Here is a 115,343-nt window from a genome sequence, read left to right as displayed (position 1 = left end):
TCGGCAGTATCGCAGGAACGATGCCGATTGGCGCTCGCCCATTGTTGATCCGTAATGACAACACCATGTCGGACGGTACCGTTACCGTAGAAGAGACAAGACTGGACGGTATGCAAGATCATATCGAAGTGAAGCAAACGCATACGAGCCTGATTTACAACACCTTCGTGCCGCAGCAGATTGATCACTTTATTCGCACAGATTATTTCCGTCGATAGCACACTTTTCCATCATACAGATGGAATCGACTTTCCAAGCTATTCAGTTCGCAGTACTATCCTAGCTCCACTTCCTCACAACTTGGATGAAGTGGCACATTTTTAATTGTTCTCAGGGCGGGGCGAAATTCCCCACCGGCGGTATACTTTTTCAAGTGAGCCCGCGAGCGCTCGATTCGTCGAGGTCAGCAGATCTGGTGAGATGCCAGAGCCGACGGTTATAGTCCGGATGAAAGAGAATAAGAATACACCAGTATCGCGAGTAAGATCGCGTTGAATGCTGGTGCACTTCTTTTTGATCGTATTTTACGACGATCTCTCATACCGCCCTGATTCTGGTGAAATTTAGGAGTTAACCATGAATCAGTCATCACTACTTGCCGAATTCGGCGACCCAATTACTCGCGTTGAAAACGCACTTATCGCTTTAAAAGAAGGCCGTGGCGTACTGCTTCTTGATGATGAAGATCGCGAAAACGAAGGCGATATCATTTATTCAGTCGAGCACCTCACCAACGAGCAAATGGCGTTGATGATCCGCGAATGTAGCGGCATCGTTTGTTTGTGCTTAACAGATGCTCAAGCGGACAAACTGGAACTTCCTCCAATGGTAGTAAACAACAACAGCGCAAACCAAACCGCATTTACGGTTTCTATTGAAGCGAAAGTTGGTGTAACAACGGGTGTTTCAGCAGCAGACCGGGTGACGACCATTAAAACGGCGGCAAACCCGCATGCGAAACCTGAAGATCTTGCTCGCCCGGGCCACGTATTCCCTCTGCGCGCACGTCCAGGTGGTGTAATGACTCGCCGTGGTCACACAGAAGGTACGATTGACCTGATGCAAATGGCAGGGCTTCAACCCGCTGGCGTACTATGTGAAGTGACCAACCCAGATGGCACGATGGCAAAAGCACCAGAGATCGTTGCGTTTGGTCGCCTGCACAACATGCCAGTGCTGACGATTGAAGACATGGTAATGTACCTAAACCAGTTCGAGTTGAAACTGGCATAATTAAATCCCAGCTCAGAAAGAAGCCGCGCATTTGTGCGGCTTTTTTGATCGATCCTCTTTGCGCTTGAGTAGTTATACTTATTGAAAACAAAGGGAACAACACCATGAAAGGATTACTGAAACTCGTCGCTCTCGTTGGCTTTATCTCCATGACTTCGCTTACTCTTGCATCTGAGTGCCCTGATATTCTTCAAGGTAAGCAAAGGTTGTTAAACTCAACAGAAGAAGTCGATCTATGCGAAAGCTTTAAGGGAAAGACACTACTAGTCGTCAATACAGCAAGCCAGTGCGGCTTCACTCCTCAGTTCGAACAGTTAGAAACCCTCTATCAAACTTACAAAGAGCAAAACTTCACCGTTATCGGTTTCCCGAGTAATGACTTCCGACAGGATAGAGGAAGCGAAACAAACACAGCGAAAGTCTGTTATCTCGATTACGGGGTCACCTTTCCAATGATGGCTCGCTCCTCAGTATTAGGCGTAGATGCAAACCCCGTATTCAGCGAGATTACTAACCAAGCTGGCATCAAACCAAAATGGAACTTCTATAAGTTTCTAATTAGCTCTGAAGGCAAAGTTATTGCCACTTTTCCAAGCTCCACATCACCGACAAGTACTACGCTTACCAATATGATAGAGCAACAATTGTAAGGTGACGACCATGACAACACGCTCAACCATGCTACAACTCGGTTACTTAGGCCTGGTTCCATTTGTGTTTAGTTTAGGGCTGATTTTCACTGACATTTCACTCTTCAATTTAAGTGGCCAGCAATTTTTCATCGCTTACAGTGCCGTAATATTAAGTTTTTTATCCGGCATACTCTGGGGGAATGGCATTGAGCATTACTACCACCGCCTTAGCAGAAATATATTAATTCTCAGCAACCTTTTTGTCTTACTCGCTTGGGGCGCATTATTGCAGGGTCACAAACATTACGCGGTCGCTACCCTACTCTTAGCAATTGGGTATCTTGCTGTTTGGTATGCAGAAAAACTCGTGAGGAAAGTCGAACAAGACGCCGAGCCCAAGGGATATCAAGGAATGAGGAGCAAACTGACCTTCGGCGTAATCGTAATGCACGGATTGGCTTTAGTTTCATAACCTGGTCTGTCCAGTACTAAGATCACAAAAAAACGTCTTTTTATAAAACAATGTTCATTTCGTGAATGCACACATATTTTGAACACTGTTTTGTTTCATTTATGAATCAATCCACATATAAGTAATTCAAAGCATTCACAAAGGATATGAATATGTTTTTTCGCAAACTTTTGTTTAGCACTGCGATGATCAATGCAACGACAGGTTGCGTGTCTTACCAGGCACAACAAGCCGCCGCTCAAACAGTAAATAATACAGGAGCCGTGCTTACCAATGTGATTAAAACTACGATTGCTCAGCCATGTAATGTTGCAATCACTGCTGCTAGCTTGTTTTATCCGCATGCCATATTTATGACTAGTGTTCCGACTCAAGCATGTACAAGCGTTCTTAGATAATACGAAAGTGATAAGCATAAAAAATGGCGACTCTATCGTCGCCATTTTTAAGCATCAATACTATTTATAGTTACAGCGTCAATAAGTAATTAACTAATTGATTGTACTCGTCGTAAGTACGAATTTCGTTGGCCAAAACAATGTATTTATTGTTCACAACCACACCCGGAACCCCTCTTAACGTGCTGGCAGAGAATTGCTTATCAAAGCCCTTCTGCATTGAGTTTACGGCAAAGCTATTGTAAGCGGCATCAAACTTCTTACCTTCTACGCCATTATCAACGAAGAGCTGTTTCAGCTCAGCTTCATCTTTTGGCGCTTGTCGCTTTTGATGAATTTGGGCAAACATGGCAGGAATCATTGTATCTTCAACCCCGAGCGACACCATCGTCGCGTAGGACTTGGCCATCGGAATCGCCATATCTCCGCCCATGAACCCCACATGTACCTTTTCAAACTTTGCCTCTTTTGGCAGAGCAGGTTTTAAACGCTCAATAAGCGACTCAAACTTGTAACAATGTGGGCAATAAAAAGAAAAGAATTCCGTCACAACAGGTTTCGATGCTTTCTTAACATCCAGAACTTTGTAGTGCTTCCCTTCTTCAAATTGCGCTGCGTGAGCGGTAAAAGTCAGTAAAAGTGCACTACATAAGGCAAGTAGTTTTTTCATTGTTTATTTCCTTGTGGCATTCAAATGCCAAATCATTTCATTTGGTAAAAAGGGGGGACCCCAAGTAATTTGAGATGGGAAATTAAACAATCGGAGGGCGATAAAGCTTGGTGATCACTGTCACTACTTTTTCGACTAGAGGCCTATCAATCAATGCAAGGCTATAAGGAAGAAGCAGTAAGTCGTTTTGAGATAAGTTGGCGGGAATTTTGACCATGCAGGAAGAGCTACAACTCGTGTGAGATTGTTGTGCCTTATTGATGGCTGACTCATCGTGATGTAATTCTACGCAGTCGTCATTGACGCCAAGTTGTTTGTGCAGAGCAGCCTGTTGAACAATAATATCGCGTACTTCAATTGTTTTCACCGGGGCTGAAGCCTTTGCCATAGGAGCGACACTGCTCAAAAGCATAGCGGCTAAACAAACTATCGCGGTCAACAATGTACGGTTAAACTTCAACATAGCTACATCAACAAAAATGGTGATTTAAGATAATACATGATAACGATTTGACTTCAAGATACGGACTCTGAGTTCCGCCTCACCTAAAAACTTGGTACGTTAACGGTTCCATATCCTTGAGGCTTCTCAATACCGCTCCCCTCTACACGAACTCATAGCGATTAAGCTATTCATCATTTAGATAGTTCTTCACCTGATACCAGCGACAATTCGATAAAACTTGAAATCGTTATGAAACACGAGTAATAGTTAGAACAGTTTTTGTACGAACAAGGAAAGATCAATGCTTAAAAAGAGATTCTTTAAGACAAAAGATGAAGTTGAAGTCACGTTCGAGCTAGATAAAGACCAGTGGGACTCCATCCATATTGCTGGAGATTTTAACAACTGGCAGCCAGAACCGATGAAGTTAGTGAAGAAAAGCCGTCAATTTAAATTTAAAACGCGCTTACCTAAAGAGCAGAATGTTCAGTTCCGCTACTTGCTCAATGATGCAAAGTGGGAAAACGATCCTCAAGCCGACGCTTATGTTCCCAATGCTTTTGGCAGCGACAACAGCGTCGTGTGCACCACCGAATAAAACGTAAGTTCACTCTAATATTCCATATTAAGGCGCAGCAGTTGCGCCTTTTTTAGCCTCTTCATAATGTGATTAATGATTAAGTTTGAATCATTACTTGGGGTATTTATCGAATCAACTCATCCGATAACCTTATTCTGAGAAAGCTTTATTTGAAATAATTCGTAAATTTGTTTAAGTTCCAGTGATATTAAATATTGTATACATCACTCAAATGAACGCACAACAAGTCAAACCATCTTTAATCATCGTGGAAGACGATCCCAAATTACAAGCTATGCTGGGAGAGTATTTTGTTGAACAAGGTTTCCAGGTCAAATGTATCGACAACGGGACAGACGCACCGGAAGCGATTATTGACACACAGCCAGACGTGGTTTTGTTAGATTTGATGCTACCTGGACAAGACGGCCTGAGCGTATGTCGTCAAATCCGTGAATGCTACAAAGGCAAAGTGTTGATGCTGACAGCGAGTGATGACGACTTTGATCACGTCGCCGCATTAGAAATTGGCGCCGATGACTTTGTTACCAAGCCAATCAAACCTCGCGTGCTGCTGGCGCGCATTCGCATGCTATTGAGAAGAAAAGAGGCAGCCTCTACCGAGTCCGAAAACGGTCTAAAAATTGGAGTGCTGTGTTTAAACCGATTACGTAAATCATGCGTCATGAACCAGGAAGAAATTGCGCTGACTGACGGTGAGTTCGATTTATTATGGGTTCTCGCAACACACGCAGAAAAAACACTCTCACGTGAGTGGTTAACGAAAACACTACGTGGTATTGAGTACGACGGTACAGATCGCACCATTGACAACCGTATTGTGACATTGAGAAAAAAATTAGGCGATGCCTCTTGCTCTCCACAAAAAATCATCACGGTTCGCGGCAAAGGCTACCTATTTATGCCTGATGCATGGAATGAATAATGAGACGGATTTATCTGGAAAGCTTTGTCGGTCTTATCATTCTATTTATGGTGAGTTTGTGGGGTTACGAATTCTTGGTCTATGAGATCAACACAGATTACGATTACCTGCTACAAGAGCAAGAAGGTCAAGCTTTCCACGATCTTATCTATCCTATCTACGAAGAGCACGGACTAGAATACACTCAACAACAGCTTGAGCAATTTGCCACGTCCAGCCATCGCTTGTTGATTCCTCACATGCTAGAAGAACTTCCAGAGGACATCAGAAAAGCATTTGAAAGTGACACCTCTGTTAACGTGGCTTACGACGAAGAAAGGGATATATGGTTCCGCCTAGATGCAGACACCCCTATTTTCAAAATGATCGATGATCCAGATAGCTCAGTTATTCAGGCGATTAACTTTGATGACAACATTGTATGGTTATTCTTTTTAGCCGGATTTGCTCTGTATTGCATACTGCTGATCTGGTTTTTGAGTCGTCGAATTCGTGAGTTAGAAAGAGTCACGGTCGAGTTTGCTTCAGGCAACTTCAAAGCACGAGCAAGCACCTCAAGCGCCAAATCCGTTGGGACACTGAACAAAAGCTTTAATACGATGGCTGACAAAGTTTCTCGCCTGATCACTAGCAATAAAATGCTGACCAATGCAGTTGCGCATGAATTACGCACTCCTATTTTTCGTTTACAGTGGCAAGCTGACTTGTTATCGGACTCTACATTAACCGAACAACAGAAAAAGCATGTACGTAGTATCGTCGAAGACATTGACGAGATGGAAGACATGGTTGAAGAGCTGCTTTATTACGCCAAAATGGAACGCCCAGATACGGCGTTGCAAACAGAAAACGTAGCACTCGCCAAGTTAGTTAATGAGTTAAAACAGAGATGGCAAAAAGAGACCAAATTATCTATCTCACTCAATGAAACAAACTCTGAAAACGCGCGCGCATTCGCCGATCCAAAACTGCTAAAACGTGCTTTGGATAATCTGCTACGCAATGCAATGCGATACGCAAATACTCAAATTATGGTTGAGATAAAAAGTGATCAGCAAAGCTGTTTAATCCATGTACATGATGATGGTATAGGTATAGAAGAGCAGCATTGGCCTCACCTTTTTGAAGCATTTTATAGCGCAGATGAATCCCGAAACAAGAACACGAGTGGATTTGGGCTCGGTTTGGCGATCGTCAGGCAGATAATGGAACTTCAACATGGTGAGGTTTCGATTTCTCATAGCCCACTTGGTGGTGCTTGCTTCACACTTCGTCTTCCAAAATCAGACAGTTAAGTTAACGTCTTTCCTCCTTTACAGAAGACGACACTTCAATACACTCCAGCGACAGAGCTCAGCAATAAAACAGTGTACATTTAATCCATAAATTCACAGAACAAATGGATAATACTCATGTACAAACCTTTTATTCTGGTTATGACGCTTGCCTCTACTCTTAGCGCTTGTACTTATAATCAAAAGCCTGTTGTCAACATGACTAATGTTGATCCTGCTAAATATGAACAAGATTTTCTTTATTGCCAAGGGTATGCGGACAACGTAGACAAAACGGAAGCTGCAAAATCTGAAGCTGCTAATGGCGCAGTTACAGGTGCACTAATTGGGGCAGCAGCTGGAGCGCTAGAAAGCGGGATAGGTGGGGCTGCTGTAGGTGCCGCTGCAGGCGGTGCTGTAGGGGCTGGGGCCGGAGCGTTGAGTGGAAGCAATGACTCCACCAAGACACAATCTCTCGTACTGCGAAAATGCCTTCAGAATAAAGGCTATACCGTCTACGACCTTGATTAATTCAACTCTTTTTTCTTATTCAAACCCTATATCGTTGTGTGATGAATGCCATTCACAAATGTTTCACGCAAGAACGATTAGTCTCTTTTCATCGTTTGGATAGATGCACAATCTAAATTATTAAGCAGTAGTAAGGTCATATTTTGAAGCCAGGTAAAACAGGTCTACGCCGTGTCATGGATGCGACCGGCTATTCATTTCAGGGATTGAAAGCCGCATGGAAATACGAAGCCGCCTTCAGACAAGAATTGATTCTAGCCTTAGTGCTTTCCGTCTGTGCTTTTTTCCTTCCAGTCACCACATTTGAAAGAGTACTGATGATCAGTAGCCTGTTATTGGTCCTGATCGTCGAACTTATTAATTCCGCCGTAGAAGCGGTTGTCGACCGTGTTAGCGATGACTGGCACGAGCTCAGTGGTAGAGCCAAAGATATCGGCTCGGCTGCAGTATTTGTTGCGCTCACTCTTGCCCTTTTTGTTTGGGCTTCGTTCTTGCTCTAATTTTGATTCAAGACATTTACTTATGAAGACACATAATTTGCAACAGAAAGGTATCTCGTACGTTACCTTTACTTTCTTGTTGGCACTCTATTTCGCGCTGGTTGTAAACATTCCTATTTACAAAGAGCTGAATGGTATTTTTTCAAGCCTAGATAATGTCAAAATTGGTTTTATTATTACGATACCCATTTTCTTTCTTGCCGCGCTCAATTTCCTTTTTAACTTATTTAGTTGGCCTTGGGTTGGAAAGCCATTCTTTATTATTTTGCTCATAATTTCGAGTATGGTTAGCTACGCAAGTTACAACTATGGCACACTTTTCGATTCTGGAATGATTGCTAATATTGCTGAAACCGATTCGAGCGAGGCAAGCTCTTACCTAAGTACTTATTCTGTAATCTGGACGCTACTTATGGGGGGCGTCCCTGCGATGATTGTCTATAAGGTCAAGTTGCAATCTCAGCGCCACCAATTGCTGTATTTTTCTCTCACGAAGTTGGTGTCGATGTTGTCATCTCTTGCAGTAATTGCTGTTATTGCCAGTGTTTACTACCAAGACTATGCATCTGTCGGTCGCAATAACAGCTATCTGAAAAAAATCATTATTCCCACTCAATTCGTTTACAGCGCGACTGGGTATGTAAAGGAGAAATACTTCACCACGCCAGAGCCGTATCGCGAGATTGGAATCGATGCAAAGCAGTCAGATAGCGCAGTAAAGCAAGCACAGAACAAGCCGACACTACTGGTGTTTGTTGTCGGAGAAACCGCTCGAACACAGAACTACCAACTCAATGGCTATAAGCGAGAGACAAACCCTTACACCAGTAAGCTGGATGTGATTTCATTTCAAGAGGTTGCGTCTTGTGGCACTGCAACTGCAGTATCTGTGCCTTGCATGTTTTCTCAGCTCACGCGAAGCGAGTTTGAACGGACCAAGGCAGATAACCAAGATAATGCTCTCGACATCATGCAGCGCGCTGGAGTTGACCTCATCTGGAAAGAAAATGATGGCGGAGACAAAGAAGTCGCCCACAAGATCAAGAAAATTGAAGTGAACCGAAAGCAAACAAGTCCTCTGTGTAACGGTCAAACCTGTTACGATATGGCGCTGTTAGATCACTTTGATCAAGAAGTTGCGGATATGCACGGCAATCGCGTTGTCGTCATGCACCTTATAGGAAGCCATGGTCCTACCTACTTCCAGCGTTATCCTAGAGACAAAGCGTTTTTCAAACCAGACTGCCCACGTGCAGATATAGAAAACTGTAGCGTCGAACAAATCGTGAATACGTACGACAATACGATACGCTACACTGATCTTGTGTTGGCAGAAACCATCAACAAACTCAAAGCATTAGAATCTCAATATAATACCGCTCTCATCTACGTATCGGATCATGGTGAATCATTAGGCGAAAACGGATTGTTCTTACATGGCATGCCTTACGGCCTTGCACCAGACTTCCAAAAACGTGTTCCTTTGTTCATGTGGCTATCTTCCGGCTTTAAGCAAGTGAAACAAATCAACACCGACTGTTTGTCGAATGAAGCGCAAAAGGCAGGCCAGTACTCACATGATAACGTGTTCCACTCTTTATTAGGCATTATGGATGTACAAACTCAAGCCTACGACGGCAAGTTAGATATATTCAAAGACTGCCGCACGACTTCCTAAGTGGACCAACAAAGCCTGACTCAAAATGTGAGTCAGGCTCTTTTCTAACAAGGCATTTAAACTCATCAGCTTGCCAAGCGTTATACTACAACCTGCCATCCATACATCGAATAAGGACTAGGATGAAAATTGGTATTATTGGTTTAGGAGATATTGCTCAGAAAGCATACCTTCCCGTTATCACTCAGCTTCCAAATATCGAACTTGTATTTTGTACCCGCAACGCAAATGCACTTGAGAGTCTGGCTAAGCAATATCGAATCTCAGAGACCTGTCAAGACTACCAGCAGCTTCTGCACTTTGGCGTAGATGCAGTCATGATTCATGCGACAACAAGCGTACATCCTCAAATCGCAGCATTCTTTTTGCAACATGGAATCCCAACCTTTGTCGACAAACCATTAGCGGACAATGCTGATGACGTGGAAAAACTGTACGATATTGCCGAAAAAGAAAAACAACCACTTTATGTGGGCTTCAACCGACGTCATATTCCGCTTTACAACCAACACATGCCAGAGGTACAGCAAGGCAACATTTCTGACCTAAAATCGCTACGCTGGGAAAAGAACCGTCACCAACTACCAGGCGATATTCGTACCTTTATATTTGATGATTTTATTCACCCATTAGATAGTATTAACGTGACAGCCAAGACCGATTTAAAAGAGGCTTACATAACGCATCAACTTGAGGGTGACCAATTGGCGCGTTTAGATATTCAGTGGCAACACGGAGATACTTTACTCCACGCTTCGATGAATCGTCACTTCGGTGTGACTGTGGAGCGCGTTCAAGCTTGTTATGCAAACAAAGCAGTGGAATTCGACTCTTTCGTTGAAGGGAAACGATGGCAAGCGAACCAAGAGCAAAAAATCAATTTGAAAGATTGGACGCCAATGCTGACGAGCAAAGGTTTCCATGCGATGTTGCTCGACTGGTTTCACGTCGTTGAATCTGGAAAAATCGCTAGTGAAGTAGTGAAACGCAACATTGCTAGCCATCAGTTAGCAGAGCAAATTTGTCAATATATCGAGAAAGTTACCTCTAGGTAGCTTAATTCTTGGCTATATGCTTAATCGAGTATTACGCTCTATACTAAAACAAACGTAGCTTCAGGGAGTCATTCATTCTCTGTTAATACTTATGCGGCTATTCTATCAAGCAAGTGAATGAGGGAACGGATCACGTTTATTAACGGAGTGGTTCTAGTTTTACATTACTATACCCTCAGGAACCTGCATCGTCATATTCAAGAGTAAAGGAAATAGAATGAGAACACTCGGTAACATCATTTGGTTTGTATTTGGTGGCGTATTTATGGGGTTGCTATGGTGGTTTTTCGGTATCTTAGCCTTTATTAGTATCATCGGAATACCTTGGGGGCGTGCGTGTATCGTTATGGGTAATTTTTCCTTTTTCCCATTCGGAAAAGAAGCCATTTCACGCGATGAATTGACCAATGAAATGGACATTGGTACGAGCCCTCTAGGCGTTATCGGCAACGTCCTTTGGTTTGTCTTTGCAGGTCTTTGGTTAGCAATCGGTCACGTACTTTCCGCCGCAGCGTGTTTTGTAACCATCATTGGTATTCCGTTTGCACTCCAACACCTGAAGCTTGCGGTTATTTCACTCGCACCAATTGGTAAAACGGTTGTGTCGTCAGAAGAAGCTGCAATGGCTCGGTACAATATCAACCGCTAACAAACAGCCAATATACTTTCTATCCTCTGGGCAATCGTGCTCAGAGGGCAACTCCCGTCAAAAGTAAGCCTATTATCGCTATCGCATATTCAATAATGGTTGATTGTATATCCATACCGTCACCTTTAAGTTGAAGTTCACCCTAGCTCTGTACCACTTTACTTTTTATTAATCAATGGATTAGCTTAACTCTCCAAGCTCACCCACGCTCAAAAATAAGTATTATTTCTGCTCCTCCAAATTGAGTTCATTTACGAAAAGTCGAACTATAAGCATAGTTGATATTAATGATTTTTGACGATAAATAACTCACATCAATCCAGCGATAGTTCCAGCGTTTACTTTTTCTCAGTAAACGCAAGCCGTTACGAAAGCGGGTTTCTTCCCGATCAAAGCCACCACTTCGCATCACTATCGCTTTTCTTTAAAAGGCAACAAATATTCGTTGTTATCTTGAGTAAATTATTTTGTTTGTCGCATTTAAGTTCAATCAATATTATTCGCGACATCAGAGAAATAGACCATTGAGCTCCTTAGCATTTATCACAGACATAGAACGTAAAGCCCCTTTTTTGCTCGTTTTTCTTTTTACAAATGTTCTAACTCAACGTCTATTCAGACAGGAATACACCGTGGATAAATATCAAGCTGCTTATGCCAAACGTCTAGAGAAGTTAAAGGGTAATCAATCTCCAAAAACGATAGCCCGTCTTTCGGCTTGGGAGGCATTTCTTAACAAAGAGTGCGAACTCCAAGACTTAGAATACCAACTATCAGACGCAGCACACCTACACTATGAACAATCTCATGTGAAAAATGATATTTCTTTTAAGGCGTTCAAGCGGGCGTTCTATAACGAATCCATCAAAATCTACAACTTAACCGATGGCGCCTCTATACAGAAAGTATTCACTCCGCTGCTCGCATTAACGACAGTTTGGGTGCTATTTATCTGCTTTTTTGACAAGTGATCATCACTTTTATTAGAACAATAAACTTAGCGCGCTGGCATTATGATTCCAAACGATAATCAGACGCACAACGCCCCACTTAAATATAAAAAAGGAGTTTGATCTTGTATGTCTAAGATGACACTTCTTTTAATTACAACAACGATCAGTATCGGAATTACAGGCGCCGCTTTCTGTATGGGAGTGACATATTTATTCAGTGCGCTTTCACTAAATGAGCTGCTCAATAACCTGTAACCCCCTAGGCTTAATATGAAAAGGGCATCCATCGATGCCCTTTTCTTTTACTTAAGGAGATGCCCTATCACTTAGGGCCACTTGGGTATAAAACTGTTATGCGTTAAGCTGCATTCTATTCATCCAATAGGTAAAGAATGGAACACAGTGATGGTACAAGTAGGAGAGCGTGCGTTGATTGTCGAAGGTGGTGCAATGAGAGGTGTATTTTCTTGCGGCATACTCGATCATTTTCTCGCTAACGAGTTCTCTCCATTTGATAGCTTTTGGGGCGTATCGGCGGGCGCAAGTAACTTGGCGGCGTATTTAGCTAAAATGCCCGGGCGCAACTTAAAAATCTATCTCGATTACAGTTTAAGGAAAGAATTCATCTCACCATCTCAGATTCTACGTGGCGGCGATATGATGAACTTAGATTGGATGTGGAACGTCACTCTCGAAGAGCTTGGCATCGACAAGTCCGTACTAAAAGCGGATTCGAGACCTTTCTTTTTAGGCGTAACACGTCAAGATAATGGCCAAGCCGAGTACCATACTCCTAATGTCGACGAGCTCGCAGAAACAATGAAAGCCAGCAGCGCGCTTCCCGTACTTTACCGAAATGGTGTCTTACTGAACGGCACCCGATACGTTGATGGCGGGGTTTCTGATGCACTTCCTGTCGCAGAAGCAATAAAGCGAGGAGCCAAAAAGATTATGGTTTTACGCAGCCAACCCTCCAGCTATCAAAAGCCGAAAGGAAAGTTCAGCGCGCTAACCAAACGGATGTTGAAAGAAACGCCAGGATTAATTGAGCCGATGTTGACGCGTGAAGTTCGCTACAATCAAACTTTAGCACTGATCGACAATCCACCATCGGGAGTCGAAATCATCCAAGTTTGTCCTCCTGAATCATTTAAATTAAAACGATTGAGTCGCTCGCCAGCACCATTGCGTCAAGCTTATGAGTTAGGTATTGAAGCAGGAAAAGAAGCCATCATGCGATGGAATCAGAAGTAGAAAAAAGCCACGTGGATTAGACGTGGCTAACGCAAATTCGATGGCAGTGGATTATCGTATTTGCTTCTGGTCGAGCCCAATGGTCGGGCTCAAAACTGTTGATAACTGCGCTACTCACAGAAAAGGGAATTAGGATATTGATGCTAGTAGGTTTCAAACAATCCTGAATTGTAATCTTGGATTGCTTGTTCTATTTCTTCCATGCTATTCATTACAAAAGGGCCATAGTGAACCACTGGTTCATTGATTGGTTCGCCAATAAAAATCAGAGCACCACTCTCCTTTTCGGCTTTTAATTCAACCCATTCACCTTTCGATAGAATCGCCATTTCGCCTTGATTGATCTCACGATCTTTTACCTGAATACGACCTTTATAAACGTAGAGCATCATGTTGTGGTCTTGCTCCGTGGTCAAATTCAAAGCGTGACCAACCATCGCTCTCCAATCGGCCACCGTGGCAGCAACACCTGTTTCTGTTAGAGGCCCCTGAATACGTTCGTTGTCTATAGTCAGATGAGCAGCAATCAAGCGAACAACACCCGAGCTTTGAGTTTCGAATTCCGTTATCGTTTCAGGTTGAAAGTCATGATATTGAGCCGGTGCCATCTTATTTTTCGCAGGCTGGTTTATCCAAATTTGGAAACCATGCAATTCACCTTCCTGCATGATAGGCATCTCACTATGAATGACGCCTCTTCCTGCCGCCATCCATTGAGCGCCACCAGAACGAAGCTCACCAACATTATCCATGTGGTCACGATGCTGGAAATGACCTTTCAACATATAAGTAAGCGTCTCGATGCCGCGATGCGGATGAGGAGGAAAGCCACCAACATAATCAGCACGGTCGTCAGACTTAAGTTCATCCATCATCAAAAATGGAGAAAAACTCGCATGATTAAACCCTGCTACTCGACGAATTTTCACTCCGTCACCATCAGCAGTGGGTTGTGATTGAATAAGCTGACGAATTTCTCTGAATGTGCTCATACTATTTCTCCTCGTTTACCTTTGTGGCCGCTTGCAAACCGCATGTTCAGCCATGGCTATCGATATGGTTCTATTTTAGATTGAAGAAAAATAATCATGAGCCTTGCTATTTGAGCTACTTATTCAAATTTTTCGAACAGCCCACTTATCCAAGCTGTCGACATATATTTAAAAATAAGTGTAGCTATTTCCTAAACAAGGTGTATAGTAGGCCTTGGCTCTTAGAAGAGAGCTGTTAATGCAACATTTAGTTTAAGTTTCCTCTCAGTAAAATCTTGAATCCCCCAATTCAGACACCTGCGTACAACTTCCTCTTGATTGAACATTCAATAGCTTAGAAAAGATCCACAAAACAAATTCAAATTTTAATGTTTAATTCAAAGGTATTTTTTATGTCTAAAGTAAACGGCTCAGTAAAATGGTTTAACGAAACTAAAGGTTTTGGCTTCCTATCTCAAGACAACGGTGGTCAAGATGTATTCGTACACTTCAACGCTATCGTTTCTGACGGTTTCAAAACACTGACTGAAGGTCAGAAAGTAAGCTTCAACGTAGAGCAAGGTAAAAAAGGTCCTCAAGCGACTGAAGTAACTCCTCTATAAGACTGCTTTTCTTGGTGTAGCATGCCCATGCTGCACCAAATCTCTCTCCTTCAAAAATATTCTCACTTTAATCACTCAGCCTAATATCAGGCATTGCTTTATGCTACCTAAAATAAATAGGATAGTACTGCTTAATTTATTATTTATAGGAAAAATCATGTCCTCAAAAAGAACAGGCCGTCAAAGGCATTGGTATCAATTACTTAACAAAGACAAAATCACTAAGAAACAGGAGAATAAATGTTAGAAATTGAATTTAATCTAGAACAACCTCACACCTCTTGGAACGCTAAAATACATCAATTAAATGGTGATATTTTACGAAGGCACGTATTACCTAAGCTTCATTCTCATAGCTACATGATCGATTTTGAATATTGTGAGAAAACGCAATCTGGAACTATTCTCTGTGATTCAGGTTCAAAGTTAGGAAGTTTTACTGTTAACTAATTCAGTTTTCATGCATTAATGAATGATGCAACTAATTTGGAAGGTATCCAATGGCTAGAAAAAGTAAGAAGCAAGCAGAAAAAGACAAGAAAGAGTCTGAGCAAAACGCGGCGGCGGTAAAACAAAAAACGCGACGCCGTATAGAAGACATTATGGAACAAAGAGAATTTGACAAGTTATTTGATCTATAAGCTATCCTTGACTCTCTCAATGCTTTCTCTGCTCCATCGTTGTGCAAGGTACCGCCACCTACCTTTGCTCAAACGAAGCCTCACTCTTTTTCCTCACTTCTAACAACACGATAAGCCTCGTTCACGCTCAAAAGCCAATTTGCTCCTCTATACCCAAGTGACTTATACGGTTGCCAGTTACTTTTCTTAGTTTTCTTAGAAAAACCCTTCGACTACTGACAACTAGGTTATTTGCGTATAGCCAAATTGAGAATTTTGCGTATAATCGCCTCGTTTGCTTCGTATAACCCCAATGATATGGTTTGGGGGTCTCTACCAGTTCCCGCAAAGTGCTGATTACGGAGAGTTGAGATCATCGTGGGTCTTACTCTTTGTGATAGCGTTCGATTTATTCTTATCTATACCTATTCTTAGAGTAACTGCATCCACAATACACATAAGGTGGAATATGAACGCATTTATTCAAGGTCTTCCAAAAGTAGAGCTGCACTTACATATCGAAGGTTCACTTGAACCAGAACTTCTCTTCAAGTTAGCACAACGAAACGGTATCGACATTCCTTACTCTTCTCCGAGTGAACTGCGCAGCGCGTATCAGTTCGAAGACTTGCAGTCATTCCTTGACCTTTATTACCAAGGGGCGGATGTTTTGCGTACAGAGCAAGACTTTTACGATCTCACTTGGGAATACTTACTGCACTGTAAAGCGGATAACGTTATTCATACCGAAATCTTTTTTGACCCACAAACGCATACAGAGCGCGGTATTGACTTTGACACCGTTATCCACGGGATCGCTCGCGCACTACAAGATGGGCACGAGAAGCTCAGCATTACTTCACAAATCATTGCGTGTTTCCTCCGTCACCTTTCAGAAGAAAGCGCCATGGAGACTCTGCAAGCCGTTCTGAAACACCGTGATAAGATCATTGGTGTCGGTCTAGATTCTTCAGAACAAGGCCATCCACCAGCTAAGTTCAAACGAGTATTTAAACAAGCAGTAGAAGCAGGCTTACTGACTGTTGCTCACGCAGGTGAAGAAGGTCCGGCACAAAACATTACCGATGCAATTGAAATGCTTCACGTCAGCCGCGTGGATCATGGTGTTCGCTGTGTTGAGGATGAAGCATTAGTCGAGTCGTTAATTGAAAGCAAAATGCCACTGACGGTATGTCCATTATCGAACCTTAAATTGTGTGTATTTGACGATATGAAAGAGCACAATATTGTCGAGCTACTGCGCAAAGGTGTCGCTGTGACAATTAATTCGGACGATCCGGTATACTTTGGTGGTTACATGACAGATAACTTTTTGGCCGTCAACAACTCACACCCAATGAGTAAGAATGAACTAGCTCAATTCACAATGAATGCGATTGATGCTAGCTTCATCGATAATGAGTTGAAAGCGAAGTATCGCCATCTCGTTAGTCAATACGTAAGTCAGCATGAAGCGTTGTAATAAAGCCATCAGTGCTACATCTTGGGTCAAACACTTAGGTGTTAAAACCTTACAAAAGCTCTGTGGTTAACCGCATTTATAAGCGCTAGACTGAGAAAGCTAAACTAGCACACAAAAAGGAATAAAATCATGATTCAACAAGGCCAAGCTCTACCAGTTGCGACTCTAAGCGAATTGACTGCCAATGGTATGGTTAACCACGACGTTACTGAGCTGTTTGCAAACAAGAAAGTCGTACTCTTCGCTGTACCTGGCGCATTCACCCCAACGTGCTCGGAAGCTCACCTACCAGGCTATGTGGTATTAGCCGACGAGTTGAAGGCAAAAGGTGTTGATTTAATTGCGTGTGTTTCTGTAAACGATGCATTTGTGATGCAAGCTTGGGGCGAAGCTCAAAACGCTTCAGAAATCCTGATGTTGGGTGATGGCGACGCAAGCTTTACTAAAGCATTGGGTCTTGAAATGGATACCGGCGGCTTTGGTGGTATTCGCTCACAACGCTACGCCATGATCATTGAAAACGGCATTGTGACCAAACTTAACGTTGAAGAACCAAAAGAGTTTGAAGCAAGCAAAGCAGAAACGATTTTAGCGGCGCTTTAAGCTTACCCTTAGATACAAAAACGGAAGCCATCGCTTCCGTTTTTTGTTGGCTAACGCATTCTCACAACACTCGTTTGTTGCTTACGCTGCATTTCCGCAAAAGTCAGCACAAATGGGGATGATTGCTTTACGCGGCTCGGCAGTGAAGAAAGCGCATTGTAGGCATCCTGTTTCGTTTTAAAATCGCCAACAGTTACCGTATACCAACGCGTGCCTCGGCTGTTTTTCCAGTTAACCCAAACCGGATGCTTAGGATCGATATAACGAATGTAATCTTTCACATCTTTTTCTTGCTTTAGCGCGAGTACCTGCATCGTGTAATGGTTTGGGTTTAAATAACCATACGCATCCTGAGAGGTCATTACTCCAACACATTGGCCACTATCGACCTGCTGCTGGTAAGGCATAGCGCAGCCCATGAGCGATAAAATCAATGTCAAAGATAAAATCTTGTGCACGTGTCACTCCATTTTTGTTCTAGTTTCTTTTCTCTCGCACTCAAAAACACAAAAACGCTTCTAATTAGGCGAAAATAGACCCATACGAGAAGGTTCGATGTTTTAGCGCAACGAGTATTCCAAAAAAGTAAGGCGACCACGTTGGCCGCCTTAGTAAATTGATTTAATAGAACAATAACAAGATAGAGTGATAATGGCAGAAGTTAGCTGTTTTTTAGAGCCAACTCGCGACCAATTGCTTAAACCAGTCTAAAATTCGCTTGAATAAGCTGCCTTCTTCCACTGATTCCAACGCAACAAGTTCGGCTTCATTCACAACTTTACCTTCGACTTTGTAAAGCACTTTACCAACCACTTGTTGTTGAGAAATTGGCGCTACCAAATCACCATTATATTCAACTTCAGCTTGTAGCTTGTTCACATCCCCTTTTGGTAAAGTGAGATAAACGTCATTGGCCACGCCTACTTTAAGCTCATCTTGTTCGCCCATCCAAACTCGAGCGTTCGCAACTTCCGTTCCTGCCTCGGTTGGCATTACCGTATCGTAAAAGCGGAAGCCATAACTTAACAATTGCTTGCTTTCGGATTCACGGATATTCTCACTTTTCGCTCCCATTACAACAGCAATCAAACGCATATCACCTTGAGTCGCTGAAGTCGCTAGACTATAACCAGCACCGCTTGTATAACCAGTTTTCATACCATCGACATTCATACTGCGATCACGAAGCAAGCCATTGCGGTTATATTGCGTAATGCCGTTGTAGGTAAACGAGGTTTCGCTATACAGTGGGTAGATATCAGGTAAGTCACGAATAATCGCTTGGCCCAACTTGGCAATGTCATAAGGTGTTGAATATAAACCGTCACTGTCTAGACCATGAGGGTTGGTGAAAGCCGTGTTATTTAATTCAAGCTTAGCAGCCCAACTATTCATCAAGCTTACAAACCCTGACTCACTACCTGCGACATGTTCAGCAATGGCCACACTAGCATCATTACCTGATTGAACAACCAGGCCACGGTATAAGTCAGATAAAGAAACGGAAGTATTGACTTCAATAAACATCTTTGAGGAATCTGGGAAGTTTTTTGCCCAAGCATTTCGGCTAATGACGACCTCATCATCCAAAGTAATATTACCTGCGTTAATTTCTTGACCAGCCACATAAGCCGTCATTAACTTCGTTAAGCTCGCAGGATTTAGCCGTTTATGTGCATCACGTTCAACCAGCACTTTCCCAGTGTGAAAGTCCATCAAAACATAGCCACGAGAACTGAGTTCCGGTGCATTTGGCACAACCGTTGGTGCTGCATAAGCCAACGAAGATACAGAAGCGAACCCTGTAATTAACACTGTGTTTAATATAGTACTTTTTCTCATCATGACATCTTATCTTAGTAGCATTTAAGGCTTACAAACGGTACCCGAATGAATTCAAAGCGCAGGGTTACCTAGGTAAAGAGCGAGTATATTGAAACGGCGCTCAGTTACAGCCACCTTGTTACGATTAGTTACTTTTACTCAATGTTTGTCGAGAATAATGAGAGGTAGGTAGAGCTTTCGTCTAGAAAGATGAGACAAGAGGCGAGAAATCATGCCGTTATGCTATGTAATTAGTGTTAAGAGAAAAAACCGTACAAGCCAGATCTAAAACTAAGCTTGTACGGGAAAAGATAGCTAAAAATTTTATCACTATCTAACTAGGGGCAACTAAGAAAATCTACAATTCAATTAATAATCCGAACTAATAATTTACTAACCAATGCTTCATCTCGGTCATAACAACATAATAATTTATTGTCAGAATTTCAGATAAAAATAAAAATTTAATTTATATATAACCTAAATATTATCTATTACTAGACAGGAGAAAAGTATAATTTCCCTTTCTTAAAACTAAGGGAGGCTTTTTTCGATGCCTTTGAGCTTGTATCGTCATCAGTAAACTGAGTGTAACAATGAGGGATAAGGCATCCGGCTTTAGCACGAAAAGATAAGCCACTGTTATTTAAGTTCACTCTCTGCTTTTTTATCACTAAAGACTTTAAATTTCGGTTACCTTCAGTTTGTATAGCAATTCTTTCACGTACCCCAACCCAGTACGAATCAAACGACGACATTATACATATCCTCTTTCATGGTATAAGCAGTTGTAATTAAACATTGCTCAAAGCTAGATGTAGAATTCAGTAAATTATTTAAATTTTATTTATCTATAAATTTTAATTTAAATAGATTAACCTGCACATTCCACACAAAATAAAAGGTTATGTCAAAGATTAATTATCATTAAGTTTATTTATACTAGATATAAAATTAAGTTATAAATTTAAGGTTATCTAAAGTATAAATTTTTAGAATATCATCAGCTAATAGTTAATAGAAATTCAGAGGGCTTGTTGAATATGAAAACGACAAATAGAAGCAAAGAACCATCTATAGATTGAATAATCTTCAACGGGGTTACAATTCAAATAAAAGTAGCGCATCTAGTAAGATGCGCTATGGATTTGATCAGTTTTGGAGTATGAGTTCGGATGAAAACAAACTTACTTGAAGTGACTGAGCCAAGTTTGCTTATGGTTTAAGCTTCAATACCTTATCAATATCTTCTGCGCTGTGACGTTCAGGTAACTGCTCCCACTCTTCTCCCCATGAGCGATTCACAATACGACCACGCTGGACAGCTTCTCGCTCATCAATCGCTTTCGCCCAACGCACAACGTTTTTATAGCTTTCTACGTCTAAGAATTCAGCCGCATCGTAAGCACGACCCAGTACAAGGTTGCCGTACCATGGCCATGTTGCGATATCAGCGATACTGTAATCATCGCCACCTAGGAATTCATTGTTTGCGAGGCGCTTGTCTAATACATCTAACTGACGTTTTGCTTCCATTGTAAAACGGTTGATTGGGTACTCGAACTTCTCTGGTGCGTACGCGTAGAAGTGACCAAAACCACCGCCTAGGTATGGCGCAGAACCTTGCAGCCAGAACAACCAGTTCATCACTTCAGCACGCTTTGCGCCCTCTTTTGGTAGAAAGTGACCAAACTTCTCTGCTAGGTAGAATAGGATGTTACCTGATTCAAACACGTTCACTGGCTCAGAACCTGAACGGTCAACTAGGGCCGGAATTTTCGAGTTCGGGTTCACAGCAACAAAACCAGAACCAAACTGGTCGCCGTCACCAATCTTGATCAGGTATGCATCATATTCTGCTTCTTTTACGCCTGCCGCCAGAAGCTCTTCAAACATGATCGTTACTTTCTGGCCGTTTGGAGTCCCCATGGAATAAAGTTGGAATGGGTGTTCCCCAACAGGCAATTCTTGCTCATGACGAGCGCCTGAGTCCGGGCGGTTAATGCTCGCCCACTGGCCACCGTTTTCGTTATCGTTTGTCCAAACTTTTGGTGGAATATATTCGTTAGCCATTGTTATCCCTTATTGTGTTTGAATGCATTATCAAACTGGCAAACTCAGTGCGCCAGCAAGCATGATGAAGTAACCCACCGCATTCGATAAATGGGCATACCCAAGATATTAGGCCGGAATCTTCAAATAAAAGTCCTGACCTTTCACTTAATTAGAACCTTTGGTTATGGGATTTTCTTTCACGCTATAAGGAAAAACGTTGTGTTAATGTGAATTAGATTCGAGATGCTAACAATAATGAGTAAGCCCAACTCGGCGGCGCATCTCTGTTTGGTGATTTAGAACAACCGCTTAACTTTACAGTCACTAAGAGCGAAGTAGTGTTAGATACTTTGGTTCAGAAGACTTACGTACGTGAAAGATAGTTAGGTTAGATAGTTAAAAAGAAAAACGCCCTTCACTGAGTCAATGAAGGGCGTTTTAATATCTTTGTAATCGAAACCGTTACTTAGCTGATTCAAACAAACCAGTGATGCCTTTCAAAGGGAAAAGCCTTGCTTGCTCCAACCCTTTCAACGTTACCTTATTGAGGTCATCAATAAAGAAACGACTGGTCATCGTGTGTTTGCCACCATTAATAAAAATCTCGATGACAGAGTTGTCGATATATATATCAATCGTCTGCTTAGCGTCCAATCTTGGTGCTTTTCGAATGCTACCAAATTCTTCTGCGTACAAGTGCGACATGTGACGACGATCCAGCATAAACTCGTGCTCTGTCGCACTAAAGACGATGTTGTCACCTTTGAGGTTACTCAGCTCAAGTTCAAAGCCATCGCCCTCAAGGTCTAATTGGATCAAACAACTGGTGCTTTCCAGTGTATGGGATTGTGCAAAGACCACCTCTTCTTTTCTTAAACTCTTCAGCTCAGGGAGTGGAGTTTGAACAAGAAAACCATCTTTCAACGTTAGTTCTCTAGGAAGAGACAACATTCCTGCCCACTGGTGTGTGACCGATGGTGTGTCGATTTCTGGCAACCCTATCCATGCAATAAGAATGCGACGCCCATTCTCATCTAAATAGGTTTGTGGGGCGTAGAAATCAAACCCATAATCTGGCTGCAAAATATCTTGGTGGTTTTCTAAAGTCATCGACTCTAGGTTCAACTGATCACCCACGATATACGCGACAGAATAGATGTTTTTGAAATCATAAGGATTACTACTGCTCACGCCCTGTGGAGAAAACAGCATCACCGATTGACCATTAATCTCAAAGAAATCAGGACACTCCCACATGTACCCAAGGTCAGAAAACTTGGTCTTGATAGAACCTTTATGCTGCCACGTTTTCAAATCTTTGCTTTGATAGAGCGCCATTGAACCATGCTCAGTTTTGGTTTGAGCACCCACCACCATCAAATAGTCGTCGCCTTTCTTCCAAACTTTTGGATCACGAAAGTGCTCCGTGTAATGTTCGTTCTCAATGACCACACCGTGCTTTTCAATGTTGCCGTCTGAATCCATGGTGGCAAAACATTGTGTTGGGATTCGATTCCAGTTTTGGTCACGCTTGTTGCCAGTAAAAAACAGCAAAGCCTTGTTGTTTTCCACCAAAGCGCCGCCCGAATAGACACCATGTGAATCGTAGTCTTGGTCAGGATGAAGACCAACACCATGATCAGTAAAATGGATGAAGTCTTTAGTAGAAAGGTGATACCAATACTTCATTCCATGGACTGGTCCCACAGGCGTCCACTGGTAAAAGATGTGGTGCTCACCATTGAAATAGCACAACCCATTTGGGTCATTTAACAGCCCAAATCTAGGGGCGATATGAAAACTAGGAAAGCCTTTATCTTGCTGACGTAAAAGTGTCATTTCTTCGATATCACACTGAGGGATTTGCTCAAGTCGGCGATATCTTTGCTCTACAGTCCAACGGTTGTCTAAGCTCATAATTTTTCTCAACTGAAATTGGATCTGAAGATCATTGCCCAATAAATCGCAGCAATTCTGTCTGGGTCGGAAGCGCGGTCATTGCGCCTTTTTGCGTCGTCGCTAATGCACCACAGCCATTTGCCCATTGAATCGCAGAGCTAACAACAGGATGATTTTTCCAATCGTCATGCTGAGACAGACATGCCAGTAGCCCTCCGACAAAAGCATCACCAGCCCCTGTAGTATCAACCGGACTAACGACTTGACCAGTGATCAGCTCACTCTGGCTTTCAAAGACGCGCCAAACGCCTTTCGCACCTTGTGTCACCAAGACCAACGCAATATTCAAAGCGGCTATTTGTTGTAAACCCTGTGCCATCGAAGTTGAGTCAGTTAAGAACAAAAGCTCTTCTTCAGAGAACTTAACCACGTCAGCCATCGCTACAGCCTTCATCACGACAGCTTGGATTTCTGATTGTTCTTGCCACACTTCATCACGCAAGTTAGGGTCAAAGCTAATGAAACCACCAGCGGCTTTTGCTCTTTTGATCGCCTCAAATGTGCTGCTTCGACTTGGCTCATTTGCCAGTGAAATCGAGCAAACATGCAGCCAGTCACCTTGCTTAAAGTTTGGGATGTCTTCAACAGACATAAACTGATCAGCGCTCGGTTTTACCATAAACGTAAAGCTGCGTTCACCTTGATCGTCTAAATCCACCACCACTGTTGATGTTCTTTGCTCAGGGTCTTTAATGAGAAACTCCGTGCACACGCCCTCTTGATCGAGTATTGATTGCATGAAGCGACCAAATGGGTCATCACCCACACGTCCAAAAAACGCACTCTTACCAGATAGACGAGCAATTGCTACGGCGACATTCGCTGGTGCACCTCCGGGACATTTGAGTAAAGAAGTCTCAGATTCCGGTATTAGATCGACAACAGCATCACCAGTTACCCACACTTGATTCATCTTGCTTACCTTAAAATTAAAGCCCTGATAGTCCAACGTGTTGAACACATTCACTACCAAGTAAAAATTGAAAAAGGCTAGCCAAACCATGAGTGCTTGGCTAGCACCCCAAACATTTAGGAAAAGAAGTGGATTTTGGGGGACTCCACCCTTAAGGAGTTCAGATTAAGCCGCTGCTTTTTTACCGACTTTAGCGCGGTCACGCATACCAAGAACAATGGTGAGAACAAATGCGGTCAAGAACGCGATCACCATACCCGCGATATAGTAACCAATCTTATCCGGCGTGATGGAAATGATGCCTGGAAGACCTGCTGCACCCAATGCCTGAGCTTTCACATTAAACATTGTAATGAACGCGCTCGATAACGCCGCAGCGCAAACTGCCGCAATAAATGGGTAACGTAGTTTTAAGTTAACACCAAACATGGCTGGTTCTGTAATACCCAGCAAACCCGTAACACCAGATGGAATCGCAATACCTTTCATCTTCTTATCTTTGCTCATCACGCCCACCGCCAACGCTGCCGCTCCTTGAGAAACGTTAGACATCGCCGCAATAGGAAAGATAAAGGTGCCGCCCGTCGTCGCAATATCCGCAAGAAGTTGCGTTTCAATCGCAATGAAGCTGTGATGCATACCAGTAATAACAAACGGAGCATAAATAAGACCAAATACCGCACCACCAACAAAGCCAGCTGTGTTGTATAGCCAGTTCAGACCATCACCCAATAGGAAACCGATATCACGCGTGAACGGACCGACGACAGTAAACGTCAGCAAACCCGCTATGAAAATCGCCAGTAATGGCGTTAAAAGGTTGTCTAAAACAGAAGGTATGACTTTACGTAAGCCTAGCTCAACCTTCGCAAGAATGAATGCCGATACCAAAACCGGTAACACTGAACCTTGGTAACCCACTTTTTGGATTTCAAAACCAAGAATATTCCAAACCGGAATGTTGCCAGACACAGATGCGCCGCCGAATCCCCAACCATTCAGCAAGTCAGGGTGAACCATCAACATACCTAGCGCTGCCCCTAAATATGGGTTGCCGCCAAACTTCTTGCTGGCTGAAAATGCCAACAGGATAGGCAGGTAAACAAACGGCGCGTTTGCAAACGTGTTGATCATGTTCGCCAAGTCAGTCAGTCCTGGGTTGGCCTCAATCAAGGATTTACCATCAATAAACAAGCCTTGGGCAGTCAGTAGGTTGTAAATACCCATCAACAAACCGCCAGCGACGATTGCTGGAATGATTGGGACGAAAATATCAGACAGCCCCTTCACTGCGCGCTGAACGATGTTTTGTTTCTCTGCGCCAGCAGACGCAACGTCGTTGGTGGACATTTCACTCATACCCGTCAACTTCGCCATTTCTGCATAAACTTGGTTTACGATGCCTGATCCAAAAATGATTTGGTACTGACCCGCAACTTTGAACTGCCCTTTTACCCCTTCAAGGTTATCAATCGCTTGTTCATCTATTTTTTGCTCATCTGCAACGGCAAGGCGTAAGCGTGTTGCACAATGTGCAAGTGCGGTGATGTTGCTTTTACCACCTAATAGAGTTAACAACTCTTTTGCTACTGCCGGATAATTCATTTCATACCCCATTGGATTATTATCTGAGCTTGCGAAATTTTCGGGAACGTTTGCAAAACAGATTTTTGCTCAATAAAACCAAATAATCAAAGATAAAGCAGAGAGAATGTGAGAATGATCGTCAAATTCTCTCCCTAAGAGCAGTATAGGAAGTTAGAATCGCTACTTATCAAAGAGCTTTTCATCTTCTCTTTGCAAACAATCCCAAAAACGAAAAACAGAATGGATAGGAACAATGGCGAGTCTACATGATGTCGCCCGTCTGGCTGGCGTATCAAAATCAACAGTGTCACGGGTTATAAACGATGAGTATGGCGTAAAAGAAGCGACAAAACAGAAGGTCCGCCAAGCAGTAGCGGAGTGTGGCTATGTGCCGAACCAAGTCGCTAAAGATCTAAAATATCAAAAGACCAATCTGGTTGGTGTCATTGTTCCTCGGGTTTCCTCTCATGCCACATCCCAAGGCGTCGATGGATTAACCGAGGTCCTTGAAAAAGCCGGGAAACATGTCTTACTTGCTAGCACTCACCAAGTCCACGAAAAAGAACTAGAATATATTCAGATCTTTAACCAAAAACGGGTTGAAGGGATCATTCTTTACGCCACCCACCTCGATTCCAAGCTGGTAAAAGCAATTCAAAACTCAGCGGTCCCAGTTGTGCTCGTCGGTCAAGATGGTTCCATGTTTAATATTCCAAGCATCATTCATGATGACGCACGAGTAGGGTTTGAAGCGGGAAATAGACTGGTTGCAAAAGGTTGCCAAACCATGGGCTTTATTGGCGTACAAGGTGACGATATCGCAGTAGATAAGCAACGCTCTGAAGGATTTGTTCAGGCGCTGCAACACCATGGTTTTGAGCTCACCTTCCATGCTCGTGGTGACTTTACCATCGACTCTGGCTATTCATTGGCAAAACAACACTTAACAGAGAACCGTAAGCTAGATGGCTTGTTCTGTGCGACAGACCGTATTGCTATCGGTGCGATGAGAGCGATTCAAGAGCTTGGGTTAACACCGGGTAAAGACGTTTTAGTGCTAGGAGTTGGTGATGATGAGCTCGCATCAGTGTGCACCCCAACCTTATCAACATTTAACTATGCATTTGATAAAGCAGGTGAAAATGGTGCGAAACTGTTGCTAGATAGAATTGCCAAAAGAAGTTTTGAAATGAGTAAAATGGTGCTAACCTTCAAAACAATTGAGCGTCAGTCCTGTTAATGAAAAAGCGCCAACTGAAATCAGTTGGCGCTTTTCTTATTACTCTTTCTCGGTTAGAGCCCTTTAGAACCAAGTTTCCATTTGCAGTGCAAACAGAACTTCACCACCATCACCCATCGTTGCAGCGCCCGCATCCTGGCTAATCGAGTAGCCATTCAAGTCTTCGCTCCAATCAACGTAGCTAACAGCAAAACGTAGCTCCGGACGGTCAAAGAACCCTGCTGCGGTAGACATCTTAAGCGTTGGTGCAATTGTCGCTTTGTAAAAACTGCCACTTGCTTTATCAATCGCATTGTCTAGGTCCATGTATTGGTATGAGCCTTCATAAACCATCTCAAAGTTTTGTGTAAACTCTTGCGCTAAGCGGATGTTGAACGATGCCCACGTAAATTCATCATTTTTAGCAAAGCGATCTTGGCTGTGTTCTGCTAACAACGCAGGTGCTACACGCCAATTGTCGCCGATGCGTGTTACACCATAGCTGAACAAGCGTACGGCTTTTGCGTCTTCTAACAAATCACCGTTTGAACCTATGCCTTTAAGTTCCGCCCCCAGTCCATCACCCATCAAAATACCAGTTTTAGAGAAGCCTTCACTCATGCCAAAGAAGGTATCGCCATGGTAGGCAAACATCGCATGTAAACCTTTGTCCGCTGCGCCTTCTGCGCGATCATTGTTATCAGCAGACGTCATGCCGCTCAGCATCAATTGCCAATTACCAAAACGGTTGTTCATTGTCGCGATATAGTTTTCAACATCAGTTGACGAGCTATCAATCTCACCAAAATCACGACCATAGATCGAGAAGTTTGCTTTCCATGAATCGTTCATTTGGACGTCATACACACCTGCACCAGTACCAGAGAGGAAAACGATATCCGAGTCAAAGAAGTGAATGTCAAAGTTATCACGGTCAAATCGTTTACCTGCCCAAAACGTTGCGTCAGCAAACGCACTTGATTCAGAGAACATGCTCAACTTGTTTAGCTCAGCATATACCTGACGAACGTTTAATTGACTCTCACTCGCTGTCCATTCGTTATTGGTTTCCGTACTATCTGCCAGCATGATTCGGAACAAAGCGCTGGAACCATCATCTGCAAAACGTTTGTGAATAAGGTTTGCTTCCACATAATGATCATCCTCAACCCCTAATCGTCCAATTGGCGCTCCAATAGCACCAGCTGCCGTCATGTAAGGACCAGTACCAACTGCACCATTCAGATCGTCATTAATGAGCAACCCGGAACGAGCGTAGCCATGAAACTCAAAGCTTGAGGCTTTTTCATTTGCTTCTACGGATACTGTTTCTGTCTGTTCAAGCCTCTGTTCTAATTCATTAATTCGCTTTTCAAGAGCGGCAACATCTGTTGTTGCGAATGCAGGTGCAGTAACCAGCCCAAGCGCTACTGCCATCGTCAAAGTGTGTAGTTTCATTTCCATAGTCTCACGTAAATTTATACTCAGGTTTTTTGCAAACGTTCCCAAGAAAAATTGCAAACATATGGTGACTTTAAATGTCCATCTAAAGCCTGAATTTCAGAGCGCTCAGATACAGAGCGTCTCTATCACTTGTATCAATGGGGCGATAATATATAAAATTTTCGGGAACGTTACCGCAAGGAAGCAATTTTGTTACTTCTATCACGTTCAATTGTGTTACTTACAGAAAAATCATTAACCAGCGCACATTTGAATGGTAATGAGAAACAGGCATTGAAATTCAGCCTTATTAACAGGTGGCATTGTGGCAGAGACGTTGGCTCAACGTCTTTTATAGATTGTCTTGTGGTTAGAGCGCACAAAAAACTTCATAGAATCAGTGAGAGCATTGGCTCCATGCATTTTAATATCTACAAAACTCATTTTTTGAACATAAATGAGTTTTGTAAAATCCAATAATCTTGCTCATGGTCACATCGGTTTCGAAAAGCCACTCATTACCAAAAAGTAATCAAGCTAATGTAGTCTAATGCATCTCAACGTTATTCTCTCTGGCGACTAGTAAGTATTTAATTTGATGTTGAAAATCTGCCTCAATTATCTCTTCTCGACCTTTGGACATAACGGTGTCGTAAACCATGTTTACATATTCATACGGCAGATATTTATCAAAAACATGAACTATATCGTCGTTAATTAAAATTTCACCGTAACAAGCTAAGTCTTCATCAAACGTATTTTGGTAACAAGATATTTTAGAACTATCCCATCCAGAGTAAAATTTGACACTCTTGACATCGTCATACATCGCAATGAATAACTTTTCGATTCCAAGCTTTCCTTCAGCCTCAAACCTCGACTCAAAGTTAACATAGCCGATAGCAATACCTTCATTAGAAGCTGAGTAATCTTTATTAACTCCGTAGTGGACTTGGTTTTCTCTAAGTTTAGAATTGCCAATAGCTTTCCAAGTTAGGCGGTTCCCATCAATATTTTCACCAAATGTAAGCTCTTCTTTGACCTCAATAATTTGGTTCGCCAATTGGTAAGTTAAAGGCAGGTCAAGATCTGGAACGTTAGTGGCAAGACTTAGACCTTTCCTGCTATGTTTTTCGTAAATTACCTGATGTTTTCTTGGCTCGGAGTGAGAGCTTACAACTATCCATCCGCTTTCTTCAGTAGATGGGTTAGTTGATTCGGAGTTACAGCCCAAAATAAGAAGAGTTGACGCGCTAAACAGTACAGTTTTTAAGTACATAGTGAGTATTCAAAGTTAATTATTTAGTGGCATTATCATTTAAAACAATATCATGGGCAATAAAATCATACTTTAATACCTCAATAGTTATTCTATTTCGAAGTTAATATTTTTGATTAGCTACATTGCTAGGTTAATAACAGAGAACGATGCCAGAATGAATTACGTGTTCTAACTCTATACTTAATCATACAAATCCGGCAGTGCGAAACGAATAAAGTGAACGTGTCAAAAGTCCGAATAGCGTTACCCAACAAAAACGCCCTTCACATAAGTAAAGGGCGTTTGTTATTTGAGATTTTGATTAGCGAGCTATAACACCAACCCACCATCAATCTTGAGCACTTGTCCGGTTATAAACGCACTTTTATCAGACGCTAGAAACGCAACGCCATTGGCAATGTCTTGCGCCGAGCCCATGCGTCCCAGAGGCGTTTTACTTTCCATCATTTGAATGACTTTTTCAGGCAAGCTCTTTGTCATGTCGGTAGCGATAAAACCTGGAGCAACACAGTTGACTCGGATTTGAGCGCCTTTTCTTGCGAACTCTTTCGCCCAGCCTTTGCTCATCGCTATCACGCCACCTTTACTCGCGCCATAATTACTTTGACCAATATTGCCATCCGTTCCCACGATAGACGAAATACTGACAATACTGCCTGCGCCTTGCTCTAGCATGACAGGTGCAACGCGCTGGGTGAGTAAAAACACCGCCTTTAGGTTCACGTCGATAACGCTGTCCCAGTCTTGCTCTAACATGTCTGGCAGCAGTGCATCTCTCGTTATCCCGGCGTTGTTGACCAGAACATCAATGCGTTGATGTTTCGCGACGATGCGGTCGACCACTTCACTTACCGCTGCGGCCTCACAGAGATTCACTTGATAGCTTGAAAGGTTTGGCGACTGACTCCACTCCACAGGCGAGATATCTAGCCCCACGACGTGAAATCCATCTTCGAGTAATTGTTCGCAAATGGCCTGCCCTATACCGCGAGCAGCCCCTGTAACGACGGCGACTTTTTCGTCTTTCATCTTGGTCTTCCTTAAATGTTGAGAGTACAAATTCGCTTGTATCCCTAGCGTTTTTTGTTTTTATGCCTAGTCGCGCTACAGCTGCGCTTCTCATACGCAGGGTCTTTTATATCTTATAAAAACTATAGAAACAGTCTGGGAGTCGGATGTGAACTAATCAAGGCAACTGATGACTATGGCAAGATCAACTTAAGAAAGTGTGTTGGAAGGAGCAAAGTTACACGATTGGAGGACTTGGATAGAAAAGTATTGATCTGATGACTCAAATACTACTTCATCAGACCAATATTACTTGTCTCTTAATCTCTTACAAAAGCTGGTTTTGTTATTTTCACCAGAAAAGGTTGAAGCAAAAGATTAAACAACATTCCAGTAATAAACAGGGTGATCACAATACTCGCACCACTTGGTAAGTCGTAGCGAGCCGATGCGGCAATACCCGATAAAATCCCAACAATACCGATGCTGATACTGGCGACAAAGAATCGAGTTCCCTTCAATGCTGCCGCACATAAAGCTGGAATCACCAACAAAGCAAATTCTAAATAAATGCCGGTTAACTTGACCGTAATGGGCATCAGGATAGCAAAGATCAGATAAAAACCACTACCGCGCATAAACGCAGGTTTTAACCAAACCAATAGCAACATCGCAGCGGTAATGAGTGCCAAAGGCCAAACGTCTGCCCAAGTCGCCCATAACAGTTGCCCATTAAGAATGCCTTGAATAAAGTCTCCGCCGTGTGGGTCTTTGCTCACCAGCAGGATCGCCAGCGATGCAGACACCACAAACAAGCTGCCAATCATGGGCTCTAAATGTTGCTGGTATCGTTTCTCCATTAAGGCAATCAAACCGCAAAGCTTCAAAGACATAACCCAAGGGCCAATCATTTCACCAAAGAATGAGCCTGAGAACAGCGCGTATTGGCTCAACCAGTAGTGGCTTAGTGCTGCCCCCAATGCCGCGACTTGCGCCACCGCCAAATCTATAAAGATGATCTGACGATTAAGAACTTGTTGCCCCAGAACGATGTTGCCAACTAACGCAATTAAGCCACACAAAACCGCAGGTAAAAGCCATGCATAATCTGCCATGACTTAGATCTTCACTGGAACGGGTGGCACTAACACATCCAGTAAATCATCAATGACCTGATCGTACATCTCATCCAAGCTTTCACCCTCAGAAACGGTCAATGGCAGTTGAATCACAGGTTTGTCAGTATGCTCCTGCAACCAGTTCGCTGGACGCTGATCCTGATGAGAGGAGTAAACAATCGCATCAAAACTGTCGGCATCTAACTTGGTAAGTGATTGCAGGTGAGATGTGGTCGGTGAAATGCCCGGTTTAGGTTCGAGATCGGCAATCTGCTTCATTCCGAGCCAATCGTACAAATAACGATACGTCGCGTGATAACCGACAACTTGCTTACCCTTTAAAGCCGCGCCTTTCTCATTCCATTCATTGAGTTTTTTTTGCCACTGCGCGCGAAACTTCATACCATTAACTTGGTAACTTTGTGCGTTGTCGGGATCAATCGCTTTTAAGCGCTCCGTTACTTTGCGAGATAATGGAATCATGTCATTTGCCGCAAATTGAACATGTGGGTTTCCGTGCGCATGGATATCCCCCATGCTGCGGTCAACATGATCATGAGAGTCCAACATACGCACGAAATCGGTCGCATAAATCATGCTTTGAGCACCATTTTGAACGGCACTATTGCCACTTCGATTTTGAAGCATCGGCAACCAACCTACCTCCAACTCAGCGCCAGAGCACATCGCCATGTCAGCTTGGCGCATCTTGGCAATCAAAGACGGACGAGCTTGAACATAATGCGGATCTTGCTTAGCCGTGGTTGCTGAGTAAATGGTGGCGTTTGGGGCATGACTTTCAAGAAAAGCTTTCCATTCAGGCTCACAAACGAAAATGTTGAGAGCCAAAGCAGGCGAAGAGATGATGGCAGATCCCGCCGCCATCATCACTAAACTGCATTTACTTATCGCAAGTTTAGAACGCATGTGCACCGTGCGCTCCAAATGTCATTACGTATTGCAGAGTAAACACGTTGTCTGTTTCGCAGTCTTGGTTATCAATGCGAGTGAATTGCGCACGGATCGTACCGAAATGAGAAGAATCCCATGCGATCATCGCATCCATCTCTTTATCATTCAGTGCTGTGAAATGCATGTGATCGCCGTGTGCGTGGCCATCATAGCTTTCTGCTTCGCCGTAACGTAGGCCTGTAGACCAGCTTGGGTTGAATCGGTAAACGCCCGAAACATAGTATGCGCTTAGGTTGTCTGGTGACTCTGCATTGTTCTTGTATTTGCTGTCTACTACACCGTCTAACAACATGTATTCCGCAGATAGCGTGAAGTTGCTGTACTTGTAGTTACCATCTGGTGCCCACTTCCACACAAAATCTGCGCCGTATAGGTTCGCACCCGTTACAGCCGCAGCGTGGCTGTGGTCATGTTCTTCTTCGTGACCATGGTCGTGATCTTCGAATTCTTTAACTTTGCCATTTTCGTTACGCAGGTAACTTAAACCAAACTGCCAACTTGAAGATTCAGAGAAATCATTACCAAGCTTCATCGTTGTCGTGTAAACACCAACTTTAGAGCCATCTTCAACAGAAGACATCTTGTTGCCGCTTAATGCTTCTACACCAAACTTCACGTAAAGATCGGTTGGAAGAACGATGTTTGCGCGTACACCGTCATCATAGTAATGCGAACCAAGGAAAGTACGGTAAGCAATTGGGCGTTCAACGAAACTGTCAGTATGCATGTGTTGATTGTTGAGGTAACCGAAGTCAGATAGGAATCGGCCTGCGCGCACGTTTACACCGTATGGCAATGCCAAAGTTTCGATGAATGCTTCTTCAAGCTCTAATTCTGTCTCATCGCCATGACTTTCAAGAACAGCGGTCAACGCACCGTGAAACTTATCGTCAATATTTGATGATAAGTTCAGTTCCGTATGGCCTAGGCCAAAGCCTTCTTCGCGCTCAGAATTATGACGTTGACCATCTTGGTAGTAGCCATCAACAACAACACCAATCTGTGGGTTCGATAATGTATCGGCAAAAACAGGGGACGCAAAAATGCTACCGATCGCGAGAGAAACCAATTTCTTATTCACTACTTCTTTCCTTTTGTTATGTTATAACATTTAATTTTGCGATGTTATAATATAACAATTATCATTACACAAGCAGAAATTTAACTCGGTTCCGACTGCTAGCTCGTATTCAATCCCTGATTTTGACTATCAACAAGTGAATCAATTGATGTTTTTTATACGTATACTATTGAGAGTCAATCATTAGATAAGTAACGGAATTTCAGTATGCTGAATATGGATTTCTCGAAAAGAATCGTGATAGAAACAGGTGAACAGGAGTGGATCGCCAGCCCTTCCAAAGGCGTGTGGCGTAAACCTTTGGAAAGAGAAGCCAAAGAATCAGGGCACACCACCAGCGTAGTGAAGTATGAGCCAAACTCGCACTTTTCGACTCATCCTCATCCTCACGGAGAAGAAATATTAGTGCTCGAAGGAGTGTTCTCTGACGAACATGGTGACTACCCTGCTGGAACCTACTTGCGTAACCCTCCTGGAAGTCAACATGCGCCCTATAGCAAAGAAGGCTGTGTGATTTTAGTTAAACTAAATCAATTCAATTCTGATGATCTTGAAACAGTTCGCATCAACACGAACGAAGCGAATTGGTTACCTGGCATCGGTGGGCTGACAGTCATGCCATTGCATGATTTTGAGCATGAACATGTCGCATTGGTTAAATGGCCGAAAGGCGAGAAGTTTCAAGCACACCGTCACTTTGGTGGTGAAGAAATTTTTGTGTTATCGGGGGAATTTAAAGACGAGCTAGGAATCTATCCTCCCTACTCTTGGATACGCAGTCCACATATGAGTGAGCACTTTCCTTTTGTAGAGCAAGAAACGGTCATTTGGGTAAAAACAGGCCACCTGCCACTCCAAGCTCCTGCTCAGCAATCCTAATGTTGGAATACTTGGCATCGTCCCTTGAAACTAAAATCGGCTCGTAGATTACGAGCCGATGATCATTGCGTCGCTAAGAGCCCATAATTCTCGAGTGGAGCCAATCTTTGAGCTCAGCTCGATTATGTTTTAACACGTTCATTTCGTGATCATCAATCGGGCTTCCTTGCAGTTCTAGTACGCGGATTTCCTTATCTAAAGCATTGTAGTTTTTAACGGTTTCAGCAAATGATGCATCGTTTTCGGCAAGCTGAGTAATGGTATCCAAATGTTCTGGGAATTCATGAGTTAATGAGTGATTTTCACCTAACATAGAGACCTCTTGGCTAGAGTTATTGATGTATATCTCCGCTCATTTTTTGAGCGACACATTCTTAACCATAGCACTTCATTGAGCACAATATCGTCGATTTGAGCACACTTTTACTGAACGTCTTAATGATGGTTCGTCACTGTTTTCGACCCGGTAACTCCGCTCGTTGTTATTCTGTATTTTGTCAATAATAAGCTACATTTAATACACTTCTCATAAAAAGGTACATCTAATGAACAGCATGAAAATTGGCCTAATCAGTGCATCAATAGCCGTTGCACTTATTGGCTGTAATTCAGACAGTGACTCTGTCAGTACAATGACTCCTGTTACTTTGTCCGTATCAGATGCCCCTATTGATGACGTATCAGAAGTGGTGATCACATATAACAAAGTTGCATTTCTTCCTCTGGATGGTGGCACACCACAAGTATTCGATGTGTATAAAACAGACGAAGAAGGCAATTTGGTCGACGAAGATGGTAACCCCCTTCCCGAAGGTGAAGATCCACTCCCACTAAGTGTTAACTTACTCAATTTCCAAGGCAGTGACGCGCAGGAATTGGTGGATGATGAACTGATACCAACTGGTAATTATAAACTCTGCGTGTTTGCTAATGATGGCGATCATCCAAACTACCCATCGTATGTGATGGACGAAGCGACAGGAAATCAAATCCCACTGACCGTCAAAGGTGATGGTGCTTGCCCACAAGGTGTCGGAAAGGATCCTGATTCTGGGGTACTGTTCTTTAACAACACCTTTGCAGTCAACCCTGACAATAATGAGTTCGTAGTTGAATTTGATCTGCGCCGTGGCTTAAAAGACGGAACAGGCCAAAATGAAGGCTACAGCATTCAACGCACCTCCGTCACTTTAATTAACACGGTTACAACGGGGGAGATTCAGGGTGATGTCGCAACATTGACCTATCAAAGCTGCGAAACGGATACCTCAAGTGCAAACGGATATGCGCACGCGGTCTACTTATATCAAGGAAATATCGCTGAAGAAAACATGGGGCCATTTGCCGGCGCAGAAGGCCAAGCAATGCCAATCGCAGCAGCGAACGTGGTTCAAGATGTTGATGATGCAAATTACGAGTACGAATTCGGTTTTGTAGAACCTGGTACTTACTCGGTCGGTTATACCTGTACGGCAAATGACGATTCTGAAGAAGGTATTGTCGCTGGCGAAACTTTCAGCATTTATCAATCAACTAGCGGACTTAACGTATCCGTTGGTACTAATACAGACGCAAACTTTTAAGATCCCCTAGAAATGGCAGAGTCAGCACAAGCTCTGCCTTTTCTTCATGGCGTTCTTGGTCAGCTCTTTGCTCACCACAAATCGACTCACACGATAATACGTTCGTTTTCATCCTTAGAAGAAGCTAATGGGTAGATAGAAATCCAGCTCAAACGCCTCACCATGGCTGAGAAAGTGATTTTTATGATAATGGACATAAGCGGGCGTAGAACGCTGTTTAAAGCCAGAGTTAGGCAACCACTTCTCTAATACCATACTCAGTTGAGGAAGAAGCTCACCATATACGCCCGTTAAGCGAAAGACGGCATGTAAACCGCCTGGGATGGTCATTTGATTCACGACGCCACGCACTTTGAGCGGCGTATCAATCTCCATACAAGCCACATAGCGACACTTGTCGAGTTCTACCCAAGCAGGGTTGGAGTGATGCAAGCCGTATTGAACCGAAAAGTCCCGATTCTCAGAACTTGCCCACGCTTCCAAAATCAGCCACGCATTGCGAATGGAACGGTTATAGCCCTCATGTCGAACATACGCCGCAAAGCGTTGTGGAACCTCCATAATTTTAGGTTCTGGCAACTCGCGTTTAGCAACACGATGATAACCCGCAGCCACTTCCGGATCCTTCAAATACGGTTTTTCTGCGACTTGTAAATCATGCTTTCGCCACGCACCAGGTGACATAGCGAACGTCGCTTTAAACGCTCGGCTAAAAGAAGATACCGAGCTAAAACCGCACTTGTTAGCAATGTCTAACACCGACGAGCTGGTATCAAACATCAGTTGATTGGCGGCGTATTCCATTCTTGTGCGGCGGATATATTGATGGACAGACTCCCCTACCACATCTTTAAAAATACGATGGAAGTGTTGCTCAGAATAGGCTGCTACATCTGCTAGCTCTTTAGCTGATAAATCTCTGCTAATGTCCTGATGAATGTAAAACAGCACGTCATTGATTCTGGAAACTTGTTGATGGCTCACGGAGTAAACTTTTGCTTAAATAGCATAAATGGACACGTTTAACAGCATAAATGGACACACTAAGCTTGGCAATTTACCTATACTATTTCTGACATAAAAAAAGATAATTACGAGAAGCACAGCACATGGAAATCGCACAGTCATTACAACAAACTAAGTCATCCTATATTCGAGAGATCCTCGCAGCAGCGAGCGATAAGAACGTCATTTCTCTTGCGGGTGGCTTACCGGACGAAAAAACCTTCCCGATCGACTTAATGAAACCGACGCTCGAAAACCTCGCGAACATGCCAGAGGTATTTCAATATGGCGCAACAGCAGGCTACGCACCGCTACTTAACTTTTTGACCGATTATTATCAGTTACCAGAATCTCATTTGGCGATGATCACAACGGGTTCTCAGCAAGGGCTAGATTTGATTGCGCGTGCGTACGTGAATCCGGGCGATAAAGTGGTGATGGAAGCGCCAAGCTACCTTGGAGCCATGCAGGTATTTGGTTTAGTGCAAGCCAATATCGTGACCGTTTCGCAAACAGAATGTGGCCCAAACCTTGAAGAACTCGAGCAATGCTTTGCCACGCAGCAACCAAAAATGTTCTACGCCGTACCCGATTTTCACAACCCAACGGGCGTATGCTGGGCGCTAGAGACTCGCCAAAAAGTTGCCGAGCTTTGTATCCAATACGACGTTGCATTCATTGAAGACGCACCATACCGCGAGCTGCGTTTTTCTGGTGAAGCGCTGCCACTGGTTTCGGATTTCTGCCCGCAGCACTCCATCGTATTGCGTTCATTCTCCAAAATCGCCTCACCAGGCTTGCGTATTGGTGTGGTAACGGGCAAACGCAGTTACCTTGAGCCACTCATCAAAATCAAACAAGGTGCCGATCTGCACTCTAGTATTCCTATGCAAGCTTTGCTGCATGGTCTACTGCAACATGACAACTTCGAAACGCACATTTCAACCATCTGTGCGCTTTACAAATCGCGTTACGATGTCATGTTTACTGAGCTGCAAAAACAGCTGCCAGAAAGTTGCGTACTCAAACCTGTCGATGGTGGCATGTTTGTATGGGTCGAAATTCCAGAATGCGACACCTTCGAACTTGCGAAGACTCTTCTCGCAAACTGGGTTGCTGTGGTGCCTAGCCCGGTATTTTATCCGGAAGGTTCAAAGGTAAAAGCCGCTCTGCGTCTTAACTTTACCAATGCCACACCAGAAGAACTGACGACTGCTGTCACTCGACTTGCGGATGTACTCAACGCTTTGTAATTAAGCGCATGCGTTAGAATTTGCCTTTGAGATTCGAAAAAGTCTCAAAGGCAGCATCAAAAAAGTTCCCCAAAAAATTTTATATTTTTCTCTCAAATCAACTCTCTACAGTAAGTGCCTGTTTTCTCTTGATCCTCTCACTCATATAAAAATGAGAACCTAATCACGTATTTGATGGTTAGAAAAGTTACGTCTATCTTTCAAACAAAAGACATCAACTTCGCAGCATTAATGTTCTCAATTTCAGACACTTTACTCAGTCGTGGCTTAGCGATTGAGTAAACGACTAGAAAGCATCTGCGGGCATACCCACTACGAAGGATTGACCAGAACCATTCTGAATGTCGCGAGCCAGTCTTTTGATTGGCAATTACGTCAGTGAATCGCACCAAATGACAGAGGGGTTATCAGGATGAACACTCGAACCACGACAGGACTCGTCGCCACTGGCTGGTCCGTTATCTTTTCACTTTTTACCGCATTCGCCGCGTATGCGAATACGTCTCCAAACTGTAGTGATGTTTTAGCGGGCAACACAACTGCCGTATCGCAAAAAATGATGGTTTTACTGGGCGAAGACATCACTAAATCCAACCGCATCACCACGGTGATTCCGGCCGAAAACAATCCATTTGTAACCGAAGAATTGGTCTCGGTTTCCAATGACGTATCGCCCAATGGACGTTTGCCACAAAAGACATTGGAAGAGATCCGAAAAGTACGCTCAGATTTAGAAAAAGCCGCACAGGAAGTAAGCCGATTACAAGGTACTTTTGAAGTCGCATTTGTTAGCTTGATTGATGGTTACTGCCAGTTCTCGAACCACGAACTTACTCAGCATGCCAAAATCGACTTTGACCATTTGGAAGGTCTCACGTTGTATTCAATCCCCGCTTTGTTAGCAATGGTGGATCAATCTTACGCCATGGCAGAAAATAGAATTGCTAGCGAGCAGGAACAGTTAAGCAACATCGAGAAAGAACAACAGAGACAGAAACAGCAAGCCAGTGCTGCCGCAGCAGCACGTTACCAAGACGGTAACGTGTTGGTGAAAGTCGAGAATTTTGATGGCTCTAATGTGACGTTTTCCGTCACTAACGTCGGTTCACAAGGTTCATTACAGCCAAACTTCAACACGTTTAATGCCTATCGCACCGAAAGCGGAGAGCTAGTGTATAAATCGGAGTCTTTGTTGAACTTAGCAGATACTGCGGGTAACACGCTTGAAACCATGGGGATCGCAGAGCTATCATCACGAGGGGGAGACAACTTGTCAATCTCTCCGGGTGAAACCCGAAAATTCGTCACTAGTATCGCTTCAGAAGTCGCACCACACGCACAGTTAAGCTTGGAGTTCCCAGCCAAAGTATTAAATACCGAACAAGACTTCACGCTGTCGTTTTCTGACACGACGGCTGTGGCTACAGCGAATGTAAATTAGCTGAAAAGTGCTCATCACAACGCGCACAGACGTAAACTTGTTGTTTGGCAGCAAGAGCAAAGACAGGCACATTTCGCCTGTCTTTGCTTTCGGAAAAGTAAAATTATGGCTGTTTGCACTTATAAGCATTGGCAAACATGGTAACCGATGTGGAGAAGTCCAACGGCTCATATAAATACAATGTATCTGCGCCCAAATCTGCCGCTTTGATGCGCATTTGGTTTAACGTACCCCAAACCATGTCTTTATCTGCGTGCAGCCAATAATCATAAAAGTGCCCTTCCGAGCCAATTACCGTTCCCATTAGCTCACAGTTTTCAATCGCATTCACGTTGTCCCAAAGCACTTGGACTTGCTCAGATTCTTGGGTCGGGAACGTCACACATCCCGTCAATGATGCCGCTAACGCAAGACACATCACTCGCTTTTTCATAGTCATATCGCCTAAAAATTATTTAGATGGCGGATTTTATGAATTGCTTATGTGATGACCAACAAAATATTTCTATCGCCCCTTTAAATAGAAATAATGGAAGCGAAGAAAACTCTAAAGGCAGCGTATACCGCTAGTAATCACATGGCATCTAAGATAAAACAGTAGCGATAATATACGGATGAGGAATAGAGTTTGGTTTCTAAAAACAAGCTAATTCGCTATACGGCTACGGAAGTCGCTGATGCATTTGAAAAAGAAGATGAGCTCATTAAACAAGTTCAGTCCAACCAACTCTCGCAAGTGCTATTACTTTGGCAAGTAAAAAGCCCGACGCTCGTGCTTCCCGCAGGTAAAAAGTGGCCTATTTCTAACGAGTTAGAACATGCGTTAAATGCGTCTGGCTGGAAACTCTTTTCCCGTAAAACTGGTGGTGCCCCCGTCCCTCAAGTACCAGGTATTATTAATCTATCCCACATCTATCACTGGCCAGACGGTGAGCCTTACGACATCAAGAAAGCGTATCTCGATTTATGTGCGATATTAACGGTTTTCTTTAAACAGCTCGGCGTGAAAGTGGATGTTCATGCTACGCCTTATTCCTACTGCGATGGCGAGTACAACCTCAACATTGGCGGGCAAAAAGTCGTGGGAACCGCGCAGCGTGTTTTACTTAAAAAAGGCGGCGGACAAGTGGTATTGTCACAAGCATGCATTCTGATTGATACCGACGTCGAGAAGATTGTCGAACCAGTACGAATGTGTAATCAGCTTTGTGGTCACAGCGATGATATTCGTGGCGATGTTCACACACCGCTCTTCAATCATATATCCGACCGCCCCTCGATAGATTCACTCTTTCAGCAACTGACTAGCGCGTTTTTAATGCATGCTAAAGGCGACTAAAGCCGCGTTAACAACCAAAAAAGAAAAGGAGCTTTCGCTCCTTTCCTACTCAATCAACCGACGTTAAAAGCGAACTTCCACTTCGACCCCTTCAATCCATCGACTTTTTTCCAACGGCTCATCAAAGCTCAGTGTGACTTTTAAATAGGCAGGCTGCCCTTCAAATGGGCTTTGAAGTTCTGAAGGCAATTTGTTCACAACCTCAACCGGCTTCGATACCGTCGCTCTAAACTTTCGACCATCAGGAAATACGACTTTTGCTTTGGTTTCCATATTACTGTATTCGAGGTATTTAGGATTTAGAAAAGCCGTAATTTCAGGTGTCACGTTGCGAGCAATCGTGAGCAATGGCGTATTTTCCGATACATTTTGCCCCTCATGCACATGAATATCGAGTACACGACCGTTCATAGGAGAACGGAAGGTGAGATCTTCTTGTTGAGCACGCTTTACTACCAGCTCACGCATTAAAGAACGATACTCTTGTGTCACTGGACCAGCCAACTCTAACTCTTCCAAGTTACGCATCGCATCCACATAAGCAATTTTCTGACTGCTTAACTGATTGCTCAGTGAGTTATTCACACTCACAATAGCCGCGTAATCCACCTCAGACACTTGCCCTTTCTTTCTGTAAAGGTCGTATTTTTTCTGAATATCACGGACCTTCTTCAAGCCTTCGGCTGAGCTCTCAATAGCACTTTTGTATAGCTCATCAGTACTTTGCACCTGATTTTTAGACAGTTTCACCAGCTCATCTTTAATGAAATCAATCTCTTTATTCAACGCATTATCTTTTAACAACAGCAGCGCTTGATCCTGAGTCACTTCCGTACCGACATTCACAGGCACTGGCCCAACAATGGCAGAGCGAGTTGCCGTCACCGTAAGTGGATGTGACGTGATAATGGCAGGCGCCGTCACTAACACTTGCGTTTTAAACAAGTAATAAGCCATAAACAAAAGCGGACTGATTACAATCGCTAAAATCAAGTACCAACGGAGACGATAACCGCCACGCTTTGCCTGTCCGTAGACGACTTTCATCCCGTTCTCAGACTGCGGTTTGTTTTTCTTATCTAAGTGAAAGTTAACTTTCATACTAAAACTTTTTACCTCGCTTCAATACCCACCAAGGTGCCATACTCGACTCTTCATGACTTCTCCTCACAACCTCATTAACCATTGAGAAAGCGGTAATCAAACGCATGAAAAACTGGTAGACAGGGTAAAGAAATAACCATTTCGCTGACTTCAAATCCTCTTTTTTTCTCTCTGATACAAGCCCAATGTAGACAACAAAAATCAGAGCAGATAAGAAGAGGTAGACAAAATAGAGCATTAGCATCAACGCCAATACAAATTTAAGTGGATAGACAATCACCATGTACACGCTAAATATCACCACAAGCAGCGGCAATAAAACGTTTTGAATCACGCCATAAGCCAAAGTGAATAAAAAGTTCCCCCAACCAAGTAGCCGTGGAGACAACCCTTCATTGTGTTTACGCAAAAACAAAAACAATAAATCGCCATCCCAACGTAACCGCTGCAATACCAAGCCTTTCAACGTATCTGGTACATCAGTATGGCCGATGGAGTGCGTCGAAAAGGCCAATTTATTATCAGGGTAACGACGTTTGTATTGCTTCAAGCGCATGGTTAAGTCGAGATCTTCTGCGGTATGCGTATCCCAGCCCCCCACTTGCTTAAGCAGGTTCTTCCGAAACGCTCCGAATGCGCCAGAAATGTTATTGAGCACTCCCCATGTCGCCATCCCCGTTTTACCGGCTTGCATCGACAGCATGTACTCCAAGGATTGCATTTTGGTCAACAAGTTGGCGTTATGGTTGCGAACTCTTAACGCACCACCGCTCGCAATCACATTTTTATCCGCAAACTGTTTCATCATGGTGAAGACCATGTCGTTATCGAATGATGTATCTCCATCCACGTTAATGACGATTTCACCACTAGCCATTGATAAGCCGGCATTCAGTGTAGATACCCGACCTCCTCGTTGCCATTTTGGCAACACGCGCACTTTACGATTACGAACGCCTGCATGCCTTTTCTCACCATTTAACGCGGCTTGATAGGTATCTTGGTTTTGTACCGCCCCATCAACCACAGCAAGTACTTCGATATGACCTGGGTAAACTTGCTCAACTAACGTATCGATAGTGATCCCAATCGCGTCACCTTCACCATAACAAGTAATAACGAAACTCACTGAAGGGAACCGCTTTAATTCTGGGTCTTCTTGCGCATATGACCAACGAAATATCCCTGTTAGCACCAGCAAATATAGAGGTAGCTCGATAATGATCATGACGGGAAACAGCAATAGCCATAACTCTTCATTGTGAAGTAGCATGCCTCGAAGATAGTCGAGCAGAACGAGACTATCTTGCAGCATAAATCTCACCCATCAGCGATTCCATCCAAACAGAAACACCGTCTTCAATGATCGGGTCGGGCAGGTCCCAAGCAAAGACATCCAACTCAAACTCTTCGTCTTCAACAAGCTCACCCAGATCCGATAATTTTTGCTGTAAAATGGACAGACTCGCGTTGGTCGTATTTGGCATTAGGACAAACAACACATCCTGTTTGTACTGACAACAGATATCGGTATCTCTAAACAAGCCGCTAAGACGACGCGTCAGTTGATCCATCAATGAGAATAATTTTGCATCGCCATATTGCTTACCGTATTCATCGATCGTCGGTAAATGCAGTCCAAGTAGAAGGTGCTGTTCTTTGTGTCTCAGCGCGACTTTATTTAACCATGCAAGCAAATTTTGGAAAAAGCTGACTTCCACTTTGCCTTTGATCGAGAGCTCAGGAGCTTGAATGGACTTGCCGTGTTGGAAAATGTATTCACCCACTTCACCAAGTCGATATTGGTAAATTTTCCGGACAACAAGCTCTTCGACTTTGATCTTTGAGTCACAACTTAAACATTGACTGATCGTCGCCGCTTCAACAAATAAACTGGAGCAACTATTACAAACGTGGTTTTCAAGCGGGCGATCATAATCAACGCCGATATGGCGCAGCTGGGTCAAACATTTAGGGCACTCAAGCTTTCCACGGCGCTGAAAGCTGTGTTGTTCACCAACATGGCCACAAGTGAAACAGTGCAAAGAGCTTTGAGAGTCGATATCGATGCTGCTGCAATCCGGGCACACCTCTACATAATTCAAGTGTCCGCTGTTGCAATGAGAACAAACACGAATTCTATCGATCAGTACTTCCGCTTCTAATACTCCGCGACCTTGCTCTGAGAGCACGTATCGATAAGTCGAATAAATATCAGGAAACAACATATCGATGATTGGGTACGAATAAACCGACATAGACTCTAAACTTTTTAAAGCAGTCACTCTTCGCTGACGATTGACCCCAAGCCAACCAATCAAAGGATCTAACACTTCCGGTTCATCAATGGCATCGAGCTTGCTCTGAATGGATCGCCAAATTTTTATTGATTCTCTAACTTCAAATACACCGTCGGTAACGCATCGAGAATAAGGGGTTTCCACGGTGACATAAACCGCCCAAGACCAACGCCCTTTCTCCTGATAAAACGCTTTCAGCGCGGTATCTATTTGGTGTGGATCTTGATAAGCAATACACACCATGCCACCGAGTCCCGTTGCCACCTCATCAATATGATTAACCAAAACCATATCTTCAGCTAACTCACTGACAGGCTGTTCACCAACCCAGTAGAAATTGTTATTTATTGACGACATTTTATTAGTTCTCACAACCACAAAATTAATTCATAACATCAGAAATATAGAACTTGCAGTAACAAAGCACTCTAGGTAGACAAGCCTTGCCACCGTTAAATACAACAATAGAACAAATATTTAGAGAGCTTTAACTCAGGCAGTAAAAGCAGAAAGATCTCTGAATAAAGTGTGAAGGAGGCCGTGAGTAGAGAAATCGGATAGCAAAGCGCATAGTACAACCTTTTGTTAGCAAGCTGGGATAATAGTGCGATTTGATGCAGAATGAGATCCTTGCATTCACATCAAGCTCATTGTTTTATATCAGTCGATTCCTTTCTGCTCAGCATTTAACCATACCGACATGTGTCAAATCTGAGACTTGGTAATACTTTACTAACTAATTTCCATTAAAATTGAGTGGCAAAACACTGAATAACATTCAATCATTCTGATTATTTATCAAACAAGTATTTTTAAGCCATTTGAGTAATTAATAATCACCATTTGTCTCACTGTTTTTTCCGAAAGAACACGTAACACATTCAAACTACAGAATGAATCTACGTCACTTTTCTATGCTCTTTTTTGTTCAAAAAAGAAATGAGATCCAGTTCAAATATTTATCCATAACAGAATTAGTTGAAGCCAGCGCGTAAAAGCCTCAGAATGTCGCACTTTTCGTACCGATTTGTTTTCGGCGCGTTGTTATCTAACTCTACAATTGAGAATCATACATATGGGTTTTACCTCTTTAGGTCTATCTGCTCCAATCCTTAAAGCTATTCAAGAAAAAGGCTACGACACCCCTTCGCCAATTCAGGCAAAAGCAATTCCTGCTATTTTGGAAGGGAAAGACGTAATGGCAGCAGCGCAGACTGGTACAGGTAAAACTGCAGGCTTTACGCTACCGATTCTTGAGCGTTTATCGAACGGCCCTCGTGTTCGTGCTAACCAAGTTCGTGCACTTATCCTTACACCAACGCGTGAGCTTGCAGCTCAGGTGCAAGAAAACGTGTTTATGTACAGCCGTCACCTTCCACTAAGCAGTGCGGTTGTTTTTGGTGGTGTAAAAATCAACCCGCAAATGCTGCGTCTTCGCAAAGGTGCGGATGTGCTGGTAGCAACACCAGGCCGCCTGATGGATTTGTACAACCAAAATGCGGTCAAATTCGACCAACTAGAAGTTCTGGTACTGGACGAAGCAGACCGCATGCTGGATATGGGCTTTATCCGTGACATTCGTAAGATCCTAGCACTACTACCAAAACAACGTCAGAACCTACTGTTCTCAGCGACTTTCTCGGATGAAATCCGCGACCTTGCGAAAGGCTTGGTGAACAACCCGGTTGAGATTTCCGTTAACCCGGCAAACTCGACAGCGAGAACGGTTGAGCAAAGCATCTACCCAGCAGACGTGAAGAAGAAAGCACCGATGTTGGTTAAATTGATCAAAGACGGCGATTGGAAGCAAGTGCTGGTGTTTACGAAAACGAAACACGGCGCAAACCGTCTGGCGAAGTTCCTGATCGAACAAAACCTACCGGCTGCTGCCATCCACGGCAACAAGAGCCAAGGCGCGCGTACCAAAGCACTGGCGGATTTTAAATCGGGTGAAATTCGTGTGTTGGTCGCGACGGACATTGCTGCGCGCGGTATCGATATTCCTCAATTACCACAAGTGGTGAACTTTGAGCTACCTAAAGTGGCAGAAGACTACGTTCACCGTATTGGTCGTACTGGCCGCGCGGGCGAAGTAGGTAAAGCGATTTCACTTGTATGTGCGCTAGAAGCATCTGAGTTGTTTGCGATTGAACGTTTGATTCAAGAAGTGCTACCACGTAAAGAGTTGGAAGGTTTTGCGCCAACCAATGTAGTGCCAGAATCTAAACTGGATACTCGCCCAATCAAACCGAAAAAACCTAAGAAGCCGAAAAAACCAAAAGCACCAAATGGTGCAAGTGAAAACGCCCCAGTAACCGAAAAGAAAGCAGGCAATGGTGCAAACAAACCTAAACGTCGCTTCAACGGTGGTAACAACGGCAACAAAAACAGCACCAATCAAGGTGGTGCGGGCAAGCCTAAAGGCAACCGTGAAGGCCAAGGTCGTACAAACAGTAAACCAGATGACCGTAAACCTAACGGCAACAAGCCAAATAGCAATAAACCGAATGGAAATAAACCAAACGGTAATAAGAGTGGCAACGCTGGTAAACCGTCTACTAACCGCAAGCCAAACAATGCTAAGTCTGCAGGAAACAAACCATCAGGTCAGCGCCGTAAGCCTCGTCCGCAAACTGCAAACTAACCTGTAAACGGCCTCCGATAGCAAATACAACAAAGCCGCTGATAATCTCAGCGGCTTTGTTTTTCTTAGAACACAGTTTTTAGAACGCAGCTTTGTTAAAACAGCCTACATTAAAGGTGTGATTCGAATATCTGCGATTTGCGCTTCGTTCTTTTCACCCTCAATACCACCAGCGTAGATGTAGGTTTCATTCGATGTGAGGTAACTCATATTGAAGTGATCCTTCAGCGCGATCTGATAGGTTTTCCCCTGCTCCAACGCCACTTCAATTGGCGTTGAGTAACGCATACCTTGGTTTTCACCAATATGGCCCATCTGCAAGTAACCTTGACCAACCACTTTACCTTCATCATCCAATACCTCTAACAATTTCACGGTGTTCGTGATGCCAGTATTAAGTTGCCCTAGGTTATTGTTGTACCAAGCATCGAACTGGTAAGTGCCCGTTACAGGGGCTGTAAACGACTCTGCACCTTTTACGATGCCGCTGTCTTTGCTCACCGTAACTACCGATACATTGTCTTTGAGTGGCTGATATTCACCATCAAGTTTGATGCGGATCTCTTCACCGACACAAACCGGTTGGCTTGGGTTAGAACGGAAGCCTTTATCGTTAATGCTTTCAGCCAAATAACACGCAAAACCTGTTGGCGTATCGGAATAAGATTGGGCAACCACGTTCTTTTGAATCAGCTCTCCATTGCGATACAAGTTCACGTTGTACTTGCTCGTCACGTCAATCGAAACCGATTTATCAACGCTTTTTACCACCAGTTTTGGCTCTTGCGGAGAATAAACGCGACTGTCTTCACTCACATACGGTTTCACCCCAGAAACTAAAGTAATGCTGCTATCTACATTCACAAGCGCGCCCAGTGTCACGTGGAAATGCCCCTTTTCGTCCATCGTGACATTTTCAACTGGGTAGTAGCCTGTTTCATCTTTACTTGCTTCAGGCAAATCAATGGTTACCGAATAGTTCTTTCCTTTGAAAGCAAAGTTTTCCAACGTGATTTGTTCAGACTGAGCCAACAAGTTATTGCGCACCCAGCTTGTGATAAATGGCTTCACTTCCAAATTACCTGTTTCGGTATGGATGCCGAATAGCGTCTCTACCACCATGTTCAAGTAGCCACCCACAGACCAAAGCTGACGCTGAGAGTTAATCACTGGGCCATCCAAGCTCGGATCTTCGCCATGATCACTATGGATGATGAATGACTTACCAGAAAGCCACTCTAAGTTCTCCATGTTGGATAAGTTGGTTGCCGTACCACGAACCAACGATTGAATGGCATTGTTCGCTGCTGCCACGTTTTGTGTTTGATGCGCGGCGCGCAAGCTGTACGCGGTAACAAATGGCCAAATTGCACGGTTATGGTACACAGGCACGTCTGGTTGTTGAGGGAAATAAACCGGCACGCCAAACTCACTGTGTGGGTAATTGGCCATGATTTGTTTCGCCTGCGCATCACTTGCCACACCACTGATGATCGCAAGTGCTTCGCCCAACATGTCATATTTGTCGACCGCGATGTCTTTGCCATTATCAAACAAATAACTTACGTACATACCGCGTTCGGCATTCCAAAACTGCTCGTTGATAGCGGTTTTTAGCTGTGCAGCCCACTCGGTGTATTTGACCGCGTTGGTTGAATCGTACTTCTCTGCCAACTTAGCCGCGAGCTGAATCGCGCGGTAGTGAACCACATTTGTCGATAACGCTTTGCTGCTACCAATCGCATTGACATCGTTTGGCGTCCACGTTGAGTAAGTTTGCTCACGCCAATCAAGGAATGATTGCTCACCAGTGTATAAACCAGATTTCGCATCAAAAGCCGCCAGGCGATCGGCTTCAAGTGTATTACTGATCGCTTTGTAAGCGCGCTCAGCAAATTGGTTGTACTCTTCCCCATCCAATGCCGAAAGTAAGCGTTCTGCACCAAGCGCCCAAGTCGTGCGGTCAGTACTGATTGGCCAGCTACCGCCAGTGCCCGTGTCTTGCACAATCTGCTCGCCATCGTATTGCTGATCGGTCGTATCGCGGAAGGCGGACAATTTGAAATTCAAACCATTTTGCACGCGAGTTGGATTCATCAATGCAAGCGAAAGGTCTGCTGCGTACGCCAAATCACGCGTCCATACGTAATGCCACTTCGCGCCCGTCTCAAAAACTTCCGCTTTGATTGGGTTGTTGTAGTTGTAATTGCCGTCTTTGATTTCAGAAACGGCAAGCTGGTCTAGCTCTTTCATCGTCAACGCAAACAACGCGTCAAACGCGACATCGCCCGACACCACTCGCGGCCCTGTTTGTTCATTGATCACTAAGCCTTGGTCGAGCGCATCACGCAATTCTGTCGTCGTTGAAATACCAAATTCACGCAGCTCAGCTTTAGGATCTTTCACCGAGAAAATCACGGTATCACTCGAGTCATCGTAATTGGCGAACAGTTTCACTTCTTTACTCTGATGCCCTTGATGCACCATTGCAGGGTCGAGAATCGCATCAGAGTAGTATTTTTCCGCTTCTTCTTGCGTTGCTTTCGTCACAGTCATTGTCGCGCGACTTTCATCGGCAAAGCTCACAGAAAACTTGTAATACCCTTTGTCTTCAAACGTGATCTCAGAGTTGCAATCATCGTTCATACACGCTTCATTCGTGTCTGGTTTTGGTAGGTACTCCTGAGCTTTATCGAACGCCGCGGGCTCCTCAAAATAGGTGTATTGGATCTGCCAACCCGGATCAGCAATCTTGAACTGATTGCTACCTCGAGCGACGCGCAGTACGGTTTCGTACTCGTTATTACCCAAATAGTTTAGCTTGGCATGCTCTGCCGTGCCCCAATCCCCATTTAAACCACGTAAATATAAGTCGGCTGAAATAATTGGTTTGTCGACCGGCACAGGCGCATCAGAGGAATCTGACCCACACCCAGCAAGACCAATACAAGACGCGACAGCAAGCGCAATAAAACTCGGTTTCATGTTCATCCCTTAGATTGTTGTTTTAGCGACAGTCTAAAGAACACCCTTTTGAGGGGAAAATAGGAAGTCAGGAGCGAGCTATAGATAACATCTATACGTCAAACCCCAACAGTGATGTAGATCTATGAAATGCGCATAATTTCAATCAAATGAGATTACAGATTTGTGATTTATAAATGAAATTGTGCAAAATACCCCTCATTCTTAGAGGGGAAAGAAAATGGACAAATCTCTGCAGCAATTTTTACTGGTTGCACGCTGCCAAAGCATCAGCGCTGCGGCAAGAATGGCAGGGTTAAGCCAGCCAACAGTAACAAGCAATTTAAAGAAGCTGGAAGAGAATCTCGGCGTGACGCTGTTTGAACGTCATCCTAATGGCATGGTGTTGACCGAATACGGACGCATCCTCTATCGCCATAGCAACGCGATGCAGCATGAATACAACCAAATGATGCAAAGCATTGATGAACGGAAACAGTACCAAGTCGGAAAAATTAAAATGGGTACTGGCGATGCGTGGTGGCCGCTGTTCGTCAAACAAGCACTCAATGAACATCTGACCAAGCAGCCATCGGCATCTACGCACGTCGAATTTGGCAACCACTTAGGCTTGATGGATTCATTAATCAACGAACAGATTGAATTCTTCATCGGCCACGAGATTGTCGGCTTGTCGTCTAAATGCGATGTTACGTTTATTCCACTATTTCAAACGGTTGATGCCTATTTTGTTTCCCCAAGCCACCCACTTCTAGGGAAAACCGTCACCGAAGAGATGCTGCACGAATACCCCGCTCTTTCGGTCACTTATGACGCTAAGAAATTCGCTCACGTCATCGATAACCCAATCCCGAAACAAAATGAACGCGAAAGGCAGCAACTGGATGACAGACCGACTTACGAAGTGGATTCTCTGCTCGCCAGCATTGATGTACTGAAAGAAAGCGTCGCGGTGATGTCTTATACTCGCCATCTGCAACCGTATTTGGAATCCTTTGGCTTACAATGCTTAACCATGGAAAACGAACCAAACCCTGGCACCGTCGGGATTTATCGCCACCGCCGAGAAACCTCTGAATCGCATCTAGATCTGATTGCTGGCATCACTCAGCGCGCTAAATTGCTCAACTAGAAAGTCCAAAAACAGGCGAGCTCTTTTCGGTTGATATTGACGGCTTTGATAAATGACATGCAGATCCGCTTCAGCGCCTTGCGAAAAGGCGCTGAAGTTTTTCATATACCCATCCAAAACCGTTACTAAACGTTGTTGTTTGAGGTCTTGCTGAATATCTAAAATCGATTTCAACGCAATCCCCGCACCGTCCAACGCCCATTGTCGAATTACTTCACCATCATCAGAAAATCGCTTTGGCGTGACCGTGATCGTTTGGTGAGACTCTTCACCTTTAAAGTGCCACGTTTTTAATTCTTCATTGCTGCGCACCATCGCTAAGCAGCGATGATCCGCGAGATCTTGTGGGCAGTTTGGGATACCTTGCTTCGACAAATAATCAGGTGACGCGCACAGTACGCGTTGACTCGACGCCAGCTTGCGCGAAATGAGATTACTGTCCGCTAACTCGCCGTAGCGAATCACTAAATCGAGCCCCGATTCAGCCAAGTTCGATAAATTGTCATTAAGGTAAAGATAAGGCGTGACATCCGGATATTGCTCAGAAAAAGCCGACACCATCGGCGAAATAATTTGTTTGCCAATATCTCGTGGAGCTGAAATTTTCAACGTTCCGCGCACTTGCGAAATACCCGTTTGCAGTAAGTTTTCCGTCTCTTTCACGCTATCAATGATGTTCAGACAAGCTTGATGGTACATTGCCCCTGCGTCCGTGAGTGATACGTGGCGTGTGCTTCGGTTGAGCAGCTTTACGCCATAGCGTTCTTCTATCGCTTGCAGCCTTGCCGTTACCGTCGCCGGAGATAAACCTAACTCCCTTCCCGCCGCTGCCAGACCTTGATGTTTAACGATGCTGACAAACAACGTCATATCCGAAAACTTATCCATCTTCGCGCCCTTATTATTTGGAAAAACTGAATAATCAATTCAGATATTACCCAATTATCAAATTAAGTCGAATCCATATACTAACCCTATCGACATTGTTTAGACCCAGAACGTTATGTGACAGGGCAAAGTTAAACGCCGTAACGCTGTATTCGGCGTCACTGTGTTCAACGCACAACAACACGCCCTGCCCAGCCAAGAGATAGGAAACAAAAAATGAAACTGTACATTTATGAACATTGCCCCTTTAGCGCCCGCGTCCGTTTTGTTGCAGGCATGCTGAATATTCAGCTCGACGTCATCAACATTGCTTATGACGACGAGAGCACCACCACAAACATCATCGGCGCAAAACAAGTTCCTCTTTTGATCAAAGACGATGGCGAAGCGATGGCGGAAAGCTTAGACATCATCAACTACTTCCTTGAATTGGCATCTTCCAATGAAAGCAGCCAACCCTCAGCACCGGTTTTAGACTGGCAAAAACAGGCGTTTTTACCGCTACAAAAAGTCGGGTATCCGCGTTGGTCAAACATGACGTTACCGGAATTTGCAACAGAAACCGCTAAACAAGCATGGCGTGCAAAAAAAGAAACCGAAGCATTAAATTTTGAAGCTTTGATTAACGATACACCTGCGATTGCGAAAGAAGTCGCCGCTTTGATAGAACAAACCAAACCCTTGCTCAACCTAAATTCAGAAAAGCAAACGTCACTGGTTGATCAAGCCATTATGTTCTCTATTCTACGCGGTTTTTTCAGTGCTCCCGAAGTGCAATGGGATCCAGCCGTACTTCATTGGATGGCAACCGCTCGTAAAGCGACCAACGTGCCAGTACTTATCTAAGGAGTGCAACATGAAACAAAGAACAAATAAGCTGTTTGAGCCAGCTCAAATGAAAGCGTTGTCACTACAAAATCGTATTGTCATGGCACCAATGACTCGCGCACGCACCACTCAGCCGGGTAACATCCCGAATGAGATGATGGCAACGTATTATCAACAGCGCGCTTCTGCTGGGCTGATCATTTCCGAAGCCACACAAATTTCGGACGATTCTCAAGGCTATTCGTTCACCCCTGGCGTTTACACCAATGCGCAAGTGGCGGGCTGGCAGGGTGTGACCCAAGCGGTCAAATCACAAGGCGCAGCGATGTTTTGTCAGCTATGGCATGTGGGCAGAGTGTCTCACCCAACATTCCAAAATGGTGAACAGCCTATCGCGCCATCTGCGCTCGCTCCGGTAGAGACGCAAGTTTGGATTGCAGATGAACAAGGCAACGGCAATATGGTCGATTGTGTTGAGCCTCGCGCCATGACACAAGCGGATATCAACCGAGTTGTCGGTGATTTCGCGAACGCAGCCAAACGCGCCATTGAATCGGGTTTTGATGGTGTAGAAATCCACGGCGGGAATGGGTATCTGATCGATCAGTTCTTAAGAACCAACTCAAACCATCGAACAGACAACTACGGCGGTTCACGAGAAAATCGTATCCGTTTTCTTATCGAAGTAGTGGATGCAGTTATCGCCGCTGTTGGTGCGCATCGAGTTGGAGTGAGATTGGCACCATTCATTACGTTTAAAGATATGGACTGCCCAGATATCGTACCAACGATCTTGGAAGCATCAAAACAGCTACAGGAGCACGACATTGCCTACTTGCACTTGTCCGAGGCCGATTGGGCCGATGCTCCAACGATTCCTGAGACGTTTCGAGTCGAACTTAGAAAGCGCTTTCGCAACGCTATTATTGTTGCAGGTCGCTACGATCCTCAACGAGCAAACGAAGTATTAGAGAAAGGCTACGCGGATCTTGTCGCATTCGGACGACCATTCGTAGCAAACCCAGACTTAGTCTCTCGCTTGCAACATCACCATCCGTTGGCAGAACTCGATGGCTCAACGTTGTTTGGCGGAAACGAACGAGGCTACACCGATTACCCTGCTCTGCAACAGGAATACGCAGAACAGGCCTAACAAAAAAAGCCCCAACCTAGCTGCTACGGTTGGGGCTGTCACCAAACTAGAATTGGTTTTAGCTAGCTTAATCTGGCTAAGAGTTAAATCACTTCTAACGCGCCGCTGCGCCAAGGTTCGATAACGACTTTGATGTGATCATTTGGCGTCATTAACTGTCTAAACGCATCTTCCACACCATCGATTCCCACTTTGGCGGTAAGCATTTTCTGCCAAGGCAACTTGTGTTCGGCAATCGCTTGAAGGCATTGCTCAAACTCTTGCGGTTGGTAGTAGTAAGAGAATCTCAAATCGAGCTCTTTTACCGTCGCGTACGCGTAGTTAATGGTTGCTGGAGCCGTATGAATGCCTGATACAACGATTCGAGATCGGGCAGGAGCACGGCGCATGAAATCATCAATCAAAGTATGTTTGCCAACACACTCATAGATGACCAAACGTGAATTCATTCCATACTGTGCCCCGACGGCGATCTCGTCCTCCTTGGTCGGGTTGATCAATCGATTTGCGCCAAACTCGCTGGCAAGTTGCAGCTTCTCTTCCTGAAGATCGACCGCAAGAATGTTGCTCACACCGCGTTGTTTGAGCGCTGCAATCACCGCCAGCCCTATAGGGCCGCAACCGACAACCAGCGCTGTATCTTCCGTTTCGATTTCACTGCGATTGACCGCATGCAAACCGACCGCCAGCGGCTCGGTTAACGCTGCCGCTTCAGACGGTATTTCGTCGGGCACTGGCAGTAGGAGCGCTTCATCAAGTAGGAAATACTCAGAGTAAGCGCCGTAAGTACCCGGAGTGACACCAACGCCTGCGCCATTTTGGCTGAGCAACATCGGCACAGAGGTGACTCGGCTACCGACAGGCAACGTTTGCTGCGTATCGGCACCGTATTCGACAATTTCCGCACAGAATTCATGTCCCAACATCACTTGAGCGTGCTCACCTACTTCATCAGGCATCAACCCGAGCTGGTAGAATACATCAAACACCTCATCCGCGTGTCGAGTAATGTGTAGGTCGGAGCCACAAATCCCACAGGCGAGACTACGAACCAAGATTTGTCCCGCTGCGGATTTGGGGATTTAGACTTGCTTCAGGCGGACACTACCATCCTGCATTACGATACTGTTCATCTGTTGCATGGGGTTACTCCGCTAGCTCATCACTCAGGGCAGCAATCGCACCCGGTTTGATATAGCGCGCAGTGAAGCCTTGCGCTTTGGCAGCGGCAACCACCACTTGCTCAATCCAACCTGCATCCATGATGTTGATAAAGTTACCCTCTTCGTCAAAGTTAATGTTCGCACCTTGGATCACCATAAAGCCATCTGCGCCACCCGACTCTTCTGGACAGTGAAAGGTATGAATCGAACCGCCCGGCTCATATAAGTAGCTACCAGCGGTTTGGACTTGGTCTGGATACTCGATGTAGTGCCACGCGCCACTCAGTGTATAGAAATGCACCACACCAGTATGGAAGTGCTTAGGCAGAGTGATACCCGGTTTGAACTTGGCGCGAATCACCCACGTACCATTTTCTGGGTCAAGAAACAGCGGGTAAACATCAACACCCGGTAGCGCGTCTTTAATGATCGACTCTTCATTAGTATTAAGAGTTAATAGGAAATCTTGATGCTGAATAACTTCTGGTAATGACATAACTTACATCCTCACTATTGCTGTAATTTGGCGTGCTCGCCTATTCCATCTATCCCATGAGCGGGTACTTAAAATTCTCGAAACCGTCAGATGCGCTAATGGTGCAGCCGTTGATACAGTTGGCTTTCTCGCTGACAAGAAACGCTACCACGTTGGCAATCTCTTCTGGTTGCGTGAAGTTTTGGCGCATCTGTTCTTTGCGGATGTGGTTCCACAAGCCGATCTCTTCGTATTGCCTTAACATCGGAGTATCGACACGTCCCGGAGCGACGGCACACACACGAATATCCAGAGGCGCTAACTCTAGAGCGGCGCATTTGGTCATCATATCGACTGCGGCTTTACTGACGTTGTAGGTAAACGTCATCTCGGAGGCCATTTGGGCGTAAACGGAAGAGGTATTGAGGATCACGCCCGGTGTCCCTTGCGCTTGGAATTGTCGTCCAGCGGCGAGAATGCCATAGTAAACGCCGTTTTGGTTGACTTTAGAGATAGGCTCAAAGTCGGCGATAGGATCATGTTCAAGCAGAGGTTTCGGTGCGCCGATACCTGCATTGTTGACCATGATGTCAAGTGAGCCAAATTGTTCGACCGCGTACCTCACCATGGCTTCGACTTGTTGGTAATCGGTGACGTCCGCAACAAAGGTTTCCAACTGCTTAGAGCCAAAACTTGCGTACATTTGCAGTGATTGCTCTGAGATATCGACAGCAAGCACTTTGGCTCCTTGCTCTCTTAGCTTTGCAATAATAGCTTGCCCAATTCCACCCGCAGCGCCAGTCACGATGGCAGTTTTATTGATAAGTTCCATACAGCTTCTCATCCATGCGTTGTTGTTATCGAAATGTAACTTAGATCAACTCACTGGCATTCACTTGACCTTTTACGAAGTAAATTTGATATATTGCGATTTACAACCTGTTAACATTTAAAAATCGAGACATGTATATCGTACGAAGTGGCGCTGCCGATAAATTTGATAGCTTGGTTTCAGAATTAGGTCAGAATCCGCAAGAGATAATGGCCGCTGCTGGCCTGTCTGCCGCGCAGTTTCGCGATCCCGATACGTATCTCGCTTATCCAAGATTGGCTGAATTGCTGGAGGAAGCGGCTGCTCGTTGTAAGCAACCGTTGTTTGGTGCGTTACTCGCCGAGCGCCAAAACCTGCAAAGTTTAGGCGATTTGCCGATGCTGGTTTCTCGTGCTGAAACGGTCGGTGATGCATTGGCGCGGGTGAATGATTATCTCTATTTGCATTCGTCAGGCGTTACTCTCAACATGACGCCACAAGATGATTGGGTACGATTGTCGCTCAATATTGATGTGAATAGTGACCGCGGTATTGCGCAGTTGATGCAGCTCAGTGTGTCACACTTAGCCATGTTTATCGCCAGTTTGCTCGATATTGAAGCAAGCCACTTCGCGCTACATTTGACTCAACACGCAACCTTGGAAGTAGAGCAAAGCAAGTTTGCCCAACAGAACAAACTGCGTTTCGGTGATAAGTTTGACGGTATCCTACTTAAAGCGAGTCTGCTTAACGCTAAGAACCACCAAGACGAAGACGCACTGGATCGCCACTTTCAACAGCACCTCAAGTATTTACAAACCCGCTATCCTAACAATCTGAGTGATCAAGCAGCGAATATGATTGGTCGTTTGTTGTCGACGGGAGAATGCAGCGTGGAGCGCGTTGCAAGAGCATTAGACCTGCATCCGAGAATGCTGCAAAGCAAGCTAAAGCAGCAGAGCACGAGTTATCGACAGCTGTTGCAGCAAGTGCGTCAGGATTTCGCCGAGCAGCGTTTAAGTGAGAATATTCAGAGTATTACCGATATCGCGTTGCAACTGGGTTATGCAGAAACTGCGGTATTCAGCCGCCACTTTCGCAGTTGGACAGGAAAGTCGCCCAGCCAATGGAGACTGGAGAACAGAATAAGTTGAACCAGTTTGAGAGCATAGATTAAAAAGCCGCCGATATTCAGCGGCTTTGAGCGTTTAGTCGATACTATCGAAACGCTAAATCACGTAAGAAAAGTGAAATCGAAGGGAAGAAAATCAGCATCACAGAGACCAAAAGCAAGATGAACACAAACGGTGGTGTGCCGCGAATCACTTCCACATAAGGACGTTTAAACACGGCAATCGCGGTAAAAATATCACAACCGAATGGCGGTGTTGCAGAACCTATCGCAGCTTGCAATGTCACGATGGTGCCGACCAGTACTGGGTCAATGCCAGAGGACTTAATCACAGGTGCAAAGATAGGGATCAAAATCAGCATCACTACGATTGGATCAACGAACATACAACCAATAAAGAACGCAATTGAAATAACGACCAGTAACTCGGTCTGCGAAAGATCATTAATCCCGATCATACCCAACAATTCTTGCGGGATCTGGGCAAATGAAATTACCCAAGAAAAAGCAGCCCCTGCTGCGACTAAGATAAATACCACCGCGGTAACCATGCCCGTAGAAAGCGCGATTTCGCCAAGCTCCTTCCATTTCACTTTACGGAAGATAACCATTTCTAATAACACAGCGTACAACACCGAAACCGACGCCGCTTCGGTAGGGCTAAATACTCCAGCATAAATACCGCCAACAGTAATGATCGGAAAACCAAATGGTAAAACCGCTTTACGTATTGTGGTCCAACGCTCTTTCCAGCTGGCTCGCGGGGCATTTTCTACAGAGCTTTTGCCTGCATAAAAATAACAGTAGGCAGAAAACATCAATAAAATCACGATCGCCGGTCCAATACCAGCAATAAACAGCTCAGCAACCGATGTTCCAGACACCACACCATAGATGATCATACCGATACTCGGTGGAATAAGGAGCGCTAAGTCAGAGGCGTTAATAATCAAAGCCAGAGCAAAACTGTCTTTGTAACCATACTCCAACATTTTCGGTCGCATAATAGAGCCAACAGAAACAACGGTGGCTTGTGTAGACCCAGATACCGCACCAAACATCGCACAGCTAAGCGATGAGGTGATCGCCAGACCGCCACGAACGTGCCCAACAAACGCCATTGCGACATCTAGCAAGCGCGTTGCTGCCACGCCTCGGGTAATAATTTCTGCCGCGAGAATAAACATCGGTACTGCGATCAACGCAGCGGGTTTGATGCCAGCAAGCATTTGCTGGATCATAAAATCTGGCCCCAGACCAAGAAAAACAATAAATCCCAACATGGTCGCCGCTAATAGCGGTACCAACATCGGAAATCCAAAAGCCAACAACGTGATCATCGTTGCTACAAGAGCGGTCGTCATAGCGCTTTCTCCTGCTTAGTGGCAGAGCCGATGCCATCTGGTCGAGATGAGCGTGAAAGCTTTGTCAGCATTATGAAACGTTTGATATGGCGACTACCCACACGCGCGAACTGAACCGTGCTAAAGAAAAGGCCAATCGGTGCGATTAAGTACACCCAACTCAAAGGTACTTGCATTGCAGGAGAAAGACGCCCCATTTGGCTCACCTTGCCAATGTATTGCCACGAATACCAAGTTAGCACCGCCACCAATGCGGCGGTGAGTAAATAAATAATGCCGTTGGCTAAAGTTTGTATACGCTTTGGAAGCATATCGGTAAATGCCGTCATACGGATATGGCGAGATTGGCGGGCAGCATAACTGCAACCAATAAACGTGACGGCAATAATGAGGAAATAATTGAGTTCTTCTGAAAAGTAGATGCTTTGGCTAAAGAGGTAGCGCCCTAACACGTTAGCAATTGAGTTCAACGCAATAAGAAGCACCGAGCCAATGAGCAGTGCCGCCTCCGCTTTCTGTATATATTTATCTAGCCACTGAAAAATCCCTTTCATCCGCGCTGCTCCTGATCAACAAAAATGTTAATGAAACGTTATCTTTTTCATGACAATCAAGTCAATCAGGTGAATAAGAAAGATTTTCTGAACTTGGCGCTTTCGCAGAAAAAATTGGTCAGAGCATACTGCTCAGACCAAAAAGTGAGAGGTTGGAGGGTTTGTATCGAGAATTTCTGCAATCACAGACAACCCATGCTTGATGTAGCCTCGATTAGTCTCTGCTCCCAAACTGATTCGCACGTAAGGCATTGGCTGGTTAGTATCGAGAACAAAAGGTTTATACCCCGTGATCTGCACCCCAGAACGCTTAGCCGAAGCGACCAGCTCATCACTGCTCCACTGCTCGGGTAACCTCAACCAAATGTGCTGACCATTCGGGTGTGAGCTATAAACATGCCCTTCTAAGGTGGCTTTTGCTATTCGCTGGCGCTTGGCAAATTCATTGACTTGAAATCGAACAAGTCGATTTAATGTACCGTTCTCGATCCACAAATGAGCGACTTCAAACGGTAGCGGGGTCGCAGACCAACTCGTCGCAGCTAAACGGCCAATCGCATGCTGCAAAAAATGACGTGGGACCGTTAAATAGCCCGTACGCATACCTGGCGCTACGACTTTGGTTAAACTGGTGACATAAAAAGCCTGCTCGGGTAACAGTGCGGCGAGAGGTGGGACACGATTGGGCTCTAGTGCCCCATACACGTCATCTTCAATCACGTAGATCTCATACTGCTTCGCAATATTTGCTATCGCCTCTCGGCGCGAAATGTCCATATGCGCACTATTCGGATTGGCCATGCTCGGTGTGCAACACAGCGCCTTGATTGGTTTGTGTTTACATGCCCATTCAAATGCATCCGGCGTGATACCAAACTCATCCATCTCAAGCGGCTGTAACTTAAATCCAAGCATTCTCGAGCGAGAGATCAAGCCATGATCGACTAAGTGGCCACAAGCGACTAAATCACCGTGTTCAACAACGGTGCTTAAAGCCAAGGTCAAGCCATGGCATGCACCATTTGTGAGTAATATTTGCTCGGTACCAACGTCTAACCCTTGGCTACTGAGAAATCGCGCTCCGGACTCAATATGATGAGGCTGACCTGTTACTGGCTTTGCTTTACTGATCAAACTGCGATTGTTTGTTTGCCCAGCAATTTCCATTAACGCCTGATTAAAAAGCGTAATGTGGCGATCGGTTACTACCGGATGAGCGATCGACATATCAATTTCATCCGGTGTTTCTTTCATCTCTTGCGTCAGCATGAACTCCGTGTCCGTGCTTTCATCCACAAAGCCTGATTTTACAAACGTACCGTTTCCCACCCAAGACTCGAGCGCACCTTTTTTCTCTGCATAACCATATGCATGACTGACGGTTTGTACGCTCACGCCAATTTGCTCCGCAAACTCACGATGTGTGGGTAGTCGAGTACCGGGTTTTAGGTAACCACTGCGGACACATTCGACAAGATAATTGCCAATGGAGATGTACTTAGCGGTGCCTGGGCGAATGATCGGGTTCAAAGAAATTGTCATGACACAATATTTTAATTGATTCATTTTTAATGCTCATTGTAACTTCAATTTAACAAATGGCGAGTTTTTAGCCATTAAATGCGGTGTAATGCACAAAAATGAGCCACAATTGTAATGATTGACATGAGAAATATAGATTCAACAAACATGTTAAATGGCATCGTTTAATCCAAACCCAGCCGCAGTGGTGAGTTGCAATAGTTTTTAAACGCAGGTCTGGCTGACCTGGTGGAAGGTAGAAATACCTCAACGTCTCCGAAGGCCCATAAGGCGTCGGATTTTTAACAAGGAGAAAATATGAGAGGCGTTGCTTTGCATTTTACACTGGATGAATTCCAGGACCGATTAACAAAAGTTCGGCAGTCGATGGAAGAACGAGAGTTGGATGTCCTTATCATTCACGATCCTTCTAACATGGCATGGCTGACAGGTTATGACGGTTGGTCTTTTTATGTCCCACAATGTGTCGTTGTAGGATCATCTGGCGAGCCTGTTTGGTTTGGGCGCTGCCAAGATGCCAATGGGGCATACAGAACTGCGTATATGTCGGCAGAAAATATCACCTACTACCCAGACCATTATGTAATGAACCCACCATTACACCCAATGGATTTTCTGGTAGAAGCGGTACTCGCCCCGCGTCTTTGGGATCGCGGCCGTATCGGGGTGGAAAAAGATAACTATTACTTTAGTGCCACCGCTTACGAGTCACTCACCACGCACTTGCCGAATGCTCAACTTCTCGATGCAACCGGGCTAGTCAATTGGTGTCGCGCCGTTAAATCTGATCAAGAACTGGCTTATATGTACCGCGCAGCTCGCATTGTTGAAAATATGCATCGCGTCGCGTTCGATATGATCGAGCCAGGATTGCCTAAACATCACCTTGTCGCCGAGATTAACCGCCAAGCAGTACTTGGGCATGAAGATCACTTTGGCGATTACACCGCGATCGTGCCGCTTTTGCCATCTGGTTCTGATGCTTCTGCACCTCACCTAACGTGGGACGATAGACCTTTCAAAAAAGGCGAAGGTACTTTTTTCGAAATCGCTGGGGCACATCGCCGTTACCATTGCCCACTATCTCGCACTATTTTTCTTGGAGAACCGGACGACAAATTCAAACGTGCAGATGAAGCATTAACTTTAGGTCTCGAAGCAGGCTTAGAAGTCGCAAGACCAGGCAATACTTGCGCCGACATCGCCAACGCATTGAACCAAGTCCTCGATAAAGCAGGATTCTCACGTGAAGGCGCCCGATGTGGTTACCCAATTGGTCTGAGCTACCCTCCTGACTGGGGCGAACGAACCATGAGCTTGCGAGACACCGATAAAACCGTATTAAAAGAAGGCATGACATTCCACTTTATGCCGGGGCTATGGTTTGAAGATTGGGGGTTAGAAACCACCGAAAGCATTGTGATCACCCGTGATGGTGCAAAAACACTGTGTGATTTCCCACGCCACTTATTTGTTAAACACTAACTTTTCAAACCGTAAGTTCTGTTGAACTGGGCTTAAGAACAAAAAGGACTCGATATGCAAAAGAGCTCGATCACAGCCACCGTAGACTTTGACCGAGAAGGCGTGCAGCACGGCTTTTTAGCGCTGCCCTATTCCCATGATGACTCCGCTTGGGGAAGCATCATGATACCTATCACCGTGATCAAAAATGGTCACGGGCCAACGGCGCTGCTTACTGGCGGTAATCACGGTGATGAATACGAAGGCATTACCAGCCTACTTAAATTGGCTAACTCGCTGCAAGCAGAGCAAATCCAAGGTTGCGTCATTATTGTGCCAATGATGAACTTACCTGCGGTACAAAATGCCTCGCGCACATCGTCTATCGATAAAGGGAATTTAAATCGCAGCTTTCCCGGAAACCCTGTAGGCTCAGTGACCGAAAAAATCGCGGATTACTTTACTCGTTACTTAGTACCCATGTGCGATTTTGCGTTAGACATTCATTCAGGTGGAAAAACGTTAGACATCGTGCCTTTCGCCGCAGCCCATCGTCTCGACAACCTCGATCAAGAAGAAGCATGCATCTTAGGTGCGAAACTGTTTGGCGCACCTTACACCATGATCTTGCTCGAAATGGACGCCACTAGCCTGTACGACACCGCAGTGGAATCTCAAGGCAAAATTTTCGTCACCACAGAGCTCAGAGGTGGCGGAACCAGCACTCCAGAAACCATCGCTTATGCCGACCGAGGTATTCGTAACTTCTTGCGTTTTTCGGGCAACTTATCAGGTGATTACGAAAAACCAACCCTGCCAACCAGGTTGCTTGATATGCCCGATGCAAGTTGCTACGTGCAAAGCCAGCACAACGGTATCACCGAATACTTATTTGAGCTTGGCGATACCATCAAACAAGACGATGTACTTGCAAGAATCTATTCAACCGAGCGTACAGGGAGCGACCCAATCGAATACAAAGCGCAGCGCAGTGGGATTTTTGCTGCACGTCGTTTCCCAGCCATGGTCAACATTGGTGACACGGTCGCCGTAATTGCCGAAGACTGTGGCGAATTAAACTAACTCTTACTAGGGCGTATTGACCTTTCGCGGTTAAATTTTGTTCGAGGTAAAATCGTTTTAGGCGCGGCGAAGACTATGCAGCCTAGTCATTCTAAGCAAATGGTCTTCAACAAAGCATAAAACGATTTTTGCGGGGGCGCCTAGCTCGAACCCTTCGGGCAGCCTTTGTGGTTCATTTCTACTGCGTTATCGGCTTTTTATGTAGGCCACCCACAAAGCGCTGCAAAAATCAGCTCGAAAGGTCAACACGCCCTAAACACGACACAACATCGGGTCTGGTGTATCACCTGCCGTTGGTGAATTGACTCACAAACTGATTAAGGAAGAAATGGATGAATCCGATGAAACACAGCTACCTAACGAGTGCCATACTGATCGCTGCCAGCTTTGCCACCAGCAATGTTTATGCAGAGACGTGGAAATTCGCTCTAGAAGAAGTCAAAGGCTCGGTGCAAGATGCTTATGCGCAAGAGTTTAAAAAGCGCATCGAAAATGCAACCGATGGCGACGTCACAGTGGAAGTCTATCCATACGGCACATTAGGTCAGTCAGAAGATCTTACCGAGCTTACTGCGAACGGTATTATCCAATTTACCAACGCATCGCCAGGTATTTTTGGTTCATTCGTGCCCGAAATGCAGGTTTTCTCCATCCCTTACCTTTTGTCGCAAGACAATGATGTGAATAAAAAAGTGCTGAGTTCAAGCCCTACTATCTATGACACACTCGGCGGAAAGCTAGAACAGAAAAACCTCAAACTTCTCACTATGTATCCAGAAGGTGAAATGGTGTGGACGACCAACCGTGAGATTCGTTCTCCAAAAGATTTTGATAACTTCAAAATACGCGTGATGGCATCGCCAATGCTGGTTGAGGCTTATAAATCGTTTGGAGCCGACCCTACGCCTTTGCCCTACTCAGAAGTCTATGGTGCTCTGCAACTTAAAATGATCGATGGTCAAGTAAACCCCGTTTTTGCTATCGAAGAAATGAAGTTCTACGAAGTGAATGACTACATGATCTGGGCAGGACAACAACAATTTACTACTACTGTCATTACCAACAACAGCTGGTTCGAAACCCTCCCACAAGACCGCCAAGATCAGGTCAATAAAGTCATCGCTGGTATGACTGACTTTATATTTGAAAAACAGGATGAGTTTAACCAAAAACGTCTTGATCAAATTAAGCAAGCAAAACCAGATATGCAGATGATCAAACTCGACAGTGACGAACGTGCAGCATTTAAACAAGCCTCTATGCCAATGCGGGACAAATACATCGAGCTTACAGGCGACAGCGGTAAAGCAGTGCTGAGCTCACTGGAACAAGAGTTCAATCAATAACAGAAAAAGGAGTGGCCTTCGGGCCACCTTATAGCGGTTGACCAGTCATCAACTATTCTGAACTGATTGGTATTTTACAGGGAGACCAATTATGCGCCTCGATCGCTACGACGTAAAAATTCTACAAATACTTCATGACAATGGCCGTATTACCAAATCTCACCTTGCCGAGGCCATTAACCTATCCGTGAGCCCTTGCTGGGAGCGTGTCAAAAAACTGGAAGAAGCAGGCATCATTGAAGGCTACGGGGCAAAAGTAAATACCGATGTTTTGTTCAAACGAACGTCGGTCATGGTTGAAGTTACGCTCAAAGAGCACAGCGCCCAAGCGTTCAAACGTTTCGAGCAACTGGTTCAACACTCACCAGAAGTCACTGATTGTTATGCCACAGGCGGCGGTGTCGATTACATCCTCAAAATTCAGTCGGAAGATATTGATCAATATCAGCGGCTTATCGACAACTGGTTAGAGTCAGAAGTGGGCATTGAGCGCTACTTTACTTACATCGTGACGAAAACAATCAAACGTGATGCAGGCACATTAGAAGTGAACCAAAACGCCTTGTTCTAAAAGGGAAAACACGCTTAAAAGACAACCAGAAAAATCACCATATCTAACGGTGTGGAAAAGAAAGTTTTGATGGTTTAAACCTCGGCATCAGAAATTATTTCGGTCACTTCTCCATTACAGTTTAACTATGGACAACGACGCTGGGAGAAGGACTCATGACAGCACTGCACAGCTTACATGCTGAGGAATTAAAAGCCTCACACGACATGATGGCGATAATGAAAGACGTACGTTTGGTGAGAGGTTTAGCGTACGTAAATGGCAAATGGGTAAGTGGTGACCAATTTCATCCGGTGGATAATCCAGCGGATGGGACGGTCATCGGCTACATTACCAAGCTATCTCAGCAACAACTCTATCAAGCGATTGATGAAGCCGACCAAGCCTTTCGTCAATGGCGAAAAATGCAAGCAGAAGAACGCGCTGAAATTCTCATGCGTTGGCACGATCTGATTTTAGAATCAAAACAAGATCTTGCTCGTTTGATGGTTATGGAGCAAGGCAAAACATTAGGTGATGCTTTGGGTGAAATCGACTACGGCGCATCCTTTGTTCGTTGGTTTGCAGAGGAAGCACGCCGCAGCTATGGCGAAACCATCCCAAGTCATATTCCGAATGCGCAGCTATCGACGGTACGCGAACCGATTGGTGTCGCAGCTCTGATTACACCATGGAATTTTCCTAATGCAATGGTCACCCGTAAAGCCGCCGCAGCATTAGCGATAGGCTGTCCGGTGCTCATCAAACCTGCCAGTGAAACGCCTTTCTCCGCATTGGCCTTGGCAGAATTAGCAGACCGAGCCGGCTTTCCACCTGGTGTATTTAACGTGATCACTGGCGATGCGGTGATGGTGTCACAAACCTTGTGTCACTCCGATAAAGTCAAAGCACTCTCGTTCACAGGTTCAACTCGAGTGGGTAAGTTGCTGCTGCGCGACGCGGCACAAACCGTGAAGAAGTGCAGTATGGAGCTCGGCGGTAATGCCCCTTTCATCGTGCTGCCAGATATGGATGTCGAGCAAGCAGCCAAAGCTGCCGTGGATGCCAAGTTTCAAACAGCAGGACAAGACTGCTTGGCCGCAAACCGTATTTTCGTCCCCGAAGATAAGTACGAAGCATTTTTGGAAGCGTTTGCCAAAGAAATGAGCCACATCGTTTTAGGCAATGGTTTAGATGAAAAAGCCACCATGGGGCCGCTGATCAATCGCACTGCGGTGGATAAAGCGCATGATTTGGTGCGTGACGCACTCGACAAAGGCGCGCGATTGGTAGCGGGATACCACCAGCCCGTACCAGGCGAAAACTTCTTCGCGCCGACATTGCTGGCCGATGTCACCCCTGATATGGCGGTGTATCGCGAAGAGAATTTTTGTCCTGTGGCAGGCGTATTGCCTTACCAAGACTTAGATACCGTGATTGAAATGAGCAACGACACTGAGTACGGCTTAGCTGCCTATGTTTATGGCCACGATATTCACCAAATTTGGCGCTGTATGCGTGGTTTGGAGTTTGGCATGGTGAGCGTGAACTCCGTCAAGATGACTGGGCACCCTATCCCATTCGGCGGTGTGAAACAGTCTGGACTTGGACGAGAAGGCAGTCGCCACGGCTTTGAAGAATACAGTGAAATCAAATACTGCTGCTTAGGCGCTTTACCAACCGTCAGTGGCAGTTAAGGCACGAAATATGGATATCCAATTATTCGAGGAGAAGGATCATGAGCAACAAAACCCAACAACTTTTAGAGATCGACCGTCAGAGAGTATTTCATGCCTCAACCCACCTGAAGCAGTATGCGGCTGGGGAGCTTTCGGGAAGAATTATCTCGAGCGGAAGCGGAATACGCATCACCGATTCAGAAGGCATCGAGCTGATAGACGGCTTTGCCGGGTTGTATTGTGTGAACATTGGCTATGGCAGGACTGAAATGGCCGATGCTATTTATGAACAAGCCAAAGAGCTGGCGTACTACCACACTTACGTCGGTCATACGAACGAAGCACTAGTGACACTGTCAGATCGCATCATCAAAATGGCGCCTGAAGGCATGAGTAAAGTCTACTACGGCATGTCAGGCAGCGATGCGAACGAAACTCAACTTAAGTTGGTGTGGTATTACAACAATGCTCGTGGTCTACCAGAGAAGAAAAAAATTATCTCCCGTGATCGCGGCTACCATGGTTCAAGTATCGCTTCGGGTTCAATGACAGGGTTGCCTCTGTTCCACGCACATTTTGATTTACCGCTTGAGCGCATCAAGCACACCATGGCGCCGTATTACTATCGCCGTGAAGACGAGAGCATGTCTGAGCTTGAATTCTCTCAATATTGTGCGGATCAACTCGAAGCGATGATCTTGGAAGAAGGCCCAGAAACGGTAGCAGCGATGATTGCGGAACCAGTGCTCGGTACTGGCGGTATTGTGCCACCACCAGAAGGATACTGGCAGGCGATTCGCAAAGTACTCGACAAATACGATGTACTCTTGATTGCGGATGAAGTGGTCTGTGGCTTTGGTCGCCTCGGCTCCGATTTTGGCTCACTGCACTACGACATGAAACCGGATCTCATCACGGTAGCGAAAGGGTTAACCTCAGCGTATCAACCGCTGTCTGGCGTGATCGTCGGTGAACGAGTTTGGAGTGTGCTAGAAAACGGCACCGACCAATGGGGCGCTATCGGACACGGTTATACCTACTCCGGTCACCCAATGGGAGCGGCAGCCGCGAACTGCAACCTCGATATCATTGAACGTGAGGGCTTGGTGCAAAACGCAGCCGAGGTCGGCGCTTACTTGCAGCAACGCATGGCGGAGACGTTTAACGATCATCCATTGGTCGGTGATACTCGTGGCGTTGGCTTGTTGCATGCGTTGGAGTTTTCTTCAGACAAACTCCGCCGAGCACACTTTGATCCAAACTTGAAAGTAGGTCCGCAAATCGCGGCAGCCTGTTTAGAGCAAGGCTTAATCGCTCGCGCCATGCCACATGGTGACATCCTCGGCTTTGCTCCACCGCTTATCGCGAATCGTAATGACATCGACACTATTGTCGACAAAGCGCACCAAGCGGTCAATAAAGTGATGGATAACCTCGTCACGTCTAAACAGTGGCAGCCAAAATAGCCGCGAATTAACCAACTCACAAACCTACCAATGATTACCGCCCCCTCTGACCAAATTAGAGGGGGCGGTCCTAAGAGACGTACTAGATGGAAACACAAGCAATCTTTGCCGCAAAGAAAGCGATTAACGGATTAGTCAGTCGCACACCATTACTTCACTCACCACGGTTATCGCAACAATATCAATGTGAAATTTGGTTAAAACTGGAAACACTACAACCTATTGGTGCTTTTAAATTGCGTGGAGCGACTCATGCCATGAACAAACTGAGTGAGGAACAAAAACAACATGGCGTCGTCACTTGCTCTACTGGTAATCACGGCCGTGCCGTGGCTTATGCTGGGCAACGACTAGGAGTCCGCACCGTGATTTGTATGTCCAATTTAGTGCCACAAAACAAAGTCGACGCAATTAAAGCATTAGGCGCAGAAGTTCGAATAGTTGGTCAAGCACAAGACGACGCGGAGCGAGAAGCATTGAGGCTAACAGAAGAAGAGTCGATGACCTATCTCTCACCATTCGAACACCCAGACATCATCGCCGGACAAGGGACCATTGGGCTAGAAATCATTGAAGATCTTCCTGATGTCGACGTCATTTTCGCCGGGTTATCTGGCGGCGGATTGATTGGTGGTATTGGCTTAGCCGCAAAATCAAACAGCAGCAAAGTGAACGTGTATGGCGTTTCCATGGACAAAGGCGCTGCGATGGTAGAAAGCATTAAAGCAGGAAAACCAGTACAAGTTGAAGAGTACGAATCGTTTGCTGACAGCTTAGGTGGCGGCATAGGTTTAGACAATCGCTATACATTCAAACTCGTGCAAGAAGTCATGGATAAAGCGTTTTTAGTCAGTGAACACAACATCGCCAAAGGCATGGCAGATATTTTCGATGCAGAAAAATTTGCCGTAGAAGGCGCGGCCGCAGTGGGGCTTGCCGCCATTCACCAGCATCAACTGGACTTACGCGGTAAGAAAGTCGTTTTGGTGCTCAGTGGAAAAAACGTCTCTTCAGACACTTTTGAGACGGCATTAAAAATTGGCCGCCAAGTCAAAGAATAACCGAGGTCGTGCGAATGAAAATCTATAATAAATCTCAGATAGAGCAAGTGACTCAGTTAGATCTTAATGCGTTAGCGGCCGTGGAAAATGGCTTCAAAGCACTTGGGCAAGGCAACGTCACCATGCCTCCGATTCTTAGTATGGCAATCGAAGAACATAACGGCGAAGTGGATGTAAAAACGGCGCATATCAAAGGTAATGAGCGCTTCGCGATAAAAATCAGCCCAGGATTTTTTGATAACCCAAAACTAGGACTACCCAGCCTAAATGGTTTGATGGTGCTCTTTAGCGCGAAAACAGGGCTGGTTGATAGCGTATTGTTTGACGAAGGGTATCTAACCGACATTCGTACTGCTCTCGCCGGCGCTATCTCCGCGAAATACCTGTCGAACTCAGAAGCATCCAAAATTACGGTTATTGGCAGTGGGCTTCAAGCAGAACTACAAGTCGCTGCAATAAAATTAGTTAGGCCAATCTCCCAAGTGAACATCTGGGCAAGAGACAACACAAAATCGCAGGCTTACAAACAACGTATGGAGCAACGATACGATCTATCCGTATCCGTACACTCCTCTATCCAGCAAGCATGCCAAGAAGCCGACATTATTGTCACGACAACACCATCAAAAGAACCTTTGCTGAATTGGGAAGATATCCCATCCGGAGCACACGTGATCGCTATGGGTTCAGACAGCCCTCATAAACGTGAGCTTGCCACCTCAGTCATCCTAAACGCTGAGCATCTGGTGGTTGATCGAATCAGTCAGTCAGAATCACTTGGCGAATTACGTGGTGTAGACAAACCGCTCACCCGTAGCCTAGTCGAACTTGGCGACATCATTTGCGGCAAGCACCCCTACTCAAGGCGTGTTGACGATGTTTCGGTATGTGATTTAACGGGAACTGGCGTTCAAGACACCGCAATCGCTGACTATACCGCTCAACAACTCACCAGCATTCAATCCACGATGTAACTTATTCCCTGTGACTTTGGCGGTGGGCAACCACCGCACTTTTTGAGGGCCGTAACATGCCAGAGCTCTGTACGTTTCAATCTTTAACCACTCAGTTTGAGTTTTCGGCGGATGTATCCGCTTATCAACGTTCAATCGGACTCATTCAACTCGCGACCGACTATGTGCTAGAAAACGAATGGCGCGAGCATTTACCCGCAGATGTTCGCTTATACACTTCACGCTTTCTTACCACAGGTACTGTCGATCCTCTGCACTTAACAGACATGCAAAACAGTATCCGCGAGTGTGTACGCACCATCGTGCCAATGTGGCCAATCAACGTCATGGCGTTTGGCTGTACGTCAGCTAGTGTGCTCATTGGCTCCGATCAAATCACTGATTTAATTCGTCAAGAGAGACCCGAAGCCATAACAACTAACCCTTGGCAAGCCGCACTGAGAGCGCTTGAACACCATCAAGCTCAAAGAATCGTTATGCTGACGCCGTATACCAATGACGTCAATCACCCACTTTATGAGTCCATGACCGAACATGGCATTGACGTTCTGGCCTTTGGGTATTTCAATCTCGACTACGATCCCCATATCCCAACCATTGGAGGACAATACGTAGAAAATGCCTTAGCGCAGCTGCTTGAGTCGATTGATTGCACTGTGGACGCGGTATTTATTTCATGCACGAACATGCGAGTCATGCATCTACTGCCTTATTTCTCAAGCCGCTTTGGTATTCCTGTACTAAGCTCCAACCAAGTGATGCTTTGGGACGCATTGCGTTTGCTTGAGTCCGATAATTTCTCCGACGTATCATCATCGCCCTTTCCTTGCTGATAAGGACTCGCTAAAATGCACAAAATTGCGCACTAACTGGATGAAACATGGCAAAACTTACCCTTCAAGAACAAATGCTGAAAGCTGGCTTAGTTAATGAAAAGAAACTAAAGAAAGCGAAGAAAGGCTCTAAAAAATCACGCGTTCAAGCACGCGAAGTAAAAGCGGCGGTTGAAGAGAATAAACGCCAACAGTTAGAGCGTGATAAACAATTGAGCGAACAGCAAAATGCCGAGCGTTTGAATAAAGAGATCAAAGCGCAAATCAATCAATTGATTGAGATGAACAAGATCGACTTAAAAGATGGCGATATTAAATACAACTTCACCCATGGCACCTTGGTTAAGTCACTGTATGTTGATGCTCTCATCCGTGAACAGTTGATTAAAGGCATTCTAGCCATTGCGATTGTCGGTGAAAGCTACGTTGTCATTCCACGCGGAGTAGCGAATAAAATTGCTCAACGTGATGAATCCGTCATCATCGAACAGAAAGAACCAGAATCGGACATTCCAGCAGAAGACGACCCATACGCAGATTTCGTCGTGCCAGATGACTTGATGTGGTAACAACAAACAATAGATGCATCAACGAAAAGAGCCGCTGATATAACATCAGCGGCTCTTTTTTTAATAGAAAAAATACGCTACAGAAATGATGTGCGTTATTGCTTACTTAGTAGCAAATTCACACCAGATGCGGCTAAAAACAGCGAACATCCGCGATTAAAACGTTTCGCCATCTTTGGATTTGAAAACCAATGTCTAAGGTACAAACCAAAAATCGCGTAAATTGAAATGGCGACCATTTCTAAAATCAAAAACGTGGAGCCAAGGGCAAAAAACTGCTCTTGAACGTTGGCGTTCACATCAACAAACTGCGGTAAAAATGCAGTAAAAATAAGAATCGCCTTCGGGTTACCGGCGGCAAGCGTAAACTCTTGTTTCGCAAGCCCTGCATAGTTGCGTGAGTTAGTTAACTCAGAGATCGGGCTCGATTCCGAACGCCAAAGGTTGAATGCAATCCACAATAGATACAACGCCCCCACCAGCTTTAACGCTAAAAACAGCATTTCTGATGTGTACAAAATCACGGCGAGCCCAGAGGCAGACAACGCGATCATGCCAGAAAATGCCGTAATACGCCCTAAACTAGCGACAAACGCGGCACGAAAACCGTAACAACGCGCATTATTCATTGCCAATAAGTTGTTTGGGCCTGGAGTCATATTCAGAGCAAAGCAAGCGGGAATAAAAAGGAGGAGCTTCCAAATATCCATGATAAAAAATGGCCTTAATTTTTAGTAATAGCCCGCACCGTAACATTGGCTGCTAGAATGAGTAAATAAAAATTCTACGCTAGAGCATTTCCGCTTCAAACCGAGCTGCTCTGGCTTGTGCAATCGTACAGTGCGTTTCTGTCATTAACTCAGCCAAGGTGATATTTGGGTTTTGCACCACCAACCGAATCAGTTTTTCTTCCAACGGTTCCAGTTTGTCCTGATGAACGGATAACCCTTTCTCCAACTTATTCATCACAAACCTTAGCTCTTCACACTGCCCTGCTTTTAGCTGATCAAGTAACGCTTTTAAGTTCAAAGCTTCTCCAGAAACTTGCCAATGACGAGAGCGCCTAACTCGCTTAACGTCACACCCGCAATCCGCCGCAATGACTTTAATGCGTTTAGCATTCTCACCGCCAATGCGATGAATCAGAGAGGGCAGCGAAACAATAATGTCGTCATCTTTCATCCGTTACTCTCCCACTACTGACACATTCTCTCCAACCCAAGTGAGTAGCTGTTTGGCGGCTTTGGAGAGTACCTGATTTTGGCGCACAATGTAGCCGAAATCGGTGTTTGGAAAACTAGGCAAAGGCGTAACTTCTCGGGAAAGCTTTAATCTCGGATCGAGCGAGAAATCCGGCACAATAGCAGTCCCAAACCCCGCTTCAGCCCAGTCGATTTGTGCTTCCACACTGCCCACTTCCATCACACGATGCTTAGGCAGATTTAACTCAGGTAAAGATGCATCTATCAGCTCACGGGTTCGCGTGTCGTGCCCTAGTAGAATCAGCGTCTGGCTCTCTTTTCGATTGTCCTGCCACTCAAAAATGTTATCGCCAAACGCACACCAGTGAATTTGAGTGAGAGGCGTAAAATGCAGCGGTTGACTCTCTTTTTGTGCGATAACAAAGCCGATATCGGCACGCGCACTTTTCACCAAATCCACCGCTTGAGAAGACGTGGTATTGAACAATGCCAAGTCGATACCCGGGTATTCACTTTTGAATTGCTGGAACGGTTTGATAAGCAGTAAACGTGAAACGATATCGCTCGCCGCAATAGAAAGCGTCCCCTGCGTAAGATCGTTGATGGCATTGAGATCCGATTGGCAAATTTGCAGCTCATTAAGCATCCGCTGCGCCGTATCTAACAAACGCTTCCCCGCCTGCGTCAGCTGTACAGGATTTCGCTCAATCAATTTCGTGCGCGTGGCCTGCTCCAACTGCTTGATATGCAAACTTACGTTCGGCTGCGTCATGTGCAGTTCCGTCGCTGTTTTGCCGAAATGTTTTACCTCTGCAAGAGTTACGAAGGTTCGCAGCCAGTTCAAATCTAACATTGCCAATTCCGATATGGGATTCTTATCAAGTTAATGAGTATAATTAATTTCTCTTATTATGGCGAACACCTTAAGATTTTTGCATCTGTTTTTGGAGATTAAATTATGTCGTCTATCGTTGTTGTGGGTGCAAACTGGGGTGATGAAGGCAAAGGCCGCATCGTTGACTTTTTGGCAGAGCAAGCTTCTGCGAGCATTCGTTTTCAAGGTGGTAACAACGCGGGTCACACCGTGGTTAACGACCTAGGTACGTTCAAGCTGCACCAGCTACCAAGTGGCGTTTTCAATCCAGACTGTTTGGCAGTATTAGGTCCGGGTATGGTTATCAGCCCTGCGTTGCTGTCTCAGGAGATTGCGGAAGTTGAAGAAGCGGGCGTAAAAGTGAATATGTGCATCTCTGATCGCGCAACACTGTGTCTACCTCTACACGCACTAGAAGATACGCTGGAAGAACAACGTTTAGGCGACAAAGCATACGGTTCAACTCGTCAAGGTATTGCACCTGCGTACGGTGACCGCGTAATGAAGAAAGGCATTCTTGTTGGTTGGTTGAAGCAACCAGAAGTATTGGTTGAACGCCTTCAATTCATGATGGATTGGAAACTGCCGCAACTGCGTGCGCTTTACCCGACGTTCGAGTTTGAACAAACCGCTGAAGAAATGGCGAACTGGTTGCTAGAAGTGTCTGCACCTTGGCGCGATTCAATTTGCAACGTAACGCTTCCTTTAAAAGAGCTACAAGCAAAAGACAAAACACTGTTGTTCGAAGCGCAGCTTGGTGCGGGTCGTGACCTTGTTTACGGTGAGTACCCTTGGACAACATCTTCTAACGTTGTATCAATGTACGCGGGTATCGGCAGTGGTCTTCCAGCACTTCGTCCTGAACGCGTTATTGCGGTTGCAAAAGCATTCAGCTCATCAGTAGGTACTGGTACGTTGATCACTGCAATGGAAGAGCAAGATGCTTTCCGAGAACTTGCAGGCGAGTTCGGTGCAACTACAGGTCGTCCGCGCGATATGGGTTACTTCGACGCAGTCGCTACGAAGAATGGCGTTGAACTGCAAGCCGCAACTGAAATTGCACTAACGAAAGTAGACTGTTTGACTGGTCTTAACGATCTGAAAATCTGTGTTGGCTACGAAGGCGACCACAGCGAAAACCCAATCTGGCCTCAAACTGCATCTCTTGCGCCAATCTACGAGAAGATGGAAAGCTGGAGCGAGGACATCACAGGTTGTCGTAAGTTTGAAGAGCTTCCAGTAGCAGCACAGAAATACGTTCTACGCATTGAGGAACTGATGGGCGTACCAGTAAAAATGGTGTCTGTGGGTCCTGGTCGTGAACAAATGATTATGCGATAAGATGTGAATTAACACATCATTGGCAAGCGGCTTTTATCTGTTCCGGGGTAAAGCCGCTTTTTTTTACACTGTAAACTTTGAAGAAGTTGCACTTCTCCATTCGTGTTTAGTAACCTAATCGCGCCTCCCTTCCCTCTTTATTTATCAATCAATAGATTAGAGCATATAACGCATTGTGCACGTTATTAGTACATCTCACTTGTTAAAGAAGCACGTTATTTAAGTTAATTGTTTGAATTAATGTTCTTTAACTGATTGCTTGATCACGATCTTCATCTGCAATTTGTTGAACTAGCACTCAAAAAATCTAACCCGCTGTTTTTAGGATAGATGAGTTCCCCAACATCCAACCTAACAGCAGGTGATTCCTATGACGAAAAATCTTTTCCGCCTCAGTACGATAACTCTCGGTTTATGCATCAGTTCGTTCTCTTTTGCGCAATCCGATCTTCCGAACATTAAAATTCTTGCCACTGGCGGCACCATAGCAGGCGCAGGTCAATCTGCGACAGAGTCAAACTACACCGCAGGTAAAGTCGGTGTCGAATCATTGATTTCTGCGGTACCTAGCATGACCAACATTGCCGATATTTCCGGAGAGCAAGTGGTCAGTATTGGTTCACAAGATATGAATGATGAGGTATGGCTTAAATTAGCCAAACGCGTCAACAAACTGCTCGCTCAAGATGATGTTGACGGTATCGTCATTACTCATGGTACCGATACATTAGAAGAAACCGCTTACTTCCTTGATCTGACCGTCAAGAGCAAAAAGCCAGTTGTGATCGTCGGTGCAATGCGTCCTTCCACCGCAATGAGTGCTGATGGCCCAGTTAATTTATACAACGCCGTCGTGACAGCCACCGATGAAGATTCTGAAGGGCGCGGCGTGTTAGTCGCGATGAATGACACTATTTTCGATGCGCGAGACGTAACTAAAACAAACACCACTTCCGTCAGTACTTTCCAGTCACCTAACTTTGGTCCTATCGGTTACATTCATAATAGCGATGCCAAATATCAACGAAGCCCAGAGCGTAAACATACGACAGAAACCCCATTCGATGTATCAAAACTCAACACACTACCTAAAGTAGGCATTGTTTATAACTATGCAAATGCGTCGAGCTTACCAGTCAAAGCCTTTGTTGATGCCAAGTTTGACGGCATCGTAAGTGCTGGTGTCGGTAATGGTAACTTATACCACACGGTCTTTGATGAGTTAGAAAAAGCGAGCAAAGATGGCGTTGTTGTTGTAAGGAGCTCTCGCACACCAACCGGCTCAACCACTTTGGATGCTGAAATTGATGACGACAAATATGGCTTTGTTGCCTCAGGCACACTAAACCCACAAAAAGCACGTATCTTACTGATGCTGTCACTGACTCAGACCAAAAACTATCAAGACATCCAAAAGATGTTCCAATACTATTAAATCATTCTGTGTAAGGCATCTTTAGATGCACAAGAGGAGGAGTTACTCGCCTCCTCTTGCACACGACGATGTTGGTGCCCACTATTAACCAAACAAACGGCGCTTCATCCCTGCTTTTTCAAGAATACGCGTGGTGATCTCTTCCACAGAGAGAGAGGACGTATTGATGTATGGGATCGCCTCTCTTCTAAACAACGCCTCTACGGTGTCTAGCTCCAGCTTACACTGCTCAGTACTGGCGTAATCACTTCCAGACAAACGATTCTCACGGATTTCAGTCAAACGTTCAGGGTCGATAGTAAGCCCGAATAATTTATGACGATGGATCTCAAACTCAGGCAACAAACGCATCATCTTCACATCTTCCGCAATGAACGGATAGTTCACGACACGTAAACCAAACTGCATCGCCATATATAGGCTGGTGGGGGTTTTCCCGCTGCGCGATACTCCCAGCAGGATGATATCGGCTTGCTCCAACCCTTTTAGCGTGATGCCATCATCATGCGCCAAAGTATATTCAATGGCCGCGATACGGTCGAAATAGGTATCGGAATCTTTCCCCACACTGCGAGAACGTTGCAACTTGGGTTTTGGCGCCATCTGAATGTCATCTTGCACTTTCTGTACAATGCTTTCCAACACATCGTAGCTGTATGCAGGCGCTTCCAGCAGCATCTCACGTACGTCTGGCACCACGATAGAGAAAAACACCAGAGGTTTGACGCCATTGCGTTGGTAGGAAGTTTCAATTTCTTTTACAACGTCAGCAACTTTGTCCTGGCTTTCTACGAACGGAAAGGTTTTTTCGTTAGGAATGAACGGAAATTGACCGAGAACAACATGCCCTAATGTCTCACATGTTATCGCCGTACCGTCAGAAACATAGAACACATCACGACTTTGGTTATTTATTTGCATTTCTGTTTAATTTTTCAAAATCTTTTGAGTAGGATGGTAAACATAATATTAATAAATCAGTTTGGCTTTCAGTTAGGTTCACCACAGCTTTAAAAATTCTTTTGAATTTTTTTCAGCCAGAACGTAATCGTTTGCCTTTGATATCAATCTAAATGAAGTAATGTATGGTCAAAGTGTAATAACAGCCAACATGCGATTGTTTAGAGCGATTTAAGTCCCCCTACTAAGCTGCAATGTTTCTGGAGAAAGACATGCAAAAGAACACCCTCTGGTTCAATGGCCTATCCATGGATGATGTCGACAAAGTCGGCGGTAAGAATGCTTCACTTGGCGAAATGGTTTCTAACCTAGCGAACGCAGGCGTTTCTGTACCAAATGGTTTTGCGACAACCTCACACGCGTTTAACCAATTCCTTGACCACGAAGGTTTGGATGAGCGTATTCACCAATTACTTGATGAACTAGACGTTGAGGATGTGGAAGCTCTGCGTAAGACAGGTGCAACCATCCGTCAATGGGTATTAGAGGCCCCTTTCCCTGCGGACCTTGAACAAGAAATCCGTGAAAACTACCAAGAACTGATTGAAGGCAACCCTGAGCTTTCAGTCGCAGTTCGTTCGTCTGCTACGGCAGAAGACCTGCCTGATGCTTCTTTTGCTGGTCAGCAAGAAACGTTTTTGAACGTGAAAGGCATCGATGCAGTACTAGAAGCAACTAAGCACGTTTACGCTTCTCTATTTAACGACCGTGCGATCTCTTACCGTGTACACCAAGGTTTCGACCATCGTGGTATCTCACTATCTGCGGGTATCCAACGTATGGTGCGTTCAGACAAAGCTTCTTCGGGTGTAATGTTTACGCTTGATACTGAGTCTGGTTTCGACCAAGTTGTCTTCATCACCTCTTCATGGGGCCTAGGTGAAATGGTCGTTCAAGGCGCAGTAAACCCTGATGAATTCTACGTTCATAAGCCAATGCTTGAAGCAGGTGAACACCCGATCGTTAAGAAAACATTTGGTTCTAAGTTGATCAAAATGATCTACTCTGACAACCAAGAGATCGGCAAACAAGTTGATATCGTTGATACTTCTGATGAAGAGCGCAACACGTTCTCACTGAACGACGAAGAGATCAAAGAGCTCGCCAAACAAGCGATGATCATCGAGAAGCACTACCAGCGTCCAATGGACATTGAGTGGGCAAAAGATGGCATCGACGGCAAGCTGTACATTGTTCAAGCGCGTCCTGAAACCGTATGTTCACAAACGGAACAAAACGTGATTGAGCGCTACGAGCTACAGAACAAAGCAGATGTTTTGATTGAAGGTCGAGCAATCGGTCAACGTATCGGTAAAGGTGCAGTACGTTTGGTTGACTCTCTGGACCAAATGTCATTGGTTCAGGAAGGTGATGTGTTGGTTACAGACATGACTGACCCAGACTGGGAACCAGTGATGAAGAAAGCTTCTGCTATTGTTACCAACCGTGGCGGACGTACTTGTCACGCAGCTATCATTGCTCGTGAACTTGGTATTCCTGCAATCGTTGGCTGTGGCGATGCGACAAGCAAACTGACTGATGGCGCAACAGTGACCGTATCTTGTGCAGAAGGCGAAACGGGTTACGTTTACCAAGGTGAGCTTGAGTTTGATGTAAAACGCTCTTCTGTTGATGAACTGCCACTGCTGCCGACCAAAGTGATGATGAATGTGGGCAACCCAGATCGCGCATTCGACTTTGCTCAGATTCCAAACGAAGGTGTTGGTCTTGCTCGTCTAGAGTTCATCATCAACAAGATGATCGGTATTCACCCGAAAGCATTACTTAACTTTGATGCGCAAAGCGATGAGCTAAAAGCAGAAATTAAACAGCGCATTCGTGGTTACAAAGATCCTATCGATTTCTACGTGAGCAAGCTGACTGAAGGCATCGCGACTATCGCTTCTGCTTTCTGGCCAAAACGCGTCATCGTTCGTATGTCTGACTTTAAGTCTAACGAATACAGCAACTTGGTTGGTGGTAAAGCCTACGAACCGCATGAAGAAAACCCAATGCTCGGCTTCCGTGGTGCGTCTCGTTACATTTCTCCAGTGTTTGAAGATTGCTTCGAGTTAGAAACTCAAGCTATCAAGCGCGTTCGTAACGAAATGGGTCTGAAGAACGTTGAAATCATGATCCCATTCGTGCGTACACCAAGCGAAGCTGCATCAGTGATTGATTTGCTAGCGAAGTTTGATCTGCGTCGTGGCGACCAAGGTCTGAAAGTCATCATGATGTGTGAACTGCCATCCAACGCGGTACTTGCCGATGAGTTCTTGAAGTACTTTGACGGCTTCTCGATTGGTTCAAACGACATGACTCAGCTAACGCTTGGTCTGGACCGTGACTCTGGCGACGTTGCTCACCTATTTGATGAGCGTAACGCAGCAGTGAAAATCATGCTGAAAATGGCAATAGACGCAGCAACCAAAGCTGGCAAGTACGTGGGTATTTGTGGTCAGGGCCCATCAGATCATGAAGATTTGGCGGAATGGTTGATGGAGCAAGGCATCAGCTCTGTTTCACTAAACCCAGACACCGTTATCGATACTTGGTTACAGCTCGGTAAAGTTAGCAGCAAGTAACGCGCTAAAAACTCAAGCCCTCACACTCCCCTTGTGAGGGCTTTGTTATTCATACGTCATTTCGCAATCAGTTCGTGATTCCTCTCTCAAGATCGCCATTTAGTCAATTTCATTATCAAAGTCTGATGACCTAGAATGAATGATGTATCGACAACTCCAGAGAGAATTTGATGAAAAAGTCTATCGCACTCATTACCACATTGATGCTCCTAGCATCTCCCGCTTACGCAGATTGGGATGATATTTCCAACAAAATGTCTGAGCTAGGCGAAGCGGTTTCTGATACTGCGCAAGATGCTTGGGACGATACCAAAGCCTTTTCAAAACAAGCGTGGCAAGATTTCACGAACTGGTCCGAGGAAGCAATCAATACCGCAGGCGAGTGGACAGAAGCCAGTATTGAGAAAAGCAAAGAATGGATAGATGCAGCCGACAAGAAAATTGATGAACTGATGGAAGGCGACACGCCAGAAGAAGCTCGCCAAGCTGTAGACTTAATGGCGGATAGTGCTTTGCTCAAGTTGTTTAATGAAAAGCCGGAGGCCAAAGCCATTTACGACAACGCTTACGGCTACGCGGTCTTTGATTCTCGTAAATTGTCTTTGTTGTTTCACACCAACTCAGGGTCAGGTGTCGCAGTCAATAAGGAAACAGAAAAACGCACTTATATGAATATGTTTGGTTTGGGCGTCGCACTTGGGGCTGGCGGCAAGTTTTACCAACAAGTGATTCTGTTTGAGAGCAAAGAAGACTTTGATACGTTCGTCAACGAAGGATGGGAAGCGACCAGTGAAGCCTCTGCTGTAGCTGGCGAAGACTCAGAGCAACTTTCAAAACAATTTAACAGTGGCGTCGCCGTTTATCAGTTGAATGCAAAAGGCTTGCTCATCGATGCCAACGTGTCTGGTTCTAAATATTGGGTTAACGAAGAGCTCACCAACTCGCAGTAACGCATAGCAACTAATCGCTTAAACAGAACGGTTGTTATGCACCCTTATCAATAAGTTAACGCAGCTATGACTCCTCAAAACTGAGTACTTGTGCAACTTTCTCATGGGAAGTCACCAGAAGATGGTGACTTCCCTTTCTCGTTGGATGGCTTTTCGTTATGCTTGCCCAAAACCATCTGCGATTCGGTATCCCATGCCTGACAATAACTTTAATAATCTGCTGGCAGAAGCAATTTCTGCTCTTAATACGCCTAACTTTACTCCTAAGCTTATGCGTGTCATTCGCACTCTTTTTCATTTTGATTGCGCGGTTATTTTAGGTTATCGAGAAGGTAAACATCCTATTTATCTCTACGACTCGATTGAGAACGAGCGAGAGTTACTTTTTCAACGCTACCTTACTGACTCATTTCAAAATGACCCTTTTTTTCTCAAACTAAACGAGACAAAGCAACAAGGCGTATTTACGCTCAAAGACGTAGCACGCAAAGGCGTTGATTTTACTTCCTACTGCGAACAGTTCTACCATCAGACAGGGTGGAAAGACGAACTGAGCATGCTAGTCGAAGTCGAACCTGGCCGTTGGGTCATGTTGTACTTCGGGTATATGAATGATGGAAAATACTTTTCTCAACAGCAAATCAATAAATTAAAGCCCTACTTCCCGATAATTCAATCGCTTTGTCAGCAGCACTGGAAACAAACGGAGTTTACCTTTTCTGAGCCTGTTTTTGCCCAGAGTGCTTATTCTGGCAGTATGCGATTAGCCATTGAGCAAGCTTTAGCAACATTTGGCGTAGAATCACTCACTCGTCGCGAGCAAGAGGTGGCTTCACTTCTCGCTCAAGGGTTTGACACCAAAGAAATTGCCGCGCGGTTACACTTAGTGCAAGGCACGGTCAAAAATCATCGAAAACGCATTTACTCGCAGTTAAATGTGTCTTCATTGAGTGAGTTATTCCAGCTTTTCCTCAATCACCTTATTCTCCATTCAAGATAAAAAACTGTCCCTTAAGGGATATATCGACAAAAGGTGTCGCGTTTTAGTCTGAATACAACAACCAATAAGACAGACAAAAAGAATGACGACACCATTACTGCAAGATTTACAAGATCGTGGCTTGATTGCGCAGGCCAGCGATTTGGAAGAAATTCAGACACTTCTCTCACGGCCACAAACCGTTTACTGCGGCTTCGATCCTACAGCTGGCAGCTTGCACATCGGCCACCTTGTGCCTTTGATCATGCTTAAGCGCTTTCAAGATGCCGGACACCAAGCTGTTGCCTTGATTGGCGGTGCAACGGGCATGATTGGCGACCCGAGCTTTAAAGCGACCGAGCGCAGCCTGAATTCTTCAGAAATCGTCTCAGGTTGGGTTAACGATCTTTCTAATCAAATTCAGCAGTTGATGAATCACCAACTGACCAAGCCAATGATCATGGTGAACAATGCTGACTGGATGAAAGCGATCAATGTGATCGACTTCTTCCGCGATGTGGGTAAGCACTTCTCGATCAATACTATGATCAACCGAGAATCGGTAAAACAACGCCTGCAACGACCTGACCAAGGTATCTCCTTCACCGAATTTAGCTACGCTCTGCTGCAATCGTACGATTTTGCCGAGCTAAACCGTCAATACGATTGTCGTTTGCAAATCGGTGGCAATGACCAATGGGGAAACATCGTCAGTGGGATCGATTTAACTCGTCGCCAAAATGGTGAGCAAGTATTTGGCTTAACTCTGCCGCTGATCACCAAATCCGATGGCACCAAATTTGGCAAAACCGAAGGTGGCGCAGTATGGCTAGACCCTAGCAAAACCTCACCTTACGCCTTCTACCAGTTCTGGCTTGGCGCAGAAGACGCCGACGTTTACCACTTCTTGCGTTACTACACGTTCTTGAGCTGCGAAGAAATTGCCAGCATTGAAGCGCAAGACCAAGCAAGCCAAGGCAAGCCACAAGCACAACGTATTCTCGCTGAAGAAATGACGCGATTTGTTCATGGCGAAGACGGCCTATCTAGTGCCGAGCGCATCACTCAAGCACTGTTCAGCGGTAATGTGCAACAACTGAGTTTGGGTGAATTAAAACAGTTGGAGTTAGATGGTTTACCAAGCATTGAGAGCACACAACAAGATTTGGTTGAGCTATTGATTGAGTCGGGCTTAGCAAGCTCGAAACGTGTTGCGCGCGAACACATCAGCAACAACGCCATCAGTGTAAACGGTGAAAAAGTATCGGCTGATAACCCGAGTTTAAGCTTCCCACTGTTTGACCAATACTGGTTACTGCAACGCGGTAAAAAGCACTTCTGCCTCGTAAAGCGTGCCGCTTAACAAAGCATCGGAGTGACACCTCACAAGGCAAAGTGATATAGCGAGTTAACTGACAAGACTTTATAAGGTTAGCTCGCTCTAGTATCGGCTGTGCATACCAAAATGATGAGACATTCCATCTTCCATTCGGCCGCCTTTCCAGCCACCAGCACCGAATAAATTAAGCACATCTTGAGCGGTATAATCGGCACCAGCAAAGAAGTCATGCGCCACATCAGAGCGGATGGCTTGCAACTCTGGTTGGTTTTCCAAATCAAGTTCTTGCGGATTCGCGTACAACGCCAACGCAATTTTTTGTTGGCACGTGCTTAACTCACTGGTGCTCGTCTTTACCTGACCGACGGAAAAGTACTCACGACTGCCGTATCCCACCACCAATCTGGTACTCATAAGCTTAATCACTTTCTTAATGCGGCGACGTTGTATAAATCTCAACATGTTGAAGTCCTTATTTATATTTCGATAGTTAATAATAAGTTTTGTATACCACACATCAATACTCTAGAGTGTCAGGGTTTAGCACGGCGCTCAAAGAGTATGGAGTTCAAGAGTGAAAATTGACGATCTAAAACTGTTCACCAAAGTCGTCCAACTTGGCAGCTTTACAGCGGCAGCCAATGCTTTGGACTTGCCACGAGCAAATGTTAGCCGACGCATTGGAGAACTGGAACGTTACCTCGGAACGCAACTTTTTCACCGCACCACTCGCAGCCTTTCGCTGACAAACAAAGGCGATGCCTACTACCAAGATCTACAAAAAGTACTCACCTTGCTTGATTCGGCAAACCAGCAAGCCAGTAACGAAAGCATCGAGGTCAGAGGAAAAATCAAACTTGGCCTTCTGCCAGAAACCTATGAACCTCTTCAACCCATTTTGTTTGAATTTCAGGATCAATACCCGCAGGTTGAGCTCGACATTCGCAATATCAACAATGGCTTTATTGATATGTTTCAGCAGGGGTTGGACATCGCGCTGCACGGCGGCATGCTGTTTGATTCAGACATTGTCGCGAGAAAGATCTTAACGCTAGACCGATGTGTCGTTGCCTCACCGAACTATCTTCAAACTCACGGCACGCCCACTACATTAGAAGAGTTGAGCGATCATCAGTGCATTTGTTTTCGTTGGCCAAATGGCAATGTCGACAACCTTTGGCACTTTCAGGAACAAAACGTAGCGCTCAAACCGAAACTCATTTCCAACAACATCGGCTTTATCAAAAGCTCCACAGTGCTTGACCGCGGCATTAGTTATATCCCAAAACTGTTGGTAAAAAATGAGCTCGAATCCGGTGCATTGGTGCAAGTATTGTCTCAATATGCCGTCACAGAAGAAACGGGGTGGTTACTCTACCCTAAGCCGAAAACGCTGAACCAAGCTAGCCGGTTACTTATTGAACATTTGTGCAATAAAATTCCAAAACTTTTGTAATTTACATTTATTGTCATAAATTTTGTGACATTGAATCATGCGTACGCATGATTATCTGAACATCTGTGAATTATAAGATGGCGCCGAAATTATGGAGCCATCTTATGAATCATCAAATTAAAACCGCCGCGCTGAGCACTATCGCGCTCTCTCTACTCGGCTGTAATCAAGCTCAACCTCAGGTTGAGGAGCCAAGCGCATCCAGACCCGTTCAAGTAATTGAAGTCAACGAAAGGAATGAAGAACTCAACAAATCATTCAGCGGGATCGTAAAAGCAAAAGAAACCGCGTCACTCTCTTTTCGTGTACCTGGCACCGTGGAAAGCGTGTTCGTAAATAAAGGCAGCTTGGTAGAAAAAGGCCAAGTCATTGCCACGCTGGACAAGCACGACTACCAAGTCTCATTAGAAGAATTACAAGCACGCATGTTAGAAGCACAATCAGCACACAAACTCGCGAAAGCCGAGTTAAAGCGCGTAAAACAAGCAACTTCTGATGATGCCATTGCCAGCGTAAACTTAGATCGAGCCATCAGCAGCTACGAACGTAGCGTCTCTGCCGTCAAAGTGGTTGAGAAAAACATCCAACGTGCAAAAGATGCCCTACGTTACACCACTCTACGTGCACCATTCACTGGCATTGTTGCCGACGTTTCAATTGATCCACATGAGCAAACCTTGCCGGGCGGCAGTGTTGTGTCAATTCAGCAAGAAGGCAGCTGGGAAGTCGACATCGACGTGCCGGAAAATATGATTGCGCAATTCGCATTAGGTCAGCCAGCATCGTTGACTTGGTATGATTCGGAGCAATCCTACCGAGCAACCGTAGCAGAAATCGCGCCGAAAAAGCACCTGCTCAAACAAACCTATACCGTCACGCTAGACATCGATTCCATTTCCAGTGCGCTATTCAACGGTAAAGCAGTCACGGTTAATACCGCGCTCAACACCAGTCACTCAAGCAATTGCTTTCCTTACTCTGCAATTTTGGGTGAAAAACAAACTCTGCACGTGAATGTGGTTCGTGATGCGGTTATTCATTCAGAGCCGGTCTATCTTGACTCTATCGACGCATACCAAGCGTGTGTGACCGGAAGTTTTGAGCAAGGCGATTATGTGGTGATCATCGGTAGCCATTATCTGAGCGAGGGCGATGCCGCCCCAAACCTGACTATCAAGACGTTGTAGGTGCGAATCCATGATCAATTTAGCTGAATTCGCGATTCGCCAACGTAAGTTCGTTCTGTTCTTTATCGTATTGAGCGTGATCGCTGGCATCTATTCTTACTTCGACTTAGGCAAGTTAGAAGACCCGAGCTTTACGGTAAAAACTGCGGTAGTCGTGACCCTTTATCCGGGTGCATCTGCCGAAGAAGTCGAACACCAAGTCACCGATACCGTGGAAACTAAACTGCAGGAAATGGCGGAGTTGGATCGCTTGCGCTCATTGTCTCGCCCCGGTTTGTCTATGGTCTTTGTTGACCTCAAAGAGAGCCTTAATTCCAAAGCACTTCCGCAGGAATGGGACTTATTGAGACGCAAAGTGGACGATGTAAAACTGCAGCTGCCTTCCAGCGCGCAGATCAGCGTAGTGCAAGATGAGTTCTCTGAAGTCTACGGCATGCTTTTCTCTATCCACAGCACAGATGCTGCACCAGAAGAGTTGCGTCGCTACGCCGAAGAGCTGCAACGCCAAATCAAAGCCGTCGACGGCATCAAAAAGATCGAGCTACACGGCGTTCAACCTCGCGTTGTACATATCGATATGCCAGACGAGCGCTTGGCTCAATATGGTTTGTCGATCGCACAAGTTTGGAACCAACTGAGCACACAAAACAGCACGTTCGAAGCGGGAAAATTCGATGCAGGCACAGAGCGTATTCGTATTGCGCAAACCAGTGAGTTTCAGTCTCTAGAAGACATTCGCAATTTAATCATCAATGGTGGCACCGGCGAGTTTGGCTCGGGGTTGATTCGTCTTGGTGACATCGCCGACATCACCATGGGTTATCAAACACCAGCATTGGCAGAAAACCGCTACAACGGAGAGCCCGCTGTGACTTTGGCGGTGAGCCCAGTTCAAGGCATTAACGTGGTGTCACTTGGCGATACGATTCAAGACATCATCGCTAACTACCAAGCAACACTGCCGCTGGGTGTCGACATCTCGACCGTTGCTTATCAACCTGAAGAAGTACAAAAGTCTATCGACGACTTTGTTGGCAACCTGCTTGAAAGTGTCGCGATTGTTTTTGTGGTGTTGTTGGTTTTCATGGGCTTTAAGAGTGCAACCATCGTTGGCGCAAGCTTGCTCCTGACGATTTTGCTTACGCTTGTATACATGAACATCGCCAGCATCGATTTGCACCGTGTCTCGCTAGGTACGTTTATTCTCGCACTGGGCATGTTGGTGGATAACGCCATTGTGATCACCGATATGATGATCGCCAAGCTCAACAAAGGTATCGAGCGAACTCGCGCCGCGATTGATTCCGTCAAAGAAACCGCTGTGCCACTTTTAGGCGCAACTGTCATCGCGATTATGGGCGCAAGCCCAGTGTTGTTCTCCAAAACCGACTCTGCCGAGTTTGCGAGCTCTGTGTTCTACATTGTGGCGTCGTCACTGTTGCTTTCATGGATCGTCGCGATGACGTTTACGGTATTAATGGCGTGGATGTTCATCAAGCCAAAAGCTAACAGCGAAGAGACCAAACCGAGCCGTTATAAACAGTTGGTATTCTGGACGGTGGACAACCCGCGTAAAGCATTAGCCGCTTTGGTTCCGTTGATTTTAGTCACCGCCGTGGCAATCCCGTATGTGGCCGTGAACTTTATTCCTCAGTCGGATCGCTCAATTGTGTTTCTCGATTACTGGCTACCCAATGGTGCCAAGATTGAACAAACCTCGGCAGACATGCGCAAAGTTGAAGAATGGTTGGTCGCACAACCAGAAGTGGAAAGTATCTCTAGCTATGTCGGCACCAGTGCACCTCGCTTCTCGGTAACGGTAGAGCCTGAGCCGCTCGACCCTGCCTACGGGCAGATTCTGATCAACACCAAAGACTACGAGAGCATCAGTTACTTGGTGACGCGTGGTGATGATTGGCTGAAAGAGGCGTTTCCGGATGCCGAACCTCGCTTCCGAGCACTGAAGTTGGCAACCAAAGATAAGTTCGCGGTTGAGGTGCGTTTTTCTGGTCCGGATGAAACCGTATTACATCAACTAGCGGCGGAAGCGAAAACGATTTTTGCTTCAAACCCTGATGCAAAATACATTCGCGATGATTGGCGACAAGAAAGCAAAGTGCTCAAGCCGATTCTAAACCAAGACAAAATGCGTCAAGCAGGCATTAACCGCGCCGATGTCGCTTTCGCGCTAAAACGTGCATCAGACTGCATGCCGCTCGGACAAATGAACCTGAATGATGAGCTGATTCCAATTCAGTTACGTGGCACATCGCAAAACATGGCGTCACTAGAAACGCTACCTGTGCGCTCGCTACTTGGCTTTAACAGCGTTCCGCTTGGTCAAGTGGTGGATGGATTCGAACTGGTCACCGAAGAAAGCATGATTTGGCGACGCGACCGCGTGAAAACCATCACGGTTCAAGCGGGTGTGAGTCGAGACTCCACACCAGCGAATGTAAGAAATGCCATTAAAGATCAGGTTGAAGCTATCCAACTTCCGGCGGGTTACAGCATGGAATGGGGAGGCGAATATTACGATGAAGACAAAGCGGTCACCGACATCATGAAGCAGCAACCAAAAGCAATGCTGATCATGGTGATCATCCTAGTCGCGATGTTCAACGGCTTTAAGCAGCCAATCATCATCCTCGCAACGCTACCACTGGCAGCATCAGGGGCTGTGTTTGCTCTGCTTGGATTCGATAAACCATTTGGCTTTATGGCACTGATCGGAGCCATCACGCTGACCGGGATGATCATCAAAAATGGCATCGTACTAATGGATCAAATTGAGCTCGAACGCACAAATGGCAAGAGCTTGTCTGACGCGATCAAAGAAGCCACGGTCAACCGTACTATGGCCATTTCTATGGGTGCGTTAACGACCGCGCTCGGCATGATCCCGCTGCTGTCAGATCTGCTGTTTGACCAAATGGCGGCAACCATCATCGGAGGCTTGGCAGCCGCAACCATATTGTCACTGTTTGTCATGCCTGCGCTGTATCGCCTTGCTTACAAAGAAAACGCACCATCCACACAAACCAACGCTGAGCTAGAGGAGGCGTCATCGTGAAAAAATTCATTCTAACGCCTGTCGTTCTAGCCCTAAGTTTAGCAGGTTGTGCAGTGGGCCCCGACTACCAAGCACCGACCACCAGCATGGCAGAAACCTACTTGAACGCCGAAAATGCAGGGTTGAGTACCGATTCACAACCCGTTGAGTTTTGGTGGACTAAGTTTCACGATCCGGTGTTGAATCAAATGGTTCAAGACATGCAGAGCCAAAACATTCCGCTGAAAGTGGCGGCCGAGCGGGTGAAAATGGCCAACAACTATAAAACCATGGTGGAGTCATTCAAGGTACCGACAATTAATCTCGGTGCGGGTTACATGAACTATCAGTTCAGTAAAAATGACTCTTCACTCGCTCCGATCTTGAATCCACTCAGTGATTCCGTGTCGGGTCTGCCACCTCAAATTGGTAACGTCACCCTAATGGATAATCAGCACGATGGCGTATTTGCAGGCGCGAGTATCGCTTGGGAAGTTGATCTGTTTGGGCGCATTGACCGCCAAGCGAACGCGGCGCATATTCGTCTCGAACAAGCTCAGATCTATCAAAGCGGCTTGAACACGGTGATCACAGCGGATTTGATTCACAACTACTTGCAATACCAAGGCGCGAGTGAGCGCCTTGAATTGGCAAAGTCGAACTTAGAAGATCAACGACGCACACTCGACCTCGTCGGAAAAGTCGTGCGCAGCGGCTACGGTTCTGATCTCGATTTAGCCCAAGCAAAGGCCACACTTGCGGCAATGGAATCGCTCGTTCCGCAGTTAGAGATTGCCCAACAAGCGCACAAACATCGTTTAGCAGTATTGCTTGGTGAGCCGCTAACGCAAGTCGAAATCCGTCTGTCTAAGCAACATAGTGTACCTGTCATGCAAGACATGGTGCCGGTCGGTTTACCTTCCGATCTGTTGAAACGTCGTACCGATATTCGCTTAGCCGAGCGCGAAATGGCCGCGCTCAATGAAGAGTTAGCAGCAAGCGTTGCTGATCAATATCCGAAGTTCTTTTTGACGGGCGCTCCGGGGTTGTCGGCGTCAAGCTTTGACGATCTCTTCAGTAGCGATTCTTTCGGTTGGATGGGCGCGGCAGGCGTAAGCTGGAACTTGTTCGATGGGGGGCGTGGCGAGGCAATTGAAGCCATCAACCAAGCGCGTTTTGATTCGGCGACATTGTCTTATCAACATACGGTAGAGGCGGCTTTGGCAGAAACCGAATCCACGCTGTTTACTTATGGTCGCAGCCAAGAAAATCAGCGCCGAATCGATGAGGCATTGAAAGCCACCAATAACGCCGTCAACAAAGCCAAGTCACTGTACCGAGCAGGCTTGATTGATCACTTATCAGTTTTGGATGCGCAACGTCAGCAACGCATGATGCAAGATCAGCGAGTCGCGGCAAAGTTACAAACCGCACACGCTACGATTGCGCTCTACAAATCGCTTGGTGGTGATTGGACGCTACAACCAGAAGCACAACCCGACACGAATGCCAAAGGTTAGGTTTCTTACAAGCCTCACACCTTTGCGTCATAACGGATGCCGTTAAATCGGTTAAAAAGAGGCCACTTAGATGGCCTCTTAGTTTGTGAGGCAAATATTTCTACCACCTATACCCTCTCTAGGTTGTATAATGCATGCTCTGAAATATTTTGTTACGTTACCTCGGTAACACCTGAGATTACAACATGAACAACAGCAGATGGGTCGGCTTTATAGGCGGCACGATTGTCTTACTTAGTACCTTTATCCTCTTCGGATCTTCCGTCCACGCTGCTTGGTACCGAATCCCTGCGGAGGCCATTCATGGTATCGCCTTCACTCTGGCTTTTGGTTTAGGGTTAAACAGCCTACTGGCGTACGCTACGGCAATGCTTACTCTCGCAGCGCTATTCTACATAGGTTTTGTTGTTGGCTACCGTATTCATCAGAAACTTAAATAAACTTCTGTCTCAACCTGAGCTTAATAACGGATACTTGATAACTAAAAAGGGAGCAAAGGCCCTAATGCCGTTCACTTAAGGCGATCGGCATTGTTTTTCTAAGATATCGACTTGGCTTATTCTTCACTACTCTAGGACAGAATCTTTCTCACCTAGGCTCCAATATTAAACTCCCACTCATTGCGTAAAAGTTTTGAAGTTGTCTCGGTATGGCTCCTAGTGACGAGTATGGAAGTCCCACTATCAGGCGTATGATGTGAGCTAATGCTCCATTGAAGCTAAGTTGATCTGGCAAGTAATCTCCATTCAACGTATTACACATCTGCACCATTTGATACCAGACCAAGTTATAGGTCAGTAGTATTCCCCAGAGTTCTTGCTTCACTAATTCAGGGAGTCCGACTTCGAAGCGTGAGTCGGTTACCAAGCATGTACTGTTTTTGCTCACGGTAGCAGAGTTCAATTTCCCAACGATACCCATATAAGCCTACGATACCTGACTTTGGTTAGAGCATAGGATCAAGCATTGAGGTGAGAACATCGTATTACTTGCCATCTTTTACTCTTGTGATTAAGCGTACAACTACTTCTTGTTCTAGCTCTGGCCACTTCTTACGCGCTTGCGGATTACTCTTCAGTTTTATCAGTTTATCTTTTCTGCCTAGAGACTGAACAATTTCATAAGTTAGTCCTTTTTCATCGGGATAAGCCAATGTCGATTGATGCCTTTCGAGCTCCATGCTTGAAGCAAACCAAGGGAGTAAAAACCTTTGTCGAAGAGCGTTAGGCTTTTATTGGGGGGGCGTCTCTATAAGTTGCTAGGCTAACTTCATTTCGTTCACGGTATAGCAGTCGAATGCACTGCCTGTGATCAAATGACTGCTCAATTCCATCTGACATACCATATGTAACTGTGGATACTGCGTCTCTTGGCCATCCTTGTTCGTGGGCTTAGCAAACGCTTCAGCATTGTCTTTCGAGTCTTCTGCTCGCCATAAAACCCCATCGACGCAGAGTAACCTCACCATTCCAATTCGGCAAGTTAGCCTGAGCGAACCAATGACGCTGCGTACACTCAAAGAGCGCTTTAGCGGCTGATTCTCCGAGAATTTTTTCTTCGCTGTGGTAATGCACTTGGAACAACAAATGGCTTACATGTGCGGTAAGCAATATCGAGCATGTTTACAATATCTGCCATGGATTTATCGTTATAGATAGCCATGCCAACCAGTAACCACAACATCGACTCTAAAATTAGCTTTCGTTTTCTTAGAGTAACGGTGTCAGTCAGCTCATAAGCACTATTGATGAGTTCAATTGGCAGGAGATCTGCGAGAATCTCAACTTGATTTGGTTTGATGATGTTGAGGGCTTGGGAAACGTGCATAAAAATCCGATAAACGTAGTCTATCGGATTTTTACATACAGGAAGAGCGTGCAATTGATCTGCCGATTAATCCGTTACCTGATCGGCATTAGAGCATTTGCTCCTCTTTCGTGTAGCGTCATATTAGATGACTTGCAGTTGAGCATCACCTTGCTCAGACAAAAAGCCGCCGGTTTGATGCTTCCACAACTGAGCGTAAACACCACCCAATTGCAGCAGCTCGTAATGCGAGCCTTGCTCAATGATTTTGCCGTCATCCATCACAATCAAACGATCCATCGCGGCAATCGTTGATAAACGGTGAGCAATCGCAATCACAGTTTTTCCTTCCATCAGAACTTCAAGGTTTTCTTGAATTGCCGATTCTACTTCTGAATCAAGTGCAGACGTTGCTTCATCCATGATCAAAATTGGCGCGTTTTTCAGCAGCACGCGAGCAATCGCCACACGTTGACGCTGACCACCAGACAGCTTCACACCGCGTTCACCCACTTCAACGTCATAGCCAACGTTACCTTGCTCGTCTCGTAGAGATTGAATGAAATCATGGGCATGTGCTTTCTCAGCAGCTGCGATAACGGCATCCATTGAAGCATCTGGATCACCGTAAAGAATGTTCTCTTTAATTGAACGATGCAGCAAAGAGGTGTCTTGCGTGATCATACCGATGTGTTGGCGAAGCGACTCTTGTTCGACTTGCGAAATGTCCTGTCCATCAATACAAATCTTACCGCTATTTACGTCGTAAAAGCGCAGCAACAAGTTGACCAACGTGGATTTACCTGCCCCAGAGCGACCGAGAATACCGACTTTTTCGCCCGGTTTGATAGTCAAATTCAAGTTCTCAAATACTGCCTTCTCATCACTGTAGTTAAAACCTACGTGATCAAAGCAGATCTCACCTTGCGAGATTTGCAGAGGCTTGGCATTTGGCACGTCTTTCACTTCAACGTCGTTTGAAATCGTATTAATACCGTCCACTACCGTACCGATGTTTTCAAACAATGCGCTAACTTCCCACATGATCCACTTCGACATTCCTTGTACGCGCAACGCAATACTAATGGCAATCGCAATAGCACCAATTGTTACAGCGTGATCTAGCCATAAATAAACCGAAATGGCACTGATAGACATCAGCAGTAAATAGTTGATGGCATCAACACTAAACAGCAAACAAGTCACCATGCGCATTTGGCGGTAAACCGTCACCAAAAATTGCTTCATGCTGCTTTCTGCGTATTCCAACTCTCGCTGTGAATGAGCGAATAGTTTTACGGTAGAAATGTTGGTGTAAGAATCGACAATGCGTCCGGTCATAACCGAGCGAGCATCCGCTTGCTCTGTCGCTACTTGTTTCATTTTAGGGATAAAGTAGAACTGGATAACCGCGTACATTCCTATCCAAATCACAATAGGCAACATCAGCAAGCCATCGGCCTCGCCCATCATCCAAAGCATCGAAAGAAAATAAACGCTGATATAAACCAGTACATCCACCAACTTCATGACCGTTTCTCGTACCGCTAACGCACTTTGCATCACTTTGGTCGCAACTCGGCCTGCAAAGTCACGTTGGAAAAATCCAACCGCTTGTTTTAGCAAGTAACGGTGAATCAACCAACGGATAGACATCGGGTAGTTACCCAATAACGTTTGGTGCATCACCATTGAGTGGACAAAACCGAGAACTGGCATCACAACCGCCACTAAGAACAGCATCATTAGCATGCGATCACCCTGATCTTGCCAGAATGTTGCGCGATCTTGATTAGAGAGAATATCGACGAGCTCGCCCATATAACGCAACAGCGTCACCTCAGTAATGGCAATAAGCGCACTGAACACAGCCATAACAAGTAAAGGGGCTTCAAAGCCACGAGTGTAAAAGCGACAGAAGCCAAAAAGTGTCTTCGGTGGCTTTTCGGTTTCCATCTGGGGAAAGGGTTGGGTCAGTTTTTCAAACCAATTGAACATAACAACGACTTTAAGTACCGCGAATGAATTTGCGAACGTTTTACTATCTTTTGATACAAAAGTCAGTAAAATACCGAAACAAAAGTTCAAATGATAATAATTACAATTAAGCTTAGCGTTAATCATAATTGTCGGGAATATATTTATGACAAAGAATAACTTACTGACCATCGCGATCCGTAACGCGTTGGTCTGTGCTTTGGCACCAACAGCAGCAGTGGTTGCATTCACAGCACAAGCTCAAGAAGACGTTGTACAAGATGACATTATTGCAATGGAGACCATTACGGTCACCGCGCAAGCACTTAAAGTAGAAACCCCTGCGGCAGAAACACCACGCAGCGTTTCTATTATCTCTGAAGACGAGCTTCGCGTTCGTGCATCGCAAAAGTTGGACGAAGCATTACGCTACACATCTGGCGTAACCGCTCAGCCTTATGGCGCCGACAACGACACTGATTGGTTCAAAGTTCGTGGATTTGATGCAGCGACTTACCTAAACGGCAACCGCCTATTCCGCGATGGTTACTACACATGGTTGGTCGAACCTTACGGCCTAGAAAGTGTGGAAGTGGTTAAAGGCCCATCAGCTATTCTGTTTGGTGAATCGGCACCAGGCGGTATCGTGAATGCGGTACAGAAAAAACCAACGTTTACGCCTCAAGGCGAAGTAAAAGTCGAAGTAGGCAACAACCAACACCAGTCTGTAGGTTTTGACATTGCTGATGAAGCAAACGACGCTGGCACAATCCGCTACCGTTTGGTTGGCCTGATGACAAGCCAAGATGGCGAACTGGACGGCACTAACAACGAGCGTTTTTATCTAGCGCCAAGTGTCGAGTTCGACATTTCTGACCGTACAATGCTGACCGTTTTGGCTACTTACCTTCGTGATGACGGTGTGCCAACCAACCCATTCTTCCCAGCAGCAGGAACTTTGATTGGTTCTAACTTTGGCAAAATCGATCCTTCGACTAACCTTGGTCAGCCAAACTACGATAAATACGAACGCACGCAGTTTTCTCTAGGTTACTTACTAGAGCACGACATCAATGACACGTGGTCACTCTCGCAAAACCTCAACTACGGTTCGAATGAGTTGTACTTGCGCAGCTCTTACGCGTTCTCAAACAACGATCCAGCGAAAGAAGAGTTAACGCAAGGCATCGTATTCCGTGACGGAAAAAACCAGAGCATCACGTTCGATAACAATGCTGTCGGCAACTGGATGACAGACAACGCAGAGCACACAGTGCTTATCGGTATGGATCTGCAATTCCACAAAACCGATGGCGACGAGCAAGACAACTACGCATTTGGCACCATCAATCCGTGGAACCCAGTTTACGGCAACTTCACCCCTCTTGATCCTGCCAACAACGTGAAACGTGAGATTGAGAAATCTCAAGCAAGTCTCTATTCGCAATACCAATTGAAACTGCATGAACAGTGGATTGGTAACGTGGGTGCTCGTTACGACTGGGTGAAAACAGAAAACTCTGGCAAAGGCGCAGGCGTTGATCAAAACGAATCTCGTGATGATGGTCAGTTGTCTCTCAGCGCGGGTGTAATGTTCCTTGCAAACAATGGTTTGTCACCTTACGCAAACTACTCTCAGTCGTTTGAAGTGATCAGCACCATTGATGCTGCAACCAATGAGCTTTATAAACCGCTGGAAGGCGAGCAAGTAGAAGTGGGTGTGAAGTATGAGCCAAGCTTTATGGATGGCTTTATCAACCTTGCATGGTTCGACATTAAGCAAAAGAACGCGTTGGTGACCAACCCATCAACATGGATCGCGACACAAACGGGTGAAGTGACTTCTCAAGGTATTGAGCTTAAAAGCACAACACAGCTAACCGACGATCTAAAACTGATGGCAAGCTACACCTACACCAAAGCGAAAACAGATGAGAGCTTTGGCCAAGGTAAAAAACAAGCCGCACTTATTCCTGAGCACCAAGCTTCTGCATGGGTAGACTACAGCGCCTACAGCCTGATTCCAGGCCTCAATATCGGTACTGGTGTGCGCTACGTAGGTGAGTCAAAAGATAACCCTAAGAGCTCAAACCTAACTGTTCCTTCAGTCACTCTTTGGGATGCGTCAGTCACTTACGACATCACTTCACAGTGGCAAGCACAGCTAAACGTGAACAACATTCTGGATAAAGAGTTTGTTTCAGGTTGCGATTACTGGTGTTACTACGGCCAGTCTCGCTCTGTCATGCTAAACGCAAACTACCGCTGGTAATTGAACTTTCTACTCCCCTCTCTTGAGGGGAGTTTTCTCCTAAGAGTCATCCATGTTTCAACTGTCTAATATTGAGATCGTTCGAGGTGGACGTCAGATCCTCGTCATCGACCAACTTAACATCCCAACGAATGAACTAACTGTCGTTTTGGGCCATAACGGTTCAGGCAAATCGACACTGGTGCACCTGCTTTCTGGTCAAATGTCACCAGATAAAGGCACGGTAGCATTAAACGACACTTCCCTTTCATCACTCAAAACCAAAGAGCTGGCAAAGCAGATCGCCTATTTGCCACAAAAGCTGCCCTCCTCGGCTGGTTTAACAGTAGAAGAGCTAGTGCGCTTAGGTCGCTTTCCGTGGCGTGGCGCACTTGGTCGCTGGAAACCTGAAGACAAACAGATCATCGCAGAAGCCATGGGTCTCACTGGCGTAGCTCCGTTTGCTCAAGCATTAGCGGACGATTTATCGGGCGGTGAGCGCCAACGCGCTTGGGTGTCTATGCTGTTGGCTCAACAATCACCGATTTTGATCCTAGACGAACCGACCTCCGCGCTCGATGTTCACCATCAATTTCAACTGATGGCGCTACTGTCAGAGCTGAATAGAACCGAGAACGTAGGCATTATCGTGATCCTGCACGATTTGAACTTAGCACTGCGCTATGCAACCCACATTGTTGCGCTCAAGAAAGGTCAAATTGCGTTCGAAGGCAACGCCGACATGTTGCTAGATGAGGATCGCCTTTCTGAGTTGTATGAGTCACCGATTAAGCTCATTGATCATCCAACTCCAGCCAACACATTGGCGAGCCAAAAGGTGGCTGTTGTATGCGCATAATAGCTCGTTTACTTACTGTGGCTACACAATCTGCTTTTCTGTTAGCATTTTTTATGACTAATGCAAATGCAGTCATCACCGTTACCGATGAATATGGTGAGCATAGTTTTGAGCAAGCGCCGCAGCGCGTTATTGCCTTAAACTGGGACATCTTAGAACAAGTTTTGGCGCTAAACGTAGAACCAATCGCAGCCCCAAATTTACCAGGCTACCGCCAATGGGTGGTTAATCCAACTGCACCAGAGTCAATTGAAGATATTGGAACCAGAGCAGAACCCAACTTAGAAAAAATAGCCAGTTTGAAACCAGATGTCATCCTTGCTGCGTCTCCACAGCAAGACTTGATTCCGTTACTCAAACAAATTGCTCCTGTAATCTATTTACCTAATTTTTCTGAAAGTGAGGCCGCAGCTGAAACGGCAATTCGTCATTTTCGTACGCTCGGCAAGCTATTCAATAAAGAGGCGCTTGCTGAACAGAAACTGGCAGAATTAGATGCTTCATTTGCGCAGATGCGCCAGCGAATTAGCCACTATTACTCTGAGCCGCTCAGTGTTCTGGTGATGCGTTTTTCAACCCCGAATACAGTGTTTCTTGCAACCGAAAATTCCACCACAGACTACGTGGTCAGAAAGCTGGGATTACAGACTCCAATTAAAGAGGACCCACGTGCGTGGGGGGTAAAGCAAGATCGGATTAATCGACTTCAAAACCTTCAAAACAGCTACGTTCTCTACGTACAACCTTTCCCAGAAGAACGCAAACTGAAAGATTCACCACTTTGGCAAGCGATGCCGTTTGTAAAGAAGCAGCGGGTAAATTCAGTCAGAGCAGTGTGGGCGTATGGCGGTGCCATGTCTTTGCAATACACCGCTGAAGCGATTACCGACAGTCTAATAGAGTTGGCACCAAAGCAATGAGAACGAAACATTATATTGGTTACCTGGCGCTGATTACGTTACTTAGCGTCTTTAGTCTACAAATTGACACTAACTTATCACTCTTCGAACAGTGGCAATTATTAACAAAACCAGAGGTAGCGAGCGAATTTCGTGACGTATTTTTTACGCAAGCTCAGCTTCCTAGGTTAAGTATTACTCTACTTGTTGGTGCCATGCTTGGTCTCACTGGCAGCTTAATGCAGCAATTAACGCAGAATAACCTCACCTCTCCTTTGACTCTTGGCACCTCTTCTGGGGCTTGGCTTGCATTAGTCGTGGTAAACATTTGGTTTGTTGATTGGGTAGCCGACTACTCTGCATTAGCCGCAATGGTAGGCGCCTTAGTGGCGTTTGGCCTGATCGTATCTATTGCCGGTGTGCGTAATATGACAGGTTTGCCGTTGGTCGTTTCGGGGATGGTGATCAATATCTTGCTCGGTTCTATCGCCACAGCCATTATTATTTTAAACGCCCAGTTTGCACAGAATATTTTTATGTGGGGAGCGGGCGACCTTTCACAATACAGCTGGGATTGGTTTGAATGGTTGCTGCCACGCTCTGCTATTGCAATCGTCATTTTGATCGTCGCACCACGTATTCTGACCTTAATGAAACTAGGACAAGAAGGCGCAGCAGCCCGAGGCTTAGCGGTATTACCTGCTTTTAGCACGTTAATGGTGATGGGTATTTGGCTGGTATCAGCCTCAATCACTGCGGTTGGTATCATCAGTTTTATCGGCTTGTTAACACCAAACATCGCCCGTGCAATGGGAGCGAGAACGCCACGTGACGAATTGATCAGCAGCATGCTAATGGGCGCAATGCTATTAATCATCACAGACTCTGCCGCCATCTCGCTAAGCTTATGGTTAGAGGAAACCATTCCTAGCGGCGTAGCGGCTGCAGCTATTGGCGCTCCCGCTTTAATTTGGTTTACTCGTAAAAAGCTGACGGCAACCGATCAACTTAACCTTTCAATGAGCCAAGGAAAAACGGCGCTTTCTAAGCGCGCAGTTTGTAGCATAGTGATAATGAGCATCGTCGGGGTTCTGGTTTACTCATTCGTTACCCATGGTATAAACGGGATCCAATGGTCCGTGCCAGGGGAGTTCCAATGGCAATTACGCTGGCCGCGAATGCTAACCGCACTTTCTGTCGGTATTGCGCTATCCGTTGCCGGAATCATTTTGCAACGCATTGTTTACAACCCTCTGGCAAGTCCCGATATTCTCGGTGTGTCTTCCGGAGCCACGTTTGCCATTATTACGACAGGAGTCATCGCTGGGTCACTTCTCTCCGCATTTAACTGGGGGATCGCTTTTTTCGGAAGTATGTCCGTATTGATGTTATTGCTGATTATCGGTAAACGAAGCCATTTTAATCCATCTAACTTCGTGTTGTCCGGCATCGCACTAACGGCACTATTAGAAGCCCTTGTTCAATTTTCGCTAGCTCAAGGTTCTGGTGACAGTTACAAAATTTTATTGTGGCTAACTGGTTCAATTTATCGAGTCACAGCCGACACCGCACTGATGCTATGTTTGGCAATAATGGTTCTGCTTACCGCTGTATTCGCGATTTCTCGCTGGCTAACATTAATTTCCATCGGACGACAATTCTCAAATGCACGAGGACTTAACCCCACCGTAGCCAATACGCTAATGCTCACCATCGTTGCTTTATTATGCGCCTTTTCTACCGCTACAGTTGGTCCGATATCTTTTGTTGGCTTGGTCGCTCCCCATATGGCGATGATGTTAGGAGCAAGAAAAGTGAAAGAGCAACTAAGTGTCGGAGCCTTAATTGGTGCAACCCTAATGTTGTGGGCAGATTGGCTGGGACAAATCGCTATTTATCCAAGTCAGGTCGCAGCTGGCACATTGGTCGCTATTGTAGGCAGTACTTACTTTCTGTTTTTAATGCTGAAAAGTAAATTCAGCTAAGTATTCAGGGAATATAGTTAGAGCTGGAAATACCGTTAGAAAAACAAACCCCGCTATGTTTGATAGCGGGGTTTGTTTTAACTGGCGTACGACACTTCTCTATTTTTCACTCACCACAGGAAAGCGCTGCTCATAAAGTTCCATAAAGTCTTTACGAATCAAATGCTCCAAGTGGTTAGCTTTATCGGTCGGGCAGAAAATCATAACATGCAAAATCTGCTCACCATTGATATTACTAGAAATATGCATATGTGGCTCTGCACCGGGAAGATCGACCCCCGCGTGTTTTTCAATCATCGCATTGTAGCGATGCGCAACATCACTGAAGTAGCTACAATGCTCTTCAATCTTGTCGGTCAAGATTGGTAACAGAGGATACAAATTAACGAAGTCTTTCACCACGATAGAAAAATTGTGGTAGACGTAGCGCTTCATAAAATTGAGGTTCTTTACTGGGTAAGTAAAAAACATACTATTGGGTAAGGTCGCGGTTTTTCCGGTGTAGTGATATTGCCCATGGTGCAGGTCGATCTCTTGAATCACCGTCGCCATCATATTGTGCTCGATAACTTCGCCGCACAGTTTACCGACCTCAATCCAGTCACCGACACGAAAAGAACGTGAGCTTGCTCTTTGAATCGAGCCTGTAAAACACAAAATTATCTCTTTGGATGCCACAACAATGGCAACCGCTATCGCCGTGACACTTAGAGCAAACTCGTTTATTTCTGATTGCCATAAAATAAATAAAATCAGTAATGTAACGGCAAAGGTGCCGTTCTTAGTTCTGGACATCCAGCTGCGCTGATCTTCAGAAAGAAAGGCATGGTCACCACGAATCATCGATAAAATGGTACGACGAATTAACCACATAATCACAAAGATCAGTGCGGTAAAAATCAGTTTATGAGTGAGAAGAAAATCGACGACTAACTGCACTTTCTCCATTCCACGGCTCCCTTAGAATTAAAATACGGCCTAGTAACGGGTAACCATAACAAATTATTTTGTCAGTTGTCCGTGTTCACTCAAGTACTTTTGAGATTACTCCTCTCTAAAGGCGCGATTCATGCTTTCAGTGATTGGCTTTATTAAATAACTTAAAGGCGTTCGCGGTTCAGATAAAATAAGCACTTCCGCGTTCATTCCTGAAGTTAAGCGGTGTTTGGCTACATCTTCTTGCGAAATTGCAATTCTAGCGAGGTAAAAATCCTCTTGGTTTTCTTGTGAAAGCTTATCCGCAGAAATCGTTAACACCGTACCGTCTAATGGTGCCAACGTTCTAGCATTCAGAGCGGTCAGACGAACATGCGCCTGCTGACCCGGGTTAACTAAATCGATATCCTGAGGATTCACGCGAGCCTCGACTAACAACTTATCGTCTTGAGGAACCAACTCTAATAGCGTTTCACCCGAACCAATCACACCTTTTTCGGTAAATACCTGCATGTTGACCACACGGCCTGCAATAGGTGCATTGATGGTTGTTCTCGCTACAATATCTTGGGCTGAGCGATACTCTTCACGGATGGCGACGATTTCCTTTTTGGTGTTTCGTAGCTCCTCGACAATCTCATTCAGTCTTTCAAGCTTCAACTCTTCAATTTGCGCTTGGTTTTCATCCAACCTTTTGCTTACTGTGAGTGATTGTCTGTCTAACTGACTTAAGGTACTCCGCACTTCCGCTGCAAGACGTTTGAGTTGAAGTAAGGTGGATTTACCCGAAAAGCCTTTTTGAACTAAAGCTTGGTTACTGTCTATTTCTTCGGCGATAAAATTGAGTCTTTCTCTCTCAATGACTTTGGTTTGCTGGAGGTTTTCTAGCTCCAAATTTGCCCCAGAAATACTCTGCTCAATGATGCTCAGCTTACTATCAAAGAATCGCTTTCTCGCTTCAAAGATCTTGTTTTGAACCAGTTGAGCTTCTTGGACGATATCGACGCGAGGAATACTTTCAAGATCATCAGACCATACGATCGTTGGCAATTCATCTAGCTCAGCACTTAGACGGTTTTCCTTCGCTAGAGTATGAATAAACTGACCACTTAATGAATCCAACTTCGCCATAGCTTGTCGCTTAGAGAGTTGAATTAATAATTGACCTTTTTCAACCAAGTCTCCCTCCTGCACGTACAGCTTTTCAATAATGCCGCCTTCTAGATGTTGAATTTCTTGTCGCTTAGTGAGAACAGACAAATCGCCATAAGCAATTGCAGCACTCTCTAATTTCGCTGTCGCAGCCCAGTAGCCTAGGCCACCAAGAAAAATACTTAGCGTCACCACACCAAGTAAAATTGGCTTTCGAAAGCTTAGTTTCGCTTGCGGACTAAAACGATAAACGGTTTCAGACGGATGTTGATTAACGGCTGGCAGTTGATTGCTCATTTCTTACCCTTGGAATATCTGTTCTTTCTTCGCCCATCAAGCGTTTTAATACTTCATCTTTAGCACCGTATAATTTGACTCGACCTTCAGCCAAATACAGCAATCTATCCATTTGTCGTAATGTACTCGGATTATGGGCAATGACGATAATCGTTGAGCCTTGCGCCTTTAAATGGGCAATCAAACGTTGATATGCAGCCTCTCCTTCACCATCAAGGTTGGCATTAGCTTCATCGAAAATCACAATAGGTGGATCGCCATAAACGGCTCTAGCAAGTGCGATTCTCTGCCTTTCTCCTCCAGATAAACCACGGCCATTTTCGCCAATAACGAAATCATAACCTTTATTTTTCTTGAGTATTAATTCATGACATCCTGCTAGTTGCGCCGCCTTGATGACTTTAGCGGGGTCTTCCTCTTTGAAGCGCGCGATGTTCTCCCGAATTGTGCCAGGAAACAACTCTACTTCTTGAGCGAGATAACCAAAATGGGCGCCGCGATCTTCCGATGCCCAAGTAGACACTTCCATACCATCAAGCGTAACCTTACCTGCTAATGGCTTGATCGTACCTAATAACAACCGAGCAAACGTCGATTTACCAGTACCAGAAGGGCCAATAACTCCGACAGCGACTCCGGGAGGAATAGATAAGTTGATCGATGAGAGTACAGTCTCTGTTGTGCCAGGATGGCGATAAGCAAGTCCAGTTAGTTCATAGTGTCCTTTTGGCTTTGGCAGTGGCATATTCGATTCATCTTGGCGCACGATTGTGTCGATTTCTTTTAGCCGTTTATACGCGCCTTTAGCAGACATAGCACTTCGCCATGTTCCAATCGCCTGCTCCATCGGCGAGAGTGCCCGACTCATTAAAATGGAACTCGCGATCATCGCTCCCGCAGTAATCTCATGTTGGATCACTAACCATGCTCCGCCTCCCAACAAAAAGATCTGTAGTGAACCACGTACAAACTTAGAAAAGTTAGCCATGTAAATGGACTTACCTGCCACTCGCTCTTCGAGCATATTGACTTCATTCACGCGCGACTGCCATTTCTCTAAAAACGCGTTCATCATCCCCATCGCAAGAATTGAATTGGCATTTTGCGTGGCTAGCTCGGCGTTGTTGATATGAGAGATCGCCCTAACTTCACTCTCTTGCATGGTTTTACGCGTCATTAGCTCATTGAGTAGCCCGAGACTAAACAATACGATAGACCCGAGTAACGCGATGTGACCCAATACTGGGTGCAATAAATATACGAACAAAATAAACAGCGGTGTCCAAGGCGCATCCAATAGTGGATAGGGTGCTTGGCTGCTCAAAAAGCTTTTGATGTTCTGAATGTCTCGCAGCGTTTGCGAGGTGTAACTCTTCCCTGTGTGCGATTGGTATTGAATGCTGCGCTTAAGCATAAAAGTGGACAGTTTGGTGTCCATCCAATAACCAAATGATTTACTCATTTGCGCGCGAGCGATATCAATAATCGACATGGTTAATAACGCGACAATCACGATAATAGTGAGCAAAAGTAGAGTATCGGTTGAATAGGAGGATATCACTCGGTTGTACACTTGAAGCATGTACAAGGGTATCGAGAGGACTAGTAAGTTGATAAAAAGGCTAAAAGCGATTAGCAAGCCCGCAAGCGTGCATAGTTTTTGTCTCACTTCTTTGAAAACCGTTTTTTGCACGACTATTTCCGTTTAAATTGAAAATGTAGGCGCTAGCAAAAGCTAGCACCTAACTTAAGACAGCCTCAAATACACTCTAGAATGACCGAGTTAGTTCACCTCAGCGTGACAGAGCCACACAAACTAAATCCCATTCTGAGTGATTTAAGTCATTTAGATTGCAAATAAATCCGCACCGTAAGTATTGATGTCAGTTTCGGTAACGCCAATGAGTTTCACGGTTAGATCAGCACCATCGGTAAACACGGCATTACCTACAGCATCATAGCTAAAGCTTAAATCACCGAAGTCTGTGACCGAGTCACTAATAATGTGCAAAGAATCTTCACCAATGGTGAAATCCACAACTTTTGCTTCGCCATGGCCACCAAACTTATCCGTGAACACAAACTTATCGCCATTGCTGCCGCCAACTAGAACATTATCACCAGAACCAGCTACAAGAATATCTTCACCGACGCCGCCATTTAGTTTGTTGTCACCCAACAAACCCAAAAGCAAATCATTACCTGTACCACCGCCGAGGTAATCGTTTCCTGTACCAGCCCTTAGGATGTCATCACCAGCACCACCAGTTAGGCGATCATCACCGTCGCCGCCGATCACATAATCGTTACCGCCACCGCCAACAAACGAATCATTACCACCAAAACCAATAAACAAGTCATCGCCGCCATCGAAATCAGCAAATTGGTTATTTACACCTGCATCGCCTAGATACGTGTCATTGTCACTTGTGCTCATTTTTATTCCCTCTTGTCTTAATAATTGAATAGACCTTTTATTCTATGTCTGAGTAGATTTGTAACAGACATGAGAAGTCTAATAGTCAACCGAATAGGAATAAGTTTGAATATGGGATGATATTTCAGACTGACATTTTAATAATAAATATAAAACTTAGTACTTTATAGAGCATTTTCTTTTTATTACAGTAAGTTAATACTAGTACTACAGATTTCGCCTAGCCCAACTTGTTGCTTGCGTACGGTTCTTTACTTCTAACTTTCTAAAAATATTGTATAGATGTGATTTAATAGTATGCTCACTGATAAATAAAGAATCAGCAATTTCCATATTTGAGCCTCCTTCTTTCAACATTTTTAAAACTTGAATTTCACGCCGAGTAAGCTCTACCTCGATAGCGGGCTCAATAATGCTATTCGCTTCTTTTCCTCGATAATAATTAACCAGCTGATCCAGTAATCTTCGAGACAGCCAATTATCTCCTTTTATTATTGCTTTTAACCCCTGACACACCTTGTCCATGGAGTCTCCCGGACCGAAGATACCCTTTACATGCGGCCATGAGGCGAGTTCTTCTGTGTCTAAGTCATAACCTAAATTAAGCATTATGGTTCCTAGTACTTTATTACTATCTTTTAAATAAACTAAAGTTTCGGATGGAATCTCAACTGAAAAATCAACAAGCAAAAAGTAGCGTTCCGGAATGAGTTCGTGATAACTAGGGTTTTTAGTATCTATGATCGTTATTTTAGTTTCTATATTTTTAGAAAGCATTTCCTTAAAGTTTTCACTCTGTAAACTTTGTTGAGTGAGCATTAGGACTTCAGGCTTTTCCATATACTGTTCCATAATGTTTCTCATACTTTCAGTGACTTAACATTCTTAAATTAGTCGTTAATCGTCCGCACTTAGTGTGATATGTAAGTGCTAGTCCACAGAGTAAAGTTATTTGCTACTTTTTTAAATTCCAAAGTTATTAAAAAGAGAATCAAAAAAAGTGTTTCTCATAAAAGAAACACTTTTAACACATTTAGGTCACAGTAATGATTAAGAATTCACTAAATTAAATAACGCAATATTTCAAGGACATTACACTGTTAACGAGTTATCCGAAATATTTTCTTTCGCCCAAATAAGTGCTTGGACTCTATTTTTTACTTCAATCTTCTTGAAAATATTGTGTAAATGAGTCTTTACCGTATTCTCGCTCACAAATAGTTTTTCGGCAATTTGTTGATTGGAAGCCCCCATAGAGAGAAAGGTAATTATTTGTTGCTCTCGTTTGGTCAAAATAGCGGGAACATTCTTATTTATCGGTTTGCAGTGGCGACGAAGGTGAGTAATGTATTGCTGAGAAAACTTACGGCTGAACCACATATCCCCCTGAAGTACCTTACCAATCCCAACTTGCAGCGTTTTTATATCATCAGAGGTATAGAAAATACCTGCTAGAGTACGCCAAGCAAAAAGATCTTCAGTCGAAATGGATTGATCACAATTAATTAAGATTTCGAGCGTATCTTTCTGTTGCGACTCTTTAAATTCCGAATAACGCCGAAAGATTTCATCAGTGATCACGCTGCAATCAACAATAATGGCTGACGCTAAAGGCGAATCTAACGCTCCTTGAATAAGAGAGTCTGGTGTGATTAGAGCAACACTAATACCGAGTTTGGTCTCCAATACATCTTTCAGCAGAGATGACTGCAGACTGCTCTCCGTGATTAAAATGACATTTCTTGTTTTTTGTTGCTCCATCCTGATCGCATTCCCTTGGTCGCTTTTATTGAAATACGCAATAGATTTAGATAGAGCAGTAGTATTGTCAAGTATGAAAATAACTAGTACTAATTAATAACTCATTGAAGTGTCAATAATTTTTAAGTGGCAAGTATGTAAGAGGTATTAGCATTTTTCAGGCATTAAAAAAGGGAGCATACACTCCCTTTTTTGTATTTGAGTTGGTGATTTTGTCGCGCCCGTTAGAGCCGAAACCTCACCCTAGCTTAGTGAACTGGAACAGAGTTTTTTTGGTTAAATTTACCAAAGTGTTGCTCTAACACTTCTGGCGTCAACTTACCTTCTGCTTCCAGCTTTTTTAGCTCAGCGACGATCGCTTTTTGCTCTTCTAGCGACGGCAGTTTTACTTCTGGCTCCTGAGCGGCTTCCTGAGAAATCTGCTCTAGTTCTTTTTCGAAGTCATTCATAGTACTTACCTAAATTTAGTTAGTGAACTTTTAAACTTCGGCTATTCTATCCAACTCTATAGCTTGAAGCTACCAACCATCTTGTCCAGACGTGAAGAGAGCGCTTGAAGATCACGACTTGCATCCGCCAGCTCTTCTGCCGTTGCCGTTGTCATTTCATTGATCGCGTTGATTTCTTCAATGTTTTGGTTAATGGTATGCACCACAGTGGATTGCTCTTCCGTCGCCGTCGCAACTTGCGTATTACGATCAGAGATGTCTGTAATTCGCTCAGAAATATTGACTAGCACTTCCACTGCTTCATCGGTTGAAGCGACCCCTTCAATAGTGACCGCTTTACCCGCTTCCATAGCACTTACCGCATCTTGTGCGTCACTTTGAAGTTGGTTGATCATCCGTTGGATCTCTTCTGTTGAGTCAGCTGTGCGTGACGCTAGGTTTCTGACCTCGTCAGCAACCACCGCAAAACCACGACCTTGCTCTCCAGCACGTGCAGCCTCAATCGCGGCGTTCAACGCAAGCAAGTTGGTTTGTTCTGATATGTCACGAATTACGCCCAGAATCGAGCCAATATCTTTAGTTGTCGATGCCAGCTGCGTAACGACAATATTGGTCGTTTCTACGTCATCAGCTAGGCGGCTAATCACCTCTTTGGCTTTCATAACCACTTCACGACCCGTTTGAGTATTGTCAGAAGCCTGATTTGCCGTATCGGCAGCAGTAGCCGCGTTCGATGCAATTTCGCTGATGGTCGCACCCATCTGGTTAATCGCCGCAACAACTTGAATGGTTTGATCACGTTGCTCTTGGCTGTTGTCATGTGTGGATGTTGCTTTCGTCGAAACACTTTCTGCCGCTTGACTTAATGAGCCACTGGTCAAAGCAACTTCTTTCATTGTGGCGTGGATCTTCTCAATAAATCCGTTGAAGCCTTTTGAAAGCTGAGCAATTTCATCATTACCCTGAATTTCAATGCGCTGCGCCAAGTCGCCTTCACCTTGCCCAAGGTCGGTAAAACGATCGGCAATCAGTCGAATTGGTTTAGTAATACTATTTGCCAACCATACGCCCATCAGAATGAATACAACGGCGACAATGATGGTCGTAAACAGCATTTTTTGCGCAGTAGCATTTAGGTCCGCAAAGACTTCATCGACAGGAACTACACCAATGACAAACCAATTCATTGAAGGAACATACAAACTGGAAACAAACGTGTCCTGCCCTTCAAAGTCCACATTAATCAAATTGAAGCTGTTTTTATTCAGCAGTGCACTCGCATCACTACCAAATAGCTTGGTGATAGAAGTTTGGTTTTTACCTTGTTGACGATGTATTTGAATCTCACCCTGTTCGTTAGTGAGGAACACATAACCCGTATCTTCAATTTTAAACCCATTGAGCAGCGCAACCATGTCGTCCATCGACTTTGAAAGACCTGACATTGATGTGCCATTTAAGTCTTGGTAGTTGGCAAACATTTTTACTTCGCCGTTTGCCTCTTGGAAAACGCTCACTGACGTTTCTTGACCAGAAGACGTAAAGCCAAAGAACCAAGCATCTTGAGTTCGATTCAGCTGACGCAAGAACCCGTTTTGATTCCAGTAATATGCCGTTTGACGATTGGCTACCGAAGCATCATTAAGTCCGTACTGGGATTTAACGTTATTGAGCTGCTGAACTAACTGAACTTCTACCGATGGGTCGCGGTCTGTATTAGATAGGGCTTCGACAATAAACTCGTTTGTTGCGAGCTGTTTTGCGGCTTGTTGCATCTCTACAACTTCGCGGTCAATTTCTGTATTGATTTGCTGCAGCATCGCAGGTAGTTCGATATCAATAAGACGGTGGCTCAACACATCTCTTGCATGACGCTGAGCCATAACACCAACGATAATTGTTGATGCTAAAACAGCAAACGTAATACCAAGTACAACCTTCTGTTTGATGCTCAAGGAATGAAGTTTCAACATATTCGGACCTTTTAAAAGAATCACTTGTTATTGGCCCCATAAGGGGAATCTGGTGCATATCTCATGACACGCACATCACAGAAACTTTATCGGCTCACATATACAAAACTAGAGGCATTTCTCACTATATTATGAAAAATAAATGTAACGCTCTGTCAGATAAGAACTTTCAGTGATAGCAAGTACTTGCAATTCTCTGCAGCGTCCCAATATTGAAAAGATAAATTGCGAAAGCGCATTGGAACTTTTTCCATCTGGAAAATGACCAATACTCAACACAAAAATCAAATGGATATCGAGAGTCCAAAGCATGCATAAATCTAACTTCGAAACTCTTCAGCAATACCTAGAGTCGCAGATCATTGGTCAGCAAGATCTAGTCAAACAACTGCTTGTTGCCCTTTTGGCCGATGGACATATTTTGGTTGAGGGCCCTCCTGGGCTAGCAAAAACCCGCGCAGTAAAATCACTCTCAGATTGTGTTGAAGGCGACTTCCACCGAATTCAGTTTACCCCTGACTTGCTGCCAGCCGATTTAACCGGCACCGATATCTTCCGCCCCGAAACCGGAGAGTTCACTTTCCAATCTGGTCCTATCTTCAATTCTCTTATCCTTGCGGATGAGATAAACCGTGCACCGGCCAAAGTACAAGCGGCGATGCTTGAAGCAATGGCAGAGAAACAAGTCACAGCAGGTCGCCATACTTACCCGTTGCCAGAGTTGTTTTTGGTCATGGCGACTCAAAACCCGATTGAACAAGAAGGGACTTATCCACTACCTGAAGCACAGCTAGATCGCTTTTTATTACATTTAGAAGTGGAATACCCAGATGCGGAGCATGAGCTATCTATCTTGCGTATTAACCGCGGTGAAGCAAAAGGCGAAACTACCGTCGAGCGGCCAATGTTAAGCCAACAAGATATCTTCACTGCGCGTAAAGAAGTGTTGGATATTCATATGGCAGAAACGATAGAGCAGTACATCGTCCGTTTAGTTATGGCAACACGTCGAGCCAGCGAATATGACACTGAGCTGGATAAGTGGTTGTCAATGGGCGTTAGTCCACGTGCCACCATCGCTCTGGATCGTTGTGCCCGCGCGCACGCTTGGCTTGCAGGTCGTGATTTTGTGTCCCCAGAAGATGTTCAAACCATGGCTTATCCGGTTTTGCGCCACCGTTTATTACTGAGTTACCACGCTCAAGCGGAAGGCATTACGGCAAACCAAGTCATCGATAAGCTACTAAATCTCGTTGGCAGTGCATAAGACGGGTGAGTGATATGTCCACAACGCATCCACTACCACCTCATGCAAATGGGGTGACATTAACCCTTGAAGAGCTGCTGCAATACCGCACTCAATCTGTACGTTGGTTGCCACCAGCACAAAGTATCTGGTCGCAAATGAGCGGTAACCATACCAGCCGCCAAAAAGGACGAGGTATGGATTTTATGGAAGTACGCCAATACCAACCTGGCGATGATATCCGCAGTATTGATTGGCGGGTAACTGCTCGTACCGGGAAAGCGCACACGAAGCTATTTGCAGAAGACAAAGAACAAGCTGTGATTCTTTACCTTGACCTGAGTCCTAGCCTGCATTTTGGGTCTAAGTATATGCTTAAGTCGGTTCAATTGGCCCACTTTGCCAGCGTGTTGATTTGGCTCACTTTGGCTAAAAAGGATCGCATCGGTGCGGTGATTGACGATGGACATCAATGTTTTGAGTTTCGCCCTTCCTCTCTACAAAAACAGGGGCTGCGGATTCTTAATGCTATCGTCGATACACATAACGCGCAGGTGGCTCGTACTGCCAACAACGAGGCTCGTACACTGCCGTATACTCAGGTGTTAGAAACACTTCATACACTGACACCTAAGGGCAGCGAACTGATTATGCTCAGCGACTTTGCCCACATAAGCGCAGCAGAGTTGACGCAGTTACGTCGACTAAAACAGCACAATAGTGTGAGGGCTATTCAGTTTTATGATCCTTTAGAAAGAGGTGAAACAAACTTTAGAGGTCAAGTAAAAGCCTCGGATGGACAACGTAGTCAATGGTTCAACTTTGGCTCCAAGGGCCAAAGAAAGGAACTCGAAACACACTTTACTCAACACCAAGAAACCATTAAACAGCAATGCCATTCGATGGCGATTCCATTTAACACGCTATCAAGTGGTTGGCCCTTGATTTCACAATTAAGCTAACAAACTGTACAAGCAGCATTTATTAAGCAGTAATAATAATGACAACAAACAACCAAAGCCTAGACCTTGAACCTCTGATTTTACCAAACGCTCCGGATTGGTTTCCGCTCGCTTGGGGATGGTGGGCAGTGCTTGCGGCCACCGTACTTTTCGTTTTCAGCATTTATCTTTATACGAAATGGCGTAAAAAACGCCTACGCGCGCAAAAGGCAGCCTTAAAACTTTTAACTCAATCTGTCACACCTCATACCCCTTCCTCTGCTCTAGAAATATTGCGTCAGGCGGCATTGAGTTACTTTCCGCGTGAAGAAATCGCGCCATTAACTGGAATCGCTTGGTATGAATTTCTCGATAGCCATACCAAAGAAACTCGATTCGTAGACAAACAACATCAGTGGCAAGAAGCGCTGTATCAGAAATCCTCTCAAGAAAATCATCAAAGCTTGGTCGATGATTGTGTCTTTTGGATAACTCACGCTTTGCCACCAAAGAAAAAGGCAAATAACCGTGACTGAGCAAACACTCATAACCGAACTTGCCCAATGGCTAAACATTAAATTTGTCTGGTGGTGGGCACTATTTTTGCTGCCTGTCCCCTGGTTGGTATACAAGCTCCTGCCACAAGAATCTCAACAAGCCGAGATCAAATTGGCGTACTTACCAACTAATGAGAATGGCAGCAAACCTAGGCAAGCCCTGCAAAAATCACTATCAATGGCGATCTGGGTTCTTCTTATCATTGCTTGTGCGCGTCCAGTTTGGTTTGGTGATCCAGTTGAGTTCCAACCCAAATATAGGGACTTGATGTTAGTCGTCGACCTATCTGGCTCGATGCAGCAAGAAGACATGGAGCTCAATGGCGAATACATCGACCGCCTCACCGCTGTCAAAAAAGTTCTGTCGGATTTCGTGGCAAAAAGAAAAGGTGACCGTCTCGGGGTTGTTTTGTTTGGCGATCACGCGTATTTGCAAACGCCACTCACTGCAGACCGTAAAACCGTCATGCAGCAGATTAATCAAACCGTCATCGGCTTGGTTGGTCAACGAACCGCCATTGGTGATGGCATTGGTCTAGGCACGAAAACTTTTGTAGACAGTGATGCTCCGCAACGAGTCATGATTTTGCTCAGTGACGGCAGCAATACTGCCGGTGTGCTCGAACCGCTCGAAGCAGCGGAAATCGCAAAAAAATACAATGCGACCATTTACACCGTAGGCGTAGGTGCTGGTGAAATGATGGTGAAAGAGTTTTTCATTACTCGCAAGGTTAACACCGCAGCCGACTTGGATGAGCAAACACTAACTAAAGTGGCAGAGATGACTGGTGGACAATATTTTCGGGCGCGAGATACTGATCAGCTCGAAAAGATCTACGACACGATCAACCAGCTCGAGCCCGTGTCAAGCGACACGCAAACTTGGCGTCCGCAGTCAGAATGGTTCCCATACCCATTAAGCGCTGCCTTCGTACTGTCGGTATTGTTATTCCTACTGAGGAGAAAACATGGCTGAGTTTATTTTCCTTAACCCTTATTGGCTTTTGGGGCTTATCGCAATCCCTATTGCGCTCTTGCTCAATCACAAATTTAGAGCAAAAAAATCGACACTGATTGCCCCTCACCTAGCTAAAGTGCTCGGACAAAACACGCAGTCCAAACACTATTTTATTCTCTGGGGCGTAGCTTGGGCGATTGCCTGTATTGCGCTAGCGGGACCAAGCTGGCAATCCAACGCTCGCCCAAGCTTTGAGTTAAACCAAAACCGCATTTTAGTGCTTGATATGTCTCGCTCGATGTTCGCTACGGACATCAAGCCTAATCGACTCGCGCAAACACGTTATAAGGCGCTGGACTTACTTCCTAAATGGAAAGAAGGGGCTACGGGTCTTATTGCTTACGCTGGCGATGCCTATAACTTAAGTCCACTGACGACTGATTCCAGTACGCTTGCCGTCATTATCGAGAATTTGTCACCAGAGCTAATGCCTTTTCAAGGGGCAAACCTGCCTTCCGCAATTGAATTAGCGCTCAACCAGTTCTCTCAAGCAGGTGTGCAACAAGGCGACATCATCGTGTTAGCTGATGACCTTGATGAGTCAGAACTGTCTCGCGCGTTGAATTTAGTCGAAGGTAAAAACATTCGGATCTCTGTTCTTGCAGTAGGAACCGCTAATGGTGCTCCCATCGCCCTACCCGATGGTTCTCTTTTAAAGACTGCACAAGGCACAACTGTCGTAGCGAAAACAAATCTGAAGAATTTACAAATACTAGCAAAGAAAACAGGTGGAATTTTTGTTCCTATTCAGCACACCAATCGCGATGTTGAGAACATTTCGGCCTTTACGAGCAACGTTGGCAGTCAACTTTCGGCCAAGAAGAGTGAAGAAGTGAGCACTGACTCTCGCTTAAATGGTGGCTTTTGGTTGCTGCCGCTATTACTTCTGCCTGCAGCTTTACTGTTCCGACGCGGCCTGATTTGGATGCTTGTGGCAACAGTAATACCGATGACTTGGACACAACACGCCGAAGCAAATCCGTTCTTAAATGCCGATCAACGAGGAGCGGAACTCTACAAGCAAGGTGAGTATGAACAGGCGCAAAACCTATTTACAAACCCAAGCTGGAAAGGGGCAGCCAGTTACCAAAAAGGTGACTACGAAGCCGCTATCGAAGCATTTTCTCATGACTCCTCTCCTAACGGCCGCTATAACCTTGCCAACTCTCTGGCGCAAAATGGTCAATTAGAAGAAGCGGCAGAGCTTTATAAAAAACTGCTTGAAGAAAAGCCTAACTTTGAAGCTGCAAAGAAAAACTTGTCGGTTGTGGAACAGAAGCTGAAACAG

The 115,343-nt window shown here is 45.1% G+C and carries 104 protein-coding genes, 2 pseudogenes and 2 riboswitches (1 of these 108 running past the window's edge); of the genes and pseudogenes, 62 read left to right on the top strand and 44 right to left on the bottom strand.

Going from position 1 to position 115,343, the window contains the following annotated elements:
* The 5 genes from ACWYVB_RS08910 to ACWYVB_RS08890 form a co-directional block, all read left to right on the top strand.
* Positions 1 to 218 carry the final stretch of a lipase family protein gene (locus tag ACWYVB_RS08910; RefSeq protein ID WP_005396355.1) on the top strand. Its footprint begins 400 nt before the window's first position, so the window shows 218 of its 618 coding nt (coding positions 401-618); its start codon lies off the left edge, out of view; its stop codon occupies positions 216 to 218.
* A gap of 104 nt (positions 219 to 322) precedes the next feature.
* Positions 323 to 463, top strand: a riboswitch (FMN riboswitch).
* 113 nt (positions 464 to 576) lie between these two features.
* Positions 577 to 1,233 carry a 3,4-dihydroxy-2-butanone-4-phosphate synthase gene (gene ribB / locus ACWYVB_RS08905; RefSeq protein WP_005373655.1) on the top strand — a complete coding sequence of 219 codons (657 nt, stop codon included), beginning with the start codon at positions 577 to 579 and terminating at the stop codon, positions 1,231 to 1,233.
* 149 nt (positions 1,234 to 1,382) lie between these two features.
* Positions 1,383 to 1,883 carry a glutathione peroxidase gene (locus tag ACWYVB_RS08900; protein ID WP_371343671.1) on the top strand — a complete coding sequence of 167 codons (501 nt, stop codon included), beginning with the start codon at positions 1,383 to 1,385 and terminating at the stop codon, positions 1,881 to 1,883.
* Positions 1,884 to 1,893: 10 nt separating this feature from the next.
* Complete coding sequence (locus ACWYVB_RS08895) at positions 1,894 to 2,337, top strand: DUF3429 domain-containing protein (protein WP_005396352.1); 444 nt, start codon at positions 1,894 to 1,896, stop codon at positions 2,335 to 2,337.
* Positions 2,338 to 2,489: 152 nt separating this feature from the next.
* On the top strand, positions 2,490 to 2,735 hold the full coding sequence (locus ACWYVB_RS08890; protein WP_005373664.1) for a hypothetical protein: 246 nt from the start codon (positions 2,490 to 2,492) through the stop codon (positions 2,733 to 2,735).
* 70 nt (positions 2,736 to 2,805) lie between these two features.
* Here the strand turns inward: ACWYVB_RS08890 and ACWYVB_RS08885 are convergent, their stop codons facing one another.
* Entirely contained in the window at positions 2,806 to 3,405 is a 600-nt protein-coding gene (locus ACWYVB_RS08885; RefSeq protein ID WP_005373667.1) for a thiol:disulfide interchange protein DsbA/DsbL, read from the bottom strand.
* An 82-nt stretch (positions 3,406 to 3,487) separates the two neighbouring features.
* Entirely contained in the window at positions 3,488 to 3,868 is a 381-nt protein-coding gene (locus ACWYVB_RS08880; protein ID WP_074190469.1) for a hypothetical protein, read from the bottom strand.
* A 283-nt stretch (positions 3,869 to 4,151) separates the two neighbouring features.
* Between ACWYVB_RS08880 and ACWYVB_RS08875 the strand changes: the two genes are divergently transcribed.
* The 10 genes from ACWYVB_RS08875 (at position 4,152) to ACWYVB_RS08830 (ending at position 13,270) form a co-directional block, all read left to right on the top strand.
* On the top strand, positions 4,152 to 4,448 hold the full coding sequence (locus ACWYVB_RS08875) for an isoamylase early set domain-containing protein (RefSeq protein ID WP_005396349.1): 297 nt from the start codon (positions 4,152 to 4,154) through the stop codon (positions 4,446 to 4,448).
* 214 nt (positions 4,449 to 4,662) lie between these two features.
* Positions 4,663 to 5,376, top strand: a complete 714-nt coding sequence (locus tag ACWYVB_RS08870) for a response regulator (protein ID WP_074190468.1) — start codon at positions 4,663 to 4,665, stop codon at positions 5,374 to 5,376.
* On the top strand, positions 5,376 to 6,671 hold the full coding sequence (locus ACWYVB_RS08865) for an ATP-binding protein (protein WP_074190467.1): 1,296 nt from the start codon (positions 5,376 to 5,378) through the stop codon (positions 6,669 to 6,671). The genes ACWYVB_RS08870 and ACWYVB_RS08865 overlap by 1 nt, the downstream gene beginning before the upstream one ends.
* Before the next feature lie 117 nt (positions 6,672 to 6,788).
* Positions 6,789 to 7,181 carry a glycine zipper family protein gene (locus tag ACWYVB_RS08860; protein WP_074190466.1) on the top strand — a complete coding sequence of 131 codons (393 nt, stop codon included), beginning with the start codon at positions 6,789 to 6,791 and terminating at the stop codon, positions 7,179 to 7,181.
* A 143-nt stretch (positions 7,182 to 7,324) separates the two neighbouring features.
* On the top strand, positions 7,325 to 7,681 hold the full coding sequence (locus ACWYVB_RS08855) for a diacylglycerol kinase (RefSeq protein WP_012842368.1): 357 nt from the start codon (positions 7,325 to 7,327) through the stop codon (positions 7,679 to 7,681).
* A gap of 22 nt (positions 7,682 to 7,703) precedes the next feature.
* Positions 7,704 to 9,359: a phosphoethanolamine transferase gene (locus ACWYVB_RS08850; protein WP_074190465.1), complete on the top strand. Its 1,656-nt coding sequence runs from the start codon at positions 7,704 to 7,706 to the stop codon at positions 9,357 to 9,359.
* A 122-nt stretch (positions 9,360 to 9,481) separates the two neighbouring features.
* On the top strand, positions 9,482 to 10,414 hold the full coding sequence (locus ACWYVB_RS08845; protein ID WP_104970527.1) for a Gfo/Idh/MocA family protein: 933 nt from the start codon (positions 9,482 to 9,484) through the stop codon (positions 10,412 to 10,414).
* 217 nt (positions 10,415 to 10,631) lie between these two features.
* Positions 10,632 to 11,063: a YccF domain-containing protein gene (locus ACWYVB_RS08840; RefSeq protein WP_005373685.1), complete on the top strand. Its 432-nt coding sequence runs from the start codon at positions 10,632 to 10,634 to the stop codon at positions 11,061 to 11,063.
* Between the two features lie 632 nt (positions 11,064 to 11,695).
* Positions 11,696 to 12,034 (top strand): hypothetical protein, encoded by a 339-nt coding sequence (locus tag ACWYVB_RS08835; RefSeq protein ID WP_317411397.1) that lies wholly within the window; start codon positions 11,696 to 11,698, stop codon positions 12,032 to 12,034.
* Positions 12,035 to 12,421: 387 nt separating this feature from the next.
* The gene (locus ACWYVB_RS08830; RefSeq protein ID WP_104970526.1) at positions 12,422 to 13,270 is read left to right on the top strand and encodes a patatin-like phospholipase family protein; all 849 of its coding nucleotides are present in this window, start codon (positions 12,422 to 12,424) and stop codon (positions 13,268 to 13,270) included.
* Positions 13,271 to 13,413: 143 nt separating this feature from the next.
* Here ACWYVB_RS08830 and ACWYVB_RS08825 read toward each other — a convergent pair whose 3' ends face one another.
* On the bottom strand, positions 13,414 to 14,262 hold the full coding sequence (locus ACWYVB_RS08825; RefSeq protein ID WP_104970525.1) for a pirin family protein: 849 nt from the start codon (positions 14,260 to 14,262) through the stop codon (positions 13,414 to 13,416).
* 392 nt (positions 14,263 to 14,654) lie between these two features.
* Between ACWYVB_RS08825 and cspE the strand changes: the two genes are divergently transcribed.
* From cspE to ACWYVB_RS08800, 5 genes are all read left to right on the top strand, one after another.
* Positions 14,655 to 14,864, top strand: coding sequence for a transcription antiterminator/RNA stability regulator CspE (cspE, locus tag ACWYVB_RS08820; RefSeq protein WP_005396336.1), 210 nt, complete (start codon positions 14,655 to 14,657; stop codon positions 14,862 to 14,864).
* 240 nt (positions 14,865 to 15,104) lie between these two features.
* Positions 15,105 to 15,314: a hypothetical protein gene (locus ACWYVB_RS08815; RefSeq protein ID WP_053807947.1), complete on the top strand. Its 210-nt coding sequence runs from the start codon at positions 15,105 to 15,107 to the stop codon at positions 15,312 to 15,314.
* Between the two features lie 50 nt (positions 15,315 to 15,364).
* Positions 15,365 to 15,505 carry a PA3496 family putative envelope integrity protein gene (locus ACWYVB_RS08810; protein WP_005396335.1) on the top strand — a complete coding sequence of 47 codons (141 nt, stop codon included), beginning with the start codon at positions 15,365 to 15,367 and terminating at the stop codon, positions 15,503 to 15,505.
* 259 nt (positions 15,506 to 15,764) lie between these two features.
* A riboswitch (purine riboswitch) is annotated at positions 15,765 to 15,864 on the top strand.
* Positions 15,865 to 15,953: 89 nt separating this feature from the next.
* Positions 15,954 to 16,967 carry an adenosine deaminase gene (locus ACWYVB_RS08805; RefSeq protein ID WP_317411398.1) on the top strand — a complete coding sequence of 338 codons (1,014 nt, stop codon included), beginning with the start codon at positions 15,954 to 15,956 and terminating at the stop codon, positions 16,965 to 16,967.
* Between the two features lie 129 nt (positions 16,968 to 17,096).
* Positions 17,097 to 17,570 (top strand): peroxiredoxin, encoded by a 474-nt coding sequence (locus ACWYVB_RS08800; protein ID WP_167427310.1) that lies wholly within the window; start codon positions 17,097 to 17,099, stop codon positions 17,568 to 17,570.
* 50 nt (positions 17,571 to 17,620) lie between these two features.
* On the opposite strand, the gene ACWYVB_RS08795 is transcribed toward ACWYVB_RS08800, so the two are convergent.
* From ACWYVB_RS08795 to yghU, 3 genes are all read right to left on the bottom strand, one after another.
* Entirely contained in the window at positions 17,621 to 18,028 is a 408-nt protein-coding gene (locus ACWYVB_RS08795) for an SPOR domain-containing protein (RefSeq protein WP_006741205.1), read from the bottom strand.
* 214 nt (positions 18,029 to 18,242) lie between these two features.
* Positions 18,243 to 19,412: a D-alanyl-D-alanine carboxypeptidase family protein gene (locus tag ACWYVB_RS08790; RefSeq protein ID WP_317411399.1), complete on the bottom strand. Its 1,170-nt coding sequence runs from the start codon at positions 19,410 to 19,412 to the stop codon at positions 18,243 to 18,245.
* Between the two features lie 1,197 nt (positions 19,413 to 20,609).
* On the bottom strand, positions 20,610 to 21,467 hold the full coding sequence (gene yghU / locus ACWYVB_RS08785) for a glutathione-dependent disulfide-bond oxidoreductase (protein WP_053807951.1): 858 nt from the start codon (positions 21,465 to 21,467) through the stop codon (positions 20,610 to 20,612).
* A 254-nt stretch (positions 21,468 to 21,721) separates the two neighbouring features.
* On the opposite strand from yghU, the pseudogene ACWYVB_RS08780 reads away from it, so the two are divergent.
* A pseudogene (locus tag ACWYVB_RS08780) lies at positions 21,722 to 21,832 on the top strand (dihydrofolate reductase family protein); the annotation flags it as partial.
* A gap of 79 nt (positions 21,833 to 21,911) precedes the next feature.
* Here ACWYVB_RS08780 and ACWYVB_RS08775 read toward each other — a convergent pair.
* The 3 genes from ACWYVB_RS08775 to ACWYVB_RS08765 form a co-directional block, all read right to left on the bottom strand.
* The gene (locus tag ACWYVB_RS08775; protein ID WP_317411030.1) at positions 21,912 to 23,366 is read right to left on the bottom strand and encodes a sucrose-6-phosphate hydrolase; all 1,455 of its coding nucleotides are present in this window, start codon (positions 23,364 to 23,366) and stop codon (positions 21,912 to 21,914) included.
* 31 nt (positions 23,367 to 23,397) lie between these two features.
* Positions 23,398 to 24,321 carry an aminoimidazole riboside kinase gene (locus ACWYVB_RS08770; RefSeq protein WP_258634939.1) on the bottom strand — a complete coding sequence of 308 codons (924 nt, stop codon included), beginning with the start codon at positions 24,319 to 24,321 and terminating at the stop codon, positions 23,398 to 23,400.
* A gap of 165 nt (positions 24,322 to 24,486) precedes the next feature.
* Positions 24,487 to 25,926, bottom strand: a complete 1,440-nt coding sequence (locus tag ACWYVB_RS08765; RefSeq protein WP_104973469.1) for a sucrose-specific PTS transporter subunit IIBC — start codon at positions 25,924 to 25,926, stop codon at positions 24,487 to 24,489.
* A 235-nt stretch (positions 25,927 to 26,161) separates the two neighbouring features.
* Between ACWYVB_RS08765 and ACWYVB_RS08760 the strand changes: the two genes are divergently transcribed.
* Complete coding sequence (locus ACWYVB_RS08760; RefSeq protein ID WP_317411031.1) at positions 26,162 to 27,148, top strand: LacI family DNA-binding transcriptional regulator; 987 nt, start codon at positions 26,162 to 26,164, stop codon at positions 27,146 to 27,148.
* A gap of 63 nt (positions 27,149 to 27,211) precedes the next feature.
* Here ACWYVB_RS08760 and ACWYVB_RS08755 read toward each other — a convergent pair whose 3' ends face one another.
* The 6 genes from ACWYVB_RS08755 to ACWYVB_RS08730 form a co-directional block, all read right to left on the bottom strand.
* Positions 27,212 to 28,585 (bottom strand): carbohydrate porin, encoded by a 1,374-nt coding sequence (locus ACWYVB_RS08755; RefSeq protein ID WP_317411081.1) that lies wholly within the window; start codon positions 28,583 to 28,585, stop codon positions 27,212 to 27,214.
* A gap of 532 nt (positions 28,586 to 29,117) precedes the next feature.
* The gene (locus ACWYVB_RS08750) at positions 29,118 to 29,849 is read right to left on the bottom strand and encodes a hypothetical protein (protein WP_317411033.1); all 732 of its coding nucleotides are present in this window, start codon (positions 29,847 to 29,849) and stop codon (positions 29,118 to 29,120) included.
* 312 nt (positions 29,850 to 30,161) lie between these two features.
* Positions 30,162 to 30,881, bottom strand: coding sequence for a beta-ketoacyl-ACP reductase (locus ACWYVB_RS08745; protein ID WP_005392780.1), 720 nt, complete (start codon positions 30,879 to 30,881; stop codon positions 30,162 to 30,164).
* A 299-nt stretch (positions 30,882 to 31,180) separates the two neighbouring features.
* On the bottom strand, positions 31,181 to 31,975 hold the full coding sequence (locus tag ACWYVB_RS08740) for a metal ABC transporter permease (RefSeq protein WP_317411034.1): 795 nt from the start codon (positions 31,973 to 31,975) through the stop codon (positions 31,181 to 31,183).
* 3 nt (positions 31,976 to 31,978) lie between these two features.
* Positions 31,979 to 32,905 (bottom strand): metal ABC transporter solute-binding protein, Zn/Mn family, encoded by a 927-nt coding sequence (locus ACWYVB_RS08735; protein ID WP_114323398.1) that lies wholly within the window; start codon positions 32,903 to 32,905, stop codon positions 31,979 to 31,981.
* On the bottom strand, positions 32,895 to 34,031 hold the full coding sequence (locus tag ACWYVB_RS08730) for a hypothetical protein (RefSeq protein ID WP_457528740.1): 1,137 nt from the start codon (positions 34,029 to 34,031) through the stop codon (positions 32,895 to 32,897). Before ACWYVB_RS08730 ends, ACWYVB_RS08735 begins: the two co-directional genes overlap by 11 nt.
* A 207-nt stretch (positions 34,032 to 34,238) precedes the next feature.
* Between ACWYVB_RS08730 and ACWYVB_RS08725 the strand changes: the two genes are divergently transcribed.
* Positions 34,239 to 34,910, top strand: a complete 672-nt coding sequence (locus tag ACWYVB_RS08725) for a cupin domain-containing protein (RefSeq protein ID WP_457528738.1) — start codon at positions 34,239 to 34,241, stop codon at positions 34,908 to 34,910.
* A gap of 73 nt (positions 34,911 to 34,983) precedes the next feature.
* On the opposite strand, the gene ACWYVB_RS08720 is transcribed toward ACWYVB_RS08725, so the two are convergent.
* Positions 34,984 to 35,223, bottom strand: coding sequence for a YdcH family protein (locus ACWYVB_RS08720; protein ID WP_005392770.1), 240 nt, complete (start codon positions 35,221 to 35,223; stop codon positions 34,984 to 34,986).
* 232 nt (positions 35,224 to 35,455) lie between these two features.
* Here ACWYVB_RS08720 and ACWYVB_RS08715 point away from each other — a divergent pair, with 232 nt between their 5' ends.
* Positions 35,456 to 36,493: a DUF4382 domain-containing protein gene (locus tag ACWYVB_RS08715; RefSeq protein ID WP_317411037.1), complete on the top strand. Its 1,038-nt coding sequence runs from the start codon at positions 35,456 to 35,458 to the stop codon at positions 36,491 to 36,493.
* Between the two features lie 114 nt (positions 36,494 to 36,607).
* Here the strand turns inward: ACWYVB_RS08715 and ACWYVB_RS08710 are convergent, their stop codons facing one another.
* Positions 36,608 to 37,477 (bottom strand): AraC family transcriptional regulator, encoded by an 870-nt coding sequence (locus ACWYVB_RS08710; protein ID WP_317411039.1) that lies wholly within the window; start codon positions 37,475 to 37,477, stop codon positions 36,608 to 36,610.
* Positions 37,478 to 37,602: 125 nt separating this feature from the next.
* On the opposite strand from ACWYVB_RS08710, the gene ACWYVB_RS08705 reads away from it, so the two are divergent.
* Together ACWYVB_RS08705 and ACWYVB_RS08700 are read left to right on the top strand one after the other, a co-directional pair.
* The gene (locus tag ACWYVB_RS08705) at positions 37,603 to 38,751 is read left to right on the top strand and encodes an aminotransferase-like domain-containing protein (protein ID WP_182018749.1); all 1,149 of its coding nucleotides are present in this window, start codon (positions 37,603 to 37,605) and stop codon (positions 38,749 to 38,751) included.
* Positions 38,752 to 39,163: 412 nt separating this feature from the next.
* Positions 39,164 to 40,192: a hypothetical protein gene (locus ACWYVB_RS08700; RefSeq protein ID WP_258621239.1), complete on the top strand. Its 1,029-nt coding sequence runs from the start codon at positions 39,164 to 39,166 to the stop codon at positions 40,190 to 40,192.
* Positions 40,193 to 40,295: 103 nt separating this feature from the next.
* Here the strand turns inward: ACWYVB_RS08700 and ACWYVB_RS08695 are convergent, their stop codons facing one another.
* On the bottom strand, positions 40,296 to 40,625 hold the full coding sequence (locus tag ACWYVB_RS08695; RefSeq protein ID WP_005392758.1) for a DUF4156 domain-containing protein: 330 nt from the start codon (positions 40,623 to 40,625) through the stop codon (positions 40,296 to 40,298).
* Between the two features lie 195 nt (positions 40,626 to 40,820).
* On the opposite strand from ACWYVB_RS08695, the gene ACWYVB_RS08690 reads away from it, so the two are divergent.
* Positions 40,821 to 41,531, top strand: coding sequence for a lipoate--protein ligase family protein (locus ACWYVB_RS08690; RefSeq protein WP_243328027.1), 711 nt, complete (start codon positions 40,821 to 40,823; stop codon positions 41,529 to 41,531).
* Positions 41,532 to 41,594: 63 nt separating this feature from the next.
* Here the strand turns inward: ACWYVB_RS08690 and ACWYVB_RS08685 are convergent, their stop codons facing one another.
* The 3 genes from ACWYVB_RS08685 to ACWYVB_RS08675 are packed head-to-tail and all read right to left on the bottom strand — an operon-like array spanning position 41,595 to position 45,292.
* Positions 41,595 to 42,632 (bottom strand): HlyD family secretion protein, encoded by a 1,038-nt coding sequence (locus tag ACWYVB_RS08685; RefSeq protein WP_457528734.1) that lies wholly within the window; start codon positions 42,630 to 42,632, stop codon positions 41,595 to 41,597.
* Position 42,633: 1 nt separating this feature from the next.
* Entirely contained in the window at positions 42,634 to 43,950 is a 1,317-nt protein-coding gene (locus tag ACWYVB_RS08680) for a glycosyltransferase family 2 protein (RefSeq protein WP_047008068.1), read from the bottom strand.
* Entirely contained in the window at positions 43,937 to 45,292 is a 1,356-nt protein-coding gene (locus ACWYVB_RS08675; protein ID WP_457528732.1) for a TackOD1 domain-containing metal-binding protein, read from the bottom strand. Before ACWYVB_RS08675 ends, ACWYVB_RS08680 begins: the two co-directional genes overlap by 14 nt.
* Before the next feature lie 718 nt (positions 45,293 to 46,010).
* Here ACWYVB_RS08675 and ACWYVB_RS08670 point away from each other — a divergent pair.
* Entirely contained in the window at positions 46,011 to 47,579 is a 1,569-nt protein-coding gene (locus tag ACWYVB_RS08670; RefSeq protein ID WP_457528730.1) for a DEAD/DEAH box helicase, read from the top strand.
* 105 nt (positions 47,580 to 47,684) lie between these two features.
* On the opposite strand, the gene ACWYVB_RS08665 is transcribed toward ACWYVB_RS08670, so the two are convergent.
* Positions 47,685 to 50,564, bottom strand: a complete 2,880-nt coding sequence (locus ACWYVB_RS08665; protein ID WP_074190446.1) for an MGH1-like glycoside hydrolase domain-containing protein — start codon at positions 50,562 to 50,564, stop codon at positions 47,685 to 47,687.
* 220 nt (positions 50,565 to 50,784) lie between these two features.
* On the opposite strand from ACWYVB_RS08665, the gene ACWYVB_RS08660 reads away from it, so the two are divergent.
* Entirely contained in the window at positions 50,785 to 51,696 is a 912-nt protein-coding gene (locus ACWYVB_RS08660) for a LysR family transcriptional regulator (RefSeq protein WP_182018757.1), read from the top strand.
* Here ACWYVB_RS08660 and ACWYVB_RS08655 read toward each other — a convergent pair.
* On the bottom strand, positions 51,649 to 52,584 hold the full coding sequence (locus tag ACWYVB_RS08655) for a LysR family transcriptional regulator (RefSeq protein WP_457528727.1): 936 nt from the start codon (positions 52,582 to 52,584) through the stop codon (positions 51,649 to 51,651). The two genes, ACWYVB_RS08660 and ACWYVB_RS08655, sit on opposite strands and share 48 nt — an antisense overlap.
* Positions 52,585 to 52,800: 216 nt before the next feature.
* On the opposite strand from ACWYVB_RS08655, the gene grxB reads away from it, so the two are divergent.
* Both grxB and ACWYVB_RS08645 read left to right on the top strand, forming a co-directional pair.
* Positions 52,801 to 53,430 carry a glutaredoxin 2 gene (gene grxB / locus ACWYVB_RS08650; RefSeq protein WP_457528725.1) on the top strand — a complete coding sequence of 210 codons (630 nt, stop codon included), beginning with the start codon at positions 52,801 to 52,803 and terminating at the stop codon, positions 53,428 to 53,430.
* A 10-nt stretch (positions 53,431 to 53,440) separates the two neighbouring features.
* Positions 53,441 to 54,565 carry an alkene reductase gene (locus ACWYVB_RS08645; protein WP_457528723.1) on the top strand — a complete coding sequence of 375 codons (1,125 nt, stop codon included), beginning with the start codon at positions 53,441 to 53,443 and terminating at the stop codon, positions 54,563 to 54,565.
* 83 nt (positions 54,566 to 54,648) lie between these two features.
* Here ACWYVB_RS08645 and ACWYVB_RS08640 read toward each other — a convergent pair whose 3' ends face one another.
* From ACWYVB_RS08640 to ACWYVB_RS08630, 3 genes are all read right to left on the bottom strand, one after another.
* A complete protein-coding gene (locus ACWYVB_RS08640) occupies positions 54,649 to 55,647 on the bottom strand; it encodes a zinc-binding dehydrogenase (RefSeq protein WP_457528752.1) in 999 nt (332 codons plus the stop codon).
* Between the two features lie 64 nt (positions 55,648 to 55,711).
* Complete coding sequence (locus ACWYVB_RS08635) at positions 55,712 to 56,224, bottom strand: 2,4'-dihydroxyacetophenone dioxygenase family protein (protein WP_025633388.1); 513 nt, start codon at positions 56,222 to 56,224, stop codon at positions 55,712 to 55,714.
* A 49-nt stretch (positions 56,225 to 56,273) separates the two neighbouring features.
* Positions 56,274 to 57,035 (bottom strand): SDR family NAD(P)-dependent oxidoreductase, encoded by a 762-nt coding sequence (locus tag ACWYVB_RS08630; RefSeq protein WP_047008061.1) that lies wholly within the window; start codon positions 57,033 to 57,035, stop codon positions 56,274 to 56,276.
* Between the two features lie 131 nt (positions 57,036 to 57,166).
* Between ACWYVB_RS08630 and ACWYVB_RS08625 the strand changes: the two genes are divergently transcribed.
* Complete coding sequence (locus ACWYVB_RS08625; protein WP_054866953.1) at positions 57,167 to 58,168, top strand: helix-turn-helix transcriptional regulator; 1,002 nt, start codon at positions 57,167 to 57,169, stop codon at positions 58,166 to 58,168.
* Between the two features lie 64 nt (positions 58,169 to 58,232).
* Here ACWYVB_RS08625 and ACWYVB_RS08620 read toward each other — a convergent pair whose 3' ends face one another.
* The 3 genes from ACWYVB_RS08620 to ehuR form a co-directional block, all read right to left on the bottom strand.
* On the bottom strand, positions 58,233 to 59,510 hold the full coding sequence (locus ACWYVB_RS08620; protein WP_005392736.1) for a TRAP transporter large permease: 1,278 nt from the start codon (positions 59,508 to 59,510) through the stop codon (positions 58,233 to 58,235).
* The gene (locus ACWYVB_RS08615; RefSeq protein ID WP_006741397.1) at positions 59,507 to 60,064 is read right to left on the bottom strand and encodes a TRAP transporter small permease; all 558 of its coding nucleotides are present in this window, start codon (positions 60,062 to 60,064) and stop codon (positions 59,507 to 59,509) included. The genes ACWYVB_RS08620 and ACWYVB_RS08615 overlap by 4 nt, the downstream gene beginning before the upstream one ends.
* Before the next feature lie 132 nt (positions 60,065 to 60,196).
* Positions 60,197 to 61,630, bottom strand: a complete 1,434-nt coding sequence (gene ehuR / locus ACWYVB_RS08610; RefSeq protein ID WP_317411050.1) for a MocR-like ectoine utilization transcription factor EhuR — start codon at positions 61,628 to 61,630, stop codon at positions 60,197 to 60,199.
* A gap of 273 nt (positions 61,631 to 61,903) precedes the next feature.
* Here ehuR and doeA point away from each other — a divergent pair, with 273 nt between their 5' ends.
* The 10 genes from doeA (at position 61,904) to ACWYVB_RS08560 (ending at position 72,631) form a co-directional block, all read left to right on the top strand.
* On the top strand, positions 61,904 to 63,091 hold the full coding sequence (gene doeA, locus ACWYVB_RS08605) for an ectoine hydrolase DoeA (RefSeq protein ID WP_005392731.1): 1,188 nt from the start codon (positions 61,904 to 61,906) through the stop codon (positions 63,089 to 63,091).
* Between the two features lie 54 nt (positions 63,092 to 63,145).
* Entirely contained in the window at positions 63,146 to 64,153 is a 1,008-nt protein-coding gene (doeB, locus tag ACWYVB_RS08600; protein ID WP_317411051.1) for a N(2)-acetyl-L-2,4-diaminobutanoate deacetylase DoeB, read from the top strand.
* Between the two features lie 332 nt (positions 64,154 to 64,485).
* Positions 64,486 to 65,499, top strand: a complete 1,014-nt coding sequence (locus tag ACWYVB_RS08595) for a TRAP transporter substrate-binding protein (protein WP_053808060.1) — start codon at positions 64,486 to 64,488, stop codon at positions 65,497 to 65,499.
* Between the two features lie 91 nt (positions 65,500 to 65,590).
* Positions 65,591 to 66,070, top strand: a complete 480-nt coding sequence (locus ACWYVB_RS08590) for an Lrp/AsnC family transcriptional regulator (protein WP_006741393.1) — start codon at positions 65,591 to 65,593, stop codon at positions 66,068 to 66,070.
* A gap of 155 nt (positions 66,071 to 66,225) precedes the next feature.
* Entirely contained in the window at positions 66,226 to 67,746 is a 1,521-nt protein-coding gene (locus ACWYVB_RS08585) for an NAD-dependent succinate-semialdehyde dehydrogenase (RefSeq protein WP_074190437.1), read from the top strand.
* Between the two features lie 41 nt (positions 67,747 to 67,787).
* Complete coding sequence (locus ACWYVB_RS08580; protein WP_053808062.1) at positions 67,788 to 69,194, top strand: aspartate aminotransferase family protein; 1,407 nt, start codon at positions 67,788 to 67,790, stop codon at positions 69,192 to 69,194.
* 86 nt (positions 69,195 to 69,280) lie between these two features.
* A complete protein-coding gene (eutB, locus tag ACWYVB_RS08575; RefSeq protein ID WP_258615700.1) occupies positions 69,281 to 70,255 on the top strand; it encodes a hydroxyectoine utilization dehydratase EutB in 975 nt (324 codons plus the stop codon).
* A gap of 14 nt (positions 70,256 to 70,269) precedes the next feature.
* Entirely contained in the window at positions 70,270 to 71,229 is a 960-nt protein-coding gene (locus tag ACWYVB_RS08570) for a cyclodeaminase (protein ID WP_006741389.1), read from the top strand.
* Positions 71,230 to 71,285: 56 nt separating this feature from the next.
* Positions 71,286 to 72,062 carry a maleate cis-trans isomerase family protein gene (locus ACWYVB_RS08565; RefSeq protein ID WP_457528717.1) on the top strand — a complete coding sequence of 259 codons (777 nt, stop codon included), beginning with the start codon at positions 71,286 to 71,288 and terminating at the stop codon, positions 72,060 to 72,062.
* A 47-nt stretch (positions 72,063 to 72,109) separates the two neighbouring features.
* Positions 72,110 to 72,631, top strand: coding sequence for a DUF2058 domain-containing protein (locus ACWYVB_RS08560; RefSeq protein WP_006741387.1), 522 nt, complete (start codon positions 72,110 to 72,112; stop codon positions 72,629 to 72,631).
* Between the two features lie 95 nt (positions 72,632 to 72,726).
* Here ACWYVB_RS08560 and ACWYVB_RS08555 read toward each other — a convergent pair whose 3' ends face one another.
* From ACWYVB_RS08555 to ACWYVB_RS08545, 3 genes are all read right to left on the bottom strand, one after another.
* Positions 72,727 to 73,341: a LysE family translocator gene (locus tag ACWYVB_RS08555; RefSeq protein WP_006741386.1), complete on the bottom strand. Its 615-nt coding sequence runs from the start codon at positions 73,339 to 73,341 to the stop codon at positions 72,727 to 72,729.
* 79 nt (positions 73,342 to 73,420) lie between these two features.
* Complete coding sequence (locus tag ACWYVB_RS08550) at positions 73,421 to 73,813, bottom strand: ribosome recycling factor family protein (protein WP_048624767.1); 393 nt, start codon at positions 73,811 to 73,813, stop codon at positions 73,421 to 73,423.
* 3 nt (positions 73,814 to 73,816) lie between these two features.
* A complete protein-coding gene (locus ACWYVB_RS08545) occupies positions 73,817 to 74,686 on the bottom strand; it encodes a LysR family transcriptional regulator (RefSeq protein ID WP_193447417.1) in 870 nt (289 codons plus the stop codon).
* 105 nt (positions 74,687 to 74,791) lie between these two features.
* Between ACWYVB_RS08545 and ACWYVB_RS08540 the strand changes: the two genes are divergently transcribed.
* Together ACWYVB_RS08540 and ansB are read left to right on the top strand one after the other, a co-directional pair.
* Positions 74,792 to 76,048, top strand: coding sequence for an adenylosuccinate synthase (locus ACWYVB_RS08540; RefSeq protein WP_104973443.1), 1,257 nt, complete (start codon positions 74,792 to 74,794; stop codon positions 76,046 to 76,048).
* A 370-nt stretch (positions 76,049 to 76,418) separates the two neighbouring features.
* Positions 76,419 to 77,483, top strand: coding sequence for an L-asparaginase 2 (gene ansB, locus ACWYVB_RS08535; protein ID WP_317411055.1), 1,065 nt, complete (start codon positions 76,419 to 76,421; stop codon positions 77,481 to 77,483).
* A gap of 84 nt (positions 77,484 to 77,567) precedes the next feature.
* Here the strand turns inward: ansB and ppsR are convergent, their stop codons facing one another.
* Positions 77,568 to 78,404 (bottom strand): posphoenolpyruvate synthetase regulatory kinase/phosphorylase PpsR, encoded by an 837-nt coding sequence (gene ppsR, locus ACWYVB_RS08530; protein WP_005392709.1) that lies wholly within the window; start codon positions 78,402 to 78,404, stop codon positions 77,568 to 77,570.
* Between the two features lie 251 nt (positions 78,405 to 78,655).
* Here ppsR and ppsA point away from each other — a divergent pair, with 251 nt between their 5' ends.
* From ppsA to tyrS, 4 genes are all read left to right on the top strand, one after another.
* On the top strand, positions 78,656 to 81,028 hold the full coding sequence (gene ppsA, locus ACWYVB_RS08525) for a phosphoenolpyruvate synthase (RefSeq protein WP_192943716.1): 2,373 nt from the start codon (positions 78,656 to 78,658) through the stop codon (positions 81,026 to 81,028).
* 170 nt (positions 81,029 to 81,198) lie between these two features.
* Entirely contained in the window at positions 81,199 to 81,978 is a 780-nt protein-coding gene (locus ACWYVB_RS08520; protein WP_006741381.1) for a lipid-binding SYLF domain-containing protein, read from the top strand.
* 193 nt (positions 81,979 to 82,171) lie between these two features.
* On the top strand, positions 82,172 to 82,978 hold the full coding sequence (locus ACWYVB_RS08515) for a response regulator transcription factor (RefSeq protein ID WP_046876144.1): 807 nt from the start codon (positions 82,172 to 82,174) through the stop codon (positions 82,976 to 82,978).
* An 82-nt stretch (positions 82,979 to 83,060) separates the two neighbouring features.
* Positions 83,061 to 84,320, top strand: a complete 1,260-nt coding sequence (gene tyrS, locus ACWYVB_RS08510; RefSeq protein ID WP_317411057.1) for a tyrosine--tRNA ligase — start codon at positions 83,061 to 83,063, stop codon at positions 84,318 to 84,320.
* Positions 84,321 to 84,398: 78 nt separating this feature from the next.
* Here the strand turns inward: tyrS and ACWYVB_RS08505 are convergent, their stop codons facing one another.
* Positions 84,399 to 84,758: a DUF6559 family protein gene (locus tag ACWYVB_RS08505; RefSeq protein ID WP_012842376.1), complete on the bottom strand. Its 360-nt coding sequence runs from the start codon at positions 84,756 to 84,758 to the stop codon at positions 84,399 to 84,401.
* 112 nt (positions 84,759 to 84,870) lie between these two features.
* On the opposite strand from ACWYVB_RS08505, the gene ACWYVB_RS08500 reads away from it, so the two are divergent.
* The 5 genes from ACWYVB_RS08500 (at position 84,871) to ACWYVB_RS08480 (ending at position 91,951) form a co-directional block, all read left to right on the top strand.
* Positions 84,871 to 85,752, top strand: a complete 882-nt coding sequence (locus ACWYVB_RS08500) for a LysR family transcriptional regulator (protein ID WP_203343502.1) — start codon at positions 84,871 to 84,873, stop codon at positions 85,750 to 85,752.
* Positions 85,753 to 85,856: 104 nt separating this feature from the next.
* The gene (locus ACWYVB_RS08495; protein WP_317411058.1) at positions 85,857 to 86,939 is read left to right on the top strand and encodes an efflux RND transporter periplasmic adaptor subunit; all 1,083 of its coding nucleotides are present in this window, start codon (positions 85,857 to 85,859) and stop codon (positions 86,937 to 86,939) included.
* Between the two features lie 10 nt (positions 86,940 to 86,949).
* Complete coding sequence (locus ACWYVB_RS08490) at positions 86,950 to 90,012, top strand: efflux RND transporter permease subunit (protein ID WP_317411059.1); 3,063 nt, start codon at positions 86,950 to 86,952, stop codon at positions 90,010 to 90,012.
* A complete protein-coding gene (locus ACWYVB_RS08485; protein WP_074190427.1) occupies positions 90,009 to 91,511 on the top strand; it encodes an efflux transporter outer membrane subunit in 1,503 nt (500 codons plus the stop codon). Before ACWYVB_RS08490 ends, ACWYVB_RS08485 begins: the two co-directional genes overlap by 4 nt.
* Before the next feature lie 185 nt (positions 91,512 to 91,696).
* Positions 91,697 to 91,951 carry a hypothetical protein gene (locus tag ACWYVB_RS08480; RefSeq protein WP_046875806.1) on the top strand — a complete coding sequence of 85 codons (255 nt, stop codon included), beginning with the start codon at positions 91,697 to 91,699 and terminating at the stop codon, positions 91,949 to 91,951.
* 151 nt (positions 91,952 to 92,102) lie between these two features.
* On the opposite strand, the pseudogene ACWYVB_RS08475 reads toward ACWYVB_RS08480, so the two are convergent.
* Together ACWYVB_RS08475 and ACWYVB_RS08470 are read right to left on the bottom strand one after the other, a co-directional pair.
* Positions 92,103 to 93,338: pseudogene (locus ACWYVB_RS08475) on the bottom strand (IS4 family transposase); the annotation flags it as partial.
* A gap of 123 nt (positions 93,339 to 93,461) precedes the next feature.
* Positions 93,462 to 95,315 (bottom strand): ABC transporter ATP-binding protein, encoded by a 1,854-nt coding sequence (locus tag ACWYVB_RS08470; RefSeq protein ID WP_074190697.1) that lies wholly within the window; start codon positions 95,313 to 95,315, stop codon positions 93,462 to 93,464.
* 145 nt (positions 95,316 to 95,460) lie between these two features.
* On the opposite strand from ACWYVB_RS08470, the gene ACWYVB_RS08465 reads away from it, so the two are divergent.
* The 4 genes from ACWYVB_RS08465 to fhuB are packed head-to-tail and all read left to right on the top strand — an operon-like array spanning position 95,461 to position 101,288.
* Positions 95,461 to 97,566 (top strand): TonB-dependent siderophore receptor, encoded by a 2,106-nt coding sequence (locus ACWYVB_RS08465; RefSeq protein WP_457528711.1) that lies wholly within the window; start codon positions 95,461 to 95,463, stop codon positions 97,564 to 97,566.
* A gap of 52 nt (positions 97,567 to 97,618) precedes the next feature.
* Entirely contained in the window at positions 97,619 to 98,404 is a 786-nt protein-coding gene (locus ACWYVB_RS08460; RefSeq protein WP_317411062.1) for an ABC transporter ATP-binding protein, read from the top strand.
* Positions 98,395 to 99,324, top strand: a complete 930-nt coding sequence (locus tag ACWYVB_RS08455; RefSeq protein WP_457528709.1) for an iron-siderophore ABC transporter substrate-binding protein — start codon at positions 98,395 to 98,397, stop codon at positions 99,322 to 99,324. Before ACWYVB_RS08460 ends, ACWYVB_RS08455 begins: the two co-directional genes overlap by 10 nt.
* Positions 99,321 to 101,288, top strand: coding sequence for a Fe(3+)-hydroxamate ABC transporter permease FhuB (gene fhuB, locus ACWYVB_RS08450; protein ID WP_457528707.1), 1,968 nt, complete (start codon positions 99,321 to 99,323; stop codon positions 101,286 to 101,288). The genes ACWYVB_RS08455 and fhuB overlap by 4 nt, the downstream gene beginning before the upstream one ends.
* 99 nt (positions 101,289 to 101,387) lie before the next feature.
* On the opposite strand, the gene ACWYVB_RS08445 is transcribed toward fhuB, so the two are convergent.
* The 8 genes from ACWYVB_RS08445 to ACWYVB_RS08410 all read right to left on the bottom strand — a co-directional run bounded on the left by ACWYVB_RS08445 (position 101,388) and on the right by ACWYVB_RS08410 (position 110,293).
* Entirely contained in the window at positions 101,388 to 102,236 is an 849-nt protein-coding gene (locus tag ACWYVB_RS08445) for a mechanosensitive ion channel family protein (RefSeq protein WP_005392418.1), read from the bottom strand.
* A 96-nt stretch (positions 102,237 to 102,332) separates the two neighbouring features.
* Positions 102,333 to 103,673: an HlyD family type I secretion periplasmic adaptor subunit gene (locus ACWYVB_RS08440; RefSeq protein WP_005392416.1), complete on the bottom strand. Its 1,341-nt coding sequence runs from the start codon at positions 103,671 to 103,673 to the stop codon at positions 102,333 to 102,335.
* Entirely contained in the window at positions 103,648 to 105,366 is a 1,719-nt protein-coding gene (locus ACWYVB_RS08435; RefSeq protein WP_457528704.1) for a type I secretion system permease/ATPase, read from the bottom strand. The genes ACWYVB_RS08440 and ACWYVB_RS08435 overlap by 26 nt, the downstream gene beginning before the upstream one ends.
* A gap of 153 nt (positions 105,367 to 105,519) precedes the next feature.
* The gene (locus tag ACWYVB_RS08430) at positions 105,520 to 106,110 is read right to left on the bottom strand and encodes a calcium-binding protein (protein ID WP_005392412.1); all 591 of its coding nucleotides are present in this window, start codon (positions 106,108 to 106,110) and stop codon (positions 105,520 to 105,522) included.
* A gap of 207 nt (positions 106,111 to 106,317) precedes the next feature.
* Entirely contained in the window at positions 106,318 to 106,974 is a 657-nt protein-coding gene (locus ACWYVB_RS08425; protein WP_080619247.1) for a LuxR C-terminal-related transcriptional regulator, read from the bottom strand.
* 228 nt (positions 106,975 to 107,202) lie between these two features.
* Positions 107,203 to 107,871, bottom strand: coding sequence for a LuxR C-terminal-related transcriptional regulator (locus ACWYVB_RS08420; RefSeq protein WP_457528702.1), 669 nt, complete (start codon positions 107,869 to 107,871; stop codon positions 107,203 to 107,205).
* Between the two features lie 248 nt (positions 107,872 to 108,119).
* On the bottom strand, positions 108,120 to 108,320 hold the full coding sequence (locus ACWYVB_RS08415) for a restriction endonuclease subunit S domain-containing protein (RefSeq protein WP_005392406.1): 201 nt from the start codon (positions 108,318 to 108,320) through the stop codon (positions 108,120 to 108,122).
* Between the two features lie 56 nt (positions 108,321 to 108,376).
* Entirely contained in the window at positions 108,377 to 110,293 is a 1,917-nt protein-coding gene (locus ACWYVB_RS08410; protein WP_005392399.1) for a methyl-accepting chemotaxis protein, read from the bottom strand.
* A 310-nt stretch (positions 110,294 to 110,603) separates the two neighbouring features.
* Here ACWYVB_RS08410 and ACWYVB_RS08405 point away from each other — a divergent pair, with 310 nt between their 5' ends.
* From ACWYVB_RS08405 to ACWYVB_RS08385, 5 genes are all read left to right on the top strand, one after another.
* Positions 110,604 to 111,560 (top strand): AAA family ATPase, encoded by a 957-nt coding sequence (locus tag ACWYVB_RS08405; RefSeq protein WP_005392397.1) that lies wholly within the window; start codon positions 110,604 to 110,606, stop codon positions 111,558 to 111,560.
* Between the two features lie 14 nt (positions 111,561 to 111,574).
* On the top strand, positions 111,575 to 112,501 hold the full coding sequence (locus tag ACWYVB_RS08400) for a DUF58 domain-containing protein (RefSeq protein ID WP_005392395.1): 927 nt from the start codon (positions 111,575 to 111,577) through the stop codon (positions 112,499 to 112,501).
* A 38-nt stretch (positions 112,502 to 112,539) separates the two neighbouring features.
* On the top strand, positions 112,540 to 113,016 hold the full coding sequence (locus ACWYVB_RS08395; RefSeq protein WP_047008481.1) for a DUF4381 domain-containing protein: 477 nt from the start codon (positions 112,540 to 112,542) through the stop codon (positions 113,014 to 113,016).
* A complete protein-coding gene (locus tag ACWYVB_RS08390; protein ID WP_457528699.1) occupies positions 113,009 to 114,013 on the top strand; it encodes a vWA domain-containing protein in 1,005 nt (334 codons plus the stop codon). Before ACWYVB_RS08395 ends, ACWYVB_RS08390 begins: the two co-directional genes overlap by 8 nt.
* Positions 114,006 to 115,343: VWA domain-containing protein (locus ACWYVB_RS08385; RefSeq protein ID WP_457528697.1), on the top strand; the 1,338-nt coding region annotated here is incomplete at its 3' end. The genes ACWYVB_RS08390 and ACWYVB_RS08385, both read left to right, overlap by 8 nt.

Source organism: Vibrio sp. JZG10 (assembly GCF_054064075.1).
The sequence above is the reverse complement of the archived record's forward strand: the minus strand, read 5'-3'. Positions and strand labels throughout refer to the sequence as shown.

Coding starts and splice junctions, on each gene's coding strand:
- ACWYVB_RS08875 (WP_005396349.1), top strand. CDS start 4,152: ATGCTTAAAAAGAGATTCTTTAAGACAAAAGATGAAGTTGAAGTCACG.
- ACWYVB_RS08470 (WP_074190697.1), bottom strand. CDS start 95,315: ATGTTCAATTGGTTTGAAAAACTGACCCAACCCTTTCCCCAGATGGAA.
- ACWYVB_RS08720 (WP_005392770.1), bottom strand. CDS start 35,223: ATGTTAGGTGAAAATCACTCATTAACTCATGAATTCCCAGAACATTTG.
- ACWYVB_RS08550 (WP_048624767.1), bottom strand. CDS start 73,813: ATGAAAGATGACGACATTATTGTTTCGCTGCCCTCTCTGATTCATCGC.
- yghU (WP_053807951.1), bottom strand. CDS start 21,467: ATGGCTAACGAATATATTCCACCAAAAGTTTGGACAAACGATAACGAA.
- ACWYVB_RS08765 (WP_104973469.1), bottom strand. CDS start 25,926: ATGAATTATCCGGCAGTAGCAAAAGAGTTGTTAACTCTATTAGGTGGT.
- ACWYVB_RS08695 (WP_005392758.1), bottom strand. CDS start 40,625: ATGAAAAAGCGAGTGATGTGTCTTGCGTTAGCGGCATCATTGACGGGA.
- ACWYVB_RS08480 (WP_046875806.1), top strand. CDS start 91,697: ATGAACAACAGCAGATGGGTCGGCTTTATAGGCGGCACGATTGTCTTA.
- ACWYVB_RS08840 (WP_005373685.1), top strand. CDS start 10,632: ATGAGAACACTCGGTAACATCATTTGGTTTGTATTTGGTGGCGTATTT.
- ACWYVB_RS08460 (WP_317411062.1), top strand. CDS start 97,619: ATGTTTCAACTGTCTAATATTGAGATCGTTCGAGGTGGACGTCAGATC.
- ACWYVB_RS08680 (WP_047008068.1), bottom strand. CDS start 43,950: ATGCTGCAAGATAGTCTCGTTCTGCTCGACTATCTTCGAGGCATGCTA.
- ACWYVB_RS08790 (WP_317411399.1), bottom strand. CDS start 19,412: ATGAGAAAAAGTACTATATTAAACACAGTGTTAATTACAGGGTTCGCT.
- ACWYVB_RS08615 (WP_006741397.1), bottom strand. CDS start 60,064: ATGAAAGGGATTTTTCAGTGGCTAGATAAATATATACAGAAAGCGGAG.
- ACWYVB_RS08735 (WP_114323398.1), bottom strand. CDS start 32,905: ATGCGTTCTAAACTTGCGATAAGTAAATGCAGTTTAGTGATGATGGCG.
- ribB (WP_005373655.1), top strand. CDS start 577: ATGAATCAGTCATCACTACTTGCCGAATTCGGCGACCCAATTACTCGC.
- ACWYVB_RS08725 (WP_457528738.1), top strand. CDS start 34,239: ATGCTGAATATGGATTTCTCGAAAAGAATCGTGATAGAAACAGGTGAA.
- ACWYVB_RS08675 (WP_457528732.1), bottom strand. CDS start 45,292: ATGTCGTCAATAAATAACAATTTCTACTGGGTTGGTGAACAGCCTGTC.
- ACWYVB_RS08570 (WP_006741389.1), top strand. CDS start 70,270: ATGAAAATCTATAATAAATCTCAGATAGAGCAAGTGACTCAGTTAGAT.
- doeB (WP_317411051.1), top strand. CDS start 63,146: ATGCAAAAGAGCTCGATCACAGCCACCGTAGACTTTGACCGAGAAGGC.
- ACWYVB_RS08760 (WP_317411031.1), top strand. CDS start 26,162: ATGGCGAGTCTACATGATGTCGCCCGTCTGGCTGGCGTATCAAAATCA.
- ACWYVB_RS08395 (WP_047008481.1), top strand. CDS start 112,540: ATGACAACAAACAACCAAAGCCTAGACCTTGAACCTCTGATTTTACCA.
- ACWYVB_RS08630 (WP_047008061.1), bottom strand. CDS start 57,035: ATGGAACTTATCAATAAAACTGCCATCGTGACTGGCGCTGCGGGTGGA.
- ACWYVB_RS08655 (WP_457528727.1), bottom strand. CDS start 52,584: ATGGATAAGTTTTCGGATATGACGTTGTTTGTCAGCATCGTTAAACAT.
- ACWYVB_RS08815 (WP_053807947.1), top strand. CDS start 15,105: ATGTTAGAAATTGAATTTAATCTAGAACAACCTCACACCTCTTGGAAC.
- ACWYVB_RS08800 (WP_167427310.1), top strand. CDS start 17,097: ATGATTCAACAAGGCCAAGCTCTACCAGTTGCGACTCTAAGCGAATTG.
- ACWYVB_RS08750 (WP_317411033.1), bottom strand. CDS start 29,849: ATGTACTTAAAAACTGTACTGTTTAGCGCGTCAACTCTTCTTATTTTG.
- ACWYVB_RS08440 (WP_005392416.1), bottom strand. CDS start 103,673: ATGAGCAATCAACTGCCAGCCGTTAATCAACATCCGTCTGAAACCGTT.
- tyrS (WP_317411057.1), top strand. CDS start 83,061: ATGACGACACCATTACTGCAAGATTTACAAGATCGTGGCTTGATTGCG.
- ACWYVB_RS08565 (WP_457528717.1), top strand. CDS start 71,286: ATGCCAGAGCTCTGTACGTTTCAATCTTTAACCACTCAGTTTGAGTTT.
- ACWYVB_RS08770 (WP_258634939.1), bottom strand. CDS start 24,321: ATGAATCAAGTGTGGGTAACTGGTGATGCTGTTGTCGATCTAATACCG.
- cspE (WP_005396336.1), top strand. CDS start 14,655: ATGTCTAAAGTAAACGGCTCAGTAAAATGGTTTAACGAAACTAAAGGT.
- ACWYVB_RS08880 (WP_074190469.1), bottom strand. CDS start 3,868: ATGTTGAAGTTTAACCGTACATTGTTGACCGCGATAGTTTGTTTAGCC.
- ACWYVB_RS08595 (WP_053808060.1), top strand. CDS start 64,486: ATGAATCCGATGAAACACAGCTACCTAACGAGTGCCATACTGATCGCT.
- ACWYVB_RS08665 (WP_074190446.1), bottom strand. CDS start 50,564: ATGAAACCGAGTTTTATTGCGCTTGCTGTCGCGTCTTGTATTGGTCTT.
- ACWYVB_RS08590 (WP_006741393.1), top strand. CDS start 65,591: ATGCGCCTCGATCGCTACGACGTAAAAATTCTACAAATACTTCATGAC.
- ACWYVB_RS08415 (WP_005392406.1), bottom strand. CDS start 108,320: ATGAATGACTTCGAAAAAGAACTAGAGCAGATTTCTCAGGAAGCCGCT.
- fhuB (WP_457528707.1), top strand. CDS start 99,321: ATGAGAACGAAACATTATATTGGTTACCTGGCGCTGATTACGTTACTT.
- ACWYVB_RS08635 (WP_025633388.1), bottom strand. CDS start 56,224: ATGTCATTACCAGAAGTTATTCAGCATCAAGATTTCCTATTAACTCTT.
- ACWYVB_RS08870 (WP_074190468.1), top strand. CDS start 4,663: ATGAACGCACAACAAGTCAAACCATCTTTAATCATCGTGGAAGACGAT.
- ACWYVB_RS08895 (WP_005396352.1), top strand. CDS start 1,894: ATGACAACACGCTCAACCATGCTACAACTCGGTTACTTAGGCCTGGTT.
- ACWYVB_RS08420 (WP_457528702.1), bottom strand. CDS start 107,871: ATGGAGCAACAAAAAACAAGAAATGTCATTTTAATCACGGAGAGCAGT.
- ACWYVB_RS08715 (WP_317411037.1), top strand. CDS start 35,456: ATGAACAGCATGAAAATTGGCCTAATCAGTGCATCAATAGCCGTTGCA.
- ACWYVB_RS08825 (WP_104970525.1), bottom strand. CDS start 14,262: ATGAGCACATTCAGAGAAATTCGTCAGCTTATTCAATCACAACCCACT.
- ACWYVB_RS08845 (WP_104970527.1), top strand. CDS start 9,482: ATGAAAATTGGTATTATTGGTTTAGGAGATATTGCTCAGAAAGCATAC.
- ACWYVB_RS08495 (WP_317411058.1), top strand. CDS start 85,857: ATGAATCATCAAATTAAAACCGCCGCGCTGAGCACTATCGCGCTCTCT.
- ACWYVB_RS08755 (WP_317411081.1), bottom strand. CDS start 28,585: ATGAAACTACACACTTTGACGATGGCAGTAGCGCTTGGGCTGGTTACT.
- ACWYVB_RS08670 (WP_457528730.1), top strand. CDS start 46,011: ATGGGTTTTACCTCTTTAGGTCTATCTGCTCCAATCCTTAAAGCTATT.
- ACWYVB_RS08425 (WP_080619247.1), bottom strand. CDS start 106,974: ATGAGAAACATTATGGAACAGTATATGGAAAAGCCTGAAGTCCTAATG.
- ACWYVB_RS08745 (WP_005392780.1), bottom strand. CDS start 30,881: ATGAAAGACGAAAAAGTCGCCGTCGTTACAGGGGCTGCTCGCGGTATA.
- ACWYVB_RS08545 (WP_193447417.1), bottom strand. CDS start 74,686: ATGTTAGATTTGAACTGGCTGCGAACCTTCGTAACTCTTGCAGAGGTA.
- ACWYVB_RS08900 (WP_371343671.1), top strand. CDS start 1,383: ATGACTTCGCTTACTCTTGCATCTGAGTGCCCTGATATTCTTCAAGGT.
- ACWYVB_RS08890 (WP_005373664.1), top strand. CDS start 2,490: ATGTTTTTTCGCAAACTTTTGTTTAGCACTGCGATGATCAATGCAACG.
- ACWYVB_RS08555 (WP_006741386.1), bottom strand. CDS start 73,341: ATGGATATTTGGAAGCTCCTCCTTTTTATTCCCGCTTGCTTTGCTCTG.
- doeA (WP_005392731.1), top strand. CDS start 61,904: ATGAGAGGCGTTGCTTTGCATTTTACACTGGATGAATTCCAGGACCGA.
- eutB (WP_258615700.1), top strand. CDS start 69,281: ATGGAAACACAAGCAATCTTTGCCGCAAAGAAAGCGATTAACGGATTA.
- ACWYVB_RS08410 (WP_005392399.1), bottom strand. CDS start 110,293: ATGTTGAAACTTCATTCCTTGAGCATCAAACAGAAGGTTGTACTTGGT.
- ACWYVB_RS08740 (WP_317411034.1), bottom strand. CDS start 31,975: ATGGCAGATTATGCATGGCTTTTACCTGCGGTTTTGTGTGGCTTAATT.
- grxB (WP_457528725.1), top strand. CDS start 52,801: ATGAAACTGTACATTTATGAACATTGCCCCTTTAGCGCCCGCGTCCGT.
- ACWYVB_RS08405 (WP_005392397.1), top strand. CDS start 110,604: ATGCATAAATCTAACTTCGAAACTCTTCAGCAATACCTAGAGTCGCAG.
- ACWYVB_RS08455 (WP_457528709.1), top strand. CDS start 98,395: ATGCGCATAATAGCTCGTTTACTTACTGTGGCTACACAATCTGCTTTT.
- ACWYVB_RS08685 (WP_457528734.1), bottom strand. CDS start 42,632: ATGAAAGTTAACTTTCACTTAGATAAGAAAAACAAACCGCAGTCTGAG.
- ACWYVB_RS08805 (WP_317411398.1), top strand. CDS start 15,954: ATGAACGCATTTATTCAAGGTCTTCCAAAAGTAGAGCTGCACTTACAT.
- ACWYVB_RS08860 (WP_074190466.1), top strand. CDS start 6,789: ATGTACAAACCTTTTATTCTGGTTATGACGCTTGCCTCTACTCTTAGC.
- ACWYVB_RS08620 (WP_005392736.1), bottom strand. CDS start 59,510: ATGACGACCGCTCTTGTAGCAACGATGATCACGTTGTTGGCTTTTGGA.
- ACWYVB_RS08645 (WP_457528723.1), top strand. CDS start 53,441: ATGAAACAAAGAACAAATAAGCTGTTTGAGCCAGCTCAAATGAAAGCG.
- ACWYVB_RS08540 (WP_104973443.1), top strand. CDS start 74,792: ATGTCGTCTATCGTTGTTGTGGGTGCAAACTGGGGTGATGAAGGCAAA.
- ACWYVB_RS08625 (WP_054866953.1), top strand. CDS start 57,167: ATGTATATCGTACGAAGTGGCGCTGCCGATAAATTTGATAGCTTGGTT.
- ACWYVB_RS08775 (WP_317411030.1), bottom strand. CDS start 23,366: ATGAGCTTAGACAACCGTTGGACTGTAGAGCAAAGATATCGCCGACTT.
- ACWYVB_RS08810 (WP_005396335.1), top strand. CDS start 15,365: ATGGCTAGAAAAAGTAAGAAGCAAGCAGAAAAAGACAAGAAAGAGTCT.
- ppsA (WP_192943716.1), top strand. CDS start 78,656: ATGCAAAAGAACACCCTCTGGTTCAATGGCCTATCCATGGATGATGTC.
- ACWYVB_RS08490 (WP_317411059.1), top strand. CDS start 86,950: ATGATCAATTTAGCTGAATTCGCGATTCGCCAACGTAAGTTCGTTCTG.
- ACWYVB_RS08700 (WP_258621239.1), top strand. CDS start 39,164: ATGAACACTCGAACCACGACAGGACTCGTCGCCACTGGCTGGTCCGTT.
- ACWYVB_RS08560 (WP_006741387.1), top strand. CDS start 72,110: ATGGCAAAACTTACCCTTCAAGAACAAATGCTGAAAGCTGGCTTAGTT.
- ACWYVB_RS08430 (WP_005392412.1), bottom strand. CDS start 106,110: ATGAGCACAAGTGACAATGACACGTATCTAGGCGATGCAGGTGTAAAT.
- ACWYVB_RS08585 (WP_074190437.1), top strand. CDS start 66,226: ATGACAGCACTGCACAGCTTACATGCTGAGGAATTAAAAGCCTCACAC.
- ACWYVB_RS08515 (WP_046876144.1), top strand. CDS start 82,172: ATGCCTGACAATAACTTTAATAATCTGCTGGCAGAAGCAATTTCTGCT.
- ACWYVB_RS08445 (WP_005392418.1), bottom strand. CDS start 102,236: ATGGAGAAAGTGCAGTTAGTCGTCGATTTTCTTCTCACTCATAAACTG.
- ACWYVB_RS08505 (WP_012842376.1), bottom strand. CDS start 84,758: ATGTTGAGATTTATACAACGTCGCCGCATTAAGAAAGTGATTAAGCTT.
- ACWYVB_RS08580 (WP_053808062.1), top strand. CDS start 67,788: ATGAGCAACAAAACCCAACAACTTTTAGAGATCGACCGTCAGAGAGTA.
- ppsR (WP_005392709.1), bottom strand. CDS start 78,404: ATGCAAATAAATAACCAAAGTCGTGATGTGTTCTATGTTTCTGACGGT.
- ACWYVB_RS08885 (WP_005373667.1), bottom strand. CDS start 3,405: ATGAAAAAACTACTTGCCTTATGTAGTGCACTTTTACTGACTTTTACC.
- ACWYVB_RS08850 (WP_074190465.1), top strand. CDS start 7,704: ATGAAGACACATAATTTGCAACAGAAAGGTATCTCGTACGTTACCTTT.
- ACWYVB_RS08865 (WP_074190467.1), top strand. CDS start 5,376: ATGAGACGGATTTATCTGGAAAGCTTTGTCGGTCTTATCATTCTATTT.
- ACWYVB_RS08400 (WP_005392395.1), top strand. CDS start 111,575: ATGTCCACAACGCATCCACTACCACCTCATGCAAATGGGGTGACATTA.
- ACWYVB_RS08830 (WP_104970526.1), top strand. CDS start 12,422: ATGGTACAAGTAGGAGAGCGTGCGTTGATTGTCGAAGGTGGTGCAATG.
- ansB (WP_317411055.1), top strand. CDS start 76,419: ATGACGAAAAATCTTTTCCGCCTCAGTACGATAACTCTCGGTTTATGC.
- ACWYVB_RS08520 (WP_006741381.1), top strand. CDS start 81,199: ATGAAAAAGTCTATCGCACTCATTACCACATTGATGCTCCTAGCATCT.
- ACWYVB_RS08705 (WP_182018749.1), top strand. CDS start 37,603: ATGGAAATCGCACAGTCATTACAACAAACTAAGTCATCCTATATTCGA.
- ACWYVB_RS08465 (WP_457528711.1), top strand. CDS start 95,461: ATGACAAAGAATAACTTACTGACCATCGCGATCCGTAACGCGTTGGTC.
- ehuR (WP_317411050.1), bottom strand. CDS start 61,630: ATGAATCAATTAAAATATTGTGTCATGACAATTTCTTTGAACCCGATC.
- ACWYVB_RS08660 (WP_182018757.1), top strand. CDS start 50,785: ATGGACAAATCTCTGCAGCAATTTTTACTGGTTGCACGCTGCCAAAGC.